This window comes from uncultured Thiothrix sp., from assembly GCF_937873765.1.
GTDB lineage: Bacteria > Pseudomonadota > Gammaproteobacteria > Thiotrichales > Thiotrichaceae > Thiolinea.
The window spans coordinates 1-115,343 of record NZ_CALMZC010000039.1 but is presented as its reverse complement, the minus strand read 5'-3'; the positions used below and the strand labels follow the sequence as shown (position 1 = coordinate 115,343).

112 protein-coding genes and 1 other RNA gene (1 of these 113 running past the window's edge) are annotated in these 115,343 nt (G+C 45.4%); 40 read left to right on the top strand and 73 right to left on the bottom strand.

The genetic code is table 11. The features are described 5' to 3' along the window. The 14 genes from Q0307_RS11670 to Q0307_RS11605 form a co-directional block, all read right to left on the bottom strand. A protein-coding gene (locus tag Q0307_RS11670; RefSeq protein ID WP_298660759.1) for a D-alanine--D-alanine ligase crosses the window boundary here: on the bottom strand, positions 1–654 show its 5' portion. 264 nt of this gene lie to the left of the window's left edge; the window shows 654 of its 918 coding nt (coding positions 1–654); it begins with the start codon at positions 652–654; its stop codon lies beyond the left edge, outside the window. Beyond that, complete coding sequence (gene murC, locus Q0307_RS11665) at positions 654–2,087, bottom strand: UDP-N-acetylmuramate--L-alanine ligase (RefSeq protein WP_298660757.1); 1,434 nt, start codon at positions 2,085–2,087, stop codon at positions 654–656. Before murC ends, Q0307_RS11670 begins: the two co-directional genes overlap by 1 nt. Next, a complete protein-coding gene (gene murG / locus Q0307_RS11660) occupies positions 2,084–3,199 on the bottom strand; it encodes an undecaprenyldiphospho-muramoylpentapeptide beta-N-acetylglucosaminyltransferase (protein ID WP_298660755.1) in 1,116 nt (371 codons plus the stop codon). The genes murC and murG overlap by 4 nt, the downstream gene beginning before the upstream one ends. After that, positions 3,192–4,424, bottom strand: a complete 1,233-nt coding sequence (gene ftsW, locus Q0307_RS11655; RefSeq protein WP_298660753.1) for a putative lipid II flippase FtsW — start codon at positions 4,422–4,424, stop codon at positions 3,192–3,194. The genes murG and ftsW overlap by 8 nt, the downstream gene beginning before the upstream one ends. After that, positions 4,421–5,770, bottom strand: coding sequence for a UDP-N-acetylmuramoyl-L-alanine--D-glutamate ligase (gene murD, locus Q0307_RS11650; protein ID WP_298660751.1), 1,350 nt, complete (start codon positions 5,768–5,770; stop codon positions 4,421–4,423). The genes ftsW and murD overlap by 4 nt, the downstream gene beginning before the upstream one ends. After that, complete coding sequence (gene mraY / locus Q0307_RS11645; protein WP_298660749.1) at positions 5,770–6,852, bottom strand: phospho-N-acetylmuramoyl-pentapeptide-transferase; 1,083 nt, start codon at positions 6,850–6,852, stop codon at positions 5,770–5,772. Before mraY ends, murD begins: the two co-directional genes overlap by 1 nt. Next, complete coding sequence (gene murF, locus Q0307_RS11640) at positions 6,846–8,207, bottom strand: UDP-N-acetylmuramoyl-tripeptide--D-alanyl-D-alanine ligase (protein ID WP_298660747.1); 1,362 nt, start codon at positions 8,205–8,207, stop codon at positions 6,846–6,848. Before murF ends, mraY begins: the two co-directional genes overlap by 7 nt. Continuing rightward, positions 8,204–9,691: a UDP-N-acetylmuramoyl-L-alanyl-D-glutamate--2,6-diaminopimelate ligase gene (locus Q0307_RS11635; protein WP_298660745.1), complete on the bottom strand. Its 1,488-nt coding sequence runs from the start codon at positions 9,689–9,691 to the stop codon at positions 8,204–8,206. The genes murF and Q0307_RS11635 overlap by 4 nt, the downstream gene beginning before the upstream one ends. Further along, a complete protein-coding gene (locus Q0307_RS11630; protein WP_298660743.1) occupies positions 9,688–11,526 on the bottom strand; it encodes a penicillin-binding protein 2 in 1,839 nt (612 codons plus the stop codon). Before Q0307_RS11630 ends, Q0307_RS11635 begins: the two co-directional genes overlap by 4 nt. Then, the gene (gene ftsL, locus Q0307_RS11625; protein WP_298660740.1) at positions 11,523–11,801 is read right to left on the bottom strand and encodes a cell division protein FtsL; all 279 of its coding nucleotides are present in this window, start codon (positions 11,799–11,801) and stop codon (positions 11,523–11,525) included. The genes Q0307_RS11630 and ftsL overlap by 4 nt, the downstream gene beginning before the upstream one ends. Before the next feature lie 6 nt (positions 11,802–11,807). Further along, on the bottom strand, positions 11,808–12,740 hold the full coding sequence (gene rsmH, locus Q0307_RS11620) for a 16S rRNA (cytosine(1402)-N(4))-methyltransferase RsmH (RefSeq protein ID WP_298660738.1): 933 nt from the start codon (positions 12,738–12,740) through the stop codon (positions 11,808–11,810). Continuing rightward, positions 12,740–13,195 carry a division/cell wall cluster transcriptional repressor MraZ gene (mraZ, locus tag Q0307_RS11615; protein ID WP_298660736.1) on the bottom strand — a complete coding sequence of 152 codons (456 nt, stop codon included), beginning with the start codon at positions 13,193–13,195 and terminating at the stop codon, positions 12,740–12,742. Before mraZ ends, rsmH begins: the two co-directional genes overlap by 1 nt. Before the next feature lie 266 nt (positions 13,196–13,461). Beyond that, positions 13,462–13,825: RNase P RNA component class A (gene rnpB, locus Q0307_RS11610), an RNA gene on the bottom strand. Positions 13,826–13,873: 48 nt separating this feature from the next. Further along, complete coding sequence (locus tag Q0307_RS11605) at positions 13,874–14,806, bottom strand: hypothetical protein (RefSeq protein WP_298660734.1); 933 nt, start codon at positions 14,804–14,806, stop codon at positions 13,874–13,876. 180 nt (positions 14,807–14,986) lie between these two features. Between Q0307_RS11605 and Q0307_RS11600 the strand changes: the two genes are divergently transcribed. Then, positions 14,987–15,967: a hypothetical protein gene (locus tag Q0307_RS11600; protein WP_298660732.1), complete on the top strand. Its 981-nt coding sequence runs from the start codon at positions 14,987–14,989 to the stop codon at positions 15,965–15,967. Positions 15,968–15,991: 24 nt separating this feature from the next. Here the strand turns inward: Q0307_RS11600 and Q0307_RS11595 are convergent, their stop codons facing one another. From Q0307_RS11595 to Q0307_RS11585, 3 genes are all read right to left on the bottom strand, one after another. Beyond that, a complete protein-coding gene (locus tag Q0307_RS11595; protein ID WP_298660730.1) occupies positions 15,992–16,603 on the bottom strand; it encodes an exosortase H-associated membrane protein in 612 nt (203 codons plus the stop codon). Further along, on the bottom strand, positions 16,600–17,106 hold the full coding sequence (gene xrtH / locus Q0307_RS11590) for an exosortase H (RefSeq protein WP_298660729.1): 507 nt from the start codon (positions 17,104–17,106) through the stop codon (positions 16,600–16,602). The genes Q0307_RS11595 and xrtH overlap by 4 nt, the downstream gene beginning before the upstream one ends. 96 nt (positions 17,107–17,202) lie before the next feature. Then, positions 17,203–18,453, bottom strand: a complete 1,251-nt coding sequence (locus Q0307_RS11585) for a serine/threonine-protein kinase (RefSeq protein WP_298660727.1) — start codon at positions 18,451–18,453, stop codon at positions 17,203–17,205. Positions 18,454–18,708: 255 nt separating this feature from the next. On the opposite strand from Q0307_RS11585, the gene rpsF reads away from it, so the two are divergent. The 9 genes from rpsF (at position 18,709) to Q0307_RS11540 (ending at position 25,994) form a co-directional block, all read left to right on the top strand. After that, a complete protein-coding gene (rpsF, locus tag Q0307_RS11580; RefSeq protein ID WP_298660725.1) occupies positions 18,709–19,107 on the top strand; it encodes a 30S ribosomal protein S6 in 399 nt (132 codons plus the stop codon). An 18-nt stretch (positions 19,108–19,125) separates the two neighbouring features. After that, on the top strand, positions 19,126–19,353 hold the full coding sequence (gene rpsR / locus Q0307_RS11575) for a 30S ribosomal protein S18 (protein ID WP_298660723.1): 228 nt from the start codon (positions 19,126–19,128) through the stop codon (positions 19,351–19,353). Positions 19,354–19,407: 54 nt separating this feature from the next. Continuing rightward, positions 19,408–20,301 carry a hypothetical protein gene (locus Q0307_RS11570; RefSeq protein WP_298660721.1) on the top strand — a complete coding sequence of 298 codons (894 nt, stop codon included), beginning with the start codon at positions 19,408–19,410 and terminating at the stop codon, positions 20,299–20,301. Positions 20,302–20,359: 58 nt separating this feature from the next. Beyond that, positions 20,360–20,815, top strand: a complete 456-nt coding sequence (gene rplI / locus Q0307_RS11565; protein WP_298660719.1) for a 50S ribosomal protein L9 — start codon at positions 20,360–20,362, stop codon at positions 20,813–20,815. A 101-nt stretch (positions 20,816–20,916) separates the two neighbouring features. Further along, positions 20,917–22,284: a replicative DNA helicase gene (gene dnaB, locus Q0307_RS11560; protein ID WP_298660717.1), complete on the top strand. Its 1,368-nt coding sequence runs from the start codon at positions 20,917–20,919 to the stop codon at positions 22,282–22,284. 130 nt (positions 22,285–22,414) lie between these two features. After that, a complete protein-coding gene (locus Q0307_RS11555; RefSeq protein WP_298660715.1) occupies positions 22,415–23,194 on the top strand; it encodes a hypothetical protein in 780 nt (259 codons plus the stop codon). Positions 23,195–23,229: 35 nt separating this feature from the next. Beyond that, a complete protein-coding gene (locus Q0307_RS11550; RefSeq protein WP_298660713.1) occupies positions 23,230–24,660 on the top strand; it encodes an ATP-binding protein in 1,431 nt (476 codons plus the stop codon). A gap of 4 nt (positions 24,661–24,664) precedes the next feature. Further along, positions 24,665–25,354, top strand: coding sequence for a response regulator (locus tag Q0307_RS11545; RefSeq protein ID WP_298660711.1), 690 nt, complete (start codon positions 24,665–24,667; stop codon positions 25,352–25,354). A 181-nt stretch (positions 25,355–25,535) separates the two neighbouring features. Continuing rightward, the gene (locus Q0307_RS11540; protein ID WP_298660709.1) at positions 25,536–25,994 is read left to right on the top strand and encodes a Spy/CpxP family protein refolding chaperone; all 459 of its coding nucleotides are present in this window, start codon (positions 25,536–25,538) and stop codon (positions 25,992–25,994) included. A 90-nt stretch (positions 25,995–26,084) separates the two neighbouring features. Here the strand turns inward: Q0307_RS11540 and Q0307_RS11535 are convergent, their stop codons facing one another. Continuing rightward, the gene (locus Q0307_RS11535) at positions 26,085–27,251 is read right to left on the bottom strand and encodes a fatty acid desaturase (RefSeq protein ID WP_298660707.1); all 1,167 of its coding nucleotides are present in this window, start codon (positions 27,249–27,251) and stop codon (positions 26,085–26,087) included. Positions 27,252–27,313: 62 nt separating this feature from the next. Next, complete coding sequence (gene rsmD, locus Q0307_RS11530) at positions 27,314–27,925, bottom strand: 16S rRNA (guanine(966)-N(2))-methyltransferase RsmD (RefSeq protein ID WP_298660705.1); 612 nt, start codon at positions 27,923–27,925, stop codon at positions 27,314–27,316. A 47-nt stretch (positions 27,926–27,972) separates the two neighbouring features. Between rsmD and ftsY the strand changes: the two genes are divergently transcribed. Genes ftsY through ftsX form a run of 3 tightly spaced genes read left to right on the top strand, consistent with a single transcriptional unit; the run spans position 27,973 to position 30,622 of the window. Next, positions 27,973–28,992 (top strand): signal recognition particle-docking protein FtsY, encoded by a 1,020-nt coding sequence (gene ftsY / locus Q0307_RS11525; protein ID WP_298660703.1) that lies wholly within the window; start codon positions 27,973–27,975, stop codon positions 28,990–28,992. Then, positions 28,985–29,632, top strand: coding sequence for a cell division ATP-binding protein FtsE (gene ftsE, locus Q0307_RS11520; protein ID WP_298660920.1), 648 nt, complete (start codon positions 28,985–28,987; stop codon positions 29,630–29,632). The genes ftsY and ftsE overlap by 8 nt, the downstream gene beginning before the upstream one ends. Further along, positions 29,633–30,622: a permease-like cell division protein FtsX gene (ftsX, locus tag Q0307_RS11515; RefSeq protein WP_298660701.1), complete on the top strand. Its 990-nt coding sequence runs from the start codon at positions 29,633–29,635 to the stop codon at positions 30,620–30,622. On the opposite strand, the gene Q0307_RS11510 is transcribed toward ftsX, so the two are convergent. Genes Q0307_RS11510 through Q0307_RS11485 form a run of 6 tightly spaced genes read right to left on the bottom strand, consistent with a single transcriptional unit; the run spans position 30,619 to position 37,703 of the window. After that, entirely contained in the window at positions 30,619–31,371 is a 753-nt protein-coding gene (locus Q0307_RS11510) for a hypothetical protein (protein WP_298660699.1), read from the bottom strand. The two genes, ftsX and Q0307_RS11510, sit on opposite strands and share 4 nt — an antisense overlap. Before the next feature lie 40 nt (positions 31,372–31,411). Continuing rightward, positions 31,412–31,582, bottom strand: coding sequence for a hypothetical protein (locus tag Q0307_RS11505; RefSeq protein WP_298660696.1), 171 nt, complete (start codon positions 31,580–31,582; stop codon positions 31,412–31,414). After that, positions 31,582–33,249, bottom strand: coding sequence for an ABC transporter ATP-binding protein (locus Q0307_RS11500; protein WP_298660695.1), 1,668 nt, complete (start codon positions 33,247–33,249; stop codon positions 31,582–31,584). Before Q0307_RS11500 ends, Q0307_RS11505 begins: the two co-directional genes overlap by 1 nt. 3 nt (positions 33,250–33,252) lie before the next feature. Beyond that, positions 33,253–34,449, bottom strand: coding sequence for an ABC transporter permease (locus tag Q0307_RS11495; RefSeq protein WP_298660693.1), 1,197 nt, complete (start codon positions 34,447–34,449; stop codon positions 33,253–33,255). Then, positions 34,442–35,818, bottom strand: coding sequence for an ABC transporter permease (locus Q0307_RS11490; protein ID WP_298660691.1), 1,377 nt, complete (start codon positions 35,816–35,818; stop codon positions 34,442–34,444). Before Q0307_RS11490 ends, Q0307_RS11495 begins: the two co-directional genes overlap by 8 nt. Positions 35,819–35,831: 13 nt before the next feature. Beyond that, positions 35,832–37,703 (bottom strand): peptide-binding protein, encoded by a 1,872-nt coding sequence (locus tag Q0307_RS11485; protein ID WP_298660688.1) that lies wholly within the window; start codon positions 37,701–37,703, stop codon positions 35,832–35,834. A 118-nt stretch (positions 37,704–37,821) separates the two neighbouring features. On the opposite strand from Q0307_RS11485, the gene Q0307_RS11480 reads away from it, so the two are divergent. The 4 genes from Q0307_RS11480 to Q0307_RS11465 all read left to right on the top strand — a co-directional run bounded on the left by Q0307_RS11480 (position 37,822) and on the right by Q0307_RS11465 (position 40,825). Next, positions 37,822–38,613: an enoyl-ACP reductase gene (locus tag Q0307_RS11480; protein WP_298660686.1), complete on the top strand. Its 792-nt coding sequence runs from the start codon at positions 37,822–37,824 to the stop codon at positions 38,611–38,613. A gap of 77 nt (positions 38,614–38,690) precedes the next feature. Continuing rightward, complete coding sequence (locus tag Q0307_RS11475) at positions 38,691–39,179, top strand: NUDIX hydrolase (RefSeq protein ID WP_298660684.1); 489 nt, start codon at positions 38,691–38,693, stop codon at positions 39,177–39,179. A gap of 11 nt (positions 39,180–39,190) precedes the next feature. Beyond that, on the top strand, positions 39,191–39,919 hold the full coding sequence (locus Q0307_RS11470; RefSeq protein WP_298660682.1) for a hypothetical protein: 729 nt from the start codon (positions 39,191–39,193) through the stop codon (positions 39,917–39,919). A gap of 156 nt (positions 39,920–40,075) precedes the next feature. Beyond that, positions 40,076–40,825 carry an endonuclease/exonuclease/phosphatase family protein gene (locus tag Q0307_RS11465; protein WP_298660680.1) on the top strand — a complete coding sequence of 250 codons (750 nt, stop codon included), beginning with the start codon at positions 40,076–40,078 and terminating at the stop codon, positions 40,823–40,825. Positions 40,826–41,017: 192 nt separating this feature from the next. On the opposite strand, the gene nrfD is transcribed toward Q0307_RS11465, so the two are convergent. From nrfD to dsrA, 12 genes are all read right to left on the bottom strand, one after another. Beyond that, a complete protein-coding gene (gene nrfD, locus Q0307_RS11460) occupies positions 41,018–42,220 on the bottom strand; it encodes an NrfD/PsrC family molybdoenzyme membrane anchor subunit (RefSeq protein WP_298660678.1) in 1,203 nt (400 codons plus the stop codon). A 10-nt stretch (positions 42,221–42,230) separates the two neighbouring features. Then, positions 42,231–42,971: a sulfate reduction electron transfer complex DsrMKJOP subunit DsrO gene (gene dsrO / locus Q0307_RS11455; RefSeq protein ID WP_298660677.1), complete on the bottom strand. Its 741-nt coding sequence runs from the start codon at positions 42,969–42,971 to the stop codon at positions 42,231–42,233. Further along, positions 42,968–43,480, bottom strand: a complete 513-nt coding sequence (locus Q0307_RS11450) for a hypothetical protein (protein WP_298660675.1) — start codon at positions 43,478–43,480, stop codon at positions 42,968–42,970. The genes dsrO and Q0307_RS11450 overlap by 4 nt, the downstream gene beginning before the upstream one ends. A gap of 3 nt (positions 43,481–43,483) precedes the next feature. Next, complete coding sequence (locus Q0307_RS11445; protein ID WP_298660673.1) at positions 43,484–45,439, bottom strand: NAD(P)-binding protein; 1,956 nt, start codon at positions 45,437–45,439, stop codon at positions 43,484–43,486. 71 nt (positions 45,440–45,510) lie between these two features. Beyond that, entirely contained in the window at positions 45,511–47,085 is a 1,575-nt protein-coding gene (gene dsrK / locus Q0307_RS11440) for a sulfate reduction electron transfer complex DsrMKJOP subunit DsrK (protein WP_298660671.1), read from the bottom strand. Continuing rightward, positions 47,078–47,839, bottom strand: coding sequence for a respiratory nitrate reductase subunit gamma (locus Q0307_RS11435; RefSeq protein ID WP_298660669.1), 762 nt, complete (start codon positions 47,837–47,839; stop codon positions 47,078–47,080). Before Q0307_RS11435 ends, dsrK begins: the two co-directional genes overlap by 8 nt. A 100-nt stretch (positions 47,840–47,939) precedes the next feature. Then, positions 47,940–48,278 (bottom strand): TusE/DsrC/DsvC family sulfur relay protein, encoded by a 339-nt coding sequence (locus tag Q0307_RS11430; RefSeq protein WP_298660667.1) that lies wholly within the window; start codon positions 48,276–48,278, stop codon positions 47,940–47,942. Between the two features lie 30 nt (positions 48,279–48,308). Further along, a complete protein-coding gene (tusB, locus tag Q0307_RS11425) occupies positions 48,309–48,623 on the bottom strand; it encodes a sulfurtransferase complex subunit TusB (RefSeq protein ID WP_298660665.1) in 315 nt (104 codons plus the stop codon). A gap of 10 nt (positions 48,624–48,633) precedes the next feature. After that, positions 48,634–49,035 (bottom strand): sulfurtransferase complex subunit TusC, encoded by a 402-nt coding sequence (gene tusC, locus Q0307_RS11420; protein WP_298660663.1) that lies wholly within the window; start codon positions 49,033–49,035, stop codon positions 48,634–48,636. Positions 49,036–49,038: 3 nt separating this feature from the next. Beyond that, positions 49,039–49,431 carry a sulfurtransferase complex subunit TusD gene (gene tusD / locus Q0307_RS11415; RefSeq protein ID WP_298660661.1) on the bottom strand — a complete coding sequence of 131 codons (393 nt, stop codon included), beginning with the start codon at positions 49,429–49,431 and terminating at the stop codon, positions 49,039–49,041. Positions 49,432–49,451: 20 nt separating this feature from the next. Next, complete coding sequence (dsrB, locus tag Q0307_RS11410) at positions 49,452–50,525, bottom strand: dissimilatory-type sulfite reductase subunit beta (RefSeq protein ID WP_298660659.1); 1,074 nt, start codon at positions 50,523–50,525, stop codon at positions 49,452–49,454. Positions 50,526–50,610: 85 nt separating this feature from the next. Next, a complete protein-coding gene (gene dsrA, locus Q0307_RS11405) occupies positions 50,611–51,909 on the bottom strand; it encodes a dissimilatory-type sulfite reductase subunit alpha (protein WP_298660657.1) in 1,299 nt (432 codons plus the stop codon). A gap of 291 nt (positions 51,910–52,200) precedes the next feature. Here dsrA and Q0307_RS11400 point away from each other — a divergent pair, with 291 nt between their 5' ends. Together Q0307_RS11400 and Q0307_RS11395 are read left to right on the top strand one after the other, a co-directional pair. Continuing rightward, positions 52,201–53,064, top strand: a complete 864-nt coding sequence (locus Q0307_RS11400) for a TauD/TfdA family dioxygenase (RefSeq protein WP_298660653.1) — start codon at positions 52,201–52,203, stop codon at positions 53,062–53,064. A 291-nt stretch (positions 53,065–53,355) separates the two neighbouring features. Continuing rightward, entirely contained in the window at positions 53,356–54,534 is a 1,179-nt protein-coding gene (locus Q0307_RS11395; protein WP_298660651.1) for a hypothetical protein, read from the top strand. Between the two features lie 43 nt (positions 54,535–54,577). Here the strand turns inward: Q0307_RS11395 and Q0307_RS11390 are convergent, their stop codons facing one another. Further along, positions 54,578–55,774 carry an alanine--glyoxylate aminotransferase family protein gene (locus Q0307_RS11390; RefSeq protein WP_298660648.1) on the bottom strand — a complete coding sequence of 399 codons (1,197 nt, stop codon included), beginning with the start codon at positions 55,772–55,774 and terminating at the stop codon, positions 54,578–54,580. 188 nt (positions 55,775–55,962) lie between these two features. Between Q0307_RS11390 and cas6 the strand changes: the two genes are divergently transcribed. The 3 genes from cas6 to Q0307_RS11375 all read left to right on the top strand — a co-directional run bounded on the left by cas6 (position 55,963) and on the right by Q0307_RS11375 (position 57,377). Then, a complete protein-coding gene (gene cas6 / locus Q0307_RS11385) occupies positions 55,963–56,649 on the top strand; it encodes a type I-MYXAN CRISPR-associated protein Cas6/Cmx6 (RefSeq protein ID WP_298660646.1) in 687 nt (228 codons plus the stop codon). Positions 56,650–56,751: 102 nt separating this feature from the next. Beyond that, the gene (locus Q0307_RS11380) at positions 56,752–57,096 is read left to right on the top strand and encodes a TusE/DsrC/DsvC family sulfur relay protein (RefSeq protein WP_298660644.1); all 345 of its coding nucleotides are present in this window, start codon (positions 56,752–56,754) and stop codon (positions 57,094–57,096) included. 86 nt (positions 57,097–57,182) lie between these two features. Beyond that, complete coding sequence (locus tag Q0307_RS11375; protein WP_298660640.1) at positions 57,183–57,377, top strand: hypothetical protein; 195 nt, start codon at positions 57,183–57,185, stop codon at positions 57,375–57,377. Between the two features lie 50 nt (positions 57,378–57,427). Here the strand turns inward: Q0307_RS11375 and Q0307_RS11370 are convergent, their stop codons facing one another. Together Q0307_RS11370 and Q0307_RS11365 are read right to left on the bottom strand one after the other, a co-directional pair. Beyond that, positions 57,428–58,057, bottom strand: coding sequence for a FliH/SctL family protein (locus Q0307_RS11370; protein WP_298660638.1), 630 nt, complete (start codon positions 58,055–58,057; stop codon positions 57,428–57,430). After that, complete coding sequence (locus Q0307_RS11365) at positions 58,035–58,718, bottom strand: SctK family type III secretion system sorting platform protein (RefSeq protein WP_298660636.1); 684 nt, start codon at positions 58,716–58,718, stop codon at positions 58,035–58,037. The genes Q0307_RS11370 and Q0307_RS11365 overlap by 23 nt, the downstream gene beginning before the upstream one ends. Before the next feature lie 184 nt (positions 58,719–58,902). On the opposite strand from Q0307_RS11365, the gene Q0307_RS11360 reads away from it, so the two are divergent. Next, positions 58,903–59,217: a DUF2288 family protein gene (locus Q0307_RS11360; protein WP_298660634.1), complete on the top strand. Its 315-nt coding sequence runs from the start codon at positions 58,903–58,905 to the stop codon at positions 59,215–59,217. Between the two features lie 104 nt (positions 59,218–59,321). Here Q0307_RS11360 and acs read toward each other — a convergent pair whose 3' ends face one another. The 16 genes from acs to cysQ form a co-directional block, all read right to left on the bottom strand. Beyond that, a complete protein-coding gene (gene acs / locus Q0307_RS11355) occupies positions 59,322–61,262 on the bottom strand; it encodes an acetate--CoA ligase (RefSeq protein WP_298660632.1) in 1,941 nt (646 codons plus the stop codon). Positions 61,263–61,413: 151 nt separating this feature from the next. Continuing rightward, the gene (locus Q0307_RS11350) at positions 61,414–62,196 is read right to left on the bottom strand and encodes an ATP-binding protein (protein WP_298660630.1); all 783 of its coding nucleotides are present in this window, start codon (positions 62,194–62,196) and stop codon (positions 61,414–61,416) included. Between the two features lie 143 nt (positions 62,197–62,339). Continuing rightward, on the bottom strand, positions 62,340–63,284 hold the full coding sequence (locus Q0307_RS11345) for a DmsC/YnfH family molybdoenzyme membrane anchor subunit (protein WP_298660628.1): 945 nt from the start codon (positions 63,282–63,284) through the stop codon (positions 62,340–62,342). A gap of 11 nt (positions 63,285–63,295) precedes the next feature. Then, positions 63,296–63,991, bottom strand: a complete 696-nt coding sequence (locus Q0307_RS11340; RefSeq protein WP_298660625.1) for a 4Fe-4S dicluster domain-containing protein — start codon at positions 63,989–63,991, stop codon at positions 63,296–63,298. 3 nt (positions 63,992–63,994) lie between these two features. Next, entirely contained in the window at positions 63,995–66,922 is a 2,928-nt protein-coding gene (locus Q0307_RS11335; RefSeq protein ID WP_298660623.1) for a molybdopterin oxidoreductase family protein, read from the bottom strand. A gap of 166 nt (positions 66,923–67,088) precedes the next feature. Beyond that, positions 67,089–68,291, bottom strand: a complete 1,203-nt coding sequence (ybgF, locus tag Q0307_RS11330) for a tol-pal system protein YbgF (protein ID WP_298660621.1) — start codon at positions 68,289–68,291, stop codon at positions 67,089–67,091. Between the two features lie 5 nt (positions 68,292–68,296). Then, the gene (locus tag Q0307_RS11325) at positions 68,297–68,998 is read right to left on the bottom strand and encodes an OmpA family protein (protein WP_298660619.1); all 702 of its coding nucleotides are present in this window, start codon (positions 68,996–68,998) and stop codon (positions 68,297–68,299) included. Positions 68,999–69,023: 25 nt separating this feature from the next. Continuing rightward, complete coding sequence (gene tolB, locus Q0307_RS11320; protein ID WP_298660617.1) at positions 69,024–70,271, bottom strand: Tol-Pal system beta propeller repeat protein TolB; 1,248 nt, start codon at positions 70,269–70,271, stop codon at positions 69,024–69,026. A gap of 2 nt (positions 70,272–70,273) precedes the next feature. Next, the gene (gene tolA / locus Q0307_RS11315) at positions 70,274–71,803 is read right to left on the bottom strand and encodes a cell envelope integrity protein TolA (protein ID WP_298660615.1); all 1,530 of its coding nucleotides are present in this window, start codon (positions 71,801–71,803) and stop codon (positions 70,274–70,276) included. Positions 71,804–71,860: 57 nt separating this feature from the next. Beyond that, positions 71,861–72,271 (bottom strand): biopolymer transporter ExbD, encoded by a 411-nt coding sequence (locus Q0307_RS11310; protein ID WP_298660613.1) that lies wholly within the window; start codon positions 72,269–72,271, stop codon positions 71,861–71,863. Beyond that, positions 72,268–72,954, bottom strand: a complete 687-nt coding sequence (gene tolQ, locus Q0307_RS11305) for a protein TolQ (protein WP_298660610.1) — start codon at positions 72,952–72,954, stop codon at positions 72,268–72,270. Before tolQ ends, Q0307_RS11310 begins: the two co-directional genes overlap by 4 nt. Further along, positions 72,944–73,390: a tol-pal system-associated acyl-CoA thioesterase gene (gene ybgC / locus Q0307_RS11300; protein WP_298660608.1), complete on the bottom strand. Its 447-nt coding sequence runs from the start codon at positions 73,388–73,390 to the stop codon at positions 72,944–72,946. The genes tolQ and ybgC overlap by 11 nt, the downstream gene beginning before the upstream one ends. A 109-nt stretch (positions 73,391–73,499) precedes the next feature. Further along, on the bottom strand, positions 73,500–74,051 hold the full coding sequence (locus Q0307_RS11295) for a M23 family metallopeptidase (RefSeq protein WP_298660606.1): 552 nt from the start codon (positions 74,049–74,051) through the stop codon (positions 73,500–73,502). A gap of 166 nt (positions 74,052–74,217) precedes the next feature. Then, positions 74,218–75,033 carry a hypothetical protein gene (locus tag Q0307_RS11290; RefSeq protein WP_298660604.1) on the bottom strand — a complete coding sequence of 272 codons (816 nt, stop codon included), beginning with the start codon at positions 75,031–75,033 and terminating at the stop codon, positions 74,218–74,220. Positions 75,034–75,159: 126 nt separating this feature from the next. Further along, positions 75,160–75,849, bottom strand: coding sequence for a tRNA (guanosine(46)-N7)-methyltransferase TrmB (gene trmB, locus Q0307_RS11285; RefSeq protein ID WP_298660602.1), 690 nt, complete (start codon positions 75,847–75,849; stop codon positions 75,160–75,162). Between the two features lie 87 nt (positions 75,850–75,936). Beyond that, the gene (gene cysQ, locus Q0307_RS11280; RefSeq protein ID WP_298660600.1) at positions 75,937–76,734 is read right to left on the bottom strand and encodes a 3'(2'),5'-bisphosphate nucleotidase CysQ; all 798 of its coding nucleotides are present in this window, start codon (positions 76,732–76,734) and stop codon (positions 75,937–75,939) included. Between the two features lie 164 nt (positions 76,735–76,898). Between cysQ and Q0307_RS11275 the strand changes: the two genes are divergently transcribed. From Q0307_RS11275 to Q0307_RS11245, 7 genes are all read left to right on the top strand, one after another. Next, positions 76,899–78,272 (top strand): DUF1800 domain-containing protein, encoded by a 1,374-nt coding sequence (locus Q0307_RS11275; RefSeq protein ID WP_298660598.1) that lies wholly within the window; start codon positions 76,899–76,901, stop codon positions 78,270–78,272. 8 nt (positions 78,273–78,280) lie between these two features. Beyond that, a complete protein-coding gene (locus Q0307_RS11270) occupies positions 78,281–79,426 on the top strand; it encodes a DUF1501 domain-containing protein (protein WP_298660596.1) in 1,146 nt (381 codons plus the stop codon). 374 nt (positions 79,427–79,800) lie between these two features. After that, positions 79,801–80,808 carry a TRAP transporter substrate-binding protein gene (locus tag Q0307_RS11265; RefSeq protein ID WP_298660594.1) on the top strand — a complete coding sequence of 336 codons (1,008 nt, stop codon included), beginning with the start codon at positions 79,801–79,803 and terminating at the stop codon, positions 80,806–80,808. 91 nt (positions 80,809–80,899) lie between these two features. Further along, positions 80,900–81,520, top strand: a complete 621-nt coding sequence (locus Q0307_RS11260) for a TRAP transporter small permease (protein ID WP_298660592.1) — start codon at positions 80,900–80,902, stop codon at positions 81,518–81,520. Further along, the gene (locus Q0307_RS11255; protein WP_298660590.1) at positions 81,517–82,800 is read left to right on the top strand and encodes a TRAP transporter large permease; all 1,284 of its coding nucleotides are present in this window, start codon (positions 81,517–81,519) and stop codon (positions 82,798–82,800) included. Before Q0307_RS11260 ends, Q0307_RS11255 begins: the two co-directional genes overlap by 4 nt. 124 nt (positions 82,801–82,924) lie before the next feature. Further along, positions 82,925–83,962: a CDP-6-deoxy-delta-3,4-glucoseen reductase gene (locus Q0307_RS11250; RefSeq protein ID WP_298660588.1), complete on the top strand. Its 1,038-nt coding sequence runs from the start codon at positions 82,925–82,927 to the stop codon at positions 83,960–83,962. Continuing rightward, complete coding sequence (locus Q0307_RS11245; RefSeq protein WP_298660586.1) at positions 83,959–84,384, top strand: HIT domain-containing protein; 426 nt, start codon at positions 83,959–83,961, stop codon at positions 84,382–84,384. Before Q0307_RS11250 ends, Q0307_RS11245 begins: the two co-directional genes overlap by 4 nt. 7 nt (positions 84,385–84,391) lie before the next feature. Here Q0307_RS11245 and Q0307_RS11240 read toward each other — a convergent pair whose 3' ends face one another. Beyond that, positions 84,392–85,306 (bottom strand): phosphoribulokinase, encoded by a 915-nt coding sequence (locus Q0307_RS11240; RefSeq protein WP_298660584.1) that lies wholly within the window; start codon positions 85,304–85,306, stop codon positions 84,392–84,394. Positions 85,307–85,741: 435 nt separating this feature from the next. Between Q0307_RS11240 and rimO the strand changes: the two genes are divergently transcribed. The 5 genes from rimO to Q0307_RS11215 all read left to right on the top strand — a co-directional run bounded on the left by rimO (position 85,742) and on the right by Q0307_RS11215 (position 90,023). Then, a complete protein-coding gene (rimO, locus tag Q0307_RS11235; protein ID WP_298660582.1) occupies positions 85,742–87,058 on the top strand; it encodes a 30S ribosomal protein S12 methylthiotransferase RimO in 1,317 nt (438 codons plus the stop codon). A gap of 148 nt (positions 87,059–87,206) precedes the next feature. Next, on the top strand, positions 87,207–87,422 hold the full coding sequence (locus Q0307_RS11230) for a hypothetical protein (RefSeq protein ID WP_298660580.1): 216 nt from the start codon (positions 87,207–87,209) through the stop codon (positions 87,420–87,422). Beyond that, a complete protein-coding gene (locus tag Q0307_RS11225) occupies positions 87,419–89,137 on the top strand; it encodes an SUMF1/EgtB/PvdO family nonheme iron enzyme (RefSeq protein ID WP_298660578.1) in 1,719 nt (572 codons plus the stop codon). Before Q0307_RS11230 ends, Q0307_RS11225 begins: the two co-directional genes overlap by 4 nt. Positions 89,138–89,337: 200 nt before the next feature. Continuing rightward, the gene (locus Q0307_RS11220) at positions 89,338–89,607 is read left to right on the top strand and encodes a type II toxin-antitoxin system prevent-host-death family antitoxin (protein WP_298660576.1); all 270 of its coding nucleotides are present in this window, start codon (positions 89,338–89,340) and stop codon (positions 89,605–89,607) included. Then, entirely contained in the window at positions 89,604–90,023 is a 420-nt protein-coding gene (locus tag Q0307_RS11215) for a type II toxin-antitoxin system VapC family toxin (RefSeq protein WP_298660574.1), read from the top strand. Before Q0307_RS11220 ends, Q0307_RS11215 begins: the two co-directional genes overlap by 4 nt. 17 nt (positions 90,024–90,040) lie before the next feature. Here the strand turns inward: Q0307_RS11215 and Q0307_RS11210 are convergent, their stop codons facing one another. The 3 genes from Q0307_RS11210 to Q0307_RS11200 all read right to left on the bottom strand — a co-directional run bounded on the left by Q0307_RS11210 (position 90,041) and on the right by Q0307_RS11200 (position 94,838). Continuing rightward, positions 90,041–91,393, bottom strand: coding sequence for a sigma-54 dependent transcriptional regulator (locus Q0307_RS11210; protein WP_298660572.1), 1,353 nt, complete (start codon positions 91,391–91,393; stop codon positions 90,041–90,043). Further along, complete coding sequence (locus Q0307_RS11205; RefSeq protein ID WP_298660570.1) at positions 91,386–92,981, bottom strand: ATP-binding protein; 1,596 nt, start codon at positions 92,979–92,981, stop codon at positions 91,386–91,388. Before Q0307_RS11205 ends, Q0307_RS11210 begins: the two co-directional genes overlap by 8 nt. Before the next feature lie 192 nt (positions 92,982–93,173). Next, positions 93,174–94,838: an AMP-binding protein gene (locus Q0307_RS11200; RefSeq protein ID WP_298660568.1), complete on the bottom strand. Its 1,665-nt coding sequence runs from the start codon at positions 94,836–94,838 to the stop codon at positions 93,174–93,176. 197 nt (positions 94,839–95,035) lie between these two features. Between Q0307_RS11200 and Q0307_RS11195 the strand changes: the two genes are divergently transcribed. Together Q0307_RS11195 and Q0307_RS11190 are read left to right on the top strand one after the other, a co-directional pair. Continuing rightward, positions 95,036–95,338: a hypothetical protein gene (locus Q0307_RS11195; RefSeq protein WP_298660566.1), complete on the top strand. Its 303-nt coding sequence runs from the start codon at positions 95,036–95,038 to the stop codon at positions 95,336–95,338. Between the two features lie 131 nt (positions 95,339–95,469). Further along, positions 95,470–95,673, top strand: a complete 204-nt coding sequence (locus Q0307_RS11190) for a DUF2892 domain-containing protein (RefSeq protein ID WP_298660564.1) — start codon at positions 95,470–95,472, stop codon at positions 95,671–95,673. Positions 95,674–95,723: 50 nt separating this feature from the next. Here the strand turns inward: Q0307_RS11190 and Q0307_RS11185 are convergent, their stop codons facing one another. Genes Q0307_RS11185 through Q0307_RS11175 form a run of 3 tightly spaced genes read right to left on the bottom strand, consistent with a single transcriptional unit; the run spans position 95,724 to position 98,053 of the window. Continuing rightward, the gene (locus Q0307_RS11185) at positions 95,724–96,767 is read right to left on the bottom strand and encodes a tRNA (5-methylaminomethyl-2-thiouridylate)-methyltransferase (protein ID WP_298660562.1); all 1,044 of its coding nucleotides are present in this window, start codon (positions 96,765–96,767) and stop codon (positions 95,724–95,726) included. A 24-nt stretch (positions 96,768–96,791) separates the two neighbouring features. After that, on the bottom strand, positions 96,792–97,616 hold the full coding sequence (locus Q0307_RS11180) for a polysaccharide deacetylase family protein (protein ID WP_298660560.1): 825 nt from the start codon (positions 97,614–97,616) through the stop codon (positions 96,792–96,794). Positions 97,617–97,648: 32 nt separating this feature from the next. Beyond that, complete coding sequence (locus tag Q0307_RS11175; RefSeq protein WP_298660558.1) at positions 97,649–98,053, bottom strand: septal ring lytic transglycosylase RlpA family protein; 405 nt, start codon at positions 98,051–98,053, stop codon at positions 97,649–97,651. 254 nt (positions 98,054–98,307) lie between these two features. Here Q0307_RS11175 and dacB point away from each other — a divergent pair, with 254 nt between their 5' ends. Next, entirely contained in the window at positions 98,308–100,020 is a 1,713-nt protein-coding gene (dacB, locus tag Q0307_RS11170) for a D-alanyl-D-alanine carboxypeptidase/D-alanyl-D-alanine-endopeptidase (RefSeq protein WP_298660556.1), read from the top strand. Between the two features lie 48 nt (positions 100,021–100,068). Here dacB and argS read toward each other — a convergent pair whose 3' ends face one another. From argS to Q0307_RS11150, 4 genes are all read right to left on the bottom strand, one after another. After that, positions 100,069–101,781, bottom strand: coding sequence for an arginine--tRNA ligase (gene argS / locus Q0307_RS11165; RefSeq protein WP_298660554.1), 1,713 nt, complete (start codon positions 101,779–101,781; stop codon positions 100,069–100,071). A 510-nt stretch (positions 101,782–102,291) separates the two neighbouring features. Then, positions 102,292–103,332 (bottom strand): type II toxin-antitoxin system HipA family toxin, encoded by a 1,041-nt coding sequence (locus Q0307_RS11160; protein WP_298660552.1) that lies wholly within the window; start codon positions 103,330–103,332, stop codon positions 102,292–102,294. Further along, positions 103,333–103,524, bottom strand: a complete 192-nt coding sequence (locus tag Q0307_RS11155; RefSeq protein WP_298660550.1) for a HipA N-terminal domain-containing protein — start codon at positions 103,522–103,524, stop codon at positions 103,333–103,335. Beyond that, positions 103,521–103,796 (bottom strand): helix-turn-helix transcriptional regulator, encoded by a 276-nt coding sequence (locus Q0307_RS11150; RefSeq protein ID WP_298660548.1) that lies wholly within the window; start codon positions 103,794–103,796, stop codon positions 103,521–103,523. Before Q0307_RS11150 ends, Q0307_RS11155 begins: the two co-directional genes overlap by 4 nt. A 195-nt stretch (positions 103,797–103,991) precedes the next feature. Between Q0307_RS11150 and Q0307_RS11145 the strand changes: the two genes are divergently transcribed. Both Q0307_RS11145 and pyrC read left to right on the top strand, forming a co-directional pair. Next, positions 103,992–104,495 carry a hypothetical protein gene (locus tag Q0307_RS11145; protein WP_298660545.1) on the top strand — a complete coding sequence of 168 codons (504 nt, stop codon included), beginning with the start codon at positions 103,992–103,994 and terminating at the stop codon, positions 104,493–104,495. A gap of 173 nt (positions 104,496–104,668) precedes the next feature. Then, on the top strand, positions 104,669–105,724 hold the full coding sequence (pyrC, locus tag Q0307_RS11140) for a dihydroorotase (RefSeq protein WP_298660543.1): 1,056 nt from the start codon (positions 104,669–104,671) through the stop codon (positions 105,722–105,724). A 65-nt stretch (positions 105,725–105,789) separates the two neighbouring features. Here pyrC and Q0307_RS11135 read toward each other — a convergent pair whose 3' ends face one another. From Q0307_RS11135 to Q0307_RS11110, 6 genes are all read right to left on the bottom strand, one after another. Next, entirely contained in the window at positions 105,790–107,052 is a 1,263-nt protein-coding gene (locus tag Q0307_RS11135; protein WP_298660541.1) for a Zn-dependent hydrolase, read from the bottom strand. 19 nt (positions 107,053–107,071) lie between these two features. Beyond that, positions 107,072–108,523 (bottom strand): dihydropyrimidinase, encoded by a 1,452-nt coding sequence (gene hydA, locus Q0307_RS11130; RefSeq protein WP_298660539.1) that lies wholly within the window; start codon positions 108,521–108,523, stop codon positions 107,072–107,074. Beyond that, positions 108,520–109,947, bottom strand: coding sequence for an NCS1 family nucleobase:cation symporter-1 (locus tag Q0307_RS11125; RefSeq protein ID WP_298660537.1), 1,428 nt, complete (start codon positions 109,945–109,947; stop codon positions 108,520–108,522). Before Q0307_RS11125 ends, hydA begins: the two co-directional genes overlap by 4 nt. A 93-nt stretch (positions 109,948–110,040) precedes the next feature. Further along, positions 110,041–111,345, bottom strand: a complete 1,305-nt coding sequence (gene preA, locus Q0307_RS11120; protein WP_298660535.1) for an NAD-dependent dihydropyrimidine dehydrogenase subunit PreA — start codon at positions 111,343–111,345, stop codon at positions 110,041–110,043. A 14-nt stretch (positions 111,346–111,359) separates the two neighbouring features. Continuing rightward, on the bottom strand, positions 111,360–112,709 hold the full coding sequence (locus tag Q0307_RS11115; RefSeq protein ID WP_298660533.1) for an NAD(P)-dependent oxidoreductase: 1,350 nt from the start codon (positions 112,707–112,709) through the stop codon (positions 111,360–111,362). A 412-nt stretch (positions 112,710–113,121) separates the two neighbouring features. Beyond that, the coding region (locus Q0307_RS11110; protein WP_298660531.1) for a tetratricopeptide repeat protein at positions 113,122–115,343 on the bottom strand (2,222 nt) is incomplete at its 5' end.

The window sequence follows — 115,343 nt, the reverse complement described above, 5'->3', positions numbered from 1 at the left end:
GTTGGAAATATATTTCGCTTCATAATCATAAAATACACCGGGTACTTCTACCCGAATCAGCGGCAGAGGCTCACCTGCTAAAATACCTGCAGTGTACTCAGAACCTGTAATCCATTGCTCCACAATCACGACTGGATCACTTTGCACTGCGGCTTCATAGGCAGGCTTCAAAGCAGCGGCTTCAGTAACTTTACTAATCCCAATACTGGAACCTTCACTCGCTGGCTTTACAATCAAAGGTAAACCTAACTCTGCAACCACTGCCTCAAAATCGGTATCCGCTGTTAGCACACGATAGTTTGGGGTTGGTAAACCAGCACCTAACCATAAGCGCTTGGTCATCAGTTTATCCATGCTAATCGCAGAGGCCTTTACACCACAGCCGGTATAAGGTAGACCTAGTAATTCTAAAGCACCTTGAATGACACCATCTTCGCCACCACGCCCATGTAAAATATTAAATACACGATCATAGTTACCTGTTTGCAGGACACTCAAAATATCACGGTCAACATCAATACCATGCGCATCAACACCGCTTTCCTGCAAAGCCGCTAGCACTGCTGCTCCACTTTTCAAAGAAACGGGACGCTCAGCAGCCCAGCCCCCATACAATACCGCTACTTTGCCAAAGCGTGGGGATTTTTCACTCATTACTCTTGCCCTTTTTGATAAATATTGAGTTTCTCTGGCAAACTTGCTGCTAAGCCACCCACGCTACCAGCACCTTGGGTCAAAATCACATCACCATCTTGTAAAATATGCTTGAGTACCCCGGGTACATCCTCCACATCAGTGACAAAAATGGGATCAACCTTACCCCGAATCCGAATCGCCCGCGCTAAAGCTCGCCCATCTGCCCCCGGAATCGGTTGCTCACTAGCTGCATAGACATCCATCAAGACCAGCACATCGGTTTCAGAGAGGACTTGAGTAAAATCTTCAAATAAGTCACGAGTACGCGTGTAGCGATGCGGTTGGAAAACTAGAACTAAACGCCGTGTTGGCCACACACCGCGTAAAGCTTTTAAAGTTGCCAACATTTCACGCGGATGATGCCCATAATCATCGACTAAAGTAGCAATACCTTTGCCAAAATTAATATCACCATACATTTGGAAACGACGACCAACCCCACTGAATTTCCGTAAGCCATTCAGAATCGCTTCGTCAGACACATCCAATTCCATCGCAATCGCAATTGCCGCCAAAGCATTCAAGACATTATGCTGGCCGGGGAGATTCAGAGTTACCTCTAAGCGACGGTTATTACGCTTACATTGCACGGTGAAAAAACTTTGTGTACCTTCAAAATGCACATTAGAGGCACGTACATCCGCCTCTTCTTCAATACCATAGGTAATTACCGTGCGGTTTACTTCTGGTAAAATGGCGCGTACATGCTCATCATCGATACACAACACGGCTAAACCATAGAACGGTAAATGATGCAGAAATTCTATAAACGTCTGTTTTAGCTTAGAGAAATCACCGCCATAAGTAGACATATGATCTTCGTCGATATTGGTCACCACCGCGATCATCGGCTGTAAGTGTAAGAAGGAAGCATCGCTCTCATCTGCTTCAGCCACCAAGTATTCACCCGTACCCAACTTAGAATTACTCGCTGAACTATTCAGCTTGCCACCAATCACATAAGTCGGATCCAAACCACCTTCTACTAATAAGCTGGTGGTTAAACTAGTGGTCGTGGTTTTACCGTGCGTACCTGCTACCGCAATACCTTGGCGGAAGCGCATAAGCTCAGCCAACATTTCCGCGCGGCGCACAATGGGAAGACGTTTTTCACGGGCAGCCATGATTTCAGGGTTCTGCGCGTCGATAGCAGTCGAGACAACAATCACATCAGCGCCTTCAATATTTTCCGCAGCATGGCCTTTGAAAACGGTTATGCCCATGGATTGTAGCCGACGCGTCATCGCACTTTCAGCCAAATCCGAACCACTTACTGTATAGCCCAATGTTGCAACTACTTCCGCAATACCACCCATTCCTGCCCCCCCAATACCGATGAAGTGCAGGCGATTAATGCGTTTGCGTGCGAGGTTGTCACTCCCTGTTTTCATGCTTGCTTCCTAATCTCTTGAAAATCGTAGCCTGCAAAGGCTGCACAAATAGCTGCTACTTGTGCCGTAGCATGCGGCATTGCTAATTGGCGAGCAGCTATACTCATTTTTGCTAGACGCGCCCGATCCTTGCATAACTCAGTGAGTACAATTGTCAAACGCTCCGGATTTAATTCAGACTGGTGAATTAACAACGCTGCCTCTTGATCAACTAAATAGCGGGCATTCGCAGTCTGGTGATCATCTACTGCATGCGGATAAGGAATAAATAAAGCTGCTAAACCCGCTGCCGAAACCTCAGCTACCGTCAAAGCACCCGCTCGGCAAATAATCAAATCCGCCCAAGCATAAGCTTCCGCCATATCTTCAATAAAAGGGGTTACGCTTGCTTGCACGCCAACTGTTTGATAGGCCTGTTGTGCCGTTGCTAGGTTCTTAGCACCCGCTTGATGGCGCACTTCAGGGCGTAAGTCTGGCGCTAATAAAGCCAAAGCCTGTGGCACAGTTTGATTCAGCGCAGCTGCACCTAAACTTCCCCCGACTACTAATAAATGAATGGGTTGATCATCACGATCTGCTAAACGGTCTAAGGGTTGCGGCAAACCTGCAATGTCAGCCCGCACCGGATTACCTGTCGCTTGGACTTTTTCACTCTTAGGGAAAGCACCCGGAAATCCCTCCAAAACACGCTGACTCACTTTGGAAAGCAGTTTATTGGTTAAACCCGCCACTGCGTTCTGCTCATGAATAACGACAGGCTTACCCATGAGTGCGGCCACTAGACCACCCGGCCCGGCGACAAAGCCCCCCATCCCAAGCACTGCCGCAGGCTTGTGAGTACGCATAATTCGCACTGATTGCCACAAAGCCTTTGCTAAACGGAAAGGGGCTAAAGCTAAAGCCTGCCAACCTTTACCTCGTAAGCCAGAGACTTCTAGCCACGCCATTTCTATGCCCGCTGCTGGAATAATTTTCGCCTCTAAACCCGCTTTAGTGCCCATCCAGACAATAGGAATGCCGTGTGCTTGTAATTCACGCGCTACCGCTAAACCAGGGTAAACATGCCCGCCCGTTCCGCCTGCCGTAATTAAAATAGGTTTTGGCTTAAGCACGTGCCCCCCCTACTGTACGGTGGACTGGTGTTTTGCGCGCTGTCGTTTTTACAGCTAATCCTAAAGCACTGACTTGTGTATCGCGATGAATCCGCATTAGCAGCGACATAGCCAATAGAGTGATTAACAAACTACTCCCCCCATAACTGAGGAAAGGCAGAGTCAGGCCTTTAGGGGGCAAGACAGCTAAATTGACACCAATATGCAGAATCACTTGAAAGCCCATCCAAAACCCTATCCCATAAGCCACATAAGCACCAAACTGCAAGCCTTGCTTATCTGCATTGAAACCAATGACAAAAGCCCGATATACCAACCAACCAAATAAAGCCAAGAGCAGTATCATGCCAACAAAACCAAACTCTTCTGCCAAGACTGCGAAGATAAAGTCATTATGGGCTTCAGGTAAGTAATAAAGCTTTTGTACACCGGCTCCCAAGCCATTCCCAAACCAACCACCATCACCAATGGCAATCAAAGAGTTAATAATTTGATAACCAGAATTTTGTATATCAGCCCAAGGATTCAGGAATGCTTCAATACGTCTAAGCCGATAGCCTTCTAAAGCCACGATGGGCAACATCAAAACCATAGCGCCGCCTAAAAATAGGCCTAAGCGTTTCAACGGCACACCACCTAGAAACAGCAAAGCAAGGCCTACCATAATGACAATTACCGCTGAACCAAAATCAGGCTCAAGTAGGAGCAAAGCTCCGATCACCGCTAAAACAATCAAAGGCAACACTAAAGGCTGATAAGAAATTGACGTGGAAAGTTTTTTACCATGTCGAACCATATAGCTCGACAAGTACATAATCATAATAATCTTGACCAACTCAGAAACTTGCAAAGACACAGGTCCTAGTGCTAACCAACGACGACTACCTTTTACCGATACACCGATTCCCGGAATAAGGACTAGGACTAACAGGAAGACGGCAATGGGTAACAACTTGACCCCTAAGCCTTCCCAAAAGCCAATGCGTACTTGATATAAAACAAAAGCCAACACTAAAGCGAGACCTAGAAACAGCAACTGGCGCTTAAGCAGATAATACATATCGCCGTAACCTTTCTCGGCTACCCAGAAGGAAGCCGAACCCAGCATCACTACTCCAATCGCCAATAGGGCTACTATCGCTAAAGCCAAATCTCGGTCGATATAACGTGACCAATCAATGGCTTCAATGCGCTCTAGCAAATTCAGGGGTGAGATGGTTTTCATGCTGGTAAACCTCGAACAGCGACGCTGAATACATCACCACGATGCCCATAGTTTTTGAACATATCAAGACTGGCACAGGCTGGAGATAAGAGCACATTATCCCCCGATTGCGCAGCATCAGCGGCCAACTGCACGGCCTCCTCCATACTGCTGGCATACTGTACCGGTACACTCGCATCAATCACTTGTGCAATGAGCGGAGCATCCCGTCCGATAAGTACCACAGCACGCGCTTTGGTTTGAATAGCAGGCGCTAGGGGGGCGAAATCAGCATCCTTACCAATACCACCCGCAATCAGTACTGTTTTACCGGGCAAACCTTGTAAAGCGGCTAAAGTAGCACCAACATTCGTACCTTTCGAATCGTCATACCAGCACACCCCACGTCGCTCCCGCACCCATTGCGTGCGATGCGGCAAACCAGCAAACTCACGCAAAGCGGCTAGCATTCCCTGTAAGGGAATCCCAACTGCTTCGCCTAAAGCAAGAGCTGCCAAAGCATTCGCATGATTATGACTACCCGGTAATTTCATCTCGGAAGTGGCTAGCAATAAGGCGTCACCCTTGACTAACCAAGTTTTCCCTTCATGCTCACGAATCCCATATTGTCCCGCAGTTGGTACGTCCAGACCGAAACTCACGCACGCACCCGAATCAGGCGCCATTTGCATGACTAGCGCATCATCACGATTAAGGACTGCCAAACTGCAATTTTGATAGATCACTTGCTTGGCAGCTGCATAATCTGTATAGCTTGCATAGCGATCCATATGATCTTCACTCACATTCAGGACAACGGCTGAGGCTGCTTTGAGTGACTGAGTAGTTTCAAGTTGAAAGCTTGATAACTCCATCACATAAATATCAGGCACCGGCAAATCGAGTAAATCCAAAGCTGCATAGCCTAGATTTCCACCAGCTAAAGATTGCATACCCGCGTGCTTCGCCATTAAATCCACAAGTGTGGTGACACTGCTTTTTCCATTCGAGCCAGTGATGGCGACAATAGGGGCTTGCGCGACACGCACAAATAACTCGATATCACCGATAATTTCAGCACCGCGTAATTGTGCTGCATGAATTTCGGGGGTTGCGATGGCAATACCCGGGCTAACGACTAAACTCTGCGCTTGTTCAAACCAAGCGGATACTTTGGCAAAATCACCAAACCAGTAAGGTGTCTCTGGAAAGCCTTTTACTAAGTCTTCTCTGCCCGGTGGATCTTCACGACTATCAATGACTGCAAAAGGAATCCCTTGTACTTTTAAATAGCGTGCTACCGAAAGCCCCGTGATCCCAAGACCAACGACTAAGGTTTTCCAAGTGGAGTGAGTAGCTGCTTGCATCAGCGCACCTTCAAAGTTGCTAAGCCAATCATGACCAGCACCACCGTAATGATCCAAAAACGCACAATCACCTTAGGCTCAGGCCAACCTTTCTTTTCATAATGATGATGGAGTGGAGCCATACGGAAAATGCGCTTACCACCGGTGGCTTTGAAATAACCCACCTGCAAAATGACCGATAAAGTCTCCAGCACAAACACGCCGCCCATGATAGCTAGTACAATTTCTTGACGTACAATAATCGCCACAATGGCTAAGGCAGCGCCTAAAGCTAAAGCACCTACATCCCCCATGAAGACTTGTGCGGGATAAGAATTGAACCAGAGGAATCCTAAGCCCGCACCCACAATCGCACAGCAAAATACAAGCATTTCGCCCGCACCCGGTACTTTAGGTACGCCTAAATAACTAGAAATGGCAGCATGACCACTGGCATAAGCGAAAATCCCCAAGCCACCGGCTACAAGAATAGTGGGCATAATGGCTAAGCCATCCAAGCCATCAGTGAGATTTACTGCATTACTAGTGCCAATCAAGACTAAATACACCCAAGGAATAAACAACCAACCCATTTCCCAATGCACATCTTTTAGAATAGGAAGATATAAAGTAGTGTCAGTTGGATGTTGTGCAGTGAAGAACAAAAAGAAAGCAGCAGCAAAACCTACTAAGGTTAAACCTACGGTTTTCTGTCGAGCTGTTAAACCTAAATTCCGACGTTTTTTGAGCTTAATATAATCATCTAAGCCACCAATTAAGCCAAAACCTAAAGTGACCGCAAGGGCTACCCAAGTAAAACGATTAGTTAAATCTGCCCAAAGCAAAGTAGAGACACTAATAGCGAGAATAATCATGACCCCACCCATCGTAGGCGTTCCCGCTTTCATTTGATGTTGTGGTCCATCTTCACGAATATATTGACCAATTTTCAGCCGGGTGAGTGCACGAATCATCGCTGGCCCTGACCAGAGACTGATCACTAAAGCGGTCAAAACCCCTAAGATGGCACGAAAGGTCAGATATTGGAAAACATTGAAGCCACTATAAAACTGACTCAGTTGTTCAAAAAGCCACACTAGCATGCAGTAGCTCCTTGCTCGACTAAGGCTTCAACCACGCGCTCCATACGTGCTGAACGCGAACCTTTCACTAAAACTTGAGTGCTAGGCGTTAACTTAGGCGTTAAAGCGGCCAATAAATCTGCTAAATCCTGAAAAGCCTGCGCACCTGTACCAAAAGCTTGGCTGGCAGCAGCACTTAAACGTCCTAAACTATAAAGTTCATCAATCCCTGCTAATTTTGCGAGTTGCCCCAACTCGAAATGCAGCTGTTCACCTGTATTGCCCAATTCGCCCATATCCCCTAAAACTAAAATTTTTCTTCCCTGTTGCTCCGCGAGTACGGCTATTGCTGCCGCTGTTGAACTCGGATTCGCATTGTAAGTATCATCAATCACCCAAACCCCATGCCGACCTTGCTTAGGGTTTAAGCGGCCTTTCACCGGCTGTAAAGACTCCAAACCTTGCTTAATAGTCGCTAAGGAAAACCCTAAAGCAGTGGCTCCTGCAGCAGCAGCTAAAGCATTGAGCTGATTATGCTTACCTAGTAGCTTTAAGCGTACGGATACTGAGTCAGCACCCTTATGAATAATAAATTGATTATCTGCGCTTAGTTCGCCACGCAAATCAGCGTCTTGACTAAATCCAAAACTTAGCAAGGGTCGTCCCTGATTTAGTTCGCGCCAATAGCCAGCATAAGTATCATCCGCATTAATAACTGCAATACCACCAGCCGCTAAGCCTGCAAAAATTTCACCTTTAGCACGTGCAACCCCAGCAATATCCCCAAAGCCTTCTAAGTGCGCAGCGCCTGCATTATTCAGAATTGCCACATTTGGCAAAGCTAAATGGGTGAGATAGTCAATTTCGCCGAAATGGTTAGCACCCATTTCAATCACCGCGAACTGATCCGCAGTACGCAAGCGCAATAAAGTTAAAGGAACACCAATATCATTATTGAGATTGCCAATCGTGGCTAAAGTCTGGCCTTGCTGACTCAGAATAGCAGTGAGCATTTCTTTTAAAGTAGTTTTACCATTACTGCCGGTTAAACCAATTACAGGATACTTAAACTGTTCACGCCAAGCTTTAGCCAATTGCCCTAAAGCCAAACGTACATCAGGCACAACAAGTTGCGGAATGGCCGCATCAAGAGGATGTGCCACTAAAGCTGCACTTGCTTTGCCAGCCACTTGTGGAACGAAATCATGCGCATCGAAACGCTCACCTTTGAGCGCTAAAAACAAATCACCCGTTTGAACTGCTCGCGAATCACGTTCAACGCGCTCTATCGGCAATTGCTGTGCAGTTTCGAAGCTCACTGCATGTAAATCAGCTTGGAGAAATTCAGCAATTTGTGCCAGCGTTAACCAAGTCATGCTGCGCACTCCTGTAAAGCTAAAGTCGCCTGAGTGCGATCATCAAAAGGAATAGAGCGATCTGCTAAAATCTGTACTGTTTCATGGCCTTTGCCTGCAATTACTACTGTATCCCCAGACTTAGCTTGCTGAATAGCCAAGCGAATTGCAGTTGCACGATTGTGCTCAAAATGAATAGCTTCTGGCTGAGCAAAGCCAGCACGAATATTTGCAAAAATAGTGCTGGGATTTTCGGTGCGTGGATTGTCATCAGTGACAATCACTAGATCAGCTTCTTGCTCGGCAATTTGTGCCATCACCGGCCGCTTCCCTGCATCACGATCACCACCGCAGCCAAATACACAGATTAAGCGTCCAGCCGTATGCGCTTTCGCTGCCCGCAAAGCCTGCTGCAAAGCAGTGGGGGTGTGGGCGAAATCCACCACCACTAGCACGCCTTCCGCTTTACCCTGAACCTGCACACGCTGCATACGGCCTGGTACAGTTTCCACATGCTGTAAAGCTGCTAAGGCAGACTCTAAAGGCAGGCCTTTAGTTAAGAGAGTACTTAAAGCAGCGAGTAAATTGTGTAGATTAAAGCGTCCCAAAACTGGAGCTTTTAATTCACCCTTACCTACAGGGGTAGATACAGTCGCCTGAATGCCTTGAGCATCAAATGTCGCACTAGTCGCAATCACAGCCTGCTGAGGATAGTTAGACGCATCACCCACACCATAGCCCCAAACCAGCACAGCAGTATCAGCCAACTCTGCCACCAAACGCTGCCCAAAAGCATCATCCAAATTCAGGACTGCATGTTGCAAAGCAGGCCAATGAAAGAGTTTGCGCTTAGCTTCTGCATAAGCCTCAACAGTACCGTGATAATCTAAATGATCACGGGTCAGATTCGTTAGTACTGCGACATCAAACTGAACGCCATTCACACGACCTTGATCGAGCGCATGCGAAGACACTTCCATCGCTACAGTTTTAAAGCCTTGAAGTTTCAAATCATGAAATTGTTTCTGAACTTTAATCGCATCTGGAGTGGTATGCGTACCTTTGGCTAAAGCACCTGGTTTACCCACGCCTAAAGTACCTAAAACCGCAGCTTGTTCATCCAAATAAGCTAAAGCCTCAGCAATAAAATGGGTAGTAGAGGTTTTACCATCAGTACCAGTGATGCCAATCACATATAAGTCATCAGCGGTAACTTGATAGAAACGCTGCGCAATCAGACCCAGCACTTTGGGCAACTGAGGCACAGCCACTGCCGGTACTGGCAAAATAGGGATCGTTAAATCAATACTTGGCTCATATAAAATAACCACTGCACCTGCATTGACCGCTGCTTGCGCATAAGCTAAACCGTGTTGGCGACTGCCTTGCAAAGCAACAAAGGCCATGCCAGTTTGAATCTGACGATTATCCAAAGCCAAACCAGTAATACTTAACTCTGGAATTGCTGTGCAAAAGCCATCCAGTAAAGCGGCTAGCTGCTTCATGTATTGCCCTCTTTCTTTGTTATTGTATCGGCTTGTTTCAAAGCAGGCAGGTCATCGGGGGGAATGTCTAATAAACGTAGTGCTTCAGACATAACCTTTGAAAAAACTGGTGCAGCTGCTCGACCACCGCTATCATCTGTTTTCGGCTCATCAATTTGTACTGCGACCACTAAACGTGGACGCGTAGCTGGCGCAATCCCAATGAAACTAGTCATATAGCGCGTATTACTGTAAGCATTATTGATAAACTTATAGGCAGTCCCGGTCTTCCCTGCAACGCGATAACCATCGATCATGGCGCGCTTGCCCGTACCATCCGCTTGTACAACAGACTCCATCATGTGGATTACTGCTTGAGCTGTAGTTGGTGACATAACCGTTTGTGCCAGTGGCAATTTGTCGACCTTATAAATAGTGGCTGGCAGCAACTGCCCATTATTCGCTAAGGCTGTATAGGCATGTGTCAACTGCAATAAACTGGTGGCTAAGCCATAGCCATAACCGTGAGACGCATGATCGACTTTGCCCCATTCGGTATAACTCGAAAGCTGCCCAGAGCTTTCACTTGGAAAACCTGCAGCAGGAACACGCCCTAAACCGACACGGCTTAGAAACATCCAATGATCACGTGGATTCATTAACAGCGCGACACGACTTGCACCTACATTGCTGGATTCAGCTAATAAAGTAGCTAAGGAAATTGGGCCATAATTACTCGGATCACGCACCGTATATTTGCCGAAATTGATATGCCCGGGTGAGGTGTCAATCTCAACGTCTGGCGCAATCACCCGAGACTCTAAAGCCGCTGCAACCGTTAAAGGCTTTAAAGTTGACCCTGGCTCAGATTTATCGGTGACAGCTCGATTCCGATAATTTTGTGCGTCGAGTTGTTTACGATTATTTGGATTAAAAGAAGGCAAATTTGCCATTGCGAGGATTTCGCCCGTTTTTGCATCCATGACCAAAATAGAACCCGCCTTAGCCTCTAAACGAACCACCTGTTCTTTCAACTGCTTATAGGCGATGTACTGAATACGCCGGTCAATACTCAATTTAACTGTTTGACCGGGTACCGTATCTTTAATACTTTCAATACCTTCGATAATGCGATTTTTGCCATCTTTAACGACGCGCATGCGTCCATCTTGACCAGCCAAAATCCCATCAGAGACTTTCTCAATGCCTTCAATCCCCTTGCCATCACTATCCGTCATGCCAATGACATGACCACTCGTTTCTGCTAAGGGATAAAAGCGTCGGTAGCCACTAGTGCTTTCTACTTTTTTAATATTGAGGGCAAGAATTTCTTGTGCTACTTCAGGTGGAAGTTGTCTGCCTAGATAATAAAAATTTTTGTCCCGCGCCTCTTCAAGATTCTGTAGTAGTTGCCCCGGTGGATATTCGAGCACTTCCTCAATTTTACGTAAGGCATCTTCAAGCTTTACAAAGGGCATTGCTACCAAGGCACGCTCTGCAGCCAAACGAGCATCATCACCTTGAGTTTTTTCGGCAGTACGCAAGGCTGCATTGTACTCATCACGCCAACTGGTACGTGTATCTAATAGGAGTTTGGGGTTACAACTGAGAGTTTCGACAGGGGTACTCACCGCCATCGGATCGCCATTACGGTCTAAAATCATGCCACGATAAGCTGGTACAGTGACGACTTTGGTTTGACGTTGCTCAGCGCGCTCTTGCAACATCGATTGATCAAAAATTTCTAGCCAAACCGCGCGCAGCATCAAGACCCCAATGACGGTTAGCAGGGCTAACATTAAGAAGCGTCTGCGCCCTTCAAACACAGGTGAAACCACAGCCTTGCGTTTGCTCATTCGTGAAGCACCTGAGTGGTTTCTGCTGTGGGCTTTTTCATCCCTAAAACTTCACGTGCATGCTTCTCTACATGCACTTGGTTTAATTGCGTACTTTGCTCTAAAACCAAACGACTCCAAGTCGCACTTAATTGGTCACGGTCTTTTTGCAGCTGCTGTAACTCCACAAACAGTTGGCGCGCATGATGACGATTGGCCACCACCATCAACGCCAACATAATCACTAATAGATAGAGCATCACTGTCGCTAAGCTTTGCCAGCGGTGTAGGTTCATAGTTCCTTAGACCTTCTCAGCAACCCTTAAAGTCGCGCTTCGTGCACGCACATTCATTTCAACTTCAGCCTCACTAGGCCGCAAACCCTTTCCCACTAACCGCAGCGGTGGTGTTAGTTCAGATGCTTGAATAGGCAAACCTTTAGGCACGCGCGCTGGGCTTGAGTACTCACGCATAAAGTGCTTAACCATACGATCTTCCAAGGAATGGAAGCTAATCACTGCCAAACGCCCATTCGATTTTAAATGCTTCAGGCTAGCAGCCAAACCCATCTCTAAATCTTCCAATTCTTGATTCACTTTAATGCGAATCGCTTGGAAACTACGAGTGGCTGGATGTTTACCCAGCTCACGCTTAGGAATAACTTTAGCTATTAGCTCCGCCAACTTTAAAGTGCTATCTAAGGCTTGAGTGTCGCGAGCTTTTACGATAGCGCGTGCTATTTGCCGAGAAAAGCGCTCTTCACCATACAGCCATAGCACTTGCGCAATTTCCTTTTCATCTGCCTGTAGCAACCATGTTTGTGCACTTAAGCCCACATCGGGATTCATACGCATATCTAGCGCACCATCACGCATAAAGCTAAAACCGCGCTCAGCTTCGTCTAATTGTGGGGACGACACGCCTAAATCTAACAGCACACCATCAACTTGTGTCCTTAGTTCTAACTCAGCTAAAGCTTGGGGGAAATTCCTAAAGGAGCCTTGCCAAATCTGAAAGCGCGTGTCGGCTTGATGAACCTCACGCGCATGCTGAATAGCCGCCGGATCCTTATCAATCGCCAGCAAACAGCCATCAGTGTTCAATTGCTCCAAGATTTTTGCCGAATGCCCACCACGCCCATAGGTACCATCAATATATAAACCGTTTGGCCTAATCGCCAAAGCAGCGACTGCTTCCGTTAAAAGCACTGTGGTATGAGTAAAACTAATAGACATCACATGAAAACCTGACTTAATAAGTCATCCGCGTCATCATCTTCACGCGCCGCTCGCAACCAAACATCGCGAGCTTGTTGCCATTGATCTGCATCCCACAATTCAAATTTACTCACTTGCCCAACGAGCACCACACGCTTGTCTAGACCAGCATATTCGCGTAAAGGAGCAGGCAATAACACCCTCCCTTGTACGTCCAATTCTATTTCAGCCGCATGTCCCAAAATTAAACGCTGCATATTACGCACCCGTCGGTTTATATTGGGAAGCCCCATTAAGGCTTTCTCTACTTTAAGCCATTGATCCATGGGGTAAATTAATAAACATTTATCAGCATGATCTACTGTGATGACAATCTGACCTGCTGCACTTGTTAAGATAGCGTCACGGTATTTCGAAGGCATCGACAGCCGTCCCTTGGTATCTATTGAAATGTTTGAGATGCCACGAAACATGCTGTCACTCAGGAGCTTTAGGTATATTTGATAGCTTTTTTATAGAAGAAAGTTTAATCCACTTTATTCCACTTTTTTCCACCACTGTCCAAATGATAGGAAGTCTACTCCACCCTGTCAATGAAAGGCCTTTACAGAAGCTTAAAAAGCAAGCAGTTTGCAGAAAATATACAAAAGATTCTGTAGGGATTAAGAAGAGTTAAGAGCGGTTATATAAACCTAACCGCAAAAGCAGAAACTAATTGAGGGGAGTTATAGTCTCAAAAGAAAATAGCCGATCTGTAAGCCGGGTTCTGTCGTGGACAATCATTCATCTAGGATCTACGTCACCATAGATCTCAAGCAACCTACCCGAATGCAACGCGGGCCGCGCCAATGCATTCCTATTTGGTCTTGCTCCAGATGGGGTTTGCCCTGCCGTACACTGTTACCAATGACGCGGTGCGCTCTTACCGCACCTTTTCACCCTTACCTAAGCTAAATAATAGAATAGGCGGTATATTTTCTGTGGCACTTTCCGTCGACTTACGCCGCCCAGGCGTTACCTGGCATCTTGCCCTATGGAGCCCGGACTTTCCTCCCCCAAATCAGATTTACATCCAATTTGGCAGCGATTGCCCGATCGGCTAGTTGCGGTTTATAGCAAAAAAACAAAGTTTTGTCTTTAAACCAAGACGTTTATCTTTCATAGCCTTTTTTCACAAGCGTATGCAAAGCTGAAATAAAGCGCACATGTCCTGCATAATTTTTATCGTGTAATAAGATATTCGGGCGCACTAACATTACGGCTAAACGGTTATCCCAATAAGCTTTTAAAGGAGCTGGTCGCGTATTAGGAAAGTTCACCGGAATACTAATTGAGTCCAAACCACTTAAACCTGCTTGATATAAACCAGCCTTAAGTTTGCGTAATAAGAACACATCATTTAAGCGTCCATAGAGGGCTAAATCATTCTCTCCACCTGGCATTAATAAACTAAAATAGCGCCATTGCTCAGAGAGATAAGCAGCTTCAGGTAAGCGCAACCCCGGCATAAAGATAAAAATCGGCGCATCGGTGGATACTTTGCCTTGGACTAGCTGATCCGCATGCGACAGACTAACTTGGTATAAGCTTTTTTCTAATTGTTCAGGGCGATGCAAGAAAATCATTAAATTCAGCTGTAAGGCCGTCGTATCCTCATCTTTGCTGACTGCTTTAGCTAACTCAATCAAACTTAAAGTCGTTTCGGCCATTTCTAAAATTGGTTTTTCTGTGACCACATAATGCAGCACCACGTAAAGTTTTTTCGCATCAGGATTGCCCACTCGTAGCCGCAAAACCTTTTGCCCATCAGTCCGATCATTTTGCTCAACAGCTCCCGCTGCTGATAAGCGCTTGATCAATTCTTGCGATGTACCCTCAAACCGCTTTTCAGCATCATACGCAGAAGGAATAGCCAAGAATGCACGTAATTCCTGTTCTAAGGCACTACGCTCAATCTCTATCTGAGGAGCTGTGGGTCTTGACCAAATAAAAAGCGGTTGAGTTAATAACACCACTAAAATCAAGGTCATGAGTATTAAAGCAATTAAGAGATCAGTGACACGACTGATTATCCACTTAACCATCAAAAATCCTTATTAAATAACTAAAGAACCAAAGCCTAGGGGAAGAATTGGACTCACGCCGTCCCAAGGATAGACTATTTTCTCAGTTAGCTGTTATGAAAGAAACAGAACTAAGTTCACCCCACAGTTACCGTCATAAAATCCAGCTAGCGACCCAATCAAATCTGGTATACTTAACCAATGGATCAAAGCCTTTCGATAACTTTAGTGCTGGAAGGTGGCTTACCAAGCGCCTACCTCAGTGTTCAAGATAACTACAGTAGTCCAGCACAAATTTTCATAGTACCGATGGATTTTATGGACATCGGTTTATTGATCGCTAGCGCCCAAACGACTGGCGATTACTGGATGGTGACCGCCTCACCGGATAATCCACGCTTTCAAATCGAATCGGCCGTATTCGTTAAACATCGCGACGGCAAAATTCTTTGGGATGTCGTGTATGAGCACTACGAGCCTTTTCTGAATATTGAGTTGGAAGAAGATCCAGAAGAATATGAAGAGAATATCATCACCTTCTCTTTCGATGCCTTCCAATATGTCAGTGCACTCTATCAAGCGAGTCAATTGGGTCAAGATTTAGCGCCCACGATTTTCTCTTTGCCTGACTCCAGTACTAAAGATGAGCCTAAAAATCCTCTGCGCGAACTGGCAACTTACGCTCCGCGCTTAAATATGCTCTGGCAAAAATATGGTCAGACTAATGAGATGATCAAAAATGGTCGTCCTACACATGAGCATGATGCTTTTGCATTAGAAGCAGAAAAGCAATGGCTGCAGGATTTACTGGATACTTTAGATGAAGCCCAGCATGAGGAGGCGTTTGAGAATTTAGATGCTTATCTTGAATCCTTACCTGAAGAAATCCAGACTCAATTAGAAGGCGACAGTCAACCGCTAAAAGAATTGCTTGATCAACGCTGGAAGGCACTCGTGAACTCGCTCACTGAGGAAGAATCGGAAGCCTTAGAGAATCACGAGACCGCAATTCGCTTTCCAAATAGCCTCAAGTTGCGTTTAATGCGCGAGTTTTTAGAAGGAAATCCTTCAGTCCTGTTAGGTAGTGGTCATAAAGCATCCGTTAATGATGCGAAAGATACTGCTGATAGCGATAAGGTGGTTGATCTACAGAATTGGAAGCGTAAACGCACGCCTGAGTAAGCTAGCTCTATTCAATTAATGCACCTAATGCGCCAAAACTCTTTGTAATTGGGGCGCTAAAGTCAGTAAAAAACCGCGATTTAGAGCCATCCAAATGACTAAAGGCGCGATCATCGGCAAGATTAAAGTGCCAGTCTGATAAGCTAGGGCAATTACGTCTAAACCCCAATTACTCAAGGTCTGTTGCTGTTGGAAAGCGGCACCCACATCAAAGCTTAATACCTTCAACACACTGAAAAACATGCTGAAAGCAGCTACCGGCAACCAAATGAAGCTAGCCCACAACAGTTGCTGCCATTTATTACTAGAGGGCGTGGCCAGAATCAAGGCAAACAATAAAGGTAAACTATAGGTATAAATGAGCGGGTTCAAATGGAAACCCATCAAATCATCTGAAACTGGCGGTGAAACAATCGCCCCACTCGCATCTACTCCAAAGTTTGAAGCTAAAATTAAAGTACTCTCATCCAATTTCAGCCAAAGTACTGACTGGGGAAAATTGAATTCTAATAGTTGCTCGGTCAACCAAGTTAGAGGAGCCAAATGCACTACCGCTGCCCAATACCAAAGCGCAAAAGTAATCGGTAGGAGTAAAAGCACACCGATAATAAAGCTTTGAATAGGTCGTTGTCTCATGCTGGCTGCTCCGTTAGCGGTTTATCGTCTAAGGGCAAATAACGAATCCAAATGAGGAACACCACCAGCGCATCCAACATGATTAACGCTTGCCAAATATATAAATGCGCCCAATCAAACAGCTCGCGGCTCCATTGCCCTAGGTAAAATAGGCTAATAATGCGCAATAGATTCATACCTTGAATCGCGACAAATCCCCAAGCTAAACCCTTAAGTTTATACAACCAAGGCGCAGGAAAGGCAGCAATCGCCGCCAGCAGCACAATCATCGCTTCGACTCCATTACAACCCGGCTCGATGGAGACAGCAAAACCGTTCAAGCTATGGCTGATCACTTTGCCAGAAGCAATCACGTTAGTATCGAAAAAGGACATAAACCAACCGCTAATATCAGCGATTAACGCCGTCCAAGGGAGAATGACTTGCTGTTGTACAGCTTGGAGCATCTCCAATCCGAATAAAACAGCCTGGGCCAATAGGAAAAGTATGAGGAAGCGTATCATATTGATTTTTTGTTATAAATTAGCTAACAGCAATACTAAAAAACCTTACTGTACACTATAACAAAAACTCAGCAATGATAAAATAAAGATTTGAGGTTAATTGATTAAGTTTATTCCTAACAGCTCATGCTTACTTAACCAAGTTAACACCTCTGCTGCTGAGGCTGGGCGCTGCTCAGGCAATTTAGCGAGTAAACGATCTAAAAGGGGTTGGTAGATTGCTAAGTGCTGAGGCAACTGGGGTAAAGGATCAAATAGTTGCTTCTGCAAAACTTCACCAAGGTTGGAGCCTGTGTACGGCTTTTCACCCATTAACATTTCATAGAATAGAATACCTAAAGCATATAAATCAGATTGAATGCTAGCAGGATCGCCAGCCACCCGCTCCGGGCTAACATAAAAGGGAGTGCAGTAGATTTGATCTTCTTGCAAAAAACCGCTACTGAGCATCACACTACTTTCAATCCCATAATCTAAGAGCACTGGCGTACTATCATCACGCATGACAACATTAGAAGCCTTTAAATCGCGATGCAGCATCCCTAAAGAATGGATTACCCCAAGAGACTCAGTGATTTGCTTAAACCAATTGATTAAATTGGCTAATGTTAGATAAGTATGCTGGGTGAGTAATGCCCGTAGTGTTTGCCCATGTACATACTCCATAATAATTACCACCGCATTGCAGGAAACCCCTACATCCAGAAGGTGCACTAACCCCGGATATTGCAAAGCAGTCAGCAACTTAGCATCTTGCAGAAAGCTACCAAAAGCATAATTATCGACACCACTTACATCAAATTTAAAGCGCTTAATCACTGCTTGTTGATGCTGACGATTTTCCGCTAAAAAAATAACCGAGTTTTCACTATTGTGAATCAACTCTAGAAACTGCCATTGCGGTAAATTGATCGGATAGCGTTGGAGGGCACGCCCTACCTCCAGCAAATTATCTAAACGTGCAGACAATTGACTAGGTGAGGCATTCAAAGGCAAAGCTACATCTGCACCTGCCCAGACTGCGTTACGTTCCTGATCTCGGTCGTCAGTCAGGACGATAACCAGCGGCAAACCTGCTCGTGTGCGTTGAACCCTACGTAACCAAGTTAAATCTGGCTCCGCCGTTTCTGTCGCAACAATCACTAAATCATAGTCTTGCCACACCAAGTGCTGGAGTGCATTAACATCAATTTCAGGAAATAACCGTTCTAAAGAAGCAGTAGGGAAACGCTTGCGTAGCATGAGTTCAAGGTCTAAACGTACCGGTGATTGACTCTCGACCAGTAAAAATGTTAGGGCAGGTTTGCCGACAACTCGCTCCGCTTCGGCGGAAAGTTGATAGTCCACTTAAAACTCCACGCAATAGCTAATTGGCATTTGAATTCTTGGTTTATGTGAGTTTAGGTCAGGAAAATTGATTTTTCCCAATAAATCCTACAAAAGGAGAAAGTGTCAGTCTGACTCTTAATTGACAGTCATTATGCTTTACCGCATAATTACGCGCCTTTATGTAACCCTAGCAGAATAGGGTATTAATTCTGCATCCTTGCTTCACTGTGCATTCATTTGCTAGCAGGAGGCTTTAATCCAAAAGGAGACTTCATGCGTCACTATGAAATTGTCTTTCTCGTCCATCCGGATCAGAGCGAGCAAGTTCCAGCAATGATCGAGCGTTATCGCACGCTGATCAATGAAAACCAAGGTACTATTCATCGTTTAGAAGATTGGGGCCGTCGCCAATTGGCTTATCCGATCAATAAAATCCACAAAGCACACTATGTAATGATGAATATCGAGTGTGATGGCAAAACTGTCGATGAACTGGAAAGCATTTTCCGCTTCAATGATGCCATTATCCGTACTTTGACGATCCGTCGTGATGCCCCTATCACTGAAGCGTCGCCATTGAGCAAAGAAAACGAAGGTAAAACCAAGCGTCCACCACGTCGTGAAGAAGTGGAATTAGAGGATGCTGACCTTGACGAGTCTGACGACGAATAATTCTAGGGATAATTTAATATGTCACGTTTTTTCCGCCGTAAAAAATATTGCCGTTTCACTGCCGAAGGCATTGCTGAAGTCGATTACAAAGACCTCGATACCTTAAAGGGCTTTATTACTGAGACAGGCAAAATCGTACCTAGCCGCATTACTGGGACGAAAGCGCCTTATCAGCGTCAATTAGCAGCCGCGATTAAACGCGCCCGTTTCCTTGCGCTGATGCCTTATACCGATCAGCACAAGTAATTTTAGCGTCTGACCGTGTTCGTTGCGGTCACTCGTTGAGAGCAGGAGATATGCATGGCTGCATTCATTATGTCAGGGCCACTTCAAGCGATTGGTTTTGCCTTAGTGTTTGCTTTACTTGCAATGTTTCTGCCATTTTTAGGTTTACTGAGCAATGCGGCTATAGGTTTAGTCACCTTACGCATGGGTTGGCGACGCGGTGTAATGCTTGCGTTGGCCGTTAGTATCGGTTTAGGGCTAGTGGCTCTCTTATTACAAGGCAATGTCTTCGGCAGCTTATTTTCAAGTTTGCTGCAATCACTCTTGGTTGTAGCCTTGGCAATTTATTTAGCTAGCACTGCCTCTTGGCCAAATCTGTTGCAAATTATTTTTGGTCTAGCAGCAAGCCTAGTAGTACTTTTCCACTTGAGTGTGACTGACCCAGTTAGCTTCTGGAAGAATGCTTTACAAGCTTTGGTCGATTTTGAGCAACTACAAGCCCGTTTGGTTGATATTAAATTGGACGATTTACTCAATCAAATCGCTAAGCACATGACTGGGCTGTTTGCAGCGTCGATGAGTTTAGCCTTTACCTTATCGCTCATGCTGGCACGCCACTGGCAAGCTAGTTTATATAATCCGGGTGGCTTCAAGGAAGAAATGTATGGTTTACGACTGAATAAGTTCGTAGCCCTCGCCCTCAGTGGAATCATTATGCTTGTCCTTGTTAGCCGCTCAGCCTTATTAATCGACTTAATTTTTGTGGGACTTGGATTATTTTTGTTCCAAGGTATCGCGTTGGTTCACAGTGTACGCGCACAGTTAAATGTTCACCGTACTTGGCTATTAGCGCTTTATCTTCCCTTGGCTCTATTGCCGGTACAAACTGGTTTGTTAGTAGCCGTGTTTGGTATGGTCGATACCTTTGCGGATTTTCGTGGTTACTTAGTACGCAGAACTAAACAGTAAACTTAAGTATTTATGGATTATTCAGGCTCAGCCTGAGTTACATTTTAAGGTGAGAACGATGGAAGTCATACTTCTAAAGAAAGTTGAAAATCTCGGTGCACTCGGAACTGTAGTTAATGTACGTCCAGGCTATGGCCGTAATTATCTGATTCCGACCGGCCGCGCCAAAATGGCCACTAAAGCCAATATCGCTGAATTTGAACAGCGTCGTGCTGAATTAGAAAAAGCTGCGCAAGATGCACATGCTGCGGCTGAAGCCCGTCGTGATCAATTACAAGATTTAGTTTTAACCATTAAAGCTAAAACGGGTGGCGAAGGTAAATTATTCGGCTCTGTGTCTAGTATTGAAATTGCTGAAGCGATTAATGCAGCCGGTGTTCCTGTAGAGCGTCGTGAAATTCGTATGCCTGCAGGCCCCTTGCGCTTACTAGGTGAATATGAAGTAGGTCTGCACTTATATACTGATGTAGATGCGACCGTAAAAGTTATTATTGAAGACGAAGCTGCCAAGTAATCAGCATCTTAGCTTCATCATCAGGTAGTTTTATAGCTGCCTGATGAATTTTCTAGGCGAGCCTCCGCTCTTTTCTCCCCACTTCCTGTAAACTGCTGGCTATGGCAGACACATACGAATCACTTAAAATTCCTCCGCATTCGATTGAAGCAGAGCAGTCCGTACTGGGCGGTTTAATGTTGGATAATGAAGCTTGGATGATCATTGGCGACAAATTATCCGAGACTGATTTTTACCGGCAAGATCACCGTTTGATCTTCCGTGCGATTGCTTATTTAGCTAGCCAACAAAAGCCTTTGGATGTGATTACTTTAAGTGACTGGCTTAAGGAAAATCGCTCACTAGAAGATGCGGGTGGTTTGGCTTATTTAGCCACGATGGCTAAGGACACGCCGAGTGCAGCCAATATCAATGCTTATGCGGATATAGTGCGTGAGAAATCGATCCTGCGCCAACTGATTAGTGTGGGTACTGAAATTACTGATTCAGGCTATAACACCGAAGGCCGCGATAGCCGCGAACTACTCGATCAGGCCGAACGTAAAGTCTTTGAAATTGCTGAGCAAGGTGCACGAAATACCAAATCCTTCCGAGCGCTAAAATCTCTAATGAAAACCACTTTAGAGCACATTGAAGAACTCAGCAAACTCAACTCCACTATTACAGGGGTCTCGACCGGCTATACCGATTTAGATGAGATGACCTCTGGCCTACAAAAAGGCGATCTAGTGATTGTTGCAGGTCGTCCTTCCATGGGTAAAACCACTTTCTCCATGAATATTGCTGAATACGCCGCCGCGCATAAAAAGCTACCGGTCGCTGTATTTAGTATGGAGATGCCTGCTGAGCAATTGACGTTGCGTTTATTATCCTCGATGGGACGGGTAGATCAGCATCGATTACGTACCGGCCAACTCACGGATGAAGATTGGCCACGCATTGCGACTGCCGTAAAGATTTTCGCGGATGTGCCTATGTTTATTGATGACAGCCCTGCACTCTCCCCGAATGAAGTACGTGCGCGTTCTCGCCGTCTAGTACGTGAGCATGGTCAATTAGGGCTTATCGTCCTTGACTATCTACAGTTAATGCAAGGGAATGGTAAAAGCGAAAACCGTACCAATGAAGTGTCGGAAATATCCCGCTCCCTGAAAGCCTTGGCAAAAGAATTGAGTACACCAATTGTTGTTCTTTCCCAGCTCAACCGGAGTTTGGAGCAACGCCCGAATAAGCGTCCTGTAATGTCTGATTTACGCGAGTCCGGTGCGATTGAGCAGGACGCGGATGTGATTATGTTCGTGTATCGGGATGAGGTTTATCACCCTGACTCGGCAGAAAAAGGCTCGGCAGAAATTATTATTGCTAAACAACGTAATGGTCCCATCGGCACCTGCCGTCTTACTTTCTTAGGCAAATACACGCGCTTTGAAAATTATACACCAGAAGTATATACCCAAGGCTTTGAGTGACTAGTAAGTCTTGCCCTCATTAACTTAAGTAGCTTGAACCAGATTAATCTATAAGCATTTCAAGGAAAGATGTGCTATTTTTAATTTGATTAATTTTCGATCAAATTATGACAAGGATGGCTTGGAAGCGATGCACGAAGACTCAAAATATGCCAATTGGCTGCTAGTAACGCTTTTATTTACTCTATTAGTCAGTAGTTTAATTTTGGGTTGGTTATTAACCCGCTCTTCGGTGTTTGTGAGTCCATCTTTATTAACCAAAGAACCCTTAGCCGCACCGGAGTCAATAATAGTTAGTCAGGCTAATCTTCATCCCGCCCAACCTATTCAAGTCCCACAGAGCCATACTGAAAAACCTGACACCCACTTAAAAGCATCTGCATCAAGTACGCTAACGCCGCCCAAACAAAACCTCAACACGGAAGTTACTAACCGTTTGCCATCTACTTTACTAGAGAGTCAAGATTACTTAGACCAAGCGGCTATTATTCCTCGTGATATTTTACCTTTGGCAAGTTTAGCAGCTAATCAGCCAACGACTTTACCTAAAACCACCGCACCTGTTGCTTTAACCGTCCAAGGTTTAGTGGACGACAACACTACTAATCAACCCATAATACCTAGATACAAGTCAGCTTGGCTTTATGCTGGGCAGTTTCAAAATGGTAAATGGAGTTTACTAGGCTTGGATTTAGATGTGACTACCCTGCCTGAGCCAAATAAAAGCTATAAATTAACTTGGGGCGCTAAAGTACGTTCTGCTCCACCCGGCCAACGCATGAGTACTGGCAGTGCCAATTTAGCAGAAAGTATTGGATACTTAGCTGAAGGTTCGAGCATTCAAGTTCTGAGCGTGAAGCAATCTGGCAAAAACGGACACATTTGGCTCGAAATTGCTTATGGGCAGTGATTGACTCTACTAGACACAGTCAGTACCTTGGAAGCATGCCTAGCCTTAGTATTCGAACTAAACTGTTTATTGCGATCCTATTAGCCTGCTCCATAGCAGTGACTGCTTCTTTAAGCTTCGTCCATTTCCAATTTAGATACACCTATTTGGAATTTGTGCGCCAGCAAGAAAATGAACATCTGCAACAACTAAAAACCACTCTAGTGGCTTATTACGCCAGACATGGTAGTTGGGAAAATCTTAAAAAAGATCGTCGTCAGTGGTTTTTATTGCAGCGCTCACTGCGTGAGCAAACCGAAACTGAGGTCAATGATCTTCCACCTGCCCCTTCGCTTAATCGTCTCACTCAATTCGATGTGCGGCGGCGGACAGTGTTATTAGATGCTGACCACCAATTAGTGCAAGGTATTCAACTAAAAGACCCGCCCGACCTAGAGTATAAGTTAGAGTGGAGCCAGCACATAGTCGGCTATTTAGGGCTGTACCAACGCACTGGTTTTAGCGAAAGTAGCGAAGACGCAAAATTTTTAGAAAAACAAAACCGAACCTTATTTATTATTGCCCTCATGACTTTACTGGGCAGTATGTTGGTGGCCTTTTTATTCGCACGTCAATTAGTCCGACCGATTCAGCGTTTACGGCATAGCACCAGTGAATTAGCCGACGGCAATTATGCTACACGGATTGCAAAAGTTGGAGGCGATGAATTAGGTCAACTTAGCTCGGACTTTAATCAGCTTGCGCAGCGCTTACAGCAAAATGAACAAGCGCGGCGGCAATGGATTCAAGATATTGCTCACGAATTACGCACTCCTTTATCGATTTTGCGAGGTGAAATTGAAGCCATCCAAGATGGAATTAATCAAGTGGACGACGCCACTATTCACTCCTTACATCAAGAAGCTTTGCATCTCCAGCGCTTAGTCGAGGATTTATATACCCTTTCCATGTCAGATAGTGGTGCTTTAATTTATCACAAAACCGAAATTGACTTGCTCAAAGTGCTGAAAGATAGCCTCAATCAATTCGAGTCTAGTTTCCAAGAAGCGGGCTTAACTCTAGAACAGCAACTGCCCAAGGATCAACAAGCATTAATACAAGCCGATGAGCAACGCCTGCAACAACTCTTTCATAACTTACTGAAAAATACCCTACGCTATACTGATGCCCCTGGTCGATTACAGGTCAAATACAAAACGCATGGGCAAATGGCAGAAATCAGCTTTCAAGATACCGCGCCAAGTGTGCCTGATGAAGCTATCCCTCACCTATTTGAGCGATTATTTCGTGTAGAAAATTCGCGCAATCGCTTAACTGGGGGAGCAGGTATTGGCTTGAGCATCTGCCATAATATTGTGGAAGCACATAGTGGTAGTATTCAAGCCGAGCATTCGCCCTTAGGTGGCTTGCAGATCACTGTTAAACTACCGCTGAAGACCTTAACGAAGAAATCTAACCGAGGCTAAAGCCATGTTTCCGGTGTTAATCGTAGAAGATGAACCTAAAATTGCCGACCTCTTAAAAAAATATTTACAAAGTTCTGGCTATAAAACTCATTGGATTGCTGATGGCAATGCGGCGAGCATTTGGTTACAGCATAATCAGGTAGAGTTGGTGCTATTGGATTTGATGTTGCCCGGTAAAGATGGCTTAGAAATTTGTAAAGAACTGCGCCAACGCGCTCCCCAGCCTCCCGTTATCATGCTCACTGCCCGGGCTGAGGAAATTGATCGCTTATTAGGCTTAGAGCTAGGAGCTGATGATTATATTTGTAAGCCTTTTAGCCCACGTGAGGTACTTGCTCGGATTAAAGCTGTTTTGCGGCGCACTACGTTGCCAACCCATCATCAACAAAATGGAACCATCCTCGGACAGACCAGTATTCAACTGGATCGCGAACGTTTATGTGTACAATATGGCGACCAACAAGTCATTTTGACCTTAGTTGAATTTGAATTATTAGAAACCCTCCAATCCTATCCAGGGCGAATTTTCAGTCGCCAGCAATTGATGGAACGAGTCTATCCTGATAACCGCATTGTCAGTGATCGCACGATTGATAGTCATATTAAAAAGCTGCGCAAAAAGATTAACGAACTCAACTCAGAGCGCGAATTGATCCACTCGGTGTATTCAGTGGGCTATAAATTCGAGCCTTAATAGCCCTTCATTCTCCTAAATCTCTCCATGATTAGCTCAAACTTAGTCCGTAATTCCTGAGTATTCTGCCTCACATGGAAGCAAGACAAGCTCCACACTAGAACAAACTTAGGTTAGGGAAGACCGCTTAAGTCAGTTAAAACCTACAGGAACTTATCAATAATTTTTGGAGATACCTAGAATGAAAAAGTCAATTTTAACTTTAGCTTTAATTAGTGCTTTAGGTTTAGGCGCTGCTAACAGTGTATTTGCTGAAGATCCAGTCCCTGCGCCTGCTACCACTACAGCTCCAACGACGACTGCTGCCGATACTCAAGCACAGCGTGATGCCAAAATAGCTGAGCATATTGAAAAACGCGTGAACCGTATGAAAGAACGCTTGAATCTAACCGATGACCAAGTAGCCCAGTTAAAAACGATTATGACTGAGCAGCATGCTAAACGTGAAGTCTTACGTACTGAAGCTGAAACACGTATCAACGGTATTTTGACACCTGAGCAAGCAACTAAAATGAAATCTTTCCGTGACGAACACAGGGGATTTGGTATGGACGGTGGCACTGAAGGCAAAGGTCGTCATGGTGGTCATCATCGAGGCGGACATGGTGGTGATTGCGGCAATAATAAACCGGCTGAATAAATTTACTTAGACTTTTGCAATTATCTTGCATTTACCTCTTATCAACCGGATTCTAGAATCCGGTTTTTTATTCAGTGCTATTCCAAACGTTTATGCTGCCATCGAATAACCACGTAGACGCTGCGCAAACTGCGCTAAAGCTACTACTCGCGTTTTCTCTGCCTGTGCGATCCATTCTTGCACAGCTTCCAAACGCGTCTCCTGAGATTGGGTGGTACGCTCCCATAATTGCAATAGGCGCTGTTGGAACTGATAAACCGTCTCTAGAGTTTGATTACCTGCTAACAACTGTTGCAAATTGGCACTTGTAACTTGATCCAGCGGTTTAGACTGACTCAGTAGACGTTGCATTAGGCGTTGTTGCTGACGGTAAGCTGGTTTTTCTTGGCATAACTCAGCTTTGATCACGGGCTTCGTCACTTGACGTGTAAAATTTGATAAAACGTGCATCCGATTCCCCAACACGGCGGATACAGTATCTAAGTCCACTACCTGCTTGGCCAGATTCACTGTGAGGCGTGGCGCTACATTGCGCACTTTGGCCATACCCAGTATTTTTAATAAGCGGATATACATCCAACCTATATCGAATTCATACCATTTGCTCGATAAGCGCGCTGAGGCCGCAAAAGCATGATGATTATTATGTAATTCCTCGCCACCAATGATGATCCCTAAAGGGGAGATATTGGTAGAAGCATCGTCAGTCTGCCAATTGCGATAACCCCAAAAATGTGCCAGACCATTAATCACCCCAGCCGCCCAGAACGGAATCCATAACATCTGTACCAACCAAATCGCTAAACCTGCCAAGCCAAACAGAGCTAAATCAATCAGCAGCATCAACAGTACCCCCAACCAAGGTAACCGCGCATAGATATTGCGCTCTAGCCAATCGTCTGGAGTACCACGGCCATACAAATTCAAGGTATCCTGATTTAAAGACTCACGACGATACAAAAAAGCACCTAGCCACAGCACAGTCTGTAAACCCTTATGTTGTGGGCTATGTGGGTCATCTAGTGTTTCACACTTAGCATGATGTTTACGATGAATTGCGACCCACTCACGGGTGATCATCGCAGTCGTAAGCCACAGCCAGAAACGGAAAAAATGGAAAGGGATAATACCTAACTCGACTGCACGATGGGTTTGCGAGCGGTGTAAAAAAACTGTTACCGCGATAATAGTGATATGTGTTAACCCCAAGGCAATACACACCAACTGCCAAGCTACTAACTCAGACCATAAGCCCATGAAATCTCTCCTCTACCTACCATTGACCCTAAAAACACTTAACTTTTAATTAGTGGCTTAAATTATACTTTTTTCAATAAAAAACTCATCACTTGCCCCGCTTTAGTCTGCCGATGAACCGCTAAGCCCCAACGCGCAAACTCAAGCTGATACTCAAGTTCGTGCTCCAAATAAATCAAACTTTCCTGAGCGATTAATTGCCGCTCTAACAATTTATCTAGAGCCTTTTCAGGTAGCGCTAACCGAAAAGGTGGATCAAGAAAAACCACATCGAAACTCGCCATTTCACGCTCTAGATAACTGAATGCATCCGCATGTATTAATTGTGCGCCACTCGCCTCTAAAGTCACCACATTAGCCTGTAATTGTTTGAAAGCCCGCGTATCTTTTTCGACAAACACAACCTTAGCGGCCTCACGTGATAAAGCTTCAAACCCTAAAGCGCCACTACCTGCAAATAAATCTAAGCAACGTGCTCCACCTATCACAGACTGCAGCCAATTGAACAAAGTTTCGCGCACCCGATCAGGAGTAGGTCTTAAACCCGCCACATCAGCTATAGGAAGGCGACGACTACGCCATTGTCCGCCTATAATACGTAATTGATTGGCTTTGGCTCTGTTTACCTGAGAACTATTACGATTTGGGCTGGCTGATGATAGTATGCGGGGCATTTAGCAGAGTGCTCACAGATAAAAATTTTGGTGTAGGTGATTGTACGATGTTTGGATTTGGAAAGAAAAAAAAGCAGGAAGCAGAAGACATCTCCCCCGATGCCGTACTCGCTCAACCTAAGAAACTTGGCTTATTTGAGCGCCTCCGCCAAGGCTTATTCAAAACCGGCAATACCATTACCGCAGGTATGGATGTCATCGTTAAAGGTAAGAAAAAAGTCGATGATGAAGTTCTCGAAGAACTAGAAACCCGTCTCTTAATGGCCGATGTGGGAATGGAAGCCACTCAGGAAATTATGAGTGATCTCAACCAACGGGTGAGTCGCCAAGAATTAGACGATATGGATGCCTTGATGCAGGCTTTGTATAACAAAATGCATCGCATCCTCCGGCCTGCCGCTCAACCTTTAACGCTTGAGAGCAGCCACCAACCCTTTGTACTGTTGATGGTCGGGATTAATGGCGCTGGCAAAACCACTACCATTGGTAAACTCGCCAAAAAATTCCAGCAACAAGGTAAATCGGTGATGCTCGCCGCAGGTGATACCTTCCGTGCTGCGGCGGTCGAGCAACTTACGATTTGGGGTGAGCGCAATGGCATTCCAGTGATTGCCCAAGGCAGTGGTTCGGATTCGGCTTCAGTGATTTATGATGCGATGCAGTCCGCCAAAGCACGCGGCATTGATGTTCTACTGGCTGACACCGCTGGACGCTTACATACGCAAACCAACTTAATGGAAGAGTTGAAAAAAGTGAAGCGCGTCATGCAAAAGCTGGATGAATCAGCACCGCATGAAATTATGTTGATTGTTGATGCGAGTATTGGGCAAAACGCTTTAATTCAAGCACGCCAATTCAATGAAGCTTTAGGTGTCACTGGTATTACCGTTACTAAACTGGACGGTACGGCTAAAGGCGGGATTTTATTTGCGATTGCTGAGCAGTTAAAAATTCCCGTGCGCTTCATTGGAGTGGGCGAAACCATTGATGATTTACAAGAGTTCGACGCTTACGAATTTACTAGCGCGTTATTAGCGGGCGGCGATGACAAACAAAACGATCATTGAATTTCGTCAGGTACAGAAGCGTTATCCGACTGGCCAGCTTGCTCTCTACAATGTCAATTTGACGATTCGTGCCGGAGAGATGATTTTTATCACTGGCAATTCAGGCGCCGGCAAAAGTACCCTCCTCAAATTAATCGCTTTGCTGGAAACTCCAAGCAAAGGCGATGTATTGATTGATGGCACGCCTTTATCTCATTTACAAGCTCGTCAAATTCCTAATTATCGACGACGTATTGGCTTTATTTTCCAAGATCCACACCTGCTCTATGACCGCAATGTATTTGATAATGTTGCCTTGCCTTTATTAATTTCTGGCATGCCCGCTACGGATATTACGCGCCGCGTTAATGCCGCCTTAGATAAAGTAGGTTTAGGGAAAAAGACTAAAAGCTATCCACTGATGCTTTCAGCCGGTGAGCGACAGCGCGTAGGTATTGCACGTGCAGTGGTCAATCGCCCAACCATGATATTGGCAGATGAGCCAACGGGAAATTTAGACCCTGAATTAGCACAAGACATTATGCATACCTTTGCTCAATTTAATGACATTGGTGTGACCGTGTTAATTGCCAGCCATGATCATGGTTTGGTCGAACGTATGCAAAAGCGCATTATTGTGCTGCAGCGCGTGGAGCTTTAAATGACCGACAAAAGACCACCGGCTAAACCGCGCATTGTAGCTTCCCATGACTTAGGGCGCAAATTTAGGGTTTGGTTGAGTCAGCAAAAACAAGCGATTGATTTCAGCCTCAAGCGCTTATGGTTTAACCCGATTTCTGCTTGGATTACCTTGATTGCGATTGCTTTGGCCTTATCTTTACCGACGAGCATGCATGTTTTAGTTAAAAATCTACAAAGTTTGACGCATAACAATCAATCTGTACCAACTATTTCTTTGTTTTTAAAGCCGAAAGTGACTGAGCAACAAGCAAATGATTTGGCAGAACTGGTCAAAAGTCAGCCTGAAGTGTTGAGTACTACGGTGGTTACCCGCGATCAGGCCTTGCAAGATTTTAAGAAAATTGCGGGTCTTGCGGATACTTTAAAAACCTTAGGTGAAAATCCCTTACCCAATATTGTGGTGATTACCCCTAAAATGAATGATTTAGGGGTCACTGATGCTGATTTGGAAGACTTCACCAAGCGCTTAAAAACCTACAAAGAAGTTGAAGATGTGCAAATCGATATTGAATGGATTCAACGCCTACGCGCCATCCTGCAAATCGCTGAGCGTATTGTTGCGGTGGTGGCAGCACTCCTAGCCACCACTGTCCTCTTAGTGGTTGGCAATACGATTCGACTGGATATTGAAAATCGCAAAGATGAAATTCGTGTCACCCGTTTAATCGGCGCGACTAATCGTTATATTCGTCGCCCCTTTTTATATGGTGGTTTGTGGTTAGGCTTGTTTGGCGGCTTCTTAAGCTTATTAGTCGTGAATATCGCCCTATTATTTCTGGTCGAGCCTGTCAATAAACTATCTCTGCTTTATGGCAGTGATTTCAATTTAGGCGGCATTGATCTGACTACTACTTTGGAAGTCTTAATCATCAGTGCTAGTTTAGGTTTAGTCGGGGCATGGTTAGCCGTCAATCGCTATCTGTGGGAAAGCGAAGTAATTAACGACTAAAAGCGACTACCGTCCGGAAATACTAAGGTTTTGCCAGTAGGATTAGGTTGAGGCGTACTCGGTTGAGATTGAACAGAGTTAGCCACTGGTGATTGATTAGTAGTTGGCGGATTAGAGTCTAAGAAAGGGCTAAAGCTCGAGCTACTCGCAGGAAACCTAATGGATTCTGCAGGCTGGACGGCTTGACCTGTATCAGGGTTGGGCATGAAATTATTGGGCAGCATAACTGGCGGCGATTGGTAGAAAGCACTAGGCGGTGTTTGCAGAGGTACCTGCTGCCAACTCGGGGCTTGATAATTATAATTTGGAAGTATGCCTGTATTCCAAGGTTGTTGGTTATTGAGTGAGTTCATTAAAAACATACTCGTTACCCAATCATTATTATTGCGTCGCCCAAAGGAGTTAGAACCACTAGACCACGGCATCCATGCGTTATTTCCCCATGAGTTCCCCCCGCCGTTGCCAGAACTCCACGGCATCATTGACGAACTCCAACTATTTCCACCCCAAGGCATAAAGCCAGTCGACCAAGGATTGCTGCCCATACTCCAAGGTGACAAGCCGGAAGACCACGGGTTCGCCCCCATACTCCAAGGTGACAAGCCGGAAGACCACGGCATACTCCCCATGCCACCATAAGGGGTTTCACTCCAAGCAAAAGAACTAAGTGTTGCTAGACTAAACACAGAAATAGCAACCCCAACTCGCCTGTAAGTAGCTAGTTGTTTTCTTAACACAAGATTTTGCATGGCCATTCAACTTGAGATTAGCGAAAATAATTTGACCCTACTATAGCATGATCCGCAATACTCGCTCATCCATACAGGAACGCATAAACACATTCATCGCAGTTTCGTCGCCTGATGGATAAAACGCTAGCATCAAGGTATTGAACTCCCATTGGCGTTTGGCAGGCAAATTAATCGCAGGATAGCCGTTTTGGAGTAAATAGCAATTCATTATAAAGCGCCCCATGCCTTTTGACCCAAACTCAATCGTGGCACCGCCGCCAACAGCTTTTTAGTATAATCCTGCTGCGGTGAACCACACACGGCTGTAGTTGGCCCCAATTCAACGATCCGTCCTTTATACATTACCACGGTTTGATCACTGAGATACTCAACCACGCCAATATTGTGTGTAATAAAGAGTAAAGTTAAATCGCGCTCCGCTCGCAACTCTAAGAGTAACTGCAAAATTTCGGCCTGCACCGAAACATCCAAAGCACTCGTAATTTCATCACAAACAATAAACGCCGGATTCAGAACTAAAGCACGCGCTAAGCCAATCCGCTGGCGCTGTCCACCCGAAAATTCATGGGGATAACGCCATAAATGTTCACGCTTTAATTGCATGCGCTCTAAAGTTTTGGCCGCTAACTCTAAACGCTCCTCTTGATTTGAGCCGATTCCATGCACCTTCATCGGTTCGGTCAAGGTCATTTCAATTAAAAGGCGCGGATTCAAAGACGATTGCGGATCTTGGAAGACTATTTGCATTTTCGAGCGCCAAGCACGCATTGCACTAGCGGACAGACCCACGAATTCGTTGCCCTGCATTTTGATGCTACCCGAGCTAGGCTTTTCTAATTGTAAGACCGCACGACCTAAAGTCGTTTTCCCACAGCCCGACTCCCCGACTAAAGCTACAATCTGGCCTTTGACTATATCAAGGCTCACATCATCAACGGCTTTATTATAATCAACCACTTGCCTAAATAAGCCCTTTTTAATCGGGAACCAAACATTAACATGTCGCAATTGTAACAAGGGTTCAGCGATTAACTGCGCTTCAGACAGTGGTTTGGTTAAGGTGGGATTTTTATGGCGTGCCAAATTTTCGGGAACTGCTTCGAGTAACTGATGGGTATAGGGATGTTGCGGACGATTCAGCACTTGTTCGACCAAACCCACTTCGACTAACTTACCGTGCTGCATCACCCCGACTTGATGCGCCATTTGTGCGACCACCCCAAAATCATGAGTAATGAACAACATACTCATCCCCGTAGTTTCTTGTAGATGGCGCATCAAGCGTAAAATTTCCGCCTGCACGGTCACATCTAGCGCAGTCGTTGGTTCATCTGCAATCAATAACTCCGGCTCACAAGCCAAAGCCATCGCAATCATCACGCGCTGACGTTGTCCACCTGATAGCTGATGCGGAAAGCTATTCAGGCGTTCGCGGCTATTGGGCATCTGTACTTGATCTAAAGCTTGAATCGCACGTTCTTCTGCCTCTTCTGCTGTCATCTCAGGATGATGGAGCTGCAAGGCCTCCATAATTTGATCACCGACCGTGAATACTGGATTGAGCGAAGTCATTGGCTCTTGGAAGATCATGGCAATTTGTGATCCACGAATCGTCCGCAATTCATCCTCATCTACCTTTAGCAAATCTTGATTATTAAACAGAAGCTGCCCGTTCGGATGCGAGGCAATCCCATAAGGCAGTAAGCGAATCACCGATAAAGCCGTAATCGATTTACCACTACCCGATTCACCGACTAGGCAGAAGGTTTCGCCTTTATTGATAGTGAAACTGATGCCATCCACCGCTTTAACGGTTTCAGCGCCATTTTGTAGATAAGTGCAGAGCTTATTGACCACTAATAAGGGCGCTGGCATTATTTATTGTACCCCCGCTGCACGCGAGAGATTCGGGTCAATTGCATCGCGGAAGGCTTCGCCAATCAAGGTATAAGCGAATACAGTTAAGAAAATCGCGCCACCAGGAAACACGGCCATCCACCAATTGAAACTGGCAGATGTCACTGATTGATCCAACATTTGTCCCCACGACGGCTCCTCAACTAAACCTAGGCCTAAGAAACTTAAAGTCGCTTCCGCTAAAATCGCTGAAGCCACCCCGAAACTTGCCGCCACCAATAAAGGCGCCACTCCATTCGGTAACATATGTCGAAACAAAATCGAGTGTAGGGGTAAACCCGCTGCCACTGCCGCTTGTACATAATCTTGGCGGCGTAACTTCAAGAACTCAGCACGAATGTAGCGCGCATACCCCGACCAACTCGTTACCCCAATAATGATCATCATCATATACAGGCTACGCCCAAAGAAAGCGACAAACGTGAGCAGTAAAAATAAAGTTGGAATCGCTTCAAAAATCTCCACAAGACGCATACCAATCATATCGACTACGCCCGAGAAATAGCCCATGAAGCCTCCAATGATAATCCCGAGAATCATAGAAATACTGGTCGCTACAATCCCAATACTTAAAGCGATGCGTGAGGCATGAATCATCCGACTTAAAACATCCGCCCCATTCTCTTCAGTACCCATCAAATGTAAACGCTGCTCTTCAGCCGCTTTACCCGCTAAAGGCGGTTCTAAACCAGTATCGCCATAATCGCGTAAATAATCTTGCGGTGCATAAGGAATCAGTGGCATCACTCGCCAATCGACTTCGGTATAATGGGCGGTACGGAAATCATCATAAATCACCAACTGTGGTGGTTTTAAATAGACATTAGCCAAAACCACGACGGCAGCAATCACTGCGGCCAACAGCGCTAAATTCACTCTAAACTTTAATTTCAATGGCAATACCCACAACACCAAAATCGTGAAAAAAGCCGCTAATACCGCTAAGTCCTCCGTACTCAAATAAGTCAAAACCGGGAAAGACAATTGCCCTGCTTTGCTCATGACCAAAGGCATACTATTTGCTAAGAATGGAGCAAAGACTGCACACAGAATTAAAGTGCCTATCCAAAATAAGGCGAATTTTACACCGTGACCGGCAAAGGTTTTGCGTAATAAACGACGTGACAGTGTTTCTTGGCTAATGATTTGCTTAGTCATAAGTCACACGTGGATCAACTAAAGTATAAAGAAAATCAGCGATTAAATAACCAACCAAGGTTAGGAAACCGCTAATCCAAGTAATCGATAGCACCAACTCACGATCCCGACTTTTTACTGCTTCAATTGCTAGTTGCCCCATACCATTGATACTAAATATATTCTCAACAATTAAAGAACCCGCTAATAAACTCGGTAATAAGCCCGCAATGATGGTAATCAGCGGTAATAAGCTATTACGAAACACATGCTTCCACAGCACGGTTTGCTCGTCTAAACCTTTAGCGCGTGCCGTGCGTGCATAATCGGCACTAAGGTTTTCTAACAGCGAAGCACGAATAATTTTCGCTAAAGCCGCTGAAGCGCCTAGTGATAAGCATAAAACGGGTAAGACTAAATGCCAGATACGATCCAATAAAAAACCGCGCACAAAACCATCATCGGTGAATTGCAAAGCAAATAAAATTCCGAGGGTTGCACCCAAAAAACCCAAACCTATGACTCGAAAAGGTGTGTAATCCATCCACCCCATGCCAACCAGCATCGCCCCCCCTAAAACTGGTAATACTACCCAAGCAAATAGTGAGAAATCTGCATGCGCTTGTGCCATCCACACACCAGCGACAAGGCCAAAAACACCCGCTAAGAAAGCACGCAATTTACGCTCTTGCCAACGACTCAACCAAACTAATAGTGAGGTTCCTATTAGCATGCCTAAGAAAACTTTACCTACGTCCCACAACGAACCCCAATGCGGCATAAAAGGCATATCTTGCGCCGCACGACTGCCAATCCCTGCCGTTGGGAACCACTGCCAATGCTGCACACTGGCAAAAAAACCTAGCAATAGCACACCCAACAACATAGTAGGAATCGACCACAGCGCTAACATCACCATACTAGAACTCACATCAAAGCCACTCCCGCGCTCAGTAGCCGACTTCACCCCAATCGCGATGGCGACAATATAAATAATGGGGATAGTGATGATATTCAGCAGCAAAGTAATCGGGATGCGCTCGCCCAAAATTTCGCTCACAGGGCGGCCAAAATAAAAGCTTTCCCCCAGATCCATCCCTTTAGTCAAAGAGAAACTAGTGTATTTGCCGTTCTCATCCTGCTCAAACCCTATCGGGGAAACATTATTCAGCCAGCGCAAATATTGCATCGGTGCAGGCTGATCAAGCCCATAGCGTTTATTGTAATAATCCATCAGCGCCTTACGCTCTTCTGGCTTCATATTGCTATCGGTCATATTCTGCGCACCCACTCCACCGGGGGAAAGCGCCATCACCGAGAATACGACTATCGTAATTCCTAGCAAAGTTGGAATCATCAACAGCAAGCGGCGCAGCAAATACGTCAGCATTTAGCAGCTCCGCTTATTTTTGATACTTTTGCAAAGGGGCTGGCACATAGTTTTCCATAGGCAAAGAACCGTAGTTCAAGCCCAGTTTGGACATTTGTAAATTTTGAATGCGCTTATCCACAAACAATAAGGACTGCTCACGAATTAAAAAGGTGTAAGGCTGATCCTCATACATAATTCTTTCAGCCTGTTGCCACAGAATCATCCGTTTTGGCTCATCTACTGTGCGGCGCGCTTCATCAATTAACTTATCTAGCTCAGGATTGTGATAAGAAATGAAATTATCACCATCGTCTTTTATTTGCGAGCTATGGAACATTTGATAAATATCAGTTTCAATTCCACTCGACCAGCCCATGGTGATTGCATCGAAATCACGTTTCTTTAAAGCTTCCTGCATCACTGGAAACTCTTGCGGAGACGGTTCTAATTTAATCCCTGCCCGTGCATAAATATCTTTCAGAAACAGTACCGTGCGTTCTCTACTTTTATTCCCTTGGAAATAAACCATCTTAAACTCAAACGGCTGGCCTGCCTGATCCTCTAAAATGCCATCACCATTTTTGTCAGCAAAGCCCGCCTCTTTCAGTAAACTTTGCGCTTTTTCGAGATTAAATACCCAAAGCTGCAAGCTAGGATCATGCTGTTTAGAACGTGGATTAAACGGGCTAATCGCCTGCTCAGCATGATCTAAATAAATATCTTTTACAATGCGTTGCATATCCGTAAGGTAAGTCATCGCTTGACGCACACGTTTATCTGCAAAGCGGGTCGGTTTCCCGTCTTTTTGCTGATTCCAAGCAATATAGCCGTAGCCCACGACAGGCGGCATGTATTCAAAGTTTTGGCTTTTATCGATGATTTGCTGATCAGTTTTCAGCTTAGCGTATTCAGAAGGCTTGGCTTCATAGCTATCAATTTCGCCATTTCGGTAAGTGGTCAAGCGTGCGCTTTCATTTTGAATCACTTTCCACAACATCCGATTGAACGCAGGCTGTACATCCCCCCAATAGCGTTCATTCCGAACCAGCTCGACACTACCTTGATCGGGTGTCCAAGTTTTTGGGTCAGCTAAACGATAAGGGCCACTCCCTAGCAATAAGCCTTTGGACTGATTAAATTCTTGTGGTTTATTCATATAGGGCTCATAAAAATGAGCCGGCATAATGGCTAAGCCACCCGCTAAACCGAAGGACTGGAAATAAGGCTCTTTAAATTTAAAGACGACCTCATAATCGCCTTTAGCTTCCACAGAAGTAATTTGCCCATACACTGAACGCTCTGCTGGTGCTGCAATTGCTTCATTCATAACGAAGTTATAGGTGAAGACCACATCTTTAGCCGTAAGCTTGACGCCATCCGAGAAGGTTACATCATCACGCATTTGGAAAGTGATGGTTAAGCCATCGGGGCTAATTTGCCAAGACTTCGCGATTAAGCCCTCCCACTCCATCGTATCGGGATTGCGATTAACTAAGCTTTCCTGCACGTAATACTGAACTTGAGACGCATAAGCATCGGTTGAAACTAAAGGGGTTAAGGTCTTTAGACTCGTTTCGAGGGCGCTGACCCCCCAATCACCTTGGGCATAATCAGGCTTTTTACTGGCCGCATAAGCACGTTGAAAGGCAGCGCCGACGCCTGGGATTGCAAGCTGCTTAGTAGGGGTGGCGGAGTTCACTGCGGATGAAAGATTCACCTGCCCAGAACTCACTGCCGTGCGCAAGCTACGCATATCTTGGGCTTGCTGAGTGAGTGCGGATTCCATCTGCGCCAATTTCGTCCATTGACGATCTACTTGGTACATCACTAATAACAATAAAGCGATCAGAATTATGAGGATGGAATAGAGAAGCCAGTCGCGGGTGATGAATCTTTTTTGCATGTTCTTCTGTATACTTACGCGATTAATTTAATCAAGCATAACACCAACCCAAGTTAGCTTGCATCTATGCAACTGATTCTTGGATTAAAAGTGTGTTCGAGTCTTTTAAGGAGTCATTATGGGTTTTCTCACCGGTAAACGCGCCCTGATCACTGGCATCGCCAGCAATCGTTCGATTGCTTATGGGATTGCTCAGGCTATGCATCGCGAAGGGGCTGAATTGGCCTTAACTTATCAAAACGATAAATTAAAACCTCGGGTCGAGAAATTCGCGGCAGAGTTTGGCTCCTCCATCGTTATCCCTTGTGACGTAGGTTCTGACAGCGAAATTGAGAACACGTTCAAACAATTAGCCGAACATTGGGATGGTTTCGATATTTTAGTGCATGCGATTGCGTTCGCACCGAAAGAGCAACTTGAAGGCAGCATCGTCGATAATACCACTCGCGAAGGCGCACAGATCGCGCACGACATCAGCGCGTATAGCTTTTTAGCACTGGCTAAATATGCACGCCCGCTGATGCAAGGTCGCCATAGTTCTATGCTGACTTTAAGTTATCTAGGCGCGATTGCCGCTATCCCCAATTACAACGTGATGGGTATGGCGAAAGCAAGCTTAGAAGCCGGTGTGCGCTTTATGGCTGCCGATTTAGGCCCTTCTGGCATTCGTGTTAATGCTATTTCTGCAGGTCCGATTCGTACCTTAGCTGCTTCTGGCATTACGGGCTTCCGCAAAATGTTGGATCATTTTGAGCAACATGCGCCGCTGCGGCGGAATGTGACTATCGAAGAAGTCGGCAATGCAGCAGCTTTCCTCTGCTCTGATTTAGCCTCCGGTATCACCGGTGAAATCACCTATGTGGATGGCGGCTGGAACATCCTTGGTATGTCAGGAATGCCCAGCGAATAAATCTCCACATTCATCTGATATGAACATATTCACGATATACTCAGTGAATATGTTCAGTACCCAATAACAGGTGAAACATGAAGTTCTGTCCACAATGTGGCTCAGCCTTACGTAAAAAGCAGATTGATGAATTTGAACGCTTAGCCTGTCATCCAACTTGTGGCTATGTACACTGGAATAATCCAGTTCCAGTAGTAGCCGCTTTAGTACGTTGTAATGGCAAGTTTATCTTAGCGCGCAATTACAAATGGCCTGAAGGGATGTTTTCCCTAATCGCTGGCTTTTTAGAAGCGTTTGAATCACCTGAACCCGCTGTCTTGCGTGAGACTCAAGAAGAGTTAGGTTTAACTGGACAAAGCGCTACTTTTATCGGGCATTATACTTTTCCACAGCGCAACCAAATCATTATGGCCTATTTGGTGGAAGCCACTGGCGAACTAAACCTGAATAAGCAAGAGCTGTTAGAAGCGGTTGAATTAAGCGCTGAAGAATTAAAAGCTTTTGATTTTGGTCACTTGCGTCTTGGCCCCTTAGTAGTAGAAGCGCTCTTTTCTAAACATTTATAAACGACTTATTCATGCCCATTGAAACTAATAACGACAATAAAACTACTCCTAAATATAGTCGCCGCAACCAGCTCGAACAGATCGTGCCACGTCTTTCACGTGAACAACTTGAGCATTTTCTATTAGAAACCGCACTGCGTGATATTGAACTACGTGAAAGCTTGCTCATTCATTTCGGTGAGTATTTAAATACGAGCGACCCTGAAGAAGCAAAATATCGCGAAACCTTACAACGCATGATTGCACGTCATCAAAATCAAAGCGGATTTATTAACCTAGAAAGCGCGCAAAAGCTTTCGGCTATGCTGGAATCTTTATTGGAATCCGCCCGCCAAGCCACGACACCGCCGAGTAAAACCATTGATCTGTGCATGGCTATGATCGGTGTGATGCCCACCTTGGGCGACCATATGGATGATTCGGAAGGGCATATTTATCGACTGATGCGGATTACCTGTGTGGTGTTATGGGAGTGTTTCAGCGTCCTACCCCCTGAAAACCAAGCGGTGGTCTTTAATCGCTTATTAAGTGAATACGCGAACCCGGTTTATCTGGATTTAGATTTAGACAGCTTTATGCTTACCCTATTGAAAGACCTAGCTAAATCTAATCGTGAATGGCAAAAAGCTTGCTTACGCCAGCAAGACCAACTACTTAAAGAAGTTAAAAACGATAAATGGCGGAAGAACTATCTGCTAGAACAATTGAATGATTTGTTGGGGACTTGGCATAAGAAGTAAAACTCAGAAAACTCCTGCATGAGTGTCGCTCACTAAAGCTTGAGTACTTTAGGTCAGATGTTATATGAAACTCTGTGAAACCATTGAATTTTCCATTGATTAAAAACCACTTACTCTGATATAGATACTTTTTTCTTACTAAACCGTTAACTAAGTATGAAAATTGTTACGTGGAACTGCAATGGCGGCCTAAGAAACAAGCTAATATTTCTGAAAAAAATCAATGCAGATATTTTTATCATTCAAGAATGTGAAGACCCTGCTAGCTCTTCAAACACCTATTTTGAATGGGCAGGTAATTATTTATGGATTGGTGATTCAAAAAATAAAGGAATAGGCATCTTCCCAAAAAAAGGAAATGCTGTCTACCAACTTAACCATAAAGGTACATTTCAAATTGAAGGTATTAAAAATAAAAGTATAGCTACAACGTGGACTACTGATTCTTTAAAGCTATTTTTACCTTTCACTATTAATAATTATATAAATGTACTATCAGTTTGGACGAAAGGTTCAGAATCAGAAGTATTTAGTTATATCGGGCAGTTATGGAAATATTTACAAATTCATAAAAATGATCTGTCTCAAAAGAAGCAAATAATAATCGGTGACTTCAATAGCAACTCAAGATGGGATAAAAAAGATAGATGGTGGAATCACTCCGATGTAGTATCTGAATTAAAAGAGATAAAAATAAACAGCCTATATCATCATATCCATAAAGAAGATCAAGGCTCTGAAAGTATGGCAACATTTTATCTTTATAGAAAAGAAAATAAACCTTATCACATTGATTATGCTTTTGTTTCTGAAGACCTATTAAATAGCAAACTAAATATTGGAGATAGAGACTTATGGTTAAAACTCAGCGATCATATGCCAATAACTATAGAGTTAACTATCTAACAATTATTCCAACCACGAACGTGGTGAGGCTTTCGACTTCGCCGACTCCCTGCAGTGTGCGCATGTAAACCTTAGCTGCACACAAATTTATAACAGACTGTGTAATGCTCCATAAGCTTACAATATCTAATGTCTACAGAAACAAAAAACCAGCCGAAGCTGGTCTTTTCTGAATCTAAAGCCAAATACGGCTTAACTCGCCTCTACTTCCGTATCCGCCAACGACCTCGGCAAGAAGCGTAAGGCAACCATACCGAAGAAGTAGATAGTCAAGGCTAAACCAATCCCCCCTAAGCCTAACATCCACTCCCAAACGCTAGGCGCATAAGCATGGATTTCACCATCAAAGAAACTACTTTGCACTTCAGCATTCGGGAATAACTCCAAAGGATAAACTTGCCCGCCCACAATAATCACATAGAGTTGGGCAAAGCCCCCGACAATCACTAAAGCCGAAGCTAAGAGTAGTGACCAATGATTATTCTTCAAAGCACGACAGAAAATTAAGGATAAGGGAATTAAGCCACCGACTAACACCTGCCCGATCCAAAATAGCAGGGTATAAATACCACCCTCTAAGAGGATAAACTGCTCTACACCATGCCGCTGAGCTATGTAAAGCGCGGTTAAATGGCGAGCTAACTCTAAAAACATAGCCGCTGCGACAAAAATAGCTAATAGATAACGCAAACGATTTAAGACTAAATCACCTAACTCACGCTTATCTAAGCGATAGACAAAAAACAGCAAAATGATGAATACCGCTAAGCCTAAAGCGAAGGATAGTGCGATAAACAATGGAGCAATCATTGCACTATTATAATAAGCCCGTGAGACTAAAAACCCAAAGATAGAACCTGTGCCTAAAGTTAGAATTAAGCGCCAGCTAAACGCAAAAAAACCCGCATAGGGATAGAGTACTTTCATTTTTCGATCTTGCATTGTCCAAATATACAAAATACATAAAGCTAAAAAGCCATTATAAAGAATGATATTCCATGCAAAAATCGACTTAAAATTGTAGTAGGTCATTGCAATGATTAAGCGATCTGCATGACCTAAATCTAAAACAAGAATCGCTAAGCCACCGAGTAATAAGGCAATCGCTAATAAAGCTGATAACCCACCCATCGGTTGATATAGACCTTTACGAAACACGGTTCCAATCGAAGCAATATTCAAGGCTCCTGAAGCGGCCACAATCAAAAAAATCGCAAACACGTGGGGCAAGCCCCAGACCACTTGGTTATTCATGCCCGTGACATAGTGGCCTTCATGCTCTAAATGGAAAAAGCTAAATGCACCTAAGACCACGAGGGCTAAACAAATACCAAGTATAAAATAATAAACTTTGCTAGCGTGGAGTTCGCTATAAACCATCGTTTTGCTGCTCATTGCTAACTCCTCATAACCCTAAATAGCGCACACCGGTATTTAAACTTAAATCGGCACGAATTTGCGAACCGCCCAGTGCTTTCATCGCTTGGCTAATTCGGCTATTCGGGTCATTCAAATCACCAAAAATCACTGCATTCGGTGCGGCTTCTACACAAGCGGGTAATTGGCCTTGATCCACACGATGCACGCACAGATTGCAGGACTCAACAGTACCTATCCCCCGAGGTGAATGGGGGCGTTGATCCGTGAGACTTTCATGCACAAAACTACGTGCTTTGTAAGGGCAAGCCATCATGCAATAGCGACAACCAATGCAAATATGCTTATTTACCTGCACAATACCATCGGCACGCTTCATGGAAGCTCCCGTTGGGCAGACATCCACACAGGGGGGCTCTTCGCAATGCTGGCACATCACCGGTAAAGTGAAACTGTACTTCGTAAGCTTGTCAGTTACTTTAACCGTGCGCATCCATTGCGCTTGTTGCTCAGGGCGAGCTTTCGGGTCATTACCCCAACCATGTTCGCGCTTACAAGCTTCTACCATGGACGCACCACCGTCTGTTAAGCGGTTCACATCAATCAACATACCCCAGCGGACTTGGTTGGATACGGGTTGATCAGCCGGTTTTGCAGGTACATCTCCGGCTTGTACTGTACGCAGGATCACGCTAGAGGCCAAACCACCCACAGCAACCCCACCCAAGGTTGCCATAAATTTGCGTCGATACGCATTGATCTGACTCATTGCGTAGCTCCTTGTGTTTGACTCTGACTCAGCCATAATAAATCGTTCATATCGGGCTGTACGCTTTGGGCTGAAAGATGATAAGTATTTGAGCTAAGCTTGTGCTGATAATTAATGTTTTCGACAATCTGTGGACGATCCGCATGGCATTGAAAACAATCTAATTTCACACCCACATAGGTATGACAGCTCGCACAAAAATGATCTTTCTTTTCATCCGTGTAATGCACTGCCGAACCATCTTCCCGCGTCGGCACAACATGGCAATTAATGCATTCATTCAGACTGTGCTTGTTGGTACGAATGCCTTCAATCACCGTCTTGTCGCGATGCACATCTAAATACACCATGTGATTCTTGCGCATATCCGCTGTCGGCTCCACGCATTGTGCTGCTTTTGCTTTCGCAGGGGCAAGATTCGGCTCTGGCACACCTGCATCACAGCCCACCAGCAGCGTCGCCAGCAGCACCAGCCCTAGCAGTGATTTAATATGGCTGAGCAAGGGCATGGTTTATTCACCCATACCCATTTCAATATAGCCCGTGGGGCAAACATCCGCACAAATATGACAACCGATACAACGTGCATAATCGGTTGCCACATAACGCCCTAAAGTGGCTTGCTTTTTTGGTACACGATACACCGCATCTTGCGGGCAGAAAATCACGCAGTTATCGCATTCAAAACACATCCCGCAACTCATGCAACGCTTAGCTTCAGCAATCACATCGGCTTCGGCTAAAGCATTCATACGCTCAGCAAAATGCCCCAGCACCTGCTCAGAGGTAGGCACATCTTCCGTGCGGGTATGCCGTGCTTCTGCTTTGAAATGCCCTAAGAATAACTCAGACGACCTTACAATCGTGCTCTTAGAGCGGTCTTCATAATTATGCACTGCGTACCTCATATCCGAAGTACCCCGCAAATCCTCTGCTTTAGTTGCATCAAAACTACTTGGCTCTAAACCTGCTTCCTGTAATTTGCGCATCAAATCAAAATGATGCTTATCCACTTTCGGACGCTTTTGGATTTCTTGGGCGTTCAAATATTGATGGATAGTTTCAGCAGCAATCGCACCTTGACCAATCGCGGTCGTCAACAAATGCGGACGCACAATATCTCCTGCTGCGAAGTGGCCTGCTTTACCCGGCACTTGATAGAGCGCATTATGATTGATTAAGTTTTTACCATTATTCCACGACTCCACGCCATCAAAACGCCCGTACTGACCAATCGCGGAGACAATTAAATCCGCCTCGATCAGGGTTTCTGTGCCACCCTCTTTAGCTTGCGGCAAATTACCTTTCATCACGCACTCAATGACTTTTAAGCCAATCGCCCGTCCATCCTCACCAAAGACGATTTCTTTCGGCATAACTTGCGTCAGAATCGTCACGCCTTCTTTCAGCGCATCTTGGACTTCATGTTCGGCAGCAGTCATTTGATCCAGAGCAAATAAAGTCGTCAAAGTAACCGTAGCTGGAGCTTTTTCACGCACCTCACTATGTACTAATTTACCCGTTGCTGCCTCTTCTGGCTTTTCATTGTAGTCAGTTAAAGTACCAATGCGGCGCGACACCGACACCACGTCAATCGAGGTGTCGCCCCCACCCACGCAGACAATGCGTGGTGCGGTATATTTCATTGTGCCTAAGTTAAAGGCTTGCAGGAAATCGACAGCAGTAACGCAATTCGGCGTTTCAGCGAACTTCTCCACGAATAAGTCACGCCCTGTCCAGCAACCCATTGCCCAAAGCACCGCATCATAGTCTTGCTCTAATTGCTCAACGCTGATGTCTTGACCAATCGTAGTATTGCAACGCACTTCAATATCGCCCAAATCCAGAATACGTTGAATTTCGGCACCCAATTTATCGCGTGGCACACGATAGCCCGGAATACCATAACGGAACATCCCGCCGAGTTCTGGCAGTTTTTCAAAAATCGTTGAGGCATGACCTAAGCGGCGCAATTGATAAGCAGCAGATAAACCAGCTGGACCACCACCAATAATCGCGACTTTTTTACCCGATAAAGCAGGGGCTGGATCAAACTTAAAATTTTGCTCAATAGCATAGTCGCCGATGTATTGTTCGACTGCATTAATCCCAACGAAATCATCTACATCATTGCGATTGCAGCCAGTTTGGCAAGGTGCAGGACAGACTCGCCCCATCATCGCGGGAAAAGGATTGGCAGTGGTCGAGCGCCGGAAAGCATATTCTTGCATGCTCATGCCAGCGGGTGGTTTCTCAATGCCGCGCACGATTTGCAACCAACCGCGAATATCTTCACCAGAAGGGCAAGAACCTTGGCAGGGCGGGGTTTTATGCACATAGGTCGGGCATTTGTGAGAAGTATCTGCGACAAAAATCTTGTCGTGCATACTGTCCCATTCATGATCACCATCTTTATATCGCCGAAAGGTTAAACCGTTTAGTTTAGGGTCGTGCGCTACTGTTGACATGTCATTCTCCTCTGCGTGAGCTTGGCCTGCCAAACTCAGGATCAATACGGAAATCGGTTGTAAGAATCGACTTAGGCGTCGTCGTTATCGTCATCATCCTCATCAGGACACGCTTGCACTGAAACTTGACGCTGTAAGACCAGCGCCTTGCTCACCAATTGGTGCACGCTGACAATCTGTTCCATTTTAAAGCCGTAATACGGAATCACTTTAGTGAACTGCGACTTACAAATCGCGCAGATCGCCGCCATATGCGTCACGCCCTGCTGCTCAGTCACATACTTAAGCGCTTCCATACGCGGTTGAGCGCCCTTAATACGTAACTCCATTAAATCGTCAGTGAGCAAACCACCACCACCACCACAGCAATAGGTGGCATCGTGAATAGTGTCAGCGGGCATATCGACAAAGTGATTGCACACCGCTTTAATCACATTACGTGGATATTCAAACTGCCCACCCGGTTTATCACCCATCCGTGAACCACGCGCTACATTGCAGGAATCATGGAAGGTCAACACTTTGTCATCATTTTGGGACTTATCGATGACCAATTTACCATCCTGAATCAAGCCCCATGTCACTTCCAGAATATGCTGCGGCACAGGATATTTCGGATCAAGGAAATCGAAAGGCCCTGCGAGGGTATTCAAAAAGCTATACGCCACCCGCCACGCATGCCCGCATTCACCAAATACAATACGCTTTACCTTGAGCTTGATCGCTGCTTCACGAATGCGTAAGGCAATGCGGCGCATATTTTCGTAAGAGCCAATGAACATGCCAAAATTGGCACCTTCCGAGGCATACGAACTCAAAGTCCAAGAAATACCTGCTTCGTGGAATACTTTCGCATAACCCATTAAGCCATCCACATGGGGCTCGGCGAAGAAGTCAGCCGATGGTGTCACTAATAAAACTTCAGCGCCCTCTTCATCCAAGGGAAAGCGTACCTTAATGCCCGTATCGGCTTCGACGTCCTCTTCCAAACCCTCTAAGGTGTCTGCAAGTGCAGGCTGTGGCAAACCTAAGTTATTACCAACTTTAAAAACTTTGCTAATGATTTCATTATTGTATTTAGAACCACGCCCTATGTGATCGAGAATTTCGCGGGCAGCCATGGACACTTCTGCAGTATCAATCCCGTATGGGCAATATACCGAGCAGCGCCGACATTGGGAACATTGGTGATAATAGTTATACCAATCGTCCACCACTTCCTCAGTCAAATCCACTGCACCGACTAATTTCGGAAAATGCTTGCCCGCAAAGGTGAAATAGCGGCGATACACTTTGCGCAACAAATCTTGCCGCGCAACTGGCATATTTTTTGGATCGTGTGTACCAATGTAGTAATGGCATTTATCCGTACAGGCACCACATTTAACGCAGATATCCAAATACAATTGCAATGAACGGTAGCGATGGCGCAAGTCATCCAGTTTAGTTAAAGCACGTTCTTTCCAATCCGGCACTAATTCAAATTTGCCATTCTCAGCGGCTTGAAAATCGCTCGGAAAATGCAGCGCTTTTTGGAAATCGGGCTTAGCAATAAAAGGACCTTTACCTGCCATTGCATCCGGCTTGATGGTCGGGATCTCGACATAACCTTCGCCCTTCAGCTTAGGGACTTCGTAATCAGCCATGCTTCACCTCATCCAAATAAGTCTTTTGCTGTTGCTCCAGCTCTAACGCCCATTTAGAAATATGACGTTTTTCACGTGGATTATCGACTTGATTACGGGTGGGACTTAGGAAGACGCCGGGGGCATGCATTAGTTTACTAATCGGAAACACTAGCATCAAAACTGCTACTAATAACAAATGCAACAGCAAAATTGGTGAAGCAGGAAGTGGGGAAAAATCAAAAGTTATTAAGCCACGAAAAAAGCCTTTCACCATCACGATATCGGTATGTGCAACAAAGGTCATGAGCATCCCACTTAAACCGATTCCCATTAGCAAAGCCAGCATCAAAAAATCTGACGGTGCAGAGATATAACGTACCCGATCCACTAAAATCCGCCGTGCTAATAGCCCCGTTAACCCTAACACCATCGCAAAACTTGCGTATTTACCGAAAGGCTGTATAAAACTTAAAAAAGCCCCTATCTCCATAAAATAGCGCGTATGGCGCAGCAGCACGAGCCATAAAGCCATGTGAAATAAGAAGGCAAATAGCCAAGTATATTTACTGGCGCGGAATAAACTTTGGAAAAACACTACTTCACGGAACATGCGCCACACTACACCGCCTTGGGTAATCGGGGCTGGGGTGGTGGGAATTTTTAGCGGCACGGGAATTTGCATGTAGAAGTAAATCCGGCGGCCCACTCCGACCACTAATATCAGTGTCGCCGCCCAAAATAGCAGGCCGTAGAGAATACTCACAAAGGTCACAACTGACTCCTACAGGCAAAATCCCAGCGCAACCCTAGCCAGCTAGGGTCGAGCAGATGGCTCTAGTTGCCTAGAGCACCTTAAATTCAAAAAATACGGATTAGACGCAGCCAGTTGGCTTAGGCAGGCCGGCATATTTGCACGCTTGCTTACCCGGACCATAAGGGAACAAGCTATAGAGGTATTTGGAATTGCCTTTATCCGCACCTAAACGCTTACCTACTGCTTTAGTTAAAACGCGCACTGCAGGGGCAATTTGATACTCTTCATAATACTCACGCAGGAAATTGATGATTTCCCAATGCTCATCATTCAGTGCTACTGGCGTCTCTTCTGCCAAAGCCATCGCGGTCGCGACTTCTGGCGTCCAATCATTCAGGTTTTCTAAGTAACCTTCTTCATCAGTTGCGATAGTTTTTCCGCTAATTTCCAGAGCCATGCATGGCCTCCTGTTTAATAAAGTTAAAATTTATAGCCAGCTTTGAGTTTTTTCGTTTGCCACGGTCAAATCCACAAAACCTGCATAGTCTACAAGCTGAATGCCTTCCAACACTCGCTCTGCCTTTACACCACGTGCCGCTAGGTCGGGACTCAAGGCATAAAGTTTCACGGCATTGCCATTCATGGCTTGCTGCAGCTCGGTGACCAACGTCGACCCACTCACCACACCAATCACCGCATCCTCAATCAATAACACCGCATCGCCAGATAGTGCATGCGCTAAGCAACTCTTTAGCGCATTTCGCTCAAAAGGCGATTTATTCACAATATGTAACATTGCCATAACTCACCTCTTAGAAGCTAAAAGTGACATCTTGTTCAGCCATAATTTTCGCCATTTCCGTACGCGAAATCACCTGAACTGAAGGCTTTTCAGTATAATCATCGTCCTCATCTTCGTAGACAATGGGCATTAAATCATCTTCCGTTAGACCACGCTCAACCAAGGACTCGCGTTCCACATACAGTTTGGTGATACCATAATCACCTAAAGCATTGTAGGTCGGAGAGAAGTTTTTCATACCAACTGCTTTTGGGGTTTGGCCTTTCGCAATTTGATAGACACCATCATCTAAAAAAGCGAGACTGACCTCTTGTTCAAAGGCAGCAGCAATCAAGACAACCTCCAAAGACTCCAACGCATATACCGTGCCATAAGGCGCTTTGCGGTTCAAATACAGGAATTTCTTCGCCATGCTTTAATCCCCAAACACGATGGTACGATCCGACTCAATTCCGCCATCGATCAATTGACCTAAGCCAGAAATACGGAAACCGGAAGCAATATTATCGGCATTTAAACCTTGGCGTTTGGCTTCAGACGCATCCATCAAGCCACGACGCTGAGCAGCTGCAATACAAATCACTAGGTCTAAGCCATGTTTTTCCGCTAGCTCAGACCATTCCTTTTGCAGCATCCGATCGTCTTTAGGTGGAACAGCGAGGCGTGTGCCATTGTTTACGCCATCGTGATAAAAAAACACCCGAAAAATCTCGTGCCCTTTTTCTAAAGCAGCACGCACAAATTGCAGCGCGCTATCAGAGGACTGATGCTGATAAGGCCCTTCATTGACCATAATGGTGTATTTCATGTCATTCCTCGTTATCGACTTTAGAAGCGGATATGGGTTGAAGAATTCAAGTTAGTACGTGCCCCGCGCCAATTATCAATGTGGTACTTAGTGAAGGGCAAACCAGTCACTTCAAAGAAACGCGGCCAACCAATCCGCTCGACCCATTCATTGATCCGCTCCCAATCGCGTGCACCTTCTTTATAGCACTGTAGAATCTTCTTGACGATTGCGGTTGCTTCCGGCCAGCGCGGTGGATTATTCGGAATACCTGCCGCCACCAAGCGTTGGAAAGTTGGCTTACCACGTGCATTTGAGTGCTTACCGCCAATCCAGATCGCGAGTTGTGTGTATTGGTGATCATTAATTTGCATGGGTGGGCAAGGTGGATAACAAGCACCACAACAAATACATTTCTTCTCATCAACTTCAAGCGATGGCTTACCGTCGACCATCGCAGGGCGAATCGCCGCGACCGGACAACGCGCTACTACCGATGGGCGCTCGCAGATATTGCCGACCAGATTATGGTTAATCTTCGGTGGTTTGACATGCTGGACATTAATCGCGATGTCACCTTGACCACCACAGTTAATCTGACAGCAGGAAGTAGTCATATGGACGCGATTCGGCATATTCCAACCTTTGAACTCATCCAGCAACTCGTCCATCATCGCCTTCACGACACCTGAAGCATCCGTCCCCGGAATGTCACAGTGTAACCAGCCTTGGGTATGCGACAAAGTTGCTACAGAATTTCGGGTGCCGCCGACCGGAAAACCCGCATCTTCCAAAGCTTTCACCAGTGGTTCGACTTTTGCACCGTCTGCTACCATGTATTCAATATTGGAACGAATCGTGAAGCGTACATAGCCCTCACCGTATTGATCACCAATATCCATCAATTTGCGTAGCGTAAACACATCCAGAATACGTTGCGTACCGGCACGTACGGTCCAGACTTTCTCACCGCTACGGGCGACATGGACTAATACACCGGGGCGTGGATCTTCGTGATATAACCATTGACCGTAGTTGCGACGCATCACAGGATGCATATATTGAAAACCGTCTGGACACCCAGACTCAATGGGTTCGCGCATTTCGGCTGCCATGAACTAAACTCTCCAAAAAATCTTTAACATTAGTACTGAAACCCCTCCCAACCTCCCCTTATCAGGGGAGGGATTGAGGGTGGGATTAAGCAGCCGCCATTTTTTCTTCACGTTTACGGTTGAACCACTCTTCTGCAGCTTCATCCCAACCATCCATACGCACATAAGACACATTACGTGGTTGTTTGATCATATTTGGATCGGGATCAATGCCAATGCCTTCTAAGAAATTCACCAAGCCGATACGCTCAATCATTTCCCCACAGCGCTCATGCTCTAAACCATTTTCTGCCCAGTAATCAATTACGGTAGAAGCTAATTCTTTAATGCGTTCGTAATCTTCTTCGGTGTCCATTTTCATGAAAGGAATAATCACCGTACCCATCAAATCACCGATTTTTAAAGTACGCTTGCCTCCCATCAGGATGCTCACACCTTTATCATCACCAGTATGCAGGGCTTTTGGCATAACATTTAAGCAGTGCATGCAGCGCACACAATTACTATTGTCGACGGTCATGGTGTCATCATCATTCAACTTAATCGCGCCAGTAGGACAGCGACTGATGACATTATCGAACATATACTGCCGACCTGCCGCACGATCCCCTTCTTTGCCGATTTCAGCGGCTTTTTTCATGATCGTTTCTTTCACAGCAGCTTGGTCGATTTTCATGTCGTCACGCCAAGTACCAATAATGGCGAAGTCGGCACGCTCAATCGCATTCATACAATCATTGGGGCAACCCGATACTTTGAACTTAAACTTATACGGCAAAGCAGGACGATGCACATCATCGGTGAAGTTATTTAGTAAATGCCGATGAATTGCTTGCTCATTGCAGTTAGACATTTCGCAACGTGCAGCGCCCACACAAGACATCCCAGTACGCACACAAGGTCCCGCACCACCTAAGTCCCAACCATAATCATTAATTTCATCGAAGAAGCCTTGATAGTTTTTGCTATCCGAGCCAATGAACATGATATTGCCGGTTTGACCATGAAAAGTTTGCAGGCCAGAGCCGTATTTTTCCCAACTATCTGCAAGCTGGCGCAGCATATCGGTGGTGTAGTAATTACCGGCTGGCGGTTGTACACGCAGGGTATGGAATTCTTTAGACTCAGGGAACATATGCCCCACTTCTGAAAAGCGTGGAATAATCCCCCCTCCATAACCGAATACCGAAATCGTACCCCCTTTCCAATAACCCATCCGTGTTTCGTAAGAATGCTCTAATTGGCCTAACACGCCATTATTCATGTTACGAATACGTTCGTTTGGGTGATTGTCACGTAAATTCTTAATACCGCTAATGAAGCTAGGCCAAGGCCCTTCTTCCAAGACATCCAGCATCGGGGTCGGATAATGTTTTGTTGCCATAGCTGCCTCCTCATCGTTGCACTTATGACTAGCTTAGCTACTGCTCTAATTTAGCTGAGTAGCCCAGCGTAGAATCGGTTGCGTGGACACTTAGCCACACGGTTACACCATGTTTATAAGTGTATGCTTATGACCCTTGTCAAAGAATCTCACCCATGGGGAGTGCTATAAAACGACTCTATCTCTAAGGAGATAGACCTAAAAAGTTCGACAAGTTTTCTCTCAGTCAACGCTAAAGATAGAATATCATTATTTTAGAATATTTAAACCTTCAAACTTACTGGAGTGTTTATGAACTTATGGGATGAAGATTTTTATCAAATTTGGCGAGAGCAAAAGCTCGCGCTTTATCCGGTAAATCCAAATGACCTGTTAGTTGAAATCCAAGATGCCGCTACTCCTAGGCCAGCAGAACTACAACAGCTTAGCTTCTATTTAGCGCGCTATAACTTTGCTTTGTATCGCTTTATCAAACCACCCAAAGCACCCAAACAACAAGTTCATCAGCTTGCACAAAGCATAAGCTTAAAGACCTTAGCGCATAATCTTTGTGCAGATGTCGATAGTTTAACGGCTATTCAAGTAACTCAGCATCAAGGCCAACACGATTACATTCCGTATACCGATAAGAAGCTGAGCTGGCATACCGATGGCTATTACAATGCACCTGATGAGCAAATCCACGGCATGCTCTTACATTGTGCGCGCCCAGCGTTACAAGGCGGTGAAACTCAACTGATGGATCATGAACTGGCTTATCTTTTATTGCGTGACGCCAACCCTGAGTATATTCATGCCTTACAGCATCCTGAAGCCTTCACGATTCCGGCGAATATTTTAGAGGGAAAAGTTATTCGCCCTGCGCAAACGGGCCCTGTGTTTAGCTTTAATGCAGAGGGTAGTTTACATATGCGCTATTCGGCACGGCAAAAAAATGTGCTCTGGCGGGATGATCCAAGCACTCAAGCGGCAACGCAGTTTCTACTAAACTTGTGGGAACAAGAGTCAGTTTATAAGCTGCGTTATACCCTGCAGGCCGGTGAAGGCTTAATTTGTAATAATGTTTTGCATTGCCGAACAGCCTTTGTAGATGCGGAAGAGCCGGAAAAAAAGCGCTTGTTGTATCGGGGGCGGTATTTAGAACGGGCGAATTGATTTATTTTTAATCTTTATATTGGCGGATTGTAAATTGAACTTACAAATTGTAAGCCGAGCATTACACTAGATTACATTAGCTCACTAAACCTTAAGATTCTCATGTCCTTCATTCCACAGTGCTGTCTGGCTATTGATCCTAGGCAATCCGGAATCCTAAGAAAAGCCAATTTAATGAACTTAGCTCCGTTTGTAAAAAGCGCGGAACTCGCTTAGCTCATTCGCTATATAGCGTCAGTTGGCGAGTTTATTTAGGATGAAACTTCCTGACTTTAACGATGAAGCTAAACGATGCCGCAAACTTTACAAAAATCGATAGAACACCAACGAGCACGCCTCATTGAATTATTAGGAGCGTCTTTAAAGCACTATGCAGCAACCTTACAAACCCGTTTGCAAGATCGTCAGCTACTCGATGAGCAACTGCGCTTGATTTTCAAAGCGATTGATCATTGCAAATATGTGTATGTATTAGATACTCAAGCGGTGCAAATTAGCTCAACGATTAATCGTTATGGCTTAGAGCTAAGCGATTATCAGCGTGACCGCTCGACCCGACCTTATTTGCAGCATATCTATGACGACCGCATTGATTTTAATTTATCCGCTGCTTATATGAGCCGCAACAAAAAGCGCCCATCTTTGACTGCAATTCAAACTATTCGTGATGCACAAGGCCAACGCTTGGGTTTTCTAGGAGTGGATTATGATTTACGTGAGCTACCACATTCAGAAATGATTTATGAAGAACCTAGCAAATGGCGGCAAATTAAAGGTGATCCAGCCATTCGCCAAGGCTTATTCACTCAAGAACGGGTAGAAAGCTTACTAGACAAGCAAATTGACCACGTACTTTCGGTGCATGAGGCTTTAGTTGTAGATCAGGGCGTCCATGATTTTCAACTGCACTTTTCAGCCAGCCGTTCCACAATTTGGCATGTCGACGATCCTTATGTGTATCGCATCCTCACGATGGAAGAATTAGCGGATACCAATATCTGCCTTGCCTATCCACGCCGATCTTATTTTGATCGGGCGATTGTACCGCGTGAACAGATTAAAAAAATCCTGCGCCAATTTAAAGCCTTACGCTTTGCCGATGAAATCATCTATCTGCGGACTGCCTCTTTGAATATTGTGAATGGTAAAGTGGGTTTAAACTTTTCTTGTGATGGCACACATTATCTAAGCTACGATGAGTTTCTGAGCAAAGGTTTAAGCTTTTGGATTGGGGGCGACCTTAATGAGCCAACGACTGAAACTAAGGTGATAGATACCACTAAACTCGATCAAGCTATTGATACCCTAGCTACTCAAGGCTGTATGGCAGTTAATCTATTACTAGCCAGTCTTGACAATGATGAAATCCCTAGCTCACTACAAATCTATACAAAAGCCGAACGAGATTATATTTATCACGAGCTTAAAACAGTCATGAATGTCTATGAAAATGGGATCTGTGGCTTATAGCCAGCCATTTCTACAATGACTGGCTTGCGGACAAATAGAGCGCTTAATGCGATAACACGCGCTCTAATTCAGCCATACCGGCTGGCAAGTCCAACTTAGCACCGCATTTACGCATACTCGAACCAAAAGCATGCAAGGTTCTAAATAAGTTATGCGCACGGCTCTGCTCGCCCATTTGGCCAATGCGTAAGATATTCAGGCCAAAAGCACCAGAAATTTCGACTTTGTGGATGCAAGACATATCGGCACGCACCGCGTCCGCAGATACGTGATCGGGCACTACAACCCCAATGACCGAATTTAAGCGATGCTGCTTTTCCACTAATAATTCTAAGCCCATCGCCTCTAAACCCGCTTGCAGCGCCTCCGAGCAGCGTAAGTGGCGGCGAAAGCGATTCGGCAAGGTTTCTTCACAAACTAGGCGTAAAGCCTCATGCAGAGCCAAAATGCCCGAAACTGGTGCAGTGTAATGATAGGATTTTTGGTTCCAGAATTTATCCGCTAATTGCGCGTCCAAACACCAGTGATAAGGTAAGTCTTGGCGATTGGCGATTTTGCGTGCCCATGCCTCTTCCGAGAAGGCTAACAAAGATACACCCGGGATCGAGGAAAGACCCTTTTGGCCACCGGTGATAATCGCATCCACTTGCCAATTATCCATTTCAAGCGGCATGGTACTGAGTGTACAAACCGCATCAACAATGATTAAGCAGCCATAGCGCTTTGCAAGTTTCGCGATTTGTTCTAGCTCGCGATTGAAAACGGTATTAGAAGTTTCACCCTGCACCATAGTGACAACATCATATTTAGTGCGCTGTAACTCACGCTCAACCGCTTCGACATCTGCACCTTGGTTACGAGGCATTTCTAAGAGGGTTGGTTCTGCCCTGACCCGCCGTGCCATTTCTGCTAAGCGCTGGCTGAAATAACCATTAGTAATACACAAAACTCGCGAACCAGGCGTCACTAAATTGGCAATGGCCATTTCCATCGCCGCAGAACCTGGGCCACTCACCCCCATTACATGCGAAGAGCGAGTTTGGAAGACATAGCGGCTCATGTCTTTAACCTGCTCAATGACACGATTCATGGTGTCGCCGAGATGATTAATAACGATTGAATTCGCCGCTGCAACCTTTTGCGGAATCGGTACCGGTCCCGCCCCCATCATTAATAATGGTTCATCTGGTAAAATCTGTTCTAAAGGAACAATATTCGGAGGGGAGAGAGACTCGCTCATGAAATTTGATGTCCTATTCGCTTTTAGTAACTTTAAATAAAATGGGGGAATCCTTGTACGCCATGCCTAGCATGATTGCAAGCCCCTGCACAGCATCCTGCCATGTGCATCCATCTTCCATGCTGAATATATACAAGCGGCTCAAAGCGTGCTTTGCTGCTGATCTGATTTTCTGAAGGTAACATCTGATGTTTTGGCAAGAAGATGAAGACAAAACCCTGCCCTATCAGGCTCCTGATGATATTTTAGACTTAAGCTTTGCGATGCGTTGCAAGCAACTACCGCTTGATCATGCTTGGGATTTATCGGTGGCAATTCATCAAGCACTGCCTTGGTTTGAGGGCGAAACTTTAGCTGGTGTCCATACGATTCATGTCGCTGAGAGTGGCAACGGCTGGCTGCGTCCTGAAGAACAAAATGGCTTATTGATACCTTCGCGCCGTACACGTTTGGAGTTACGCATTCCTAAGCAGCGCATCCAAGCAGCACAAGCTTTAACCGGTCAAATCCTTAGTTGGGGAGAATATAAGCTTGAAGTGGGTGAAGCCAAAGAAAAGCCTTTCTCTAATGCAGCCGTCTTGTTTGCTCGCTATGTTGTTTCCGCTGAGACTGAATCGGAAAAAGAATTCCTACAACGCATGGCCGCAGAAGTGAAACAAATCGCCCAGTTTAAAATCAAGAAAATGCTCTGTGGACGCAGCCAGCACTTGCGTGTCGGTACAAATTCTATTTTTACTCGACATTTAATGCTCGCCGATTTGGATAATGAAACCTCGATCCGCTTACAGCAAGTGGGGTTAGGCGTAGGTCGGCACTATGGCTGTGGCTTATTGCTGCCACACAAAGGTATTAAAACCCTCAAACCCACCGAATAAACCCACACAGCTATCCCTTTAGAGCAGTAGTGAGGCCTTGGACGCCAAGTATAATTTTTCTAAAGTGAATTGAATACACCTTAAAGCATAAGAGGAATAAAGATGGCATTAGAAATCAATGGTAAAACTATTGAGCTGACTGAGACTGGTTATCTGGTCGACTTGAATGACTGGGATCAGGAAGTTGCCCAACAACTTGCAACCGAAGATGGGATTGGCGAATTGACTGAGCAACATTGGGATGTACTCAATTATTTGCGCGAAGAGTACATTAACAATAATGGCAACCAACCCATGGAGCGCGCTATTCTCAAAGCCATGGCTGAGAAATGGGATAATAAAAAACTTAGCAGCAAAGATCTTTACAACTTATTTCCACGTGCCCCGAGTAAGCAGGGCTTGAAGATCGCTGGTTTACCTGCTACCAATCGCAAAGGTGGCTACTGAGACTTTAACCATTAAGAGGTATGGGCTGGATAAACCTCAGCGTTTATGCTGCCCTGATGAATTGCTTAAGTTAAGAGACCAACACCATGAACGAGCGTAAACAAGCCCTAATTCAAGAAATGCTAGATATGCAAAAGAAATTCATGGCCTATGAACATTCAGGCCAATTTAATGCCGAGGACTATTATGTCGGCGAATGGAAAGAATATCGTGATCGTTACACTGAATTAGCTGCTGAAGTGCGCGAGATTGCTTCCAAAGAAGCTAATTTCTGGAAATAAACGAATTTCTCTTGATAGCTTTTGTAGCCGCTGTCTCCTAGCGGCTTTTTTTATGGTGATGGACGTGCTTTGGGCAAAGGAAAAGTCTTACGCAAAGCCCGAATTAATGATTCCATCTGCTGCTCGACACTGGCATGAATAATGCCCACATCAGATTCCAGCACACATTCATCCAGCTTCAACTGAGTATCGGGTAAAACCTCAATATGGACAATGGTACGCTGCCATTCCTCTAATTGCTCTAAGACCACATCTTGCATTTGTGGATGAACGCGGATAATCAGCTTTTTGCTACTGCGAATTAAATCCATCCCCCGTCGCACCGTACTAGCGACTAACTCCCGGTTTTCAAAAGTATGTAGAATTTGCTGCACCGAATCAATCACAACTTGAACGAGGGCTAATTCAATATTGCGTAAATTATCGTGCATTTTGATGGTAAAACCTAAAAGCTGTTGTACCACTTGATCATGGGCTTGCGCCCGGCCTTGCTGCATACCTGCTTGAATAGCCTCAGTAAGCACTTGAGTAGCACGCTGCTCGCGTGCTTGGTCGCGCAGTGCCATTTCTTGGACTAAGGTTTCATAATTAACTAAATGCCGATAATCGTTCGCTTTCAGTACGACTTTGCCCGGCTCCAATTGCGAGTCAAGTGGCTTAATTGAAACGAATTTGTCCATCGCTATCGATCCTCATGCGCACTTCTATGGCTATTTTTTGTATTAAGGCAGCACATTCTTTGTTTTGTCCGTGTAATTGCTTAGCTAAGGACTCAGCCTTTTTCAGTAATAGATACCATTGGTAAGGCAACTTCAGCATTAATCGCTTGCGCAAAGCAACGGGGTACTCTTGTAAAGCTTGATTTAGGCACAGCATCCCCGCCACGATTAAACTATGATGTGGATCGAGCTTATCTGGTAGGTTTAAATCTAAGGGCAAGTTACCTTTCATTAAAGCAGCGCGCCGATGCATAAAGCTAAACAGGTCAGAGCCGAGCTGTTCTTGGAGTTTTTGTACTTCTTCACGTACTACAATCTTTTGTACTTTTTTGTAATAAAACACTGTACCTACATAAAAAATCAGCCGCTCTAGATCATCACCTGACCACAAGGAAATTCGTGTCAACGAATTAGTAAAATTGAAAAAGACTTGATTTTCTAAACCAAAACGTTGCAATAAGTGCTGGACAATACGGTCTGCGCTCCGTTGTTTACCCACCAATTTTTTAATGATTGGGCCATCAGGCATTTGGTCAAGCCAACTCACATGGATATAGTGATCCGGGCGGAAATTAAATTCCCACACCAAATTCGCTATCTTGCTATTACTGGTGGATTCCACGTGTTTAAGCTCATTCATATTGAGTTGACTGATTGCGCACATTATCAGTCAAATGAAGGGAGTCTATGAAAACCTGATCGACAGTCGGAGGATTTACTAAGTTAAACGCTCTTTGGCATTCATCCCTCAAGCTCTTTACAATACGCCACTCTCCTCATGAATCATTGGCACTGAGATTTGGTATATGGATGAATTTGAACTACCCCTCTCCACACGTTTGAACTTAGAAACAGGCCGTATTACATGGAAAGAATTGGGCTTTTTCTTTGCGCGTGGGCGGATCTTACAAGCGACAACCGAACTTGATCTGATTGAAGTGGCAACAGCTCTAGCGAATGACGATGCTAGCAAAGTTTCGAGCTGGCTAAATACCCAACAAGTGCGCATTCTGCCTGATGTAATCGCCAAAGAATGGGCTGCTGATGACAATAATCTTTGGGCTGTAGTCGTTGCGCCTTGGGTGGTGGTACAAAAAAAGCCTACCCATAGATTAATTTAGCGATCAACAGTTTACTGGCTGCAATATGCTCAATTTACTTAGATCAACCAAAAAAATTGCCGCTCCTAGAAGCGGCAATGTGTTATAGCAACTTCAGTGTGAATTTATTTATTTTCACGTTGAGCGACTAAATTATCGACTACGCTTGGATCAGCCAGTGTTGAGGTATCACCCAAACCATCCAGCTCATTCGCAGCAATCTTACGCAGAATACGCCGCATGATCTTGCCAGAACGAGTTTTTGGTAAGCCGGGTGCCCATTGCAGTAAGTTGATCTTAGCGATTGGGCCGATTTCTTTACGAACTAAATTGATCAAATCATTTTTCAGCGCATCAGTACCCTCAACGCCAGACATCAGCGTGACATAAGCATAGATACCTTGACCCGTCAGCTCATGTGGGTAACCTACTACTGCGGCCTCCGCTACTTTTGGATGCAGAACTAAAGCTGATTCGATTTCAGCCGTACCTAAACGGTGACCAGAAACATTCAGAACGTCATCCACCCGGCCAGTGATCCAATAGTAACCGTCTTCATCACGGCGAGCGCCGTCACCGGTAAAATAGTAGCCCGGATACATCGCGAAATAGGTTTCATAGAAACGCTTATGATCGCCATAAACGGTACGCATCATCGATGGCCAAGGTGCTTTAATCGCGAGATTACCTTCGGCTGGGTTGCCCTCGATTTCCATGCCTTTGTCATCCAAGAGCACAGGTTGCACACCGAAGAAAGGGTTGGTTGCAGAACCCGGTTTCAACGGTGTTGCACCTGGCAATGGAGTTAACATATGTGCACCCGTTTCAGTTTGCCACCAAGTATCCACGATTGGGCAACGATTACGACCGACCACGCGGTTATACCACTCCCAAGCTTCTGGATTGATCGGCTCGCCGACTGAACCAAGTACGCGTAATTTTTCGAGCTTAGCGCGATTTACAAATTCTTCACCTTGCCCCATCAACATACGAATAGCAGTGGGTGCCGTGTAGAAAATCGCAACGTCATGCTTGTCGCAGACATCCCAGAAACGACCTGCATCTGGATAGGTTGGAATGCCTTCGAACATTAAAGAGGTAGCACCATTGGCTAAAGGACCATAGACGATATAAGAGTGGCCTGTTACCCAACCCACATCCGCTGTACACCAGTAAACCTCGCCTTCTTTATAATCAAATACGAGTTTCTGAGTCATCGCCGCTTGCAGCAAATAACCACCTGTGGTGTGCAGTGCGCCTTTAGGCTTACCTGTAGAACCAGAAGTGTAGAGGATGAATAAAGGATCATCCGCATCCATTGGCTCAGCAGGGCAATCAACAGAAGCTTCAGCTAAAGCCTCATGATACCAAACGTCATGTGAATTCCACTCAACGGGATCACCGCCACGCTTGACCACGATACAAGTATGTACGGTTGGGCATTGAGCAATCGCTTTGTCTGCATTGGTTTTCAGCGGAACACGCTTACCCCCACGCATGGATTGGTCAGAGGTAATAACGACACCGCATTCAGCACCTTGAATACGATCACGTAAAGCATCAGGGGAGAAACCACCAAAGACGATAGAGTGAACAGCACCAATACGCGCACAAGCTAACATGGCTACGGCTGCTTCAGGAATCATCGGTAAATATAAAGAGACGCGGTCGCCTTTTTTCACACCACGGCTTTTCAACACATTCGCGAACTTACAAACTTCTTCGTGTAATTCTTTATAAGTAATTTTGCGGTCTTCATTGGGACTATCACCTTCCCAAATAATCGCAACTTGATCACCGCGAGTCGCTAAGTGACGATCTAGGCAGTTTTCAGCAACGTTTAATTGTCCACCTTCAAACCAGCGGATATGGATGTCGCTTTCATCAAAGCTCCAATCCAGAACGTTATCCCACTTCTTGCTCCAAGTTAGGTATTTCTCAGCTTGCTCACCCCAGAACGTGGCTGGATCCTCGACGGATTGCTTATACATGCTGGCATATTGTTCTGCATTAACATGAGCATTAGCTGCAAACTCAGCAGGCACAGGATACGTCTTAATAGACATGGTTGACTCCTCACTAACGAAAAATGGCTTACAAACTACTGGGTGCTTATGTATTTTTTTAGTATAAATCGCTCTCTGGCACGCTATATTTATACAATCTTAGTGAAAAGTCCAGAAAAACACCGGTAATATCCAAGGATTGTCGACAATTTTACTCGAAAGTATTGTTTAGCCCATCACGAATTAAAGGCTGCATAGCCGTGGCTAGGCTTTTGAAAAGATTAGAATTGCTAGCTTCTTCAGCAGCGAGTAATGCTTTCATATGCTGCCTTTGCGTCGGCATATCAAAACAAGCAGGACAATTTTCCATGATCACTGGCAACTGTGCTGTCTTAGCAAAATCAGCAGTTTGCCGCTCACGCACCTGTACTAAAGGACGAATCACTCGTAAATCGCCCGCATCAATTTGATAATGCGCTTTCATGGTTTTGAGCTTGCCACCATGAAACGCGGACATTAGGAAGCTTTCGGCTAAATCATCTAAATGTTGTGCTAAGGCTAGAACATTATAGCCTTGTTCACGCGCGGTCTTATACATCAAACCACGCTTCATCCGTGAACAGAACGCACAATAGGAATTATTGTCCATATGCGTTTCGGCCAGATTCATAATGGGTTCGCGCACATAGAAATACGGTACACCCAATTTTTCCATATAAGGAATCAAAGGCGAAGGGTCAAAAGCACCGGATTGTGGGTCAATCGTGACGGCTGCGAACTCAAAGCGAACCGGCGCATGACGCTGGAAATGCCGCAAAATATGCAGCAGCGATAAGGAATCTTTGCCCCCCGACAGCCCCAATAGAATTCGGTCACCTGCACGAATTAATTGATAGTCACCAATCGCCTTACCGACTGCACGTATCAAAGATTTAGGCGGTGCAATAAAGTCATAGGTGCCGAACCCTAAACTAGCTTCATTTGTATGCTTCATAGCTTGGAAACATAGCCGATTTTGTACAACGATGCTAGTAGCATCCACAGCAAAGAATCTAAACAAATATCGGCCTTACTTTTGTAAGACCGATACTTAGATCGCAGCGAATTAATGTTTTAATAGTTAATGACTACTGAATTTTAAGTATGTTGCGCACCATGATAAAGGCGAATCACATGCCGAGCCTCAGCGAAGAATAACCAGCGCTCAGCACCAATACCTGTAAAACCAGCTAAAACTGCAAGGAAAACCAGCATACTGCTTTGTAGGCCTAAAGCGATTAGGCCAATAAAAAATAATGGAATAAAGAAACCAGCCACAAAAACTGTTATCCGTAGTGATAGCAATAGTTTAGCCGGTGTAAAATAGGCAAACTCATCCGTTAGAAAGGTCCCGGCAGTGTGCCCTGTATCGAATAAACGCACTTGCGCACGGGTAAAACCTGTTGCGGTATTAATAGTTGGCCCCGTAACAGTACGCACCCAGAAATAGTAAATCGCTTTACTCACTGCAGCGACTGCTAGCAAAGCCACGGATAAACTAGCTACTACTATAGTCGGCTTACTATTCAGAGCTAAAATCAACACCAATAAAATACTGCCCGTTGCTAAACCTAACAAAATATAATTTGTTGGTGTCAACGCCGTATTCCATTGCCGAATAGTCTTCAGGCAACCGTAAATCATTCCGGTACTAAATAAAGTTGCTAAAGCTAAGACCAAGGCTGCAAAGCCAATCACTGCAACTAAACCATTATAATCTGGTTTATCCGCATTCACCCAAACACCTAACAGAAACAAGAGTGCCACTGGGTAAAATAGCACTGCAAATACGCCTTCACGCGCTAACCAAGAGGTTTTAAAACGAAAAAACGCTCGCCAAGCATTCTTTGGATTGGCTAAATGCAAAGTTGAGGATAATAGCCCCGCAGAAATTAACGTGAGGGATAATAGACCACCTGTTAAAATACTGCCCTTATCAAACTCAACAAAGCCTAAGATATAAGCCAAAGCCATCAGAATAAACAAACCATAGCCCGCGCCTGAAGCTACCGTAAAAAAGATTACCGAAAATGCTGGATGCATTGTTTTTCTCCTTAGCGGGCAACCGCTTTGTTTACCCACTCTTTCACCGAGCTGATCAGTGATTTTTTGCTCACATCTGCAGTCGAAACTGGCCGCGCGACACGTGGAGGTAAATAGCGGTTAGTAGGGTTGTAGCCGAGTTCAGGCATGAGAGCATAGCCCCCACGTTCACGTACCAGTTTACTGACCTTGGATTCGGGATCATCGAAATCACCAAAATGACGCGCATGGGCGGGGCAAGTAATCACACAGGACGGCTGACGGTCATATTCATCTAAGCGCTCGTCGTAGATGCGATCAATACATAGAGTACATTTTTTCATCGTGCCTGAGGAGCGATCCAACTCACGCGCGCCATAAGGACAAGCCCATGAGCAATAATTGCAGCCCATGCATTTATCTTGATCGACCAGTACCACACCATCTTCTTTACGCTTATAGCTTGCACCGGTAGGGCAGACATCGACACAATCTGCCTGCTCACAATGCATGCAAGACATCGGAAAATTAATAGTTTTGTTATGTGGATACTCACCTACTTCGTAGCTACGAATACGGTTAAACCACACGCCACTCGGATCTTCGCCATATGGACGATAATCGGTCAAAGGCCCTGTGGTACCTGAAGTATTCCACTGTTTGCAGGACACCGCGCAACCATGACAACCAACGCAAACATCTAAATCGATCACTAAACCTAATTTCATGGCTTACTCCTCCAGCGCCTTAGCAGCATGTACACTACCCCGGTGTAATACATCATCCATTGGACGCTGTAAATTCACGGCTTGATGTGCTTGATAGCGTAATATTTCAGGCGATGGTTTAGCATTCGGTAAAGCTTTAATCATAGGGAAGCTTGGCCATGTACCTACTTCACCATCAGCCGCGGGATAGACTTTTACCTTCAAGTCATACCAAGCGGCTTGTCCAGTAATCGGGTCGGAATTAGTGACATGATCTAGGGCATCATTTTTCACGGGCAGCAATTCCGAAATCAGGTGATTCATTAAGAAGCCATCATTCGACTCATTGGCTTGCTCATCCAAGCCCCACGCACCTTTTTGCTTACCAATTGCGTTCCATGTCCAGACGGTATCGTACTGACAAGCCTCCACGAGCTTCACCTGCACACGAATTTTGCCGTGATGCGATTCGACCCAGCACCAAGCTTCGTCTTTAATACCCATTTCCGTGCCGCGTTGACGATTCATGTACAGGAAATTCTGCGCACAAATCTGCCGCAACCACGCATTTTGTGAATCCCACGAATGATACATAAACATCGGGCGCTGATTCACCGCATAGAAGGGATATTCGTCCTCAGCAATCCGGCATTGTTCAAGAGGCTTGTAGTAAAACGGTAATGGATTGAAGTAGGTACTTAGGCGTTCTTTGTGATGCGCCTCTGTTGGCATTGGCCCTTCATATAAGCCCTGCCCTGCCAATTTAAAACGCTGCTGAGCCTCGGAATACAGCTCAATGACAATTTGGTTAGTCGAACCCACCCAAGCAGCATTTTTTGCAAATTCTAGATAATCCTTGTTGGCATGACGATAGTAACGAATATGCTCCGGCAAATGCATTTCAAAGAAAGCACCATGCTCTACATAACGCTCCCATTGTTTGGGATTGGGCTTGCCACGTAGATGCACTTCATTGCCGTTTTCATCCAAACGCCAACCTGCCAGAAAGCCAATGCCCGGCTCACGTTGCCAATTAATAATGAAGTCTTTATAGCCTTGATATTTGCGCGAACCATCGGGATTAGTGAAGGCCGGAAAACCCAAACGCCCAGCCAGTTCAATTTGAACCTCCTGCCACGACAGCACATCACGCTCTGGCTCAATCACCTGCTGGCGAATCGAATCGCAAGCTGCATGTGGCTCAGAAATCGGTCGATCCAGCATGGAAATCGTGTCCCAACGCTCCAAATACGTCGTATCTGGAATAATCAAATCAGCAAAATTGACCATCTCCGAATGGAAGGCATCGGAGACAACGATAAACGGAATCTTATATTCACCGTCCACCTCTTTCTCACGCAGCATGTCCTGAATTTGGCCGGTGTTCATGGTTGAATTCCACGCCATATTCGCCATGAACATCATCAGCGTGTCGATTTTATAAGGATCACCCTTCACTGCATTAGTAATCACCATGTGCATCAGGCCATGATTCGACATCGGCGCATCCCAAGAATAAGCTTTGTCGATGCGCTTAGCCTTGCCATTCGCATCCATCACTAAATCTTCAGGACCAGTGGGAAAACCGAGTGGTGGGCCTTTTAAGGGTGTGTTCGGTGCACAATCTTTCGCCGGTTTAATCGCAGGTGGAATATGTTTGGGATAAGGCGGCTTGGCTAAATGTCCGCCCGGAACATCAATCGTACCCAACATGATTTGCAAGAAATGAATTGCACGGCAGGTTTGGAAGCCATTGGAGTGCGCTGAAATCCCGCGCATGGCGTGCATTGAAACCGGACGACCCACAAACTTGTAATGCTTACGTCCTGCCCAATCCGTCCAACCTTCCGGCACATCAACTTCAATACTTTCCTTGAAAGCGACATGCGCCATTTCCAGCGCTAAACGCTCAATTTGCTCAGACGGAACTCCACAGATTTTTGCGGCATTTTCGGGTGCATATTGATCATCCAGATATTCTTCGGCAATCAATGTCATCACCGATTTAACCGACTTACCATTGACTTCACCCTCGAAGAACAGCGCGGGGGTAATACTCGGGCGTGAACCATCGATAGGTGCTGCTAGCTGCATATCCCAAACTAGCGTTTTGCCCTCTGCGTCACGTAGCAGTAAACCGTGCCCTACTTGATTAGGGGTATGTATCACCAATTGAGCTGCATTGGTGTAGCGAATCAGAAACTCCCAATCGAACTGATCATTTTTTAGCAAAACATGCAGCATAGAGAGAGCCAGCATCGCATCCGTACCCGGCTTAATCGCCACCCACTCATCCGCGATAGCTTGATAGCCAGTACGCGCAGGATTGATGCCAATAAACTTGCCACCATTGCGCTTGAGCTTTTCGAGGCCAATTTTGATCGGGTTAGAGGCATGATCATCCGCAACCCCCCAGAGCATAAAATACTTAGTGCGCTCCCAGTCCGGATCGCCAAACTCCCAAAACGCATGACCCATTGTATAAAGGCCGCCCGCCGCCATGTTCACTGAGCAAAAGCCACCATGTGCTGCCCAATTGAGCGTACCAAATTGCGAAGCCCAAAAGCCGGTAAGTGCCTGCATCTGGTCACGCCCCGTGAAATAAGCCAATTTCAGCGGATCAGTTTCACGAATTTTGCGTAAGCGTGCTTCGAGAATGTCTAGTGCCTCAGCCATCGTAATGGCTTCAAACTCACCTTCTCCACGCTCTGTATCCTTTTTACGCAATAACGGTGAATTGAGCTTGGCAGGCGAATTTTGTTTCATAATCCCTGCATTGCCTTTGGCACAGAGCACGCCTTTATTGATCGGATGATCCCGATTGCCTTGAATGTAGCGGACCTTATTATTCTCGACTGTGACATGAATACCGCAACGGCAAGCACACATATAGCAAGTGGTGGCTTTTACTTCTTGCTGCCCGCGCTTTTCAAATTCTGGCAATGCGCTCATCTGTACCTCTGAATATAGTAATACAGTAATATACTTAACTATGCATATTCAGCTATATTACTTAATCTAGCAACAATAATTTTTATCTATATAAATAAAATTTTCTTATAAAAGAAAAACCGGCTAGAAGCCGGTTTATTAAACTCGAGCCTAGGCGGAAGAGCGTTTAATGGCCTTCGTCTTTCATCTTTTGCAAGCGCGTCTCTGCTAATTTGGCTGCACTGCTATCGGGGAAGAAACGCACTGTGTCTTCTAAAGTACGACGTGCATACTCCCATTGTTGAAGCTCATAAAAGGAGTAGCCAAGCTTCAAAGCAGCACCCGAAGATTTAGGGCTATTTTTATATTGCTTTAATACTTTCATGAACTCTTTAGAAGCACCCTCAAAATTCTTTTGAGCATACAGCGCTTCAGCTAACCAATACTGAGCATTCGCTGCTAATTCATGCTGCGGATAGTTTTCTAAGAAAATGCGGAATAAAGGGGCTGCTTCTACAGGCTTGCTCACCAAAAGCTGATAGGCTTGATTGTAATCCGCTTTCGCTTTACGCCCATCCTCTGTAGTCACTGCTACTGGAGTCGAAGTAGCAGGCGCTGCTGGCACGGCTGCAGCGACTGGCTTTAACTCAGTGGTTTTCTCAGCTTCGGAGGTACCATAGTAGTAATAACTATCCTTACTTTTTGGATCAACTACTGGTACGGCTGGTGGCTCTGTAGTTGCTGCAGTAGGTGCAAGTGTTGCCTCTACGGGTGGCGTGGTGACTGCAGTACTGATAGTTAGTTCGGCGGGTTTACCTTCTGTAGGTGCTAGATCGGCAGCTTCAGGAGTGACCGTTGCCGCTCCAGCATTAAGTAAGGCAGGCGCTGCATCAGTTGGACCAGTGGTTAAAAAGTCGGTTTGTGCAGGTACATCTGCTGTACCAGGATCTTCTGTTTTAGTTTCACTGCCAATAACGGACTCAGCCGCTTCGGGCATGGAAGGTTCTTGTTCCAAGGATGGAATATCAGTTGCATCTACAGTCGAAGTAGCTTGTTCAACAATAATATTTACGCCGGGAATCAGTGGCTCGGTTGTTGTTTCTGCCTCTGCTGCTGGTGCTTGCTCATCTAACTGAACCCCATCTTCAGCGCCTGCTTGCGCAGCCTCCGCCTTAATTTGCTCTTCATCTTCTGCACGTGTGGGTGCACCGTCGAGCTTATCTTTTAAGTTTTCGTTCTCAGTGCGTAAAGCGGTTACTTCCCCTTCTAAATCATTAAGTCGCTCCAGCAACTGCACAGCCACGTCATCATTGAGTGCCTGCACAGGTGGAGCCATCAGCATAACAGCTACCAGAACACCTAATAGGCTCCGGTCAAGCTTGTAACACATACCCTTCATTCTCCTACATAAATAATTTCAACTCGGCGGTTTTCACTCCATGATTTCTCACCATGCCCCAGTGAAGCGGGTACTTCTTCCCCATAACCCACTATTTCAGCTTGCTGATTTTTCAGCCCTCGCGCCGCCATGTAGTCACGTACCGAATAACCCCGACGTTCTGACAAAGCTACATTGTACTCACGTGAACCACGTTCGTCTGCATGTCCTTCAAGTCTAACCCTTAAATTAGGATAAGCGCTTAATAACGAAGCATGTGCTTCTAGTACTGGCAAATACTCAGCACGGATACGCGCTTGGTCATAATCGAAGTAAATAACGCGCTGTGCAAGAATACTGCTAGGGTTATTTAAGTCCGCAGGGGTATAAGGGCTATTACCTTGCCCTGCCATCCCAGCACCACCGTATCCCCCCTGCCCATAGCCGCCTTGACCTTGACCATTACCACCGTACTGACCAGCACCACCTTGACCGCCCTGTGGATTTCGTCCGCCAGCACCGTGGCTATACTGACCATTTCCACCCATACCACCTTGGCCTTGACCAGTACCTACTTGCCCCGTACCACCTTGGCCAACGCCACCTGCACCACCGAAAGCATTAATATCAGGAATAGGCTCTAGTGGCCGTGGGGCTGTTTGACAGCCACTTAAAACTCCAACCGCTAACATACAACTTAAAAGAAGTTTACGATGCATTGCTATTACTCCCTCGTTCATAGCATTAATCTAAATAAGGAGACCATGCGGGATCACGCACATCATCGACTTGAGTAGCCAACACCTGACGCGCCTTGCCATTAGCGCTAGCCACTGCTAAGACACCGCGCCCACCCGCTTCGGTGGCATAAACCACCATTTCACCATTCGGTGCTAACGAAGGAGACTCATCATAAGTCCCTTCTGATACCAGCTTAGAATCACTGGATGAGGCATTCATTAAAGCAATCCGATTAGTACTACCAATATCCCGCACCATTGCCACTATATTGCCTACTACACTAGGTGCAGCATTATATTCACCTGTGAAAGTTAAACGTGAACCCTCACCGCCAGCGACTGTCGTCCGATACAACTGTGGGCTACCACTTTGGTCTGAGGTATAAATTAAAGTATTGTTATTTGCCCAAGCCGGCTCAGTCTCAATCGCTTTAGAGGTGGTGATCTGGCGCAAACCACCGCCATGAGCATCCATCAAATAAATATCAGGATTACCTTCTTGGGATAAGCTCATGGCAATTAAACGCCCATCGGGTGACCATGCAGGCGCTGCATTCATCCCCGGATGATCTGCAATGGTGCGTTTCTCACCAGAAACTAAATCCTGCGTATAAATCACCGAACGATTACTTTCAAACGAAACATACGCCAAACGATTGCCATCAGGCGACCAACTGGGTGACATTACAGGCTTATTAGAGCGCAGAATAGTACGTGGATTAAAACCATCCGCATCAGCCACAATTAGTTGATAAGTTTGCGCTTTGGCGGGGCCACTAGCAGATACATAAGCGACTTGAGTATCAAAGGCACCACGCTTGCCAGTCAAACGCTCGAAAATTAAATCAGCAGCTTTATGCCCCATCCGACGGGTACTCGCAATCTGCGCAATTCGATAACCCGCCGTGCGTTTACCGGTTGCGGCATTCAAGATTTCAAACTCCAAGGAGCCAGCCTGCTTACCGACAATGACATATTCGGCACCGCTCGCGCGCAAAGGTTCGGTTTGGAAAGGCTGTCCCATCGCTAAGGCTTGACCAGCCTTAGCCGGATCAATTAAGGTAAATAAACCCGTCCGCTGTAAATCTGCTTCAATCACTCCCGCTAGATCACCGCCTTGAAACGGTACGATCATCACAGGAATCCCGTCATTGGTACCATCGGTAATACGGATCACCAATTCAGCACGACTTGTCAATGAGGCAAATAAGCCGCTGACTAATACTAACAATACAATCAATTGGCGTTTCATAGTTATGGCTCAAAAATTAATCTTAAATTTTGATTATAAAGTTCTGGTAGATCTGGCTCAGGAAAAGGCTCAGACTTATACAAAGCAGCCATCAAAGAATCACAAAATTGTGGGCTACCATTGCAATCCGTGACTCGCAATTCACGAATATTACCCGGTGGCTTGATCGACAGAGAAACCGTAGCACGCATGCCAAAAGTATCCGCAGGTTGATTCCAACGCGAACTCACGCGGCGTTTAATTTGCGCCCCCCAAGCAAGAGCGGCATTCTCGATAGCTTGTGAGCTAGGGCCTGTATTTTGCTTAGCTTCAGCTTCTTTTCGCGCTTTTTCAGCCGCCGCTTGCTGAGCCTTTTCTTCAGCTTCGGCTTTCGCTTTAGCCTCTGCTTGCGCTTTTTCGCGCTCACTCTGCTCACGCGCACGCTCGCTACTTTCACGTAAGCGACGCTCTTGTTCTTCGCGGGTTTTTGATTCCGCTAGCTTACGCTCCTCTTCAGATTTACGTTTAGCCGCTGCTTCTGCTTTCGCCTTATCTTCAGCTTCTTGCTTGAGCTTTTCCTGTTCAGCTTTCCATTTTTCTTGGTAGGCAGCGCGCTTTTCAGCTAATTCTTTTTCTTCTTGGCGCTTTTTCTCATCGGCTAAGCGTTTCTCAGTCGCTTCTTTGATTTTTTGCTCAATTTCAGCCGCTTCGCGTTTTTCGTCTTCTTCTTTTTTCTTGCGGGCTTCCTCTTCCACTTTTTTAATTAAAGCTTGTTGTTCGGCATCACGCTCAGCTTGTAATTGCTTTTGTTTTTCTTCCCATTCTTGCTCAGCTTTTTGGCGCTCTTCCCGCTCTTGTGCTAATTGTTTTTCCGCTTCTTCCGCTTTACGTTTTTCACGAGCCAATTCACGCTCCACCGCTTCTTTGCGCTCTTGTGCTTCAACTTTTTCTTGTTCGCGCTTTTTTTCAGCCAAAGCTTGTTCGGCTTCATCCGCTTGGCGACGCTCTTCCTCCAGCTCCTTTTTAGCTTGCTCTTTACGCTCACGCTCGGCTTGGCGCTCTTCCTCTAAAGCTTGCTGACGTTCACGCTCGGCTTGACGCTCTTCAGCTTCTTGTCGTTTACGCTCGGTCTCTGCTTCTTTGCGTGCTTGCTCTAAAGCAGCTTGCTCAAGTTGGGCTTGCTTTTTTTCCTCAGCAAGCCGCCTACGTTCAGCTTCTTTTTCAGCTTTAGCCAGTGCTTCCGCCTCAGCAATAGCTTCACGCCGCGCTTGCTCGCGCAGTTTTTGATTTTGCTCTTGCTGTTTTTGGTTAGCACTTGGCTCGCTAAGCTCAGGCTGAATTTTAGGCTCCTCCAACGTATAGGGAGCCTCAGTACTGGCAGTTTGAGCTTCTGCTAAAGGCTGCAAACCCTTCACTTGCACAGCCACTGATTCTGCTGGTGGCTTAGGCTGCTTATTCATTTGAAAGCCTATAATCAGCAGAATCAACACAATAATATGAATGACAATTGCCCAAAACAGAGCAACCGGATTTTTCAGCAGTTCTTTGAACATGGCTTATTGATTTCTACCGTTCCTGCACATTTAAAACCTTATTGTTTAGCAGGCTGTTCACTTAGGTTTAACAGGATCAGCCAACAAATTGATAGCTGTAGCCCCCGCTTTTTGAGCTGCAACCATCGCCGTCATCACATATTGGTACTCAACACCGGCATCAGCACGAATATTCACCGCCTTATTACGTTTGCCTACTAATTGTTGCGCTACATAATTATCCAGTTGTTTAGAACTCAATCTGTCACCATCTTGCAACAGGTATTGCCCTCTTTGATCAACTAAAATTATTAAAGGTTCCTGCTGATTATCCGATTGTAGTACAGCAGCATCCGCATCCGGTGCATCAATGGCCACGCCTGATTGCAACATTGGTGCAGTAACCATAAAAATCACCAATAAAACCAACATTACGTCGATATACGGCACCACATTCATTTGCGCCATCGACTTACGGGTGCGTTTCATCGCCGCACCTGTTGAGTCGCAGCATGACGTTCCAACAAGGCGGTAAATTCCTCGCGGAAATTATCGTAGTTGACCACCAAACGATCCACATGCTCAACAAAGCGGTTGTAAGCAATCACCGCAGGAATCGCAGCAAATAAGCCAATGGCCGTCGCAATCAGGGCTTCCGCAATACCGGGAGCAACGACAGCTAGAGTGGCTTGTTGCATTTTCCCTAAGGATAAAAAGGAGTTCATGATACCCCATACAGTGCCAAACAAGCCTACATACGGACTCGTTGAACCAACCGTGGCTAGAAAAGCTAAGTTTTGCTCTAAACCATCAATTTCCTTAGATGCAGCGACACGCATTGAGCGTTGAACAGCTTCAGTGATGGGGAGGCTATTCGCATTATCTAATTGGCTCAGCCTGCGATATTCATGAAAACCATCGTAAAAAATACGCGCTAAACCTGTACGTTGTGGAGCTTTAGCGAGTTCATCATAGAGTGCAGGTAAAGAAATACCACTCCAAAAACGTTCTTCAAACTGCTCTGCTTGGCGACGTGCTTGTTTGAGCTTGCTGGACTTCACGATAATCAACGTCCATGAAAGCAAAGAAGCCACCACCAGTAACCCCATGACAATTTTGACGACTAAACTTGCATTAAAAATTAAATGCAAAATCGATAAATCAGTGCTCACCGCTGAACTTACCTCGAATTTCTGCTGGAATTGGTTTTGGCCGGAAACTCTCGGCATCTACACAAACCACTCTGACTATGCCTGCGATTAAATGTTCACGTGCATTTTCATGTTTGTTCATGCGCCAGATATTTTGCCGAAAGTGGACACTAGTTCGCCCTAGCTCATGGATAGCAGCTTCGACTTGTAAGAGATCATTGAATAAAGCAGGCTTGAGATAATCCACTTGTAAGCTGCGCACCACAAACACAATGCCTTGCTCATGGATGAGAGTGTCTTGCTCATAACCTAAGGAGCGTAACCACTCAGTACGAGCACGCTCCATAAAGTTAATATAATTACTGTGATAGACCACTCTGCCCGCATCCGTATCTTCATAATAAACTCGGACTGGCAGGATAAAGCCGTGTAAATGTTCAGTCGTTTCAGTTTTCATGGCGCAAGGATAATGAAAAAGGTAGAAGCCTACCAATTAATTTATGCGCCGATTATAGACTTTGAGTTTTCACTCTATATTTTAGCAAAAATTCAAATCTAATCAGTAGTTAGTGTGCTGGCTCAGCATGAGCTGCTTCAGCATCACTAGATTGATATTCAGTCAAGAATTTATGTGGATTTACATAGAATACTTGATCCAGCCAAAATGGCTTTTCTGGTTTTAACTCAGACACTTGTGGTGACAAGCTGCGAATTGAATAGTACAAATTAGCAGGACGCTTTGCATCTTTGTTAGGCAAACCTACCGCGCCAATTTGCTCACCCGTTTTTACCCAACTTCCCGGCTTAACATCAACTTTTTCTAAGTTCGCATAATTGTGTAAGCGCCACTTAGAACCTAGTACTAAGACGGTGTTGTTGCCTTCAGGATTATTTTCACTATAAACCACCCAGCCGCTGGTGCTTGCGACCACCGGCGTGCCTTCACGCGCGAAAATATTAATACCTTTTTGTGCATTTTGGCCGCCTATATACCAATAAGCAGCAGGGTTCCAATCATAAGGTTTAGCACCTTCCACTGGCACATGGCGATCTTCGGGGATCCAATAACCCATCATAAAGATGGTGAGTGCGCCTAAGAATAATAATGGTTTTTGCATCGCTCAGCCCTCTCGTTTTATCGCGTATGTAAGGCAACCTCCATACCCATTACAGATGTGTGTTTCGTTGAAAAGTTCAGCTATTTTTTTCTTAATTTCACACAAAAACGCTAGGAAATAAACTTCTACCGACGATTTGCACCTAGTTCGTTAATAAGTCACTCGTTTATTCTTTGATACCTAGCTGCTGCTGAATTTCTTTGATCGGAGCACGCAAATTGACTGGAGTATTATCATGCCAATCTTTCAAATACTTCGCTAAAGACTTGTCTTGACTGTCATCCCCTAGGTTTATGTAATTAATTGCTGCCCAAGTTTCCGGTTGTTTGGCAAAGACCTTGAACAAGTGTGAAGCCATTTTCTCATTTAAACTGCGGTCTTGTGCATAAGGATCAGCTTCAAATAAGGACTTATTTTGTTTGTACCAATTAGAAAGCTTAGGTGCAAAACTGCGGTGATCTTGTTTCATCATATCTGCCAAGTATTTGCGCAACTCTGGCGCATACTCTTTCCAGTTTGGATAGGGTGGATTAATCTCCCACTGATCCGCTAACTTGCCCAAACTGAATAAGCTAAAAGCCTCACACAACGACTCTTCAAACCATTGCTGCTTGGAGACATTATTGGGTGCTAGATCGTAATTACTCAATAAATGACACGTTTCGTGGGAGAACTGATAGGCCAATTGTGACCAATAGCGTCCATGCACATCCAAGAGCACTATGTAGTCACCCTTGGAATCTCGCTCATATAAAGAAATAGGCCCCTTTTCCTCATTTTTGACCCTAATTGGATCCAAATGCCGATTACCAATATAGGGCGCGATGGCAAGAATTGTAGAGTCCAAGACAGCTTGGACGTCTTTAGGATCAGCGGCTTTCCAAGCTGGATCAACAGTAACCTTAAAAGGTGGTGCTAGCGCAGCCGTCCAAACGGGGACAAATAGAAGGAAAACGATTAAAAATTTAAGCTTACTGAACATCTATCCGTCCCAGTCACTAAAGTCATGTGTGACTAGAACCAATAGCAAACAATTATTTTTCTGAGTAAGCCTGTAAGATTAAGCTGTTATATTTAGCGGAGTATCGGTCATAGCCAAGTACAGCAGCTAGTTTTTAAGATAAAGCAAATCCCAAACTCCATGCCCCAGCTTTAAGCCACGTTGCTCAAACTTTGTCAAAGGCCGAAATTCAGGGCGGGGGGAAAAAGCTTCACCCGTTGGATTGGCCGTTTGAAAATCAGGGCTAGCTTGCATCACTTCAGCCATCGCTGTTGCGTAACCCTCCCAATCCGTGGCTAAATGTAAGAGGCCTCTTGTTTGCAAACGAGTCGCCAGTAAGTTCACAAACTCAGCTTGAATAATCCGGCGTTTATTATGACGCTTCTTGTGCCAAGGATCAGGAAAATAGATTTGTACACGATCCAAGGAGCTTTCTGGAATACGTTGCTGAATAATCTCAACTGCATCAGTATTCATCACCCGTACATTGGTGAGTTGATGCTTTTGTACTAAATGCAATAAATGCCCAACTCCCGGTGTATGTACTTCAATCCCCAGAAAATTACGCGTTGGTGCTGCTAACGCCATTTGCGCTAGACTCTCGCCATTCCCAAAACCAATTTCCAAGGTAACAGGAGCTTTGTTACCAAACAAAGCTGAAAAGTCTAACAACTCACTAGTCTCATCTATGCCAAAACAAGGCCAGCCTGTTTGCAAGGCTTGTTCCTGCCCTTTAGTCAAACGGCCTTGTCTTAAGACAAAACTTTTAATTTGGCGCAGCGGATGAAGAGTATTCATTTCACTTAAGCTTAAGTCGAAAAGAGACGTATTAGAACACAACGGCTAAACACTGTCAGGGTCACTCTGAATTTAGCCGTGCGAAGCTCAATGATTTGGCGAATCGCTTTGTCCAAAACAATTATTACCACGCACAATAAAATGTGGATTAAGTAAAGATTCTTTGGTGTTATAGCGCAAAGCTTGTCCATACAGATCTAGCAGCGACCCACCCGCCTCTTCCACAATAATCTGTGCGGCAGCGGTATCCCATTCCGAAGTGTTACCTAAACGTGGATAAATATCGGCCTTCCCTTCGGCTACTAAACAAGCCTTTAAGATACTGCCCATGGAAAGCAACTCATAATGCTCAAACTGCTTAAGGAAGTCTGTCAGTGAATCGCCTGCATGCGAACGACTGCCTACTACTGTTATGATCTCACTAGGCTCACGCACCTGTAAGCCCTCAGGCTCGTTTTGTGCCGATTGCAAATAAGCACCATTCCCTAAACTTGCATACCAAGTCTTGTGCAGAACGGGCGCATGGACTACCCCCAATACAGGCTCATGTTTGTGAATTAACGCAATCAACACGCTAAATTCACCATTACGCTTAATAAACTCGCGTGTACCATCCAAAGGATCAACTAACCAATAAGTTTGCCATTGACTGCGGGTGGTAAAAGGCAGCGTCGCTGACTCCTCCGAAAGAACGGGATACTGCGGTGTTAAGACTTGTAAAGCTTCTAAGATGGTATGGTGCGAAGCTAAATCAGCAGCAGTCAGTGGAGAATGATCCTCTTTTTGTTCAATGTTAAAATCAGCAGATTCGTAGACTTGCAGAATGGCTTGACCAGCAGCTTGAGCAATATCTACGACCACTAAGGTGAGTTCTTCTAAATCCATACTCAACTCATTAAAATTAAGGGAGAGAAGGGCAAGTCCGCACTTTAGCATAAACTTCCAGCTAAAAACTCGACTCCGACCATTTATCTGCAAGAGTAGACTGCTAGTCATTAAAACCTTAAGGTTTAGGCAAAATCATAACAAATAAAAGAGCAGCTAAACCCATGCTTATTCATGACTATGCGGCTGCGCGCCACCTTGCAGCGCGTCTCGAACTGGGCGTCAATCACGAAGCTTGTAAACAACGAATTGGGCAAAGTATAGAGCAAGTCTTCCAAGATTTATGCCCACCTAATGACTATAGCCTAACTAGTATGCCCTCAATTGCTGATTGGGAGGATATGAGTGTTTACTACCAAAAGCCATCTGAACAAAATCAAGCTCTTGATAAACTAGCTCGGCAAGAAGGAACCGTGTTAACGAGCTGGTGGTTAGAGCAACTGCATAAAACCTCTTATCCTTTATGGGAACGCATGATTCTATTTTGGCATAATCACTTTACCTCTAGCTTAAAAAAAGTCATTTGGCCTCAATGGATGTTTAAGCAACATCAGTTGATCCGTAAACATGCCTTAGGTAATTTTGCTGAATTACTCCATGCTATCGCTAAAGATCCAGCCATGCTCAGTTACTTAGATGGCTCAAAAAACATTGCCAGCAGTCCTAATGAGAACTTTGCACGTGAACTTTTAGAGTTATTTACCTTAGGTGTGGGACATTATAATGAACAGGATATAGTGAATGTAGCGCGGGCTTTTTCTGGTTGGAATTTAAATCCTACTAAAGCAGAATTCCTATTTAGAGCACATGAACATGATAGTAATCAAAAGCAATTCCTAGGTAAGACTGGCAACTTCGATGGCACAGATATTATCAAGATTATTCTTGAGCAAGAGCGAACTGCCGAATACATCGCTGAAAAATTCTGGAAAGAATTTATTAATTACGACCAACCCAATCCCACTATTATTAAGGACTGGGCTATTGCTTTTCGCAGTAGTGGTTATGAAATCAAGGCACTACTTCTAAAGATTTTCAACAGCGAGGTATTCTGGGATAAGGCTCAACGTGGTGTGCTGATTAAATCCCCTGTTGAATTTACAATTGGCTTGTTGCGTGAATTACAGATTCCTTTTAATGAGTATACAGCGCTGAGAATAGCTAATCAGCAACTTGGACAAGAGTTGTTCAATCCACCTGATGTTAAAGGCTGGCGGGGTGGCCAAGACTGGATAACGAATACTCGCTTGATCCGGCGTTATGACTTGATACCTAAGTTTTTAGCAGAGCATGGTAAAGAACTACAAAGTCTGGTCAGCCAACTAGTCATTAAGACTTCGCCGTCAACTAGCATTAACTCTGTCAAATTAACGAAATTAATTAGGAACTTTTTTCCACCTGCAAGTTGCTCAACAGATTCCAGTGCCTTACTCAGTTGGCTTCTGCCTATTAGCCCAGTGGCTGCGCCTAACTGCAATCAAACCTTAGAAAATATTTTAAGCACTGTCTTGAAAGACCCAACCTATCAACTACGTTAAGAATAAAAATGATCAATCGTCGTGAGTTTTTGAAAGGCTTGGGTCTTAGCACACTAAGCCTATTAACTGCACCCAGTTTATGGGCTAATACATTAACTACTGTCGCGGGTAATCGCCGTATTTTAATCTTAATTGAATTAAAAGGAGGGAATGATGGGTTAAATACCCTTATCCCTTATACGAGTTCAGCTTATTATAATGCACGTCCCAACATTGCCATTAGTCGCTCAAAAATTTTGACCCTGTCTGCGCAATTGGGTTTAAATCCTGTTTTACAAACCTTAATGCCAGCTTGGAATGAGGGTCAATTAGCTTGGGTACAAGGGGTTGGTTGTGAAACTGAAAATCGCTCACATTTTGAGGCCATTGAAGTTTGGGATACTGCTAGAACCGATATACAAGGCATTAATGATGGGTGGATTGCTCAAGCCTTTAAAAAACATACTTTGGCAGGTATTGCTATTGACTCTAACCTAGGTCCTTTGTATGGCAATAATGTTTCAGCACTCACCATCGCTAATCCACAAAATTTTGCACAAAGTGGTTCAAAAATTGCCAGTTTTAAATCAGCAAGCTCTACCAATAAATCCTTACAGCATATTCTTAATATCCAATCCCAAATTAATATGCTATCGAGTACCTTAGCAGAATACTTAAAAGATATACCTGCTGCTAAAGAGGTATTTCCCACCGGAAGTTTTGGGCAAAGCCTTAACTCAGTTTATATGTTGATTGCCTCAGGTTTAAATGTACCTGCTTATAAAATATCCTTAGAGAATTTTGACACGCATACTAATCATAACCTACGCCAGCAACCCTTACTTGCAACGTTAGCTCAGGGTATCACCAGTATGCGGACTAACTTAAAGCATATCGGTATGTGGAACGAAGTTGTGATCATGACGTATTCGGAGTTTGGACGCCGTCTAAAAGAGAATGCTAGTAAGGGTACGGATCATGGCTCCGCCTCAGTTCAGTTAGTAACAGGAGGAAAAGTCAAAGGTGGCTTTTATGGTCAGTACCCCTCTTTGCTTGATTTAGATGAGCGTGGGGACTTAATCTATACCACTGATTTTCGAGATGTTTACTCTATAATTCGCAATAATTGGTGGAATTTAGGCGAGCTACAAACGGGTAACTTAGCTTTTGTTTAGACCTTCATAAAAAGTGGACTAGCGACTATGAGCTTAAGTAAGCCAGTTAACCCTAAAATCTCGCCGTTTGCCTAAAGATCGAGTTAGCTTCGCTAAGCTGTACTAAGCTTAAAACTATAATAACTAGCTTGTCCCTATGTATATTTCTCTTCTCCCAGCCCCACAGCCTTGGGGCTGTATTTTTTTGGCGGATTTTCGCCACATCTCAATAAGCAAACTGGTGGAAAACCGCCTTAGCCTGCATAAATCCTCAACCCTAAATAATATAAATAATTGTTTTAAATGAATTTTATTTAAACTAAAAATCTTGCCTAGATTGGCACGAATCTTCCATTACAAGTGTCGTTTTGTATGTTTTCTACTTGGAGTGAGAGATGAAAAAGACACTGTTTACCTTAGCAACAGCGGTTGTATTGGGTTTATCTAGTTTATATGCCTATGCCGCTGATCCGATTGTTATCAAATTCAGTCACGTGGTTGCCCCCGATACGCCTAAAGGCAAAGCGGCTGAGAAATTCAAGCAATTAGCTGAAGAAAAAACCAAAGGTACGGTTAAAGTAGAAGTGTTCCCAAATAGCACGCTCTACAAAGACAAAGAAGAAATGGAAGCCCTGCAAATGGGTGCAGTGCAAATGTTAGCACCTTCTTTAGCCAAATTTGGTCCTTTGGGCGTGAAAGAATTTGAAGCTTTCGACCTGCCTTATATTTTCCGTAACTATGAAGATCTGCATAAAGTCACTCAAGGTGAAGTTGGTGCCAGCCTCTTAGCTAAATTAGAAGCTAAAGGTGTCAAAGGCTTAGCTTACTGGGACAATGGCTTTAAAATCATGAGCGCGAATAAGCCACTGAAAGCGCCAGATGATTTCAAAGGCTTAAAAATGCGTATTCAATCTTCTAAAGTCTTAGAAGCGGAAATGCGCGCTCTTGGAGCTAACCCACAAGTTTTGCCTTTCTCTGAGACCTACCAAGCCCTGCAAACCGGTGTCGTGGATGGGACTGAAAACCCACCTTCTAACCTCTACACTCAAAAAATGCATGAAGTACAAAAGAATGCCTCTTTAACCAATCACGGCTATTTAGGTTATGCGGTTATTGCCAATAAAGCATTCTGGGATAAATTGCCTGAGGATGTGCGTAAATCCTTAGATGAAGCTTTAAAAGAATCGACTGATTTTGCGAACCAAATCGCTAAGGAAGAAAACGACAAAGCCTTAGAAGCCGTCAAAGCAAGTGGCAAAACTGAAGTTTATCAGCCGACTGAAGATGAATTGAAAGCTATGCAAAAAGCCTTAGCGCCTGTGCATGCTGAAATGGCAGACCGTATCGGCAAAGACTTGATTACTTCCATCTATACCGCAACGGGTTTCGATCCAGCCAAATAAATCCTCGTCATGAGTTGCGGCCTAGTTAACCCCTTTTAACGAAGCCGCTATTGCGGGTTAGCTGAATTCAGTACATAGGCGGGAGGAGTGTATGAAGTGGCTTGATCGTCTGGAAGAAATATTTATTACCTTTCTGATTGCAGCCGCCACCTTGGTAATTTTCGTAGCGGTCGTGCATCGTTATGCATCAGGTTGGCCTTTAGGTGCTTTTCAGGATTTCTTACTCAAAATTCATCTGAGCTGGGCACAAGAGCTGTGCATCATTCTCTTTGTATGGATGGCTAAATTTGGTGCGGCTTATGGAGTCCGTCAAGGCATTCACGTAGGTGTAGATGTATTGGTCAATCGGTTGAACCCTGAAAAGCGCCGGATTATCACTATTTTCGCTCTCTGTGCTTGTATCCTATTCACCGGTATTGTCGCCCTGTTAGGAGCGATGATGGTGTGGGAAAACGGTCTGGCTTACGTACTCTTATCCAGCCTAGGTATGGAAACAGGCGAGCATTATGAAGGGCCAACTACCCCTGACTTGGAATGGCCGACTTGGATTGTCTACATGGCTGTGCCTTTAGGCTCTTCGTTGATGTGTTTCCGCTTTATTCAAGTGTTAGTCACCTATCTACGCACGGGTGAAATGCCCCATCACGATCATGGACATGTCGATGGCTTAGAAGACGAACTGAAAACAGTTACCGTGGGGCATAAATCGTGAGCGCCTTAATTATCTTTGGTTTACTAATGATTCTCATGCTCACGGGCATGCCGATTTCGATTGCTTTAGGTTTAACGGTTCTGACCTTCTTATTCACTATGACGGAAGTGCCGATTGAAGCCGTCGCTTTAAAGCTGTTCACTGGTATTGAAAAGTTTGAAATCATGGCGATTCCTTTCTTCATCTTGGCAGGTAACTTCCTGACCCACGGTGGAGTAGCTCGACGGATGATTAACTTCGCGTCTTCGATGGTGGGTCACTGGTACGGTGGTTTAGGCCTAGCTGGTGTGTTGGCTTGTGCTTTATTCGCAGCCGTTTCTGGCTCTAGCCCAGCAACAGTAGTAGCCATCGGCTCTATTCTGTTACCCGCCATGTTAAAAGCAGGTTTTCCTAAAAACTTTGGCGCAGGTGTAATCACCACCTCGGGTGCTTTAGGCATTTTGATCCCACCCTCTATTGTCATGGTTATGTATGCGGTCGCCACCAATAGCTCGGTCGGTGCTTTGTTTATGGCGGGGGTTGTTCCGGGCTTAATGCTAGCGGGTTTTTTAGGTTTTACCACTTGGTATCGCGCCCGCAAATTTGATTACCCACGTCAACCTAAAGCTGATCTGGCTACTCGCTGGAAAGCTTTCCGTGATTCGATTTGGGGCTTGATGCTGATCATTGTGGTCATGGGGGGTATCTATACTGGTATTTTCACCCCAACTGAAGCCGCCGCAATGAGCGCAGTTTATGCCTTTTTTGTAGCTGTGTTTGTGTATAAGGACATGGGTTTGAAAGATGTGCCTAAAGTCTTGCTGAACTCTGCGAGCATGTCGGCGATGTTGCTGTATATCATCACCAATGCCGTCATGTTCTCCTTCATTCTCACCAATGAGCAAATTCCACAGACCTTAGCGGATTGGATGCTAGCACAAGGGATGAATGCCATTATTTTCCTATTAGCCGTAAACATTTTATTACTGTTGGCAGGCAACTTCATGGAGCCGTCTAGCATTGTGTTGATCTTTGCACCGATCCTATTCCCGATGGCCATGAAATTAGGTATCGACCCGATTCACTTCGGCATCATCATGGTAGTGAATATGGAGGTAGGGATGTGTCACCCACCGGTAGGTTTGAATCTATATGTGGCTTCAGGAATTACCAAAATGGGCATTACTGAACTCACTATTGCCGTGTGGCCATGGCTCTTGTCGATGTTGGCTTTCTTAGTATTGGTCACTTATGTACCAGCCATTAGTTTATGGTTCCCTAAGTTATTAGGCGTTATGTAAACAATTTCTCGTCGGGGCATCTGTCATCCATCTTGAGATGCCCTTTTTAAGTACCGCTAAATTCCCTAATTCCCATGTAATCGCTACACTAGGCCTACTAATTTTGGTAGAGGAAGCCTACTTAATGTACAAAGTCATTGTCCAACCCAGTGGTCATACGTTTAACGCTGAAGAACAAGAAAATCTACTGGATGCTGGGTTAAGACAAGGTATTGCGCTTCCCTATAGCTGTCGCAGTGGTTCTTGTGGTTCTTGTATGGTTACTCTAAAGCAAGGTAGTGTTGATTATCCTCAAGGTGAGCCGCTTGCACTGTCCCCTTATGATATGGAGCAAGGTCGAGCACTCTTATGCCAAGCAATTGCTCTTACTGATTTAGAAATTGATTGCCCTCAAGTCGGTGAGCTAGCGGATATTGAAGTTAAAACCTTACCGGTACGTGTCGAAAAACTGCGCAAGCTCAATAACGATGTGATGGAAATGACTTTGAAGCTGCCCGCGACTGAGCGCTTACGCTTTATGGCCGGTCAATATATTGATCTCTTATTACGCGATGGCAAACGCCGCAGTTTTTCGATTGCGAATGCCCCGCTAGGTGAGAATTTTCTTGAGCTACATATTCGCCATGTACCGAATGGACATTTCACCTCGCATGTATTCACTGATATGAAAGAAAAAGCCTTGATGCGTATGCAAGGCCCTTTAGGTAGTTTCTATATTCGTGAACTCACCCATCCAGTCATTTTAGTCGGGGGTGGTACCGGTTTTGCCCCACTCAAAAGCATGATGGAGTATTTAAAGCTGAAGGGCTTTGACCAAAACGTTTATTTATATTGGGGCGTGCGTAGTAAAGAAGATCTGTATATGGATTATTTGCCACGTGATTGGATGAATCGCTATCCACAGTTCAAATATATCCCTGTACTCTCTGAACCTAAACCCGAAGATAATTGGCAAGGTCGTAGTGGTTGGGTACATGAAGCCGTGGTGAACGATTTTCCAGATTTGACCGGCTATCAAGTATATATGAGCGGCCCCCCACCCATGATTATTACTGGACGTGAAGCCTTTTTAGCGCGCGGCTTACACTCTGAAAATTTATATTCAGATTCATTCGATTACAGCCCAGACACTTTAAAATCTTTGGCTGAGCAACAAGTATGAGTAAAAATTGGGGATTAGCGTTCGAATTACATCCACACCTGGCAGCGGATACTTTTTTAGTCGGTAACTTGCCTTTGTGCCGCGTACTGCTCATGAACGAGAGCCGTTATCCTTGGCTAATTTTAGTCCCACAGCGCCATGGAATCCGCGAGATTTATCAACTGTCTCCAGCAGAGCGCACACAGCTTTGGGAAGAATCCGATTTAGTCAGCCGACAACTGATGCACTTGTTCAAAGCGGATAAGCTAAATATTGCTGCTTTAGGCAATATGGTACCGCAATTACACCTGCATCATATCGCGCGTTTCAAAACGGATGAAGCTTGGCCTGCGCCGGTGTGGGGTAAGTTTAAACCGGACGCTTATACAGCAGCGGCAGCAGAGGCCTTACTGCTGCAACTCCGCCAAGCCTTAAAGATTTAAACTTGGCTTATTTCGGACGCGCTTCCAGCATATCGTGAATGATGGGGTTAAGAATTAACTCCATCGCTAAAGTCATTTTCCCACCCGGTACCACGATGCTGTTACGCCGCGACATGAAGGAATCATGGATCATAGCTAGTAAATAAGGAAAATCAGTATCGAATTTTTTTGGATCACGAAAACGAATCACCACGAAGCTTTCGTCCGGTGATGGAATATCACGTGCAATAAATGGGTTGGAAGTATCCACGGTAGGAACACGTTGGAAATTAATATCAGTGCGTGAAAACTGTGGGGTAATATGATTAATATAATCAGGCATCCGACGCAAAATCGTATCCACGGTCGCTTCGGCAGTGTAACCACGCTCTGCATGATCGCGATGAATTTTTTGAATCCACTCTAGATTAACACTAGGTACAACCCCAATCCCTAAATCTACGTATTGCGCGACATTATAATTGCCATAGCGCTTATCTTTGGTTTCATCTACCACTAAGCCATGCAAACCCTCGTAAAAGAGAATATCGGTCTCAGCCTCTACCTCTTCCCAAGGCGTAAACTCCCCTGAACCAGCCCTACAGTCCACACCTTTCTTTGTTAACCGCTGGACATGCTCACGAGCCTCATCTTCATTGTGAAGATAATAACGCTTCTTGCCAGTGCCTGTTTCACTGTAAGATTTGAACAGCGCTTCTAAAGCATGAAAGTCATTGGCTCCAGGACCAAAGTGGCTAAAGTTCGGCTCCTCTTTAGAGCGCTGCTTAAATTCAGCACGTGTCACGCCATGAAAACTATCACCTTCAATGATGGCTGCTTTGATTTTTTCACGGCGGAAAATACCCTCAAAAGTACGTTTAACGAAGGTCGTCCCTGCTCCGGATGAACCAGTCACCGCGATAACTGGATGCAACTTAGACATATCCACCCCTTAATCAATCAAAGTATATAACACTCATTCTAGCCAATGGTCTCGACTTAGCTGTATATGTCTTTGGGTAGGGACAGCTAAGCGTCTAGAGATAGACTGAGTTATCCACAGTTTAGCCGTTATTCACAGCGCAGACTGTGGATAACTCAGTTGATGAATTTTTATAAGTCTACGCTAAGACAAATAAGTTTTTGTATATTTTTAAGCTAAAGTAATGAAAAGTAATAAAAAACCAACTTATCGAAGCTTGAGGAGCCTGAATTGGTCATTAATAAATTTTACTTATGTATGTTGATAAGTCTGCAAAAAACTAACGCCGCAGGGGCATTACCAATCCCAATGAGCTTATTATTCTAGCAGCATCCCAAAACTGAATAAGCTATGATAGCCTCCTTTTTTGCTAAGCAGTTTTGCGGTAATTCTCATATGAAGCAGTCCACTAGCCCCCGTGTCGGTTTTGTTAGCCTCGGTTGTCCAAAAGCACTCGTCGATTCTGAGCGTATTTTGACCCAATTACGCGCGGAAGGTTATGCGATTAGTCCGACTTATAATGATGCCGATTTGGTGGTCATCAACACCTGCGGGTTTATTGACTCTGCCATTCAAGAGTCGTTGGATGCGATTGGCGAAGCCTTGGATGAAAACGGCAAAGTGATTGTCACGGGTTGTTTAGGTGCGGATGCGGAGAAAGTCTTAAGCGCCTACCCGAATGTGCTCGCGGTGACCGGCGCGCATGCGTATGCAGCCGTGATGAACTCGGTGCACGAGCATTTGCCGCCACTGCATGATCCCTATACCGATTTAGTTCCCCCGCAAGGTATCCGCTTAACCCCGCGCCATTATGCTTATCTGAAAATTTCAGAGGGCTGCAATCATCGTTGTTCGTTCTGCATTATTCCGCATTTGCGTGGTGATTTAGTCTCGCGCCCGATTGGCGATGTGATGCAGGAAGCCGAAAATTTAGTGAATGCGGGCGTGAAAGAATTACTAGTCATTTCCCAAGATACCAGCGCTTATGGCATTGATACGAAATACCGTACTGGTTTTTGGAAAGGTCGCCCGATTAAAACCCATAGCCAACAATTAGCCGAAGCCTTGGGCGAATTGGGCGTGTGGACACGTTTGCATTATGTGTATCCTTATCCGCATGTGGATAATCTACTGCCGCTCATGGCCGAAGGTAAAATCCTGCCTTATTTAGATATTCCCTTTCAACATGCTAGCCCACGGATTCTCAAGGATATGCGTCGCCCCGCTCATGCGGAAAAAGTGTTAGAGCGCATTACTAAATGGCGCGAACAATGCCCTGATATTGCCGTGCGCAGTACCTTTATTGTCGGCTTCCCCGGTGAAACTGACGAAGATTTTGAAACCTTGCTAGATTTCTTGGAGGAAGCGCAATTAGATCGAGTGGGTGCATTTGCTTATTCTCCCGTTGAAGGCGCACCCGCCAATGACTTAGCCAATCCAGTACCTGAAGCAGTTAAAGAAGCGCGCTTAGAACGCTTTATGGAATTACAGGCTGAAATTAGCACAAATAAACTCAGCAGCTTAATTGGTAAAACAATGCAAGTGCTGATTGATGAAGCCGGTGATGATGTCAGCATTGGTCGGACTTATCGCGATGCACCGGAAATTGACGGGCAAGTCATTATTGAAGGGGCGGAATTGCCTGTAGGTGAGTTCACCACTGTGATGATTACACATGCGGATGAGCATGATCTTTGGGGTGAACGGGTTTAGCAAATTCCCAGTTTAACCCGTGTTTTAGACCGCCATTCTTTAAGTGTTAAACCTGAGCATAAGGCAGCTAATTTAGCTTGTCTTATGAGCCTTGGCTTGCGATGCTTATGACTCTATTTATTCATCATTCAGGCTGGGGCATCGGTTTATGTTGAAGAATACAGTGGTAATTGCAGCGCTTTTAATTTTTTCGACAATCACTTACTACCTTTATCAATACTACAAAATCCCAGCAGGCGTTGAGCCACAAAGCGGTAATGACGAGCTAATTGCTTGGCTTTCCTTAGGTGCTTCTATTATCTCTTTAATTACAGCCGTTATTGGGTTAATTGAAAAAGTAATTGAGAAAAAGAAGTCGTCATGAAAAAGCGCTTAAGCTTGATAATTTTATGGGCTTGCTTGCAACAGCCAAGCTGGGCGGCTGAAGGAATTGATCAGGTTTATGAAACTGAGTCCACAACAACTTGGGGTGAACGCTTATTCTCAGCGTTTCAACGTCCTAATTTTAATAAAAGCTATGCGGTAGTGATCGGTGTAAGTAGTTTTCGCGACTTTAGCACTTTGAGTAATCCTGAAGATCCTGAGCGTATTAAAAATTATTTGCTGGATGAAGCGGGTTTTGATTATGTGCACCTGCTGACTGAAGATAAGGTCACACCAGAGCGTGTACGCCAAATTATGGTGGATGAATTGCGCACTAAAATCGGTGAGCAAGATCGTTTATTGTTCTATTGGGCGGGGCATGGAGCGACTTTGAAAAATGGTGAGCGCAGTTTCGGTTATTTACCAACAGCACGCTCTGGCCATGATGAATACTCCACAATGCTGGATATGGAAGATTTAGCTAAGTGGGATAAGCGCTTAAACGCTAAGCAAACCCTCTATTTATTGGATGCCTGCTTTAGTGGGGGTGCAGCGGTGATTCCACAAAGCGACAATCAAGCGCGCACCTTAAAACAAATCGCCCGCCCTAGTCGGCAAATCATCACCGCAGGCTTAGCTGATCAAGAAACCTTCGTCTTGCCTGAGCTGGGCAGCAGTGTTTTTACCAATGCCGTGTTGGATGGTTTGCGGGGTCGAGCGGACTTAGCCATTGATGGCGTTAAAGATGGCGTGATTTCAGCACGTGAGCTAGAGCTATTTATTAAAAAGCGGGTGGATGATGTGCGAACTGAGGTCGAATGGAAGCATCCTATTACACCGCAGTTAAGCCGTTTACCTAATAGTGAAGAGGGTGATTTCTTTTTCTTTTCACCTAAAACCGTAGCGGCTGCTAAAGAGCAAGAGGATGAACCAACATCACGCCAACCGGCAGAAACTCAGGCGATGTCAGAAGCTAAGACCAAGACAGAGCGCCTGCCCTTCGAGCCAGAAATGGTGCCTATTCCAGCGGGAAGCTTCACGATGGGTTGCGTGGCAGGGCGCGATGATGTGCAGGGTCGTTGTGCAGAAAATGAAAAACCACCCCACACCGTTAGCCTACCTGCTTTTCAGCTCGGCAAATATGAAGTGACTTTTGACGAATGGGATGCCTGTGAACGTGCCAAGGCTTGCCCCCATGCGGAGGATATGGGCTGGGGTCGAGGTCGGCGACCAGTGATTAATGTCAGTTGGAATGATATTACCCAAAAATATATCCCTTGGTTAAACCAACAAACTGGCAAACGTTATCGGCTACCGACGGAAGCGGAATGGGAATATGCGGCACGCGCGGGGGAAGAGTCAGACTATCCTTGGGGTGAGAAAATTAACTGTGCTCAGGCACGTTATGGTAGTTTTTCAGACGAATGTAAAGATTCAGACAAAACCGTTACAGTAGGTTCGTATGCCGCTAATGCTTGGGGCTTATATGATACGAGTGGAAATGTGTGGGAATGGGTACAAGACGGGTATGGTGAAGATTACTACCGCATCAGCCCTGCCAGTGCCCCGGAGGGGTCATCTTCTGGGACTCGCCGCGTGTTGCGTGGTGGTTCATGGTACGATGGCGGCCAGTACTTGCGTTCTGCCCGCCGGAACCGCAACGCGCCTGATTATCGGTACAACTACATCGGTTTCCGCTTTGCTCTAGGTCATTGAGCTTCAAGGCGGCGGAGCCGCAGGGCGTGAGCGGAGTAAGCGTTGGCCGGCGCGTTACGGAGTAGCGCCAGCGAAGGCTGGAGGCGTTCACGCAGGGGTGCAGGGGCTAGCCCCTGCTCGAAATTTTTTTAGTATCGCAGGTATTGAACTCTTGTTAAAATGGACTAAACTAGTCTAGTTTTATTAAACAGGAGTGACTTATGGAACTCGCGAAAATTAATCCCGAAACTCAAGTCTGGAGTGTCGCTGAAGCTAAAGCGCGGCTTTCTGAGCTATTACGTCGCGCTAACGATACGCCCCAATTCATTGGCACAAAAAAATCTTATGTCTTAATCTCGCAAGAAACTTGGCAAGCTTTGTCTCAACCTAAACAACCGCTAGGGCAGTGGCTGGTGGAACGCATGGCTGGAGTAGGTGAATTGGAACTCCCTGAACGTCAAGAACCTGAGCGCGAGATTCCCTTTCAATGAGCCAAGCTTATTTATTGGACACGAATATCCTTTCAGAACTGTGCAAGCCGCAACCCGACCCCAAACTGATCCAATTTGTGGCTCAACAAGCACAAGCATGGCTGTCGATTATTACCGTACACGAGTTGGAATATGGCTTAAATTTATTGCCCGAAGGAAATCGGCGCAGTCAATTAGCCGAAACCATTCAATTATTATTAAATCAATACACTGCTTTCGTGCTACCCATTCAGCAAGCAGAAGCCAGCCAAGCGGCTCGCTTACGTGCGCAGGCAAAACAACAAGGTCGGATTATCCATTTAGCCGATGCGCTGATTGCCGGAACTGCGCTAGTGCATGGCTTGACGATTGCGACCCGTAATATTAAAGACTTTGAAGGTTTAGGGCTTAACTTAGTGAATCCTTTTTCAAGTTGAATAAAGAGATCAGTTTGTTATTCCAAAAACAGCCCTCGCTCCAAGCCATATTTTTTCATCTTATCCGCTAAGGTTTTACGTGGAATATCCAGCGCTTCCATCGCTTGTTTAATATTGCCGTTGTAGCGATTCAGCACTTGCTCAATCAACGTCTTTTCATAGCAGGCCACTTGATCAGCGAGTGATAAACCATCGGGTACACCGTCTGCATTCATCAGCGCTGCCAAATCATAACTATAAGCGTCCCCTAACAACACATAGCGCTCAGCAATATTGCGCAGCTCACGAATATTCCCCGGCCAATCATGCCCTAATAACACATGCAGGGCTTTGCTATCGAGCGGCGGAACTTCTAATTCTGAACGAGCCGCTGCAATCAGCATAAAATGTTGAAATAGCATGGGAATATCTTCACGACGTGTGCGCAAAGGCGGAACTTCCAGCGTGACAACATTGAGGCGGTAATAAAGATCACGCCGGAATTCAGCCCGCTCAGCGGCCTCTTTTAAATCGACTTTAGTCGCTGCCACCACCCGAATATCCAGCGGCAATAATTGATTCGAGCCTAAACGCTCAATCTGCCGCTCTTGTAAAACACGCAGCAGGGGCATTTGTGTGGTGATGGGCATACTTTCGATTTCATCTAAAAAGAGTGTGCCACCATTGGCATGTTCAAACTTGCCGATGCGTAAACCCTTCGCGCCCGTGAAAGCCCCTGCTTCATGCCCAAATAATTCGCTGTCGATTAAATTGGCCGGAATCGCGCCGCAATTAATCGCTACATAATTATGATTACGGCGCTTACTTTGTTCGTGCAACGAGCGGGCAACTAACTCTTTACCTGTACCCGTTTCTCCCCAGACTAAGACATCTGCATCGACATTGGCAATCCGCGTAATCATTTTACGCAAAGCAACAATGCTGGGTGCTTGCCCAATAATCCGTGGGCCTAAACGGGTTTGTTGTTGAGCTAACTCCGCTTTTAAAGCACGGTTTTCTAAAGTCAGACGGCGTTTTTCCAAGGCACGCTTTACACTTTCAATTAAAGCATTAGTCGCAAACGGTTTTTCGAGAAGATCATACGCACCATCCCGAATCGCATTCACAGCTAAAGCCACATCAGCATGCCCACTAATTAGAATCACTGGAAAATCAACATCCCGCTGGTGAACCTGCTCCATTAACTCCAAGCCATCCATCTGTGGCATGCGAATATCGGTAATCAGCAGACCATCAAAATCGGCCTGTAATTTCGGCAAAACCTCCGCAGCACTCGCAAAAGTTTCCACTTCAAAACCAGCTAACATTAATGACTGCCCTACTGAATCTCGAATGATTTTTTCATCATCCACTAGCAGCAGTTTAGTCATGTTTAATCTCCGATGAAGTTTCCACATAGGGCAGCAGCAAGCTAAAAATTGCTCCACCTTCCGGCGCATTTTCGGCTAATAATTCGCCTTGCATATCTTTGGCTAAGCGATAGGAAATGGATAAACCTAAGCCCAAACCCTTGCCTAAGGCTTTCGTCGTAAAGAAAGGCTCAAATAAATGCGGCTTATCTTGTTCTTGAATCCCTGCGCCATTATCGCGTACTTGGATCCTCACTTTATCAGCCACGCGCTGAGTAGTCAGCCAAACTTGACCCTCAGCCTGTGACGCGGCCGCATCAATGGCATTACTGAGCAAATTCACCAAAATCTGCTCCAGCCAAACCAAATCAGCCTTCACCCATTCAAGGTCGGCTGCCCGCTGATCGTGGAGGATCACTTGAGTTTGAGCCAGCTTAGGATGCACAATTAAAAAAGCTGAATCCAAAGCCACCTGCAAAGGGCAGTCACTAATACTCCCGCTACTTTTTCGGGAGAAAATCTTTAACTGGCGGGTGATCGTCGCCATACGCTCGGTCAAGGCGGAAATCTCCTGCAAGTTAGCCTTAGCAAGATCGGGATGGCCGCGCTCTAAAAACTGCTTAGCATTATCCGCATAAGCGCGGATTGCTCCTAAGGGGTTATTCAGTTCATGATTAATCGCGGCAGATAGTTGTCCAAGCGCAGCCATTTTAGTTGCTTGCACCAAACCCTCTTGAGCCAAGCGTAATTCTCGCGTGCGTTCTTCGACCTTCGATTCCAACGCTTCCATTGCTGCCTGCTTATAGCGCCTGCGCTGGGATTGATTTTTCCAAAGTAATAAGACTAATAAACTAGTGAGTAAGCACAATACCGCCGTTATAGCTACAGCAGTAGCGGCTGGACGGGTAATCTCTTTCCAGTCTAATAAGACATAAACCTGCCAACCCGCTGTCTCCATATTGTGCTCTGCCAACAGATATGGCTGGTCTTCCAGCCAAGCTTGTTGATAGGATGGACTGAGCGCTACTAAGCGAAACTCTTCTAAAGGTACAAGCGGTTTTTCCAAATAGCGTTTTACATCGCGAATCGCTTGACGACGCAACTCCGTGAGTGGCTTGATCGTTTTAAATAACCAATCACTATTACTTGCTAAAAAGATAATACCCTCTGAATCCGTCACTAAAAATTTAATCGGGGCGGATTGCCATAAAGCCTCAATCTCGGCCACATTCACCTTAACAGTCACAACGCCTAGCGCACGCCCCGTCTCATCACTGACAGGATAAGCAAAATAGTAGCCTCGCTCATTCGATGTCGTCCCTACTGCATAATAGCGGCCTAATTGACCTTGAATCGCCTGTTGAAAATAAGGGCGAAAGGCAAAGTTTTTTCCAATAAAGCTCTGCTCTTTAGCCCAATTACTAGCGGCTACGGTATCGCCATTCGCCAGCATTAAATAAATATCTAAAGTTCCTGCAATTTTATTAATACGCTCTAAATACCCGCTAAGTGCTTTCGTACTAATGGTATTGGTTTTTTTCTGTAAGTAATCTTGAATGACGGGTTCTTCAGCGAGCAAGATAGGTAAATAACTATGGCGCGCTAACACAGCGTCTAAAGATCCGACTAAACGCGTTAAATAGTTTTTTGAGCTTTCTTCTAAACGGTTTTATGCGGAAAAACTTACTGAATAATATACAGTGGATAACACTAAGGTGGCAGTCAATAAAAATAAACCAAGAATAGTTTTTTTAGAGAGCTGCCGATGTTTAGTGAAAAAGCTAATAACTATCACATCAAGCTAAGCATTCAAATTGCGCAATTCCCGCCGTAAGATTTTACCCACATTGCTTTTTGGCAATTCTTTGACAAATACAATCGACTTCGGACGTTTATAACCGGTTAATTGCTCTTTACACCAACTCATTAAATCTGCCTCTGTTAAACTTTCATCCTTTTTCACCACAAAAGCTTTGACTGCTTCCCCCGCTGCACCGTCCGGGACACCGATCACACCTGCTTCTAAGACTTTTGGATTTGCGACTAATACATCCTCCACTTCATTCGGATAGACATTAAAGCCTGATACTAAGACCATATCCTTGAGACGATCCACCAGTTTGATATAGCCATGTTCATTCACAAAACCCATATCACCCGTACGCAACCAACCATGGGCATCAATGGTTTTAGCGGTATCTTCAGGGCGATTCCAATAGCCCTTCATAACTTGCGGGCCACGAATCCACAACTCACCAACCTCACCAATCCCTAAGCCTTTGCCATCTAAATCACGAATGTCAACTTCAGTTGAGGAGATCGGCAAACCGATCATGCCGTTATAAGCTTTAAGATCGACAGGGTTGATACAAGCTGCCGGAGAGGTTTCGGTCAAACCATACGCTTCTAACAGTACACACCCCGTGACGGCTTGCCATCTATCTGCTACCGCTTTTTGCACCGCCATTCCTCCACCCAAAGTGATTTTTAAACCAGAAAAATCCACCTGATCAAATCCGGGTGTATTCAAGAGCGCATTAAATAAGGTATTCACTCCAGTAATAAATGAGAATTTCTCAGTTTTTAATTCTTTGACGAAGGCAGGAAAATCACGTGGATTGGTAATTAAGATATTTTTCGCACCAATTTTACAGGCAAATAAAGCATTCGCGGTAAGCGCAAACACATGATACAGCGGCAAAGCCGTAATAAACACCTCCCCGCCCGGATTCAAATCGCGTGCAGTCCAAGCCTCTGCTTGCAAAAGATTAGCCAGCATATTTCGATGCGTTAGCATTGCCCCCTTTGCCACACCGGTCGTACCGCCAGTATATTGCAAGAAGGCTACATCTTCATGCTCAATTTTTTCATCTTTAAACGGATGATTTCTACCTTTATGCAAAGCCTCTTTGAAACTAACTGCATTTGGGAGAGAAAAAGGTACTACCATTTTCTTAATATACTTGACTATAAAATTTACTAAATAGCCTTTTAAGCCCAGCATATCGCCAATGCGTGTCGTAATAATGGTTTTAACTTGCGTATCGGTCAACACATCCTGCAAGGTATGTGCAAAATTCTCCAAAATAACAATGGCTGTTGCCCCTGAATCTTGAAGTTGATGCTTTAATTCACGGTCGGTATACAAAGGATTAGTATTAACGACAATTAAGCCTGCACGAAAGGCTGCAAATAGAACAATCGGATATTGGAGTAAATTCGGCATCATAATCGCGATGCGATCACCTTTTTTTAAACCAATTTCATGTCTCAGATAAGCTGCAAAATATCCGGTTAAACGCTCTGCTTCAGCATAACTAATACTTTTTCCTAAATTCACATAAGCAGGCAAATCGGCAAAACGTTTAGTGCTTTGCAAAAATACATCTTGCAAAGAATTATAAACATGCGTATCTATTTCTAACGGAACACCTTCCGGATAGTGCTGTTGCCATATTTTGTCCATGCTTCTCTCCTCCCCTTATATATTTGAATTATGTATCATTCAGGCGATTTCATTGTAGATTTTATGCACCTAAAGGACAATTTGCAGCGCAATAAAAAGGGATGAGCTTCACTATTGCTTGCTGAGCATACAACATCCTAGATTCAGCCCGTGGTATCATCAGTCACCCCAATTCACTTAATGCAAGGGAGCGTTAAATGCCTAAATCTTATGCCTTAGTGACCCTAAGCTTGCTCACTAGTATGACTCTATTAAGCGGCTGTATGCAAAACCCTAGTAATGAAGCGGTGACGCCAAGCCCTAGTGTTAGTATCAGCGCTACTACACGTAGCACCGAAGCCGACAAGGCTAAACAAGTGGTGGTTCAAACTAAACCGAAGCTTACCCCCGTAGGTGTTAAGAGTATTAAACCTGAGCCAGCCCTCAAACCCGGTCAGAAACTCAGCCCACAGGAAGTAGAAGATCTAATTCGCAAACTCAGCGTGTGCCGCCCTTCCTGACCGATCAACTGCTTTAGAAACACTAGCTGGCTGCCATCAGCTAGCGTTCAAGCGGTTAGTTAGACTTTAATCTAGCGCTTTTAATAATTATATTCTAATATAATGAAAATCGAATATTTGAGAGCACAACGATGACTATTGATCGAATGATATTTGCAATGGCAGGTGTGATGATTCTGCTGAGCGTGTTGTTAGCGGTGTATCACCATATAAATTGGCTGTGGCTGACTGGTTTTGTGGGCTTAAATTTACTGCAATCTGCGTTTACGGGTTTTTGTCCAGCAGCACTCATCTTCAAAAAAATGGGTATTCAAGCAGGTTGTGCTTTTAAGTAAGCGCCTAAACTAATCTAAAACTGCCAGTGCATAAGCTGGCAGTTTGCAGTTTAAAGCAACCATTCCGAGGGAATAGGCTCACTAAAAGGCTGCACATTGACTTCTTTGAACTCATCACGCGAGTGCCCGACTTTGCAGATCACTGTAGCGGCATCTTTGCCTTTGCTATAGCGTGCGGTTAGCTGAGCTGCTAGGTGAATATCCTCCTCACTGAGATTGTCGCCATCTAATAAAGTTAATGGCCCTGAGCAACTTGCAGTTTTAATCCAAACGAACTCGTTTTTATAACCCTCCAAAAAATTTGTTTCGCCTTCTTCACGTGACAGGATCATTTTAAAGTGCGGACGTGGACGCAGATGCCGCCCAATTTTTAAGAGCATAATATCGTCTAGTGCATAATTCCGGCTTGGGCGATGTGCCCAAAGGTCGCGCAACTTATCTGAGTAATTAGCATCCGTGAGGAAACAGCAGCCACCCGCAGGTTGAGCAAATTCATTAATGCCCCACTGATTAGCCAGCGCAATTTGTGGCTTACGGCTGCGTCCACTGAATTTAAATAATTGCTCACGTTTCACCCAGCCCTCGCGCTCAGCACGACTCGGTGGCAAGTTCTGGGCAGATAAGGGGCGCAACAATAAATCTTCCGCACCCGATTCAGCGGCGACGATAGGCATCGTAAAGGCACGCTGTGACATGGGGCGTTGGCCGACCACTTCACCAGTAATAATAAAATCGAAGTCATGCTTAAGAAGCCATTCTTTAGCCTTTTTCACCATGAAGATTTTGCAATCCAGACAAGGATTGAGATTAGCACCATAGCCATGCTTAGGATTGAGTACTACGTCTTTATATTCCTCAACAATATCCACAATATGCAATTTGATACCGAGCTGCTCAGCGACCCACAGTGAATTATTGCGCTTAGGTTTATCACGCTCCTGTTTACGAACCGCATGAGTATGTCCCTCGACACAAAAACCTGTGAAGAAATTGATTCCTTCTACATGCACCCCCTGTTCCAGCACTGCTTTCGCAGCGAGCATAGAATCCAGCCCACCAGAAATCAGAGCCACAGCGCGCGGTTGCCTGTCCATCAGTGTTACTACCCTAGCATCTATTTAACGGCGTGGAGTATACCCTTTTTCAAAGAAAGATAGCGGTTTGAAATCCACCACACAGCGCAAGGCAGGAATCCATTCTTGCAAATGCGTGGTAGTAAATAAGCGGCCTTCATGCCATTGGTCATGCACTCCATCATGAAACAATACGACTCCACCCTGCTTACGTGTGCAAACCTGCTCAAGGACATTCGCTAAAATTTTATCACCTTGCTGATTCTTTTCGTCCCAATCAAAAGCCGAGAGCTGCCAAGCGATATGTTGAAAACCCGTCTCTTTCAAGGCTTGTAGGACTTGTGGCTTTTGTGCGCGATTAAACCATCCATCCCCATAGGGCAAACGGAACAAAGGTGGCGAGGTATTCAAGTAAGGATCAAGCACTTGGCGCGCTAGACGAAAATGCTCATGCATCAGCGCAGGCTCCACTTCTGAATAGCGCAAATGCTCATAAGAATGCGACCCAAGCACATGACCCTCACGCTTCGCTTGCTGCAAAATCTGCTGACGCTGTTCACACTCGCGCGCAGGCTGTACACAAGCTTTAGCATCGTTAGGGTGTTCAGTTTGACATTGTTTCGCTAAGGCGGGGCAATCGACTTTATTAGCAATGACGAAAAAAGTAGCGGGAATTTTTTCTTGTTTTAAGACTTTGAGCACATCGGTGGTTTGTAAAGCGGGGCCGTCATCGAAGCTTAAGTGCAGTGGATACTTCGTACTCGCATCACACTGAAAGCGCGCTCGGACAGACTCACAATCAACAGCTTGTGCTGCCCCCATCCAAGTACATAAACCTAAGCTTATTACTTGAGCTAAAGTGAATTTCATGAAAACTTAGAATCCGCTATCAAATAAAGGTATTAGTTTAGCACTTCTAATTTTACTTTAGCGGTACCGCGGCTAATCATGCCAATTTCTTTAGCAGCAGCACGCGATAAATCAATAATTCGTCCATAGGAATGAAATGCTCCTCGATCATTCACAGTCACAACGACACTGCGCTTATTACGTAAATTTGTCACCTTGAGCTTAGTACCAAAAGGTAGCAAACTATGGGCAGCCGTAAAGCCATCATTCATATAACGTTGTCCACTGGCAGTAAAACGACCGTGGAATTTTTTGGCATAAAACGAAGCCATTCCGACTAAACCTTCGCTCACGGCAACCGGTTTACTGGCCTTAATCGCATGCCGAGTCGCTGCTTCGCTGGTCGTGCAGATTAAAATAAGCAGCGACCCCAACACTGATACGAGAACTTTTTTCATATTATTTATCCCTCTATAAGTTGTTGCTTTCGGGCGAAAATACCATAAGTTGTTAAAAACTGAGTGTTGTATTTTCGCTGTGGCATTTATGCAACGCCTTTTAATCGATTTTTTAGTTCAACCATTCAGGGAATATTTATTTAAAGCGCCGCATATTGCGCAGCCTGAATTAATCATGAGCTTGTTTTTTCTATACACAGCTTCTACCCTTAGACCCTTGAATTCAGCATGACGGAAAAGATCGGGGAATTTACATGCTAACTTTACGCCTCAGTGTAATTGCTGTTTGCTCAGCCTTGGTAAGTGCTTGCGGAACAGCACCTGCACCGCGCAGCCAGATCCCAGCAGCCGGAGAATTAACAGCGGCTCCACCACCACAACAGCGTTACATTGCTCAGCAACAACAGCCACGCCTCAATGCTCAGCGCTATCAGCAACAACAACGTTGGCAAGAACAACGTGCACAAGAAGCCCAACGCCAAGAAAATGCTTTACGTTTGCTAGCGCAAGAACGGCGGGAACGTGAACAGCGTGCTCAACAAGAAGCCGAATCGGCTCGCCAACAACAGTTGGCCATGCAAGAGCGCGCACGCGAAATGCGTGCACAGCAACGTCAACGCATGGAGCGGGTACAACAGCAGTTTAGTACTCCACCCGTGGTCAACAGTTACACTCAACAAGAAAGTCGTCCAGTGGCTCAATTCGCTGCTAGTCGTATGTATACTGGCCCTGGCCGCTTCACTCGCCTACCCGATCAAGTCGCCACTACTTTACGTGCCAACGGCATTTCTGAAGCAGGTATGGGTACTTATGTACGCCTAGCCAGTGGTGGCCAACCCGCGTTACTCACAGCGAATGCAGATAATCCGCAGACGCCTGCTTCGACTATGAAATTGGTAACTACCTATGCAGCTTTAGGCATCCTTGGCCCTGATTATCGTTGGCCGACTGAAATCTATACGAATGGCAATATCACAGGCGGCACTTTATATGGCGATGTGATTATTCGTGGCTATGGTAATCCACAGTTTGCAGAAAACGATTTTAGACAAATGTTGCAGGCCTTGCGGGGACGTGGGATTAGCAGCATTAAAGGCAATCTAGTCGCTGACACAGGCTTCTTTAATGTACCCTATCAAGACCCCGGTGCTTTTGATGGCAATGCAGGGGCAGCTTATAATGCCCAGCCTGAGGCAATCCTCTATCAAGAGCGGGGTAGTTGTTATGAATTCCGCGATTTAAAAGGCAAGATTCAAAAAATCTGCCCGATCATGCCAGCCAATGCTCAAGCGCGCCAAGCCCTTAATGTAAATCTGTTCGGTAGCTTCTGGAAGCTTTGGGTTGGTGAACTCGGCGGACAAATGCAAGGTAGTTTTGTAAGGGGTGGTACTCCACAAAGTGCACAATTAGTCTATACCCATCGCTCCCACCCGTTACGCGAAGTGATCATGGAAGTGAATAAAGACAGTAACAATGTCATGGCTAGACAAATTCTACTGTCGGTCGGTGCGAAGCAATTAGGCGCTCCGGGCACTCCCCAAAAAGGCGCACAAGCCATTGGTCAATGGTTAGAAGCACGTGGGTTAGCTTTTCCTGAGTTACGTCTAGAAAATGGTTCAGGCTTAAGCCGGATTGAGCAAATTACCCCACGTCACATGGGCGAGATGCTAGTTGATGCTTACAATAGCCCTTATCGTGACGACCTAATGAGTTCTATGGCAGTTCTAGGCGTCGATGGCACGCTGAAAAACCGTATGAAGAATTCAAATCTCGCGGGACGTGGCCGCTTCAAAACCGGTACTTTGCGTGATGTACGGGCGTTGGCAGGTTACTTACAAGCCGCTAACGGGCAAATGTATGTGATTTCGATTCTGCACAATGACCCACGCGCACGTGCTGCCGTCAGGGCTGCCCATGATGATTTAGTAGAATGGGTGTTCACAGGCCCACGTGGTTTTGGCTACTAATGCCAATCGAGTAAAGAGTCAGAGTCACTGACTCTTTACTCAAGCCCTTTACATCCGCTCTAACACACCAATGCCTAACAAACCTAAACCTGTTTTCAGAGTATTCGCGGTGAGTTGGGCTAATTGTAAGCGACTCACACGTATATCTGCAGGTACGTCGTCACGTAACATCGGGCAAGCCTCATAAAAGCTCATGAAACTCCCGGCTAATTCATACAAATAATTACATAAATGATGCGGTTGACCTTCACGCCCCACACTGTCCACACTTTCATTAAATTGCAGCAGTTTTAAACCTAATGCGCGCTCACTCGTTTCAAGCAATTGAATAGTAGCCGGTTCAATAGCTCCAGCCTTTCTAAAAATACTTTGAATCCGTGCATAGGCATATTGCAGATAAGGAGCGGTATTGCCGTCTAAGCTCAACATCAAATCCCAACTAAACACATAATCGGACGTGCGATTCTTAGACAAATCAGAGTATTTAACCGCACCAATCCCGACCGTATGCGCAATCTCGCGCCGTTCATCTTCACTTAGCTCAGGACTTTTTGCACTGACTAATTGATAAGCACGCTCTTTAGCTTCCACCAATAAATCTGCGAGCTTAACCGTGCCACCCGTGCGCGTTTTGAAAGGCTTACCATCTTCACCCAACATAGTACCGAATGCCATATGCTCCAATGACATAGTTTCTGGTGCAAAACCGGCTTTACGCGCTAAGGTATAAACTTGCTGGAAATGCAGCGACTGGCGCACATCCACAAAATATAACACCCGATCTGCATGAAACACTTTATTTCGATAACGAATCGCGGCTAAATCGGTGGTTGCATACAAATAACCACCACCCGTTTTTTGAATAATCAGCGGCGTGATGGAGCCGTCTTTATTCTTAAACTCCTCCATAAAAGCACATTGTGCACCATTGCTTTCGGTCAGCAATTGCTTAGCTTGTAGGTCACTGACTACATTAGCTAAATCAGCGTTATAAGCACTTTCCGCCATCACATCTTGGCGGGTGAGCGAGACATCTAATTCCTGATACGCCTCTTCACAGTGAGTCAGGGAAATATCAATAAATTGCTGCCACAGTGCTAAGCACTCAGCATCGCCAGATTGTAGTTTCACTACATATGCACGCGCCCGCTCAGCAAAAGCTGGCTCTGCATCAAAGCGCTGCTTGGATTCACGATAAAAGCTTTCCAAATCCGCTAATTGCATGGATAGCTCGCCACCTTGCGCTTTTAAATCTGCCATGTGCGCAAGCAGCATCCCGAATTGAGTACCCCAATCACCCACATGATTCTGGCGAATCACCTTATGCCCTTGAAACTCCAGAACACGCACGACCGCATCACCGATAATCGTGGAGCGCAAATGGCCAACATGCATTTCCTTGGCTAGATTCGGGCTGGAATAATCCACCACTACCGTTTGTGGTGTCACTGGATCAAGCTGAGTATTGTTTGGCAGTTCTGAGGCTAGCCATTCAGTTTTGAGGTGAATATTCAAAAAGCCGGGGCCGGCCATTTCGACCTTAGCGGCTAGCTCACTTAAATCAGCCTGTTCTAAGACCTTTGCGGCTAAGTCGCGTGGGTTCATCTTCAACTGCTTGGCGGCTGCCATAACACCATTGGCTTGATAATCACCAAACTCAGGGCGTGCTGAGGGTTTAATAATGGCAGAAGTGGACACAGGCGCACCGACTGCATGCAAAGCAGCCGTGAGACGTTGATCAAGCAGTTGCCGGATATTCATAATGTATCTTTAAAAATAGGGGAAAAGGGGGCTTATTGTAGCTGGAATAGCGCTTGATGACGATGCTTTAGGATGCAGGCTAGCTAGGAAGGGCGCTACTTAACATTTGTCTTGCCCATCAGAATTAGCGCTTATTAGATCCTAATACATAGCATGAATCGGCAAGCACACAACCTGAATCGCTCAACGCTTGCACTCTGACATCAACTTCACCATATTGCCGTTCAAAACGGACTGACTGCGGGGCGATAGATATTGCATAATAGAAACTAGCTGTTAATACATTTCCCTCGGTCTATAACCATAATATCAAAAGGAGTCGCTAGACTATTTTCCAGCCGTAAATCTTTATTTTCTAGCACCACTGAGGACATGATAGTTTGTACTAGCTCAAGATAATAAGGATAAGCACTTGAGCTCGAGGTCTTCTGTCTAACCCAACGGAAAGCGAACCCTTGCTGTCCATCATTGGTGAAGCGATAAGCCGTTTAAGCGTCTGTTTTAGCTTTTTCAAGATCGCAACTCAAGCAAACCCTGCTGCCAAACCACCTGCATACGCCCCCCAATCACAGCAAACTCTGCATGCTCTTGTTGATAAGCGACTAGCTCTGGCAAGGCCGTCTCCAAACCATGAATCACCCAATTCAATAGTTGGCTAGCACGACGCTCTGTCAGACTACAAAAGCGGCGAGCAAAGTTAATCAACTCAGCGCGGGCGGGAAATTGTTTACTCTGCCCCAACAACAAAGCGAGACTGTCATTGGGAATATAAGGAGTAGTAGAAACAATGTCGTAAGCCGGTGCAAAACTCACTTCTGCTTCAGGATTGGCATAAATCACCCCGAAATTTTTCAAATGCGCATCGCCATTACGCACCGCACAAGTGAGCGCTAAGGATAGGAAAAACTGTTCCAGTGCATCATGCACCCGATGCGGCGAGACAAACTGACGAATCCGTAGGGCTATATCTTGATAGCTGCCTACATATTTATCATCGGTGGCTAAGCCATTCAGTACACAGAAATCCTCAAAACCTAAATAGCCACCTTTGCCATCCAAATCAAAGCGCTTAACGATTAATAAGCGCCCTTGCGCGGCTAATTCAAATTCAGGCACTTCTAAACCCGCATAGTGCGCGGCTTTCAAACAAAAATATTCGTTAGCTGCTAATTGCGGAAAGCGCTCAGGATTCCAAGCTTTCACGATATGCGTAGAGTCTTTATAGCTGAGTTGCTCAAGCTCCTGCCTTGCAGCCACTACCGTGGCATCATCGCGCACCAGTACCTTCGGTTGCACACCTGAAATCCCTGAATAGCGCCCAAAGCGTTGCAATAACTCTATGAATAAGTCCTCACTCCCGCTATAAGTTTGTAGCTCTTGCACACTTTGTAAAGGCACGTCCAGCGGCTGACCACCGGCCTTAGCGATCCGCACCCGCCCAATTTGTGAGTGCCCAACAATCCCGAGCAGACTTAAATCATCAAAATGCTGTACGGTCTTCTGGAAATTATTACGCAGCATTTCGCGTAATTCACCTTCAGGCAAATTCATTTAAAAGATCGGGTGCACACCCTGTTGAAAGCTATATTGATCCGGTAAGACTGGCATCGTCAGGGAAATAGCTTGGGATTCTTCAGCTTGGGGCAAATAATTGAATAAATAAGTCCGCGCTTGTAATTCACTGCGCCCTAAAACACCCACGCGCTCTTGACCTACAAAAATATCTAGCTGCTGTGCACTCATTGATTTCCTTTGCCACGTTTACGCTGATCGGCTTCTGAGACTAAAGCATGTAAGGTCGGACGTTTAGTTTGGCGAGTTTGTACTTGTAACTCTAAGCCTAATAGAGAGCACAAGGCGATGACTTTACGAATGCCGATTTCATTCACCGTAGCATTTTCAATGGCCGAAACGGTGGCACGACTCATACCAAGCTGCTCCGCTAATTCAGCTTGAGTCCAGTGCTTTTGCTTGCGTGCTTGTTTTAGAGCTTTACCGAGTTCTTCTAAATCCATGCATTGTATATAGTGCATTTTTAGCTAAAAGACAATAAATGCATTACATGTAATGCATTTCTTACCAGCCACCCTATCTCCAATGGGTAGGTTTCAATTATTTAGACCTTGCGCTCTTTACATTAGAAAATTCTAATATTATGATTATCTCAACTTAAAGATAAACAAACAGAGATTCTGTTAGGAGATTTGATCATGAAATTACAAACTTTAGCTTTCGCTGCTTTGATCGCTTTGTCAGGTGCTGCTTCTGCTGAATTCTTTGACAATGGCAATGGTAGTGGTAACGGTTCCGCCGCTGGCAATGGTAGTGCTTACACTAACGGTGCTGGTAATGGTTGGGGCACTGGTAAAGGCAATGTAGATGGTTGGGGCAGCGGCAAAGGCAATGCTGATGGTGAAGTTGAATTCCAAATCACCTTCAAAGGCAAAGGCAAATCAGACATGAATGCTGATATGGTTGGCAAAGGTGATGCAGATACTAATGGCTATTTAGCAGGCAATGGCAACGGTTGGGGTAATACTTATGGTAATGGCTACGGCTTCACCAATACCACATCCAATGGTGGCTATCCTTATGGCCCAATGGCTTATTATCAACCACCGATGATGTCTATGCCACAAGCTCCAGTTGCGCCAACCGTTCAGCCACAAGTAGCAGCTCCAGCAGCTACTCCAGCACCGGCTGCTGTTCAATAAGCGAAGACTCTCCTCCTCTTTCCCTAGCAAGTGTGTCGGCTTAGGCTGGCACTCTTGCCTTAAACAAACTTAGAATTAAATACCTCATCCATACTCAACCCCAAGAAAAACACTCTAGCGTTCAGTGAACTTTTGCTAAAATCGGCGCGCTTATTTTATCTGCGGAGCCAACCATGACTACCCCCACTCGCTTAGAAATCACTATGCCTGATGACTGGCATGTACACTTACGCCATGGTGAAATGCTAGAGAAAGTCTTGCCTTATACCGCAGCACATTTTGGGCGCGCGATTGTTATGCCCAATCTACAGCCTCCCGTTATAAGAACAGCAGATGCCCGAGCTTATCGTGAAGCCATCTTAGCAATTTTACCTAGCCACCAGCAGTTTCAGCCTCTAATGACTCTATATATGACTGAAACTACTGAAGCTGCCGATGTAAAAGCGGGCTTTGAATCGGGTTTAGTCACAGCCGTCAAACTCTATCCCGCAGGGGCAACCACGAACTCCGCAGCCGGTGTCAAAGATTTAGAGAAAATCTATCCCGTGCTAGAGGTGATGCAGGAAATGGGTATGCCTTTCCTTGTGCATGGTGAAGTCGTTGATCCTGCGGTAGATATTTTTGATCGGGAAGCGGTCTTCATTGAAACCAAATTGATTCCACTCCGCAAGCAATTCCCTAATCTCAAAATTGTGTTTGAACATCTGACCACTAAAGACGGGGTGGATTATGTTGTATCTTGTGATAGCTATACCGCTGCCACGCTCACACCCCATCATTTAGTGATTAATCGTAATGCCATGCTGGTCGGAGGGATTAAGCCACATTACTACTGCTTGCCAGTTGCTAAGCGTGAATCGCATCGTTTAGCTTTACGAGCGGCTGCCGTGAGTGGTGATCGGCGCTTTTTCTTGGGTACCGATTCAGCACCACACCCCATTCATGCTAAAGAAACGGCTTGTGGCTGTGCGGGGATTTTTAATGTGGTAAATGCACTAGCCATCACAGCGCAAGTATTTGAGCAAGAACATGCTTTGGATCAATTTGAACGTTTTGTTTCCCTCAATGGCCCTGCTTTTTATGGTTTGCCTGTGAATACAAAGCGCTTAGTTTTAAAACGACAAACAGAACCTCAAGCCACACCAGCTAACTTAAAATTGAGCAATACCGAAGTACAAGCTTTTGACCCGATGATGGATGTGTACTGGCAGGTAGTTGAAGCACAGTAAATTTTTAAGTAATTTTAAGTCATAGGATAACGACCTGAGCATAGGTCGTTATCTTTCCATTGAAACTAAACTGCTAACCCTGCTCGCTCTAACATCGCATGCAGCAAAACATTGCAGCCAGCGGTAATATGCTCAGGTTTAGCATCTTCGATTTCATTGTGGCTAATGCCATCTTTGCAAGGAATGAAAATCATCCCACTCGGTGCAAGGCGTGCCATATACACGGCGTCGTGCCCAGCACCAGAGACGGCTGGCATATTGGAGTAGCCTAGCTTTTCCGCAGCCCGAGCCACTGCATTCACACAATCCGCATGAAAAGGTTGTGCGGGGTAACTAGAGACCATTTCAATTTTAATCTCTAAACCACGACGCTTAGCAACCTCTGCCGCAAATGCTTTAACCTCATCAGCCATTTGATCGACCAGTGCATCGGTATGATTACGTAGATCAATACTGAACTTCACAGTGCCCGGAATGACATTGCGGCTATTCGGATAGACCTGCACCATGCCGACAGTACCGCGTCCATGTGGCTTATGACGGAGTGCACAAGCCACAATTTCTTGCATGATTTCGGCCGCACCTTGCATGGCATCTTTACGCAAATGCATTGGGGTTGGCCCTGCATGTGCTTCCATCCCGACTACCGTACAATCAAACCAACGAATGCCTAAGACGGCTTGTACGACCCCAATGGTCTTATCGTTGTCTTCCAGTACAGGACCTTGCTCGATATGCGTTTCAAAATAAGTACCAATCGGATGATCGCCCGGCTCTTGCTCACCAATATAGCCAATCCGCGCTAATTCACCTTGAACCGTTTTACCTTCAGTATCGGTCGCAGCATAAGCGTGTTCGAGTGTGAACGCTTTAGCGAATACACCAGAGCCCATCATGACAGGCACAAAGCGCGAGCCTTCTTCATTCGTCCAAAAGGCCACTTCAATCGGTGCTTCGGTTTCGATTTTGTAGTCGTTCAACGTACGCACCACCTCTAAACCCGCCAGCACACCATAATTACCATCGAACTTGCCGCCGGTAGGCTGAGTATCAATATGGCTACCCGTGACTACTGGCGGTAGCGCATTATTCCGCCCAGCACGGCGCATAAAACCATTACCAATCTTATCAATGGTAATCGTCATACCCGCTTCTTGCGCCCATTTGAGCACCAGATCACGGCCTTGTTTATCTAAATCGGTGAGTGTCAAACGACAAACACCACCTTTGGGAGTCGCGCCAATTTGGGCTAGTTCCATCAAGGAATCCCAGAGGCGCTCACCATTCACGCGCAGATTCGTCATATCCAACTCTGTTTGCTGTTTCATCACATCCTCCTCAATGCAGTTAGCGCTGCACAGCAGTTGGTTTTAAGGTTTCGCTACGCTTTTGCGCAGCGGTAAAATTCACTCCAAATGCCGGACGCTTGATATAACGCCCCACCCCGCGTTCCGCCCGTAAATCACCATGTGCCCAGACCACTTTACCTTGGCTCAATGTGTGGCTAGGAATACCTTGCACAGTGCGGCCTTCAAAAATATTAAAATCACCTTGGCTATGATGCGTTTTAGCTGAAATGGTACGTGTTCCTTGTGGGTCCCAAAGCACTAAATCGGCATCCGCGCCTGCTTGAATACAGCCTTTTTGCGGATAGATATTAAATAACTTGGCGGTGTTCGCACTGGTGATAGCGACAAATTCGCTCGGTGTTAAACGCCCTGTATTTACACCCGCATCCCAAATCACTGCCATGCGCTCTTCCACGCCCCCCGTACCATTGGGGATTTTGGCAAAGTTGTCCAAACCGGCTGCTTTTTGGGCAGCACAGAAGGTACAGTGATCGGTGGCTGTGGTATGCAATTGACCCGACTGTAAGCCGCGCCACAAAGCTTCCTGATGACCTTTCGGGCGGAACGGTGGGCTCATCACATGAGCAGCGGCAAAGGCAAAATCAGGATGTCGATACACACTATCATCAATTAGCAAATGTCCTGCTAAGACCTCACCATACACACGCTGACCACGGGCGCGTGCACGCGATATGGCATCCGCCGCTTCAATACAGGAGACATGCACAATATAAATTGGCACGCCCAAAACATCCGCAATGGCAATTGCCCGATTCGCCGCTTCACCTTCTACCATAGGCGGACGTGCGAGCGGGTGACCCTCAGGGCCAGTGATACCCATTTTGGCGACTTCTTGCTGGAGCAAATACACCAGCTCGCCATTTTCAGCATGCACGGTGGGCATTGCACCCAGCTCTAAAGCACGCTTAAAACTATTCACGAGGGTTTCGTCATCGCACATAATGGCATTTTTATACGCCATGAAATGCTTGAAACTGTTCACACCCTCTTCACGTACCAGCGTACCCATGTCTTCACGCACTTGGTCACTCCACCAAGTAATTGCAACATGGAAACTATAATCACTCGCTGCCTTTTCTGCCCAGCCGCGCCAAGTTTGATAGGCTTCCATCACTGGCTGTTTAGGGCTTGGAATCACGAAGTCGATAATGGTGGTAGTACCACCTGCCATGGCTGCCGCTGTACCAGTATAGAAGTCATCAACAGTGACCGTACCCATAAATGGCAATTGCATATGCGTATGTGGATCAATCCCACCCGGTACAATATATTGCCCGCTAGCATCTAGCGTTTGCGTACCTACTGGCGCTAAATCAGCAGCTTGTTCGCCAACTACTACAATTTTGCCATCCACACAGAGCACATCAGCTTTGCGCTCAGCGTCCGCATTTACCACTATACCGCCACGAATTAAAACTGCTGAACTCATGCAGTTACTCCCTTCAGCTTATGTTGCTTTGAGGCGCTGATGTAATAGACCAAACCAGACACAAACAGACTAAAGAACCAGCCGAAACTAAATAGATCAATAAAGAAACTAGGCATACTTTCTTTAGAGACCATCCCTGCTACAGCTAAATAGCCGGGTAAACAAGGCAAGACGCCCAAGCTGAAAGCAAGGATAGCCTGTAAATTCCAACCACTACTGTAAGTATAGACCCCGTGCGTACTATAGAGATCATCAACACTTAACTCGCCTTTACGTACTAAGTAATAATCCACCAGCAAAATACCCGCAATCGCACCTAATAAAGTGCCATAGCCACCTAACCAGACAAATAAATAATCACCTGAAGTTGCTAATAGTTTCCATGGCATAAATAGCAAACCAATCACTGCGGCAATTAAACCACCGGTACGGAAACTAATATATTTCGGGGCAACTTGGCTGAAGTCATAAGAGGGTGACACCAAATTGGCCGCTACATTGGTGGTGAGATTCGCTAAGAGAATTACTAATAAGCCAACACCGGCTGCAAAGCTACCAATTTGTGAGAGTAAAGCATCAGGGAATAATTGCGCTTTGCCATACAGGATTTGTGACACAGAAAAGCCAATGATACCCACTAAAGAAAACAAAGCCATCGGAATTGGCAAGCCAATAAATTGCCCGACTTGTTGATCTTTTTGCGATTTAGCAAAGCGGGTAAAATCAGGAATATTCAAGGCTAAAGTTGCCCAAAAGCCGACTAAGCCCGTTAAAGCTGCCCAAGTTTTGGGGCCACCTTCCACTACTTTGGCAGGCAAACTAAAAATTTCACTTGGAGATACCTTAATAAAAGCCCAAATGACCAAAGCAACCGAAGCTGCAATCATTAAGGGGGCTGCATACACTTCTAACTTACGGATGGACTCCAACCCATTCCAAATAAAATAGATATGCATTAGCCAGAAAATGAAGAAGGTAACGAGCTGAGAAGTACTAATAAACTGGCCTTCTGCTGGTCCTGCTAAATTCATCCCTAAGACATTTAAAAAGCTATGCAGCGCTAACCCCCCAAAATAACAGTTAATAGAGAACCAACCACAGGCTACTAAACCACGTAATACGGCAGGCAAACTAGCCCCACGTACCCCAAACGAGGCACGGGCAATCACTGGAAAAGGAATGCCATACTTTGTACCGATTCGTCCCATCAAAATCATCGGTACTAACACAATACAGTTTGCCAAGAACACCAGCCAGACTGCATTTTGCCAAGTGAAACCCTGATCTAGCATCGAGCTAGCCATGGTGTAAGTTGGCACACACACCACCATGCCGACCCAAAGTGCTGCGTAATCCTGCCAACGCCAATGCCGTTCAGCGAGAGCAGTGGGTTGTAAATCTTTATTGCTTAAGGAATCGCTCATATTTAACACCATCCTGTCATCTAAAGGGTTAAGGAATCCAACTTGGCTTAAGACTGCTCTCCTCCAAAACTCAAATCACCGGTTTACATTAACTCAAGAACACCCCGCACCCGGATTATTGGGATGTGTTGTCCAATTGGCATAAGTGCCGCTGACTGCATGCCCTGTGCGTTGATCGACCTCACCCACTTGTAAGGCACGCATGCTGATACAATCCGCTACAGGGCAAACGGATACACATAAGTTGCAGCCGACACATTCAGCTTCATTAATCTCGAAATAACGCTCACCATTTTTTGTGGCGAAAATGGCTTGATGTGAGGTATCTTCACAGACGATGTGGCAACGCCCGCATTTGATACAAAGATCCTGATTGATCACCGCTTTCTCAACATAATTGAGATTAAGTTGATTCCAGTTTTTAACGGTGGGTACGGCCTTACCGACTAGTTGGTCGATGGATGGATAGCCATGACTATCCATAAAACTAGCAAGGCCAGCGCAAAGATCTTCAATGATCTTAAAACCATAAACCATTGCAGCGGTACAGACTTGTACCGTTCCCGCACCGAGGGTTAGGAATTCTGCAGCATCGCGCCAGGTGGTAATTCCACCTATACCCGAAATCGGTAGTCCTGCCGTTTCTGGATCCCGTGCAATTTCTGCTACCATATTTAGTGCAATCGGTTTGACCGCATAGCCACAGTAACCACCATGCGAACCTGCACCATCAGTATTCGGGTAGATAGCCATTTTTTCCAAATCGACGCTTATAATGGAGTTGATCGTATTGATCAATGATACTGCGTCTGCACCGCCAGCTTTGGCAGCACGCGCTGGCATACGAATATCAGTAATATTAGGGGTGAGTTTAACGATAATGGGTAAGCGACTGTATTGCTTGCACCACGCTGTTACCATCTGAATATACTCAGGTACTTGCCCGACCGCCGAACCCATCCCGCGCTCGCTCATACCATGCGGACAACCGAAATTCAGCTCAATCCCATCACAACCCGTATCCTCCACTTGTGGCAGAATATTTTTCCAAGCTTGCTCGGTACAGGGAACCATGATCGAGGCAATAATCGCCCGATCAGGAAAACGCTTTTTCACCCGCGCCATTTCTTCTAAATTAGTTTGTAGCGGTCGATCAGAAATCAGCTCAATATTATTGAAGCCAATCACGCGCCGATCAGAGCCTAATAAAGCGGCATAGCGCGGGCCATGCACATTCACGACCGGCGGATCTTCACCCACTGTTTTCCAAACTATCCCTCCCCAACCGGCTTCCAAAGCACGTATAACATTGACTTCTTTATCGGTCGGCGGTGCAGAGGCTAACCAAAAAGGGTTGGGACTTTTGATACCTAAGAAATTACTGCTTAAATCGGCCATACCTTGCTCCTCTCTTAGGCTGTTCTTAAGACACGATCAATGTCGATAGCAGCTAACTTGCCATGCTGCACCCCCTCCACCGTGAGATCTTTCCCACCATAACGGCAATCTCCACCCGCCCAGACTTTGTTAAGACTAGTTCTGCCATTCGCATCGGTGAGAATCTTGCCACCTTGCATCTCTAAACCTTCAACTCCATGACTATCTTCAAAAGCCTGACCAATCGCCCTTAGCACCATATCCGCGTCTAAATGAAAGCTTTCTGGCAAGTGAGTCAGTCGACCCTCCGCTAATTGGGTGTATGCAAAACGTATTCCCGTCAGTTGCCCCTCTTCGCCAGTGTGTAATTCGAGGGGAGCTGCCCAATGACGAATTTTTACACCATTCCTTTTCGCCCACTCTTGCTCATATTCAGAAGCACTCATACTCTCTTGCCCACGCCGATACACAATCGTCACTTCCTCCGCACCTAATTTACGACTTTGCACCGCCGCATCAATCGCAGTCATCCCGCCACCAATCACTACTACTCTGCGCCCAACAGGTAATTGGCTTAAATCTTCAGCTTGGCGTAACTCAGCAATAAACTCGACAGCATTGCGCAAGCCTAAAGACTCGGGTTCACTAATCCCTAAAGCATTTACACCCGCTAAACCTAAACCTAGAAACACTGCATCAAAGCTTTGCAGTAGATCATTAAAGAATATATCTGTGCCTAGACTGGTGTTAGTTTGAACAGTGATGCCACCAATCGATAGCAACCATTCAATTTCTTGCTGAGCAAAATTATTCGGAGTTTTATAGGCGGCTAAACCATATTCATTTAAGCCGCCTAATTTAGGCTTCGCTTCAAATAAAGTGATTTGGTGTCCTAAGCAAGCTAGACGGTGGGCACAAGACAAACCGGCTGGCCCTGAACCAACAATAGCTATTTTCTTGCCTGTATCAGCGGCTCGCCTAAATAAAGGGGGTTCAGGTTTAGAAAAAAACGTATCCGTCGCAAAGCGTTGTAATAAACCAATGTCCACTGGCTTATCTTCGTTCGTATTGCGCACACAAGCTTGCTCACATAAAACCTCGGTCGGGCAAACGCGCGCGCACATCCCACCTAACACATTCTCTTCTAAAATCTTAGCAGCCGCCCCACGTGGGTTATCTTGTGCAATGCGTGCGATAAAACTAGGAATATCGATACCGGTGGGGCAAGCCGTTTGACAGGGTGCGGCAAAGCAATAATAACAACGTTCAGCTTCGATTTTGGCTTGGATAGCATTGAGGGGAGGATGTGCATCAGCGAAATTTTGTTGATACGTAGCTAAATCCAGTCGTTGACTACAAATACCATTTCGTAAGCTCGCAAGCATAGGTCTTGTTTCCCTTTACTAGTTAGTGAGAGCTGGCAGAACTACTTTGACTTACTGTCAAGCAGTTCTCTTGGCTGTGGTTTAAGCTGTGCTGCTTGCGTTCGTGCAAGAGTTATTCCTAAAAATTAGTATAGTTTTGAAATAATTTACAGCTAGTTGAACAATCAAAACCAAACTGACCCTAGGCAAGCAGCTTCCCGTTAGTTTTTTTCATTGTGAAACAGAGCTTTGCTTAGATAAATTTCAAAAAAATTGAAATTAGTTTTATATTTACTTAACCAAGCTGCAGCAAAATTGTGCTTAAAATGCCCTATAAAAACGCCTACTGGGCGTGCTAAGCCTTAGTTGATAGTTAAATCAGTCGCTTAACTATTTCATGATGGTCTTTTTTAGAGCACTCTCTGGCGTAGGGTTATAAGCCTAGTGCTTCCAGTTGTTCTAGTAATAGGAAGAGTTCGACAGCATCGTCATAGTATAAAGCCTCATCTTCTGCTAAAGACTTATCACGGCTACCTAAAATAATTTCTCTAAGTTTAGGAATAAATACTTTCAGGTAGCGCTGCTGAGTTTGCGCCACTCTTTCCTGTAGATTTTGCAAAATCGCATCCAATTGCTTTGCTTGCATCGCTGGTAAAGCTGCCTGTGCTAACTGCGCAGCGGTAGTATTCGTTTGCCCACCATCACGCCGATAGGCTAAATAGGCTTGAATGGCTTGTTGCCGTGCAGTTTGGGCCGCTTGCGGGTTGTCACAGGCTGTTTCCAACTTGTATAAAATACTCCATGTTTTCCAAGGTTCAGCTACATGACCAAATGCTTTTTTACACTCAATGGCTCGCTGTAATTCAGTACGCGCCTCATCATAACGCTCTAAACGCATCAGAGTATTAGCTAAATTATTGCGTACTAAACCCTCATACCGCAAATCTTGCAAGGCAACATATAAATCTACTGCTTGCTGATGACAAGTAACAGCTTGCTCTAAGCGCCCCCACTGCTGATATAAATTACCTAACTCACCTAAAGTTCTTGCCTCTCCTGCTCGATTCTTTTGCTGACTACTAAGCGCTAACGATTGCTTATAGGCTTGCTCCGCTTGAGCATAGTGCTGTTGCTCTCGATGCACCATAGCGATTTGATGCCATGTACCAGCCACTGTGTTGGGCTCATTGAGCTGATTAAACAGGTTTAAAGCGGTCTGATAACCTGCTAAAGCCTCGTCATAACGCTGTTGCTGCATGTACACAGTAGCTAGTTGAAATTTCCCAACGGCTACATCCCTAATCGCTCCACTTTGCTCATCTAGTTGAATAGCTTGTTCATATGCCTCTGCCGCTTTATCCCATTGCCCTAAATATAAAAAACAATCGCCTTGCTCAGTTAAGCACGCAGCAACCATCCTTGCACCGCTCTTACCTAAAGCCTCAAAACCTTGTTGTGCCGCTTGCAAATAGGGCAAAGCTTGTGCCGACGCACCACCATTTTTTAATATCCGCCCTAATAACAATTGCGCTAATGCCCCATCATAATCAGCATCTGGATAAGCCTGTGCTCCTGCTTGCTCACATTGAGCCAATAGCTGCTGAGCATGTCGTAAAGCCTGCTGCAAATCACCTTGCTGGAATAAACGCTCAATACTTATGAACTCATGCTCAAAGCGTGCATGACTCCACTCAGTCATGGTTTGAGCAATACTGTGCCGCCACTGCATAACGGTTGCTAAGACTTGAGGCTGATTTAACGGGGCTAGTAATTGCTCAACAGAACGCAACTTATTTAATACTAAATCGCTACTCACCTGCTTTTGTTGCCAAGCCTGCACCTGCTGTTGCAAATAGCGCATCAGATTAGGCAACTCCAACAATGTAAGCTGAGCCGCTAACTGAGTATCTTGAAAACGTTGCTCATAGAAATAATCAACCAAAGCTCCCATCACCTCTACCCAGCGCTGTTGATAGCTTTGCCACTGATCCTCACTCAAACACAACTTTAAATAAGGCGCTAATGCAGGATCGAAACGCACATAGGAATAGGCTTGCTCCTCGGCTAAACCTACCTCGATTAATCCAGCTAGTAACTGTTTAGCTTGCTCTCTTTCGATACTTACAACATGAGCAACCGCATCACGAATCCCGCCCCCCTCAAACACCGCCAACCCTTTCACCCACTCCCGCATCTCTGGTGACAAACGCTGCAACGACAACTCCACACTCGCAAACAACGACCTCTCACGCTGATCAGGAAAAAGCTGATGCAAATCCTGCATAATCCGCTGAATATGCTCCGTCGTCGCACTCAACCCCGACCGTGCCAACTCCCGCGCCAACAACACCAACGCCCGCGCATGACACCCCACCGACTCCACCAACTTCCTCACCTGCTCTGGCTCATGCCCCTGAGCATCAGTGCGCAATTGCAACCCCTCCTGATTCATCACCTGCAACACCAATGCCTTAGCATCCCGCACACTCAAAGCCCCCAAGGTAATAGGACGCGCAGCAAAAGGCTCAGGCAAAGACTCGCGTGAGGTAAAGAGTAATTTAGCTCCGGCTTTTACCCCCTTCCCCAGCCCTTCCCCCGCAAGGGCATAAGTATCTACACAAATCCCCGGAATTTCTTGATAATCGGGGATATGAG

Coding starts and splice junctions, on each gene's coding strand:
- Q0307_RS11630 (WP_298660743.1), bottom strand. CDS start 11,526: ATGAGCAAACGCAAGGCTGTGGTTTCACCTGTGTTTGAAGGGCGCAGA.
- ftsY (WP_298660703.1), top strand. CDS start 27,973: ATGTTTGGATTTGGAAAGAAAAAAAAGCAGGAAGCAGAAGACATCTCC.
- Q0307_RS11465 (WP_298660680.1), top strand. CDS start 40,076: ATGAAAATTGTTACGTGGAACTGCAATGGCGGCCTAAGAAACAAGCTA.
- Q0307_RS11275 (WP_298660598.1), top strand. CDS start 76,899: ATGCTTATTCATGACTATGCGGCTGCGCGCCACCTTGCAGCGCGTCTC.
- xrtH (WP_298660729.1), bottom strand. CDS start 17,106: ATGATACGCTTCCTCATACTTTTCCTATTGGCCCAGGCTGTTTTATTC.
- Q0307_RS11240 (WP_298660584.1), bottom strand. CDS start 85,306: ATGTCTAAGTTGCATCCAGTTATCGCGGTGACTGGTTCATCCGGAGCA.
- Q0307_RS11480 (WP_298660686.1), top strand. CDS start 37,822: ATGGGTTTTCTCACCGGTAAACGCGCCCTGATCACTGGCATCGCCAGC.
- Q0307_RS11145 (WP_298660545.1), top strand. CDS start 103,992: ATGAAATTACAAACTTTAGCTTTCGCTGCTTTGATCGCTTTGTCAGGT.
- Q0307_RS11325 (WP_298660619.1), bottom strand. CDS start 68,998: ATGCATCGTAAACTTCTTTTAAGTTGTATGTTAGCGGTTGGAGTTTTA.
- ftsL (WP_298660740.1), bottom strand. CDS start 11,801: ATGAACCTACACCGCTGGCAAAGCTTAGCGACAGTGATGCTCTATCTA.
- Q0307_RS11270 (WP_298660596.1), top strand. CDS start 78,281: ATGATCAATCGTCGTGAGTTTTTGAAAGGCTTGGGTCTTAGCACACTA.
- Q0307_RS11600 (WP_298660732.1), top strand. CDS start 14,987: ATGGATCAAAGCCTTTCGATAACTTTAGTGCTGGAAGGTGGCTTACCA.
- Q0307_RS11310 (WP_298660613.1), bottom strand. CDS start 72,271: ATGAAACGCACCCGTAAGTCGATGGCGCAAATGAATGTGGTGCCGTAT.
- Q0307_RS11360 (WP_298660634.1), top strand. CDS start 58,903: ATGGATGAATTTGAACTACCCCTCTCCACACGTTTGAACTTAGAAACA.
- dsrB (WP_298660659.1), bottom strand. CDS start 50,525: ATGGCAGCCGAAATGCGCGAACCCATTGAGTCTGGGTGTCCAGACGGT.
- Q0307_RS11225 (WP_298660578.1), top strand. CDS start 87,419: ATGAAAAAGCGCTTAAGCTTGATAATTTTATGGGCTTGCTTGCAACAG.
- rpsF (WP_298660725.1), top strand. CDS start 18,709: ATGCGTCACTATGAAATTGTCTTTCTCGTCCATCCGGATCAGAGCGAG.
- Q0307_RS11555 (WP_298660715.1), top strand. CDS start 22,415: ATGCACGAAGACTCAAAATATGCCAATTGGCTGCTAGTAACGCTTTTA.
- pyrC (WP_298660543.1), top strand. CDS start 104,669: ATGACTACCCCCACTCGCTTAGAAATCACTATGCCTGATGACTGGCAT.
- Q0307_RS11175 (WP_298660558.1), bottom strand. CDS start 98,053: ATGAAAAAAGTTCTCGTATCAGTGTTGGGGTCGCTGCTTATTTTAATC.
- ybgC (WP_298660608.1), bottom strand. CDS start 73,390: ATGAAAACTGAAACGACTGAACATTTACACGGCTTTATCCTGCCAGTC.
- Q0307_RS11250 (WP_298660588.1), top strand. CDS start 82,925: ATGTACAAAGTCATTGTCCAACCCAGTGGTCATACGTTTAACGCTGAA.
- dnaB (WP_298660717.1), top strand. CDS start 20,917: ATGGCAGACACATACGAATCACTTAAAATTCCTCCGCATTCGATTGAA.
- Q0307_RS11550 (WP_298660713.1), top strand. CDS start 23,230: ATGCCTAGCCTTAGTATTCGAACTAAACTGTTTATTGCGATCCTATTA.
- Q0307_RS11260 (WP_298660592.1), top strand. CDS start 80,900: ATGAAGTGGCTTGATCGTCTGGAAGAAATATTTATTACCTTTCTGATT.
- Q0307_RS11605 (WP_298660734.1), bottom strand. CDS start 14,806: ATGGTTAAGTGGATAATCAGTCGTGTCACTGATCTCTTAATTGCTTTA.
- acs (WP_298660632.1), bottom strand. CDS start 61,262: ATGTCTATTAAGACGTATCCTGTGCCTGCTGAGTTTGCAGCTAATGCT.
- Q0307_RS11510 (WP_298660699.1), bottom strand. CDS start 31,371: ATGCAAAATCTTGTGTTAAGAAAACAACTAGCTACTTACAGGCGAGTT.
- Q0307_RS11125 (WP_298660537.1), bottom strand. CDS start 109,947: ATGAGCGATTCCTTAAGCAATAAAGATTTACAACCCACTGCTCTCGCT.
- Q0307_RS11150 (WP_298660548.1), bottom strand. CDS start 103,796: ATGGATTTAGAAGAACTCGGTAAAGCTCTAAAACAAGCACGCAAGCAA.
- rpsR (WP_298660723.1), top strand. CDS start 19,126: ATGTCACGTTTTTTCCGCCGTAAAAAATATTGCCGTTTCACTGCCGAA.
- Q0307_RS11230 (WP_298660580.1), top strand. CDS start 87,207: ATGTTGAAGAATACAGTGGTAATTGCAGCGCTTTTAATTTTTTCGACA.
- mraY (WP_298660749.1), bottom strand. CDS start 6,852: ATGCTAGTGTGGCTTTTTGAACAACTGAGTCAGTTTTATAGTGGCTTC.
- dsrA (WP_298660657.1), bottom strand. CDS start 51,909: ATGGCAACAAAACATTATCCGACCCCGATGCTGGATGTCTTGGAAGAA.
- rimO (WP_298660582.1), top strand. CDS start 85,742: ATGAAGCAGTCCACTAGCCCCCGTGTCGGTTTTGTTAGCCTCGGTTGT.
- Q0307_RS11505 (WP_298660696.1), bottom strand. CDS start 31,582: ATGAATTGCTATTTACTCCAAAACGGCTATCCTGCGATTAATTTGCCT.
- murC (WP_298660757.1), bottom strand. CDS start 2,087: ATGAAAACAGGGAGTGACAACCTCGCACGCAAACGCATTAATCGCCTG.
- Q0307_RS11335 (WP_298660623.1), bottom strand. CDS start 66,922: ATGAGCGCATTGCCAGAATTTGAAAAGCGCGGGCAGCAAGAAGTAAAA.
- rsmH (WP_298660738.1), bottom strand. CDS start 12,740: ATGTCTATTAGTTTTACTCATACCACAGTGCTTTTAACGGAAGCAGTC.
- cas6 (WP_298660646.1), top strand. CDS start 55,963: ATGTTTTGGCAAGAAGATGAAGACAAAACCCTGCCCTATCAGGCTCCT.
- Q0307_RS11345 (WP_298660628.1), bottom strand. CDS start 63,284: ATGCATCCAGCATTTTCGGTAATCTTTTTTACGGTAGCTTCAGGCGCG.
- Q0307_RS11375 (WP_298660640.1), top strand. CDS start 57,183: ATGAACGAGCGTAAACAAGCCCTAATTCAAGAAATGCTAGATATGCAA.
- tusD (WP_298660661.1), bottom strand. CDS start 49,431: ATGAAATACACCATTATGGTCAATGAAGGGCCTTATCAGCATCAGTCC.
- Q0307_RS11245 (WP_298660586.1), top strand. CDS start 83,959: ATGAGTAAAAATTGGGGATTAGCGTTCGAATTACATCCACACCTGGCA.
- Q0307_RS11195 (WP_298660566.1), top strand. CDS start 95,036: ATGCCTAAATCTTATGCCTTAGTGACCCTAAGCTTGCTCACTAGTATG.
- dacB (WP_298660556.1), top strand. CDS start 98,308: ATGCTAACTTTACGCCTCAGTGTAATTGCTGTTTGCTCAGCCTTGGTA.
- dsrK (WP_298660671.1), bottom strand. CDS start 47,085: ATGGCTGATTACGAAGTCCCTAAGCTGAAGGGCGAAGGTTATGTCGAG.
- Q0307_RS11395 (WP_298660651.1), top strand. CDS start 53,356: ATGCCGCAAACTTTACAAAAATCGATAGAACACCAACGAGCACGCCTC.
- Q0307_RS11215 (WP_298660574.1), top strand. CDS start 89,604: ATGAGCCAAGCTTATTTATTGGACACGAATATCCTTTCAGAACTGTGC.
- Q0307_RS11390 (WP_298660648.1), bottom strand. CDS start 55,774: ATGAGCGAGTCTCTCTCCCCTCCGAATATTGTTCCTTTAGAACAGATT.
- Q0307_RS11180 (WP_298660560.1), bottom strand. CDS start 97,616: ATGAAATTCACTTTAGCTCAAGTAATAAGCTTAGGTTTATGTACTTGG.
- Q0307_RS11540 (WP_298660709.1), top strand. CDS start 25,536: ATGAAAAAGTCAATTTTAACTTTAGCTTTAATTAGTGCTTTAGGTTTA.
- Q0307_RS11160 (WP_298660552.1), bottom strand. CDS start 103,332: ATGAATTTGCCTGAAGGTGAATTACGCGAAATGCTGCGTAATAATTTC.
- Q0307_RS11210 (WP_298660572.1), bottom strand. CDS start 91,393: ATGACTAAACTGCTGCTAGTGGATGATGAAAAAATCATTCGAGATTCA.
- Q0307_RS11475 (WP_298660684.1), top strand. CDS start 38,691: ATGAAGTTCTGTCCACAATGTGGCTCAGCCTTACGTAAAAAGCAGATT.
- Q0307_RS11470 (WP_298660682.1), top strand. CDS start 39,191: ATGCCCATTGAAACTAATAACGACAATAAAACTACTCCTAAATATAGT.
- Q0307_RS11380 (WP_298660644.1), top strand. CDS start 56,752: ATGGCATTAGAAATCAATGGTAAAACTATTGAGCTGACTGAGACTGGT.
- Q0307_RS11190 (WP_298660564.1), top strand. CDS start 95,470: ATGACTATTGATCGAATGATATTTGCAATGGCAGGTGTGATGATTCTG.
- hydA (WP_298660539.1), bottom strand. CDS start 108,523: ATGAGTTCAGCAGTTTTAATTCGTGGCGGTATAGTGGTAAATGCGGAC.
- murF (WP_298660747.1), bottom strand. CDS start 8,207: ATGACTTGGTTAACGCTGGCACAAATTGCTGAATTTCTCCAAGCTGAT.
- mraZ (WP_298660736.1), bottom strand. CDS start 13,195: ATGTTTCGTGGCATCTCAAACATTTCAATAGATACCAAGGGACGGCTG.
- trmB (WP_298660602.1), bottom strand. CDS start 75,849: ATGAATACTCTTCATCCGCTGCGCCAAATTAAAAGTTTTGTCTTAAGA.
- Q0307_RS11490 (WP_298660691.1), bottom strand. CDS start 35,818: ATGCTGACGTATTTGCTGCGCCGCTTGCTGTTGATGATTCCAACTTTG.
- Q0307_RS11155 (WP_298660550.1), bottom strand. CDS start 103,524: ATGAGTGCACAGCAGCTAGATATTTTTGTAGGTCAAGAGCGCGTGGGT.
- Q0307_RS11500 (WP_298660695.1), bottom strand. CDS start 33,249: ATGCCAGCGCCCTTATTAGTGGTCAATAAGCTCTGCACTTATCTACAA.
- Q0307_RS11115 (WP_298660533.1), bottom strand. CDS start 112,709: ATGCTTGCGAGCTTACGAAATGGTATTTGTAGTCAACGACTGGATTTA.
- Q0307_RS11295 (WP_298660606.1), bottom strand. CDS start 74,051: ATGCAAAAACCATTATTATTCTTAGGCGCACTCACCATCTTTATGATG.
- ftsX (WP_298660701.1), top strand. CDS start 29,633: ATGACCGACAAAAGACCACCGGCTAAACCGCGCATTGTAGCTTCCCAT.
- Q0307_RS11290 (WP_298660604.1), bottom strand. CDS start 75,033: ATGTTCAGTAAGCTTAAATTTTTAATCGTTTTCCTTCTATTTGTCCCC.
- ybgF (WP_298660621.1), bottom strand. CDS start 68,291: ATGTGTTACAAGCTTGACCGGAGCCTATTAGGTGTTCTGGTAGCTGTT.
- Q0307_RS11570 (WP_298660721.1), top strand. CDS start 19,408: ATGGCTGCATTCATTATGTCAGGGCCACTTCAAGCGATTGGTTTTGCC.
- ftsW (WP_298660753.1), bottom strand. CDS start 4,424: ATGAAAACCATCTCACCCCTGAATTTGCTAGAGCGCATTGAAGCCATT.
- cysQ (WP_298660600.1), bottom strand. CDS start 76,734: ATGGATTTAGAAGAACTCACCTTAGTGGTCGTAGATATTGCTCAAGCT.
- Q0307_RS11485 (WP_298660688.1), bottom strand. CDS start 37,703: ATGCAAAAAAGATTCATCACCCGCGACTGGCTTCTCTATTCCATCCTC.
- dsrO (WP_298660677.1), bottom strand. CDS start 42,971: ATGAGTCAGATCAATGCGTATCGACGCAAATTTATGGCAACCTTGGGT.
- Q0307_RS11450 (WP_298660675.1), bottom strand. CDS start 43,480: ATGCCCTTGCTCAGCCATATTAAATCACTGCTAGGGCTGGTGCTGCTG.
- Q0307_RS11350 (WP_298660630.1), bottom strand. CDS start 62,196: ATGAAGCATACAAATGAAGCTAGTTTAGGGTTCGGCACCTATGACTTT.
- Q0307_RS11430 (WP_298660667.1), bottom strand. CDS start 48,278: ATGGCTCTGGAAATTAGCGGAAAAACTATCGCAACTGATGAAGAAGGT.
- tolB (WP_298660617.1), bottom strand. CDS start 70,271: ATGAAACGCCAATTGATTGTATTGTTAGTATTAGTCAGCGGCTTATTT.
- argS (WP_298660554.1), bottom strand. CDS start 101,781: ATGAATATCCGGCAACTGCTTGATCAACGTCTCACGGCTGCTTTGCAT.
- Q0307_RS11635 (WP_298660745.1), bottom strand. CDS start 9,691: ATGAAGCAGCTAGCCGCTTTACTGGATGGCTTTTGCACAGCAATTCCA.
- Q0307_RS11595 (WP_298660730.1), bottom strand. CDS start 16,603: ATGAGACAACGACCTATTCAAAGCTTTATTATCGGTGTGCTTTTACTC.
- Q0307_RS11400 (WP_298660653.1), top strand. CDS start 52,201: ATGAACTTATGGGATGAAGATTTTTATCAAATTTGGCGAGAGCAAAAG.
- preA (WP_298660535.1), bottom strand. CDS start 111,345: ATGGCCGATTTAAGCAGTAATTTCTTAGGTATCAAAAGTCCCAACCCT.
- Q0307_RS11200 (WP_298660568.1), bottom strand. CDS start 94,838: ATGGACAAAATATGGCAACAGCACTATCCGGAAGGTGTTCCGTTAGAA.
- Q0307_RS11220 (WP_298660576.1), top strand. CDS start 89,338: ATGGAACTCGCGAAAATTAATCCCGAAACTCAAGTCTGGAGTGTCGCT.
- Q0307_RS11135 (WP_298660541.1), bottom strand. CDS start 107,052: ATGAAACAGCAAACAGAGTTGGATATGACGAATCTGCGCGTGAATGGT.
- Q0307_RS11535 (WP_298660707.1), bottom strand. CDS start 27,251: ATGGGCTTATGGTCTGAGTTAGTAGCTTGGCAGTTGGTGTGTATTGCC.
- Q0307_RS11545 (WP_298660711.1), top strand. CDS start 24,665: ATGTTTCCGGTGTTAATCGTAGAAGATGAACCTAAAATTGCCGACCTC.
- rsmD (WP_298660705.1), bottom strand. CDS start 27,925: ATGCCCCGCATACTATCATCAGCCAGCCCAAATCGTAATAGTTCTCAG.
- Q0307_RS11340 (WP_298660625.1), bottom strand. CDS start 63,991: ATGAAATTAGGTTTAGTGATCGATTTAGATGTTTGCGTTGGTTGTCAT.
- nrfD (WP_298660678.1), bottom strand. CDS start 42,220: ATGAGCAGCAAAACGATGGTTTATAGCGAACTCCACGCTAGCAAAGTT.
- tusB (WP_298660665.1), bottom strand. CDS start 48,623: ATGGCAATGTTACATATTGTGAATAAATCGCCTTTTGAGCGAAATGCG.
- murD (WP_298660751.1), bottom strand. CDS start 5,770: ATGCAAGCAGCTACTCACTCCACTTGGAAAACCTTAGTCGTTGGTCTT.
- tusC (WP_298660663.1), bottom strand. CDS start 49,035: ATGGCGAAGAAATTCCTGTATTTGAACCGCAAAGCGCCTTATGGCACG.
- Q0307_RS11495 (WP_298660693.1), bottom strand. CDS start 34,449: ATGACTAAGCAAATCATTAGCCAAGAAACACTGTCACGTCGTTTATTA.
- Q0307_RS11265 (WP_298660594.1), top strand. CDS start 79,801: ATGAAAAAGACACTGTTTACCTTAGCAACAGCGGTTGTATTGGGTTTA.
- Q0307_RS11185 (WP_298660562.1), bottom strand. CDS start 96,767: ATGGACAGGCAACCGCGCGCTGTGGCTCTGATTTCTGGTGGGCTGGAT.
- Q0307_RS11370 (WP_298660638.1), bottom strand. CDS start 58,057: ATGGACAAATTCGTTTCAATTAAGCCACTTGACTCGCAATTGGAGCCG.
- tolA (WP_298660615.1), bottom strand. CDS start 71,803: ATGTTCAAAGAACTGCTGAAAAATCCGGTTGCTCTGTTTTGGGCAATT.
- rplI (WP_298660719.1), top strand. CDS start 20,360: ATGGAAGTCATACTTCTAAAGAAAGTTGAAAATCTCGGTGCACTCGGA.
- Q0307_RS11445 (WP_298660673.1), bottom strand. CDS start 45,439: ATGTCAACAGTAGCGCACGACCCTAAACTAAACGGTTTAACCTTTCGG.